Raw genomic sequence first — 114,911 nt, forward strand, 5'->3', positions numbered from 1 at the left:
CGCCCACCGTGGAGGAGGACGGGGAACGGGTCGTGATCAGCTACGCAGTGGGGCTGAGCCACGTGTGGTGTGACCGCGACCGCGAGGCCACGATCGCCGAGACGGTGACGCTGGATGAGCCGCTGGGGGACCGGGAGGTCGTGGACACCGACGGCGGGCCGCTCCAGGCCTGCGGCCCCGACGAGGTGCGGCAGACCTGCCCGCTGTGAGCCCCCTCAGAGCCGGCTGGGCCGCCGTCACCCCGATCGGCCCCGACAGGCAGGAGACCGGGGCGGAGGAATCCGCCGTCAGGGGTGCTTGATCGGCCGTCGGCCGAGAACCTGCGCCGGCCGGCGGGACACCGGCACCTCACCGGGCACTAGCGGCCCGTATCGGACTCCTCGAACACGGAGTCGCCGCTGAGGTAGCGCCTCGGCGAGGTGCCGACAGTGCGGCGGAACGCCGCCAGAAACGCGCTCGATGTCGCGTACCCCACGGAGCGTGCGACCCGGGACACGGATTGGCCCTCGGCGAGGAGGGGCAGGGCGGCCCGGAGCCGCATATGCGTGCGCCAGCGATCGAAGCTCATACCCGTGTCGTGCACGAACAGCCGTGTCAGGGTACGCCGACTCACTCCGACGGCCCGTGCGTGGGCTTCGAGGCTCCGCGGGTCCGCGGGATCGGCGAGCAGCGCGTCCGCCACGGCACACACGCGGCCGTCGACGGGACGGGGCACATCGATGGGCATGGTCGGCAAGGGGTGCAAGAGGTCCAACACGACCGCCTCCGCCCGCAGCCGCACGTCATCGGCGAGGTCGTGCCGGCTGAGGTGGTCGATCAGGTGGGCCAGCAGCCCGTTGACGCCCACCGGCGTGGGCTCCGTCCAGTCCAGACCGCACTGGTCCGGTTCGATGTAGAGACAGCGCAGCACCGCGTCGCGGTTCGCACCGGTCCGGTGGACGATCCCCGCAGGCAACCACAACGCCCGAGTGGGTGGCAGGACCCAGTAGGTGTCCTCGACGGCGACGCCGAGAACACCGTGTCGGGTCCAGGCCAGCTGGTGCTGTGTGTGGCTGTGCGGGGGTATCCACTGCCCCGACGACAAGGGAAAGCTCCCCACGACGATCGCCCCCACCCCGGGTGGGACAGCTCCGAAGTCGGCCTCGGTCATGCGTCCCAGCGTATGTCCCCAACACGACACGATGTGGCCTCATGGCGGATTGTGGCCAACTCTGCCCGTGCATAGCTTCGTCGCATGCCCATCAATCTCCCGCGCCGACGGCGCTCATCCAGGACGGGCCGGCCGGTCACGTCGAACGGACACGTGTCATGACCTCGGTATCGCCCCTCGCCGCGATCACCGGCCGCCGTCGACTGGCGCTGACCCTGCTGTGCTTCGTGCAGTTCATGCTCGTCCTGGACGACACGGTGGTGAGCGTCGCCCTCCCCAGCATCCGGGACGATCTCGGCTTCAGCGCCGCGGGCCTGGCCTGGGTCGTCAACGCGTACTTCCTCGCCTTCGGCGGGCTGCTACTGCTGTTCGGCCGTGTGGCCGACCTGCTGGGCCGCCGCCGCGTCTTCCTCTGCGGCGTGGCGCTGTTCGGTGCGGCGAGCCTCGCCTGCGGACTGGCCCAGGAGCCGTGGCAGCTCGTGGCCGGGCGGTTCGCCCAGGGGGCGGGCGCGGCCATGGCCGGCCCGGCCGCGTTGTCACTGATCACGCTCCTGTTTCCCGGTCCCGAGGAGCGTGCCAGGGCACTCGGTGTCTGGGGAGGCGTCGCGGGTCTGGGCGGCACGATGGGTCTGGTGGTCTCCGGTGTGCTGACCGACCTCACGTCCTGGCGCTGGATCTTCCTGATCAACCTGCCCGTGGCCGCGCTGGCCCTGGTCCTGCTCCCCCGCCTGGTCGGCGAGAGTCGGGCCGCCCGTCGGACACGCCTGGACGTACCGGGCGCGGTGCTGGCCACCGGCTCCGTCGTGTCCCTGGTCTACGGATTCCTCCAGGCTGGGGAGTCGGGCTGGGGTGACGTGGCCTTCATCGGACCGCTGCTTCTCGCCGTCGTCCTGGCAGTCTCGTTCCTCGTGGTGGAGTCCCGTACCGCCGAGCCGCTGGTGCCGTTGTCCTTCCTGGCCTTCCGGCCCCGCGCTGTCGCCAACGGCATGACCCTGCTGTTCTCCGCCGCTTTCTACGCGATGGCCTTCCTGCTGATGATCCACCTGCAGACCGTGCTCGGCTACGGCCCGCTCGAGGCAGGTGTCGCCTACCTGCCCTACGGTGCCGGAATCCTCGTGGGCGTGTGGCTCTCGTCCCACGCGGTGTTGAGGTTCGGGCTGCGCCGAACCCTGGTCATGTCGTTCCTGATCAGCTCGGCCGGGCTGCTTCTGCTGGCCGGCGTGGCGCCGGGCGACGGCTACGTGTCGGGCGTGTTGCCCGGCATGCTCGTCACGAGTCTCGGATGCGGTCTGACCCTGCCCGCCCTGACGGTCGCCGCGGTCACGGGCACCACCGAGGAGAACGCCGGTCTGGGTTCGGCCCTCTTCAGCTCCGTGCAACAGGTGGGCGGCGCGGTGGGCCTGGCGGTGCTGGTCACCCTGGCCGTACGCCGCAGCGACGCCCTGACCGACTCGATCGGCCCGTCGCTCGCCGCGACGGCGGGCTTCTCGTTCGCGCTCGTCGTCGCTGCGGGGCTCCTCGCGCTCGGCGCCGTCTGCATCGCCGTGCTGCTCGGGAGCCGCAGCCCGGGATCCGAGGCCGACACCAGCCAATCCCCGGCACAGCAGGGGTAGATGCCTCTGACGGTGAACCGCCGCCACGGGACCGCGTAGTCAGAGTCCGCATCATCGGAACCGACCTGGTCGGGCACGCGTCGGGCCTTGCCGGCCTCCGATGGCACCTCGCGAGCCACTGTCCAGCCACGGGCAGGCCCAGCTGCGGACCGGCAGTGGCGCCCCGCCCTGGGGCGCTCAACGCCTCGCTACTTCTGGTCAGCTCCGCGTTTCCGGAGGTCTTCGAGCAGCCGGAGATAGTGTTCCAGGTCTTGCTGGTGCACGGCAGGGCGTTTCTCCGCGAGAGCCGTCTTGATGTCGACTGCTTGCGAGACGGCTCCGAGCGCTTCTTCGACCCGCCCCAGGGCGCTCATGTACAGAGCTTGGTTGTTCAGGGCCATGGCGAGACCGGGCAGGTGGGCGTCGGGGCGTTGCTCGACGAGTGTGCGGTAGTGCCGGACGGCCTGACCCGGCCCGTACCCGGAGGGCGTCACGGACCAAGGCCTCGACCCGCTCGCGGACGCCGTTCCGCACCGTCGCCACCACGGGCCGAGGCGTAGAGCAGGGGGCCGCCACCGCTTTACCGGGGGGCGCTCCCGGCGGGGAGTCCGCACGCGCTGGGCGGATCCCAGCTCCCTCGATGCGGGGGTTGTGCCTCCCGGGGCGGCCAGCCTGCCTGGCCGGTGTCAGGTCCTGCGACTCTTCAGGGTTTCGAGCAGCCGACGGGAATGCTCCAGAGCACCCTGGTACATGTCAGGACGTTTCTCTGCGAGGGCCGTCCTGATACGGACGTCCTCGGTGACGGTGGCGAGTGCCTGCTCGGTCCGGCCCAGCTCGCTCAGCCGGAGCGCCTGGTTGTTCAGGGACATGGCGAGGCCGGGCAGGTGGGCGTCGGGAAGCTGTCGGGCCAGGGTGCGGCGGATGGTGACGGCTTCGGTGACCGCTTGGAGTGCCTGCTCGGTCCGGCCCAGTTTGGCCAGACGGGCGGCCTGGTTGTTGAGGGAGGCGGCGAGGTCGGGCAGGTGGGCGTCGGGGTGCTGCTCGGCCAGGGTGCGGCGGATGGTGACGGCTTCGGTGATCGCTTGGAGTGCCTGCTCGGTCCGGCGCAGTTTGGCCAGGCAGGTGGCGTGGTTGTTCAGGACCATGGCGAGGTCGGGCAGGTGGGCGTCGGGGCGTTGCCCGGCCAGGGCGCGGCGCAGCTGGAGCGCTTCGGAGATGATGCCGAGCGCCTGTTCAGCCCGCCCCAGATCGCTCAGCCGGAGGGCGTGGTTGTTGAGGGAGGCGGCGAGGTCCGACAGGTAGGCGTCGGGGCGTTGCTCGGCCAGGGTGCGGCGGATGGTGACGGCTTCGGTGATCGCCTGGAGCGCCGGCTCGGGGCGGCCCAGCGCGGTGAAGCGGGTGGACTGGTTGTTCAGGGCCATGGCGAGGTCGGGCAGGTGGGCGTCGGGGCTCTGTCTGGCCAGGGTGCGGTAGTGCTGGACGGCTTCGGTGCTGGTGTCGAGCGCCTGCTCGACCCGACCCGTGTCGGACAGATGGAGGGCGTGATTGTTGAGGGAGGCGGCGAGGTCGGGCAGGTGGGCGTCGGGGTGCTGCTCGGCCAGGGTGCGGCGGATGGTGACGGCTTCGGTGATCGCCTGGAGTGCCGGCTCGGGGCGGCCCAGTTTGGCCAGGCGGGTGGCCTGGTTGTTGAGGGAGCCGGCGAGGTCGGCCAGGTGGGCGTCGGGGCGCCGCTCGGCCAGGGTGCGGTAGTGCTGGACGGCTTCGGTGATCGCTTGGAGTGCCGGCTCGGGGCGGCCCAGTTTGGCCAGGCGGGTGGCCTGGTTGTTCAGGGCCATGGCGAGGTCGGGCAAGTGGGTGTCGGGGCTCTGTCTGGCCAGGGTGCGGTAGTGCTGGACGGCTTCGGTGATGGTGTCGAGCGCCTGCTCCGCCTGTCCCATGTCGGACAGGTGGAGGGCATGGTTGTTCAGGGCCATGGCGAGGTCGGGCTGGTGATTGTCGGGGCTCTGTCTGGCCAGGGTGCGGTAGTGCTGGACGGCTTCGGTGATGGTGTCGAGCGCCTGCTCCGCCCGACCAGTGCCCGACAGGTGCACGGCGTGGTTGTTCAGGGCCAGAGCGAGGCCGGGCAGGTGAGTGTCGGGGTGCTGCTCGGCCAGGGTGCGGTGGATGCCGACCGCTTCGGTGATCGCCTGGAGTGCCTGCTCGGGCTGCCCCAGTTCGCTCAGGCGGAGCGCCTGGTTGTTCAGGGAAATGGCCAGGGAGGGCAGGTGGGCGCCGGCGTCTCGTGCGGTTCGTTCCCGGTCCGCCTCGACGATGCGCGCGGTCAAACGCTCGGCCCACAGGGCCAGCCGTTGACTGGACCCGGGAAGGGCGTCGCTGAGCCGTCCGAGGACCTCGCGTGAGGTGTCAGGATCGGCTGTCGAGTCTTCCAGGGCCTCCATGAGCGGGCCGGGGTGTTCCACCTGGGTGGCCACGTCGATGACCGCCGGGCCCAGCGTGTGGATGTGGCGGGTGCACAGTGCGGTCAGGTGCCCTTTCACGGAGGCCAGGGCGGGGTGCGTGGCAGCGCGGGCGTACAGGGTCACCAGGCGTTCGGCGTCCGCGGTGCTGATGGTGTCCAGGTGGGGGTCGAACAGGTCGGGGTCGCGCTGCAGGCGCTGGCCCAGGAAGTACTCCAGCAGCCGGTCCGGTTGCAGGTGCCCCCACATCCGCTCCCCGTCCGGGGGGTACAGGCCGCTGATCCAGTGGCGGATCTGGTGTCTGCGGGCGGTGGTCTGACCCTGGAGCACCGTCGCGCTCCCCAGGAGTTCGTCCGCTTCCGCGACGCCGGCGGGGGCGAGGGCGAAGACCAGGGCCAGCACGTCGCGCAGCGGATGTGCCAGGTCGGCGTCGCCCAGGCCGTAGGCGGTGGCGGTCTGGTCCCAGTAGCGGATTTCGTGGGCCAGCACCCGGCCCTCCACCGCGGTGTCGGTGGTGACGGCCGTGGAGTGCTGGGTGGCGTCCAGCAGGTCGGCCAGGGCGCGCATGTGCACGCTCAGCACGGTCTCCCACTCGGAGCCGGACAGGTCCGGGTCGGCCAGGCCGGCCGCGACCCGGGCCCAGTCGGCCGGGCGGGGTGTACGTGCCGTGGGCAGGGCGTGTGCGAGGTGGCCCAGGGCGGTGCGGTACTCCTGGGCACGCTCACCCGTGTGGGGTGCCAGGGGCGGCAGGGCGAGTTGTTCGGTGATGTCGGCCAACAGGTAGCCGGTGGCGGTGTTGACCTGGTCCCACCACTCGCCCAGGGTGCGCACCAGCAACAGCAGTCGGACGGGGGCGTGCCCCGGGGGCCGGTCGCACAGTTGGAGCAGGCGGACGAGCTGCGCGGTGCGGGTCTCGGCGTAGTCCACCACCACCAGCAGCGGGGCGGTGGCGTTCTTGACCGGGCCCAGTTCGTCGGCGGTGGCGCTCTCCCTGAGCCACACGGTGGCCCACCGGCGCCCTTGGGGATCGGGGTCGGCCAGGCGTGTGGTGAGTTCGTGGGCCAGACGGGTCTTGCCCTGCCCGCCGGGCCCGTGCACCACCGCGGCCGTGAGTGGTTCGGCGCCCTGGCACCACTCCAGCAGGGTCCTCATGGTCTCGTCGCGGCCGTGGAAGTCCACCACCTGGCGGTGGGCCTCCAACAGCGCGGCGGGGGAGGGGCGGTGGTGTGCGCGCGGGGTGTGGGCCAGGTGGGCGAACTCGACCGGCTCCAACACCAGGGACACGCCGTGCTCGGTGAGCACCGCGCGGAAGGCCGGATCGTGGTGCAGCACGTAGGCGGGCACGACCTCCAGGGCTGCGTGGTCGCGGTGTTCGAGGTCGGCGGCCACCACGCCCACCACCAGCTCGCCGTTGCCGCAGCGCATCGCGGACCCGGACAGGCCCGCCCACAGCGAGCGCCGCTGCCCGGACTGCTCCTGTTCCCGGATCTCGTGGGGGAGCCAGCGGGGCGGGTGGGCGCTCAGGTCCATCACGTGCCGGTGGTTGACGAAGTGGTTGCCCGGGGTCACCGTGCCGGTCAGCTGCGCGGTCTCCGCGGCCCGGCCGGTGCGCTGCACCAGGTCGGGAAACCCCCACACCTCGCAGGGGGTGTCGGGGGTGGTGGTGACCAGCCGCCCCCACCGGGTGGTGACCGCGTGCTCGGCCCACTCGGGGTCGGTGACGTGGACCAGGGCGGCGTCGTCGTGTCCGGTCGGGGTGCCGCGCCAGACCACGCGTCCGGTGCGGGGCTCGTGGTCGGTGGCGGTGTGCACGTGCACCTGGCCGCCGAGGTTGGAGACCAGGTGGGCGCTGGTGAGCACCAGGCGCGGGGCGATGAGGTACCCCGACCCGGCGCTGGTGGGGGTGGTGATGCGGGTGATGCGCTGGGCGGTGTCCAACAGGTACTCCGGTCGCTTCTACGGGTCCCACACAGGGGGAGCGGGGGTGTCCTAGCGGGTGAAGACCGGGGGAGGGGTGCCCTGACCGGTGTCGTGACGGGTGCTGTTGATGGCCACGTCACCGTCGGGGTGGGCGGTGTTGTGCGGGGTGAGGGTGAAGGAGACCTTGTGGGTGCTGGTGCGCCCGGCCCCGGCCTCGACGTCGCCGGTGGCGATCCAGGCCGAGAACCCGGCCTTGGCCTTGGCGTCGGCGCGGAACTGGACCTCGAACTCCAGCTGGATCGGGCCGACCTTGAAGGTCAGGCCCTGGTCCTCGGCCTGTTCGGCGGCCTGGTTGAGTTCGTCGCGCAGGGTCTGGACGGCTTCGGCGAGGCGAATGTGCACACGGGCTCCTGGAGAGGTGGCGGTATCGGGTGGGCCTTCACGATCCCAGAGCCGGTACAGGGTCCCGGTCGGTTACACGTGGGGTTGGCCGTATGTGGCCACACCGCAGCCTCGGGCATTCGATCGGATTCCTGCCGGGGCCTGGCCGGCGCGGTCCGGTTGGCGGCCGAGGGCGCGCACGTGTTCATCACCGGTCGGCGCCGGAGCGAACTCGACGCGGCCGTCGAGGAGATCGGTTCGGCGGCCACCGCGGTGATCGGCGACATCTCGAACCCGGCCGACCTGGACCGCCTCTACGAGACGATCCGCGACTTGGGGCGCGGCCTCGACGTTCTGTTCGCGAACGCCTCCGTCGGCGAGTTCGTGCCGCTCGAACAGGTCACCGAGGAGCATTTCGACACCCTCTTCGGCATCAACGTCCGGGGCACGCTGTTCACCGTCAAGAAGGCGCTGCCGCTGCTCAACGACGGCGCCTCGGTGATCCTGAACGGCTCGACCGCTGCGGACGTCGGCGCTGAGGCGTTCGGCGTGTACGCGGCGACCAAGGCCGCCACCCGATCGTTCTCCCGGACCTGGGCCAACGAGCTCAAGGGGCGGGGCATCCGCGTCAACACCATCACTCCCGGTCCGACCGACACCCCTGGCGTGTCGGGGCTCGCCCCCGACCCGGACCAGGCCGTGGGCCTCAGACAGCACCTGGCCGCACAGGTGCCGCTGGGACGGCTCGGGCGCCCGGAGGAGACCGCCGCCGCCGTGGCCTTCCTCGCCTCCGGGCAGAGCAGCTTCATCACCGGTTCGAGCCTGTACGTCGACGGCGGCCTGAACCAGATCTGAGTTCCATGGCCGCGCGTCCCGCGAGGGCTGCGGCGCCTGGCCGGCCGGGCTCGTCCGTGTGGACGAGCCCGGCAGCCCCGATCGCCCTGCTCCGTCGGTCCCGCCCGAAGCCTGGGGCCGACGGAGGTCCTCGGCTTCGTCGGTGCGGGTGGGGTCGGGCGCTCGGTCGAGGTCACCGTCAGCCCCTCCGGGCGGGGGAGCGAACGCCGCCCACGGTCGGAGGGTGGGGCGTACCGTCCGGGGGATCGCCGAACCGCAACAGGGCGGCGCGGGTACTCGCGCCTCAGTGGCGCGGGGCGCTGGAACGGCCGCCGCCCCTCTCCGACTGTCCGGCCCGCCCACCTCTCACACCGTGGACCACTCCTCCCGGTGGGCACGGGCGAAGTCGGCGAAGCTCCGCGGCGGGCGGCCGGTCAGACGGCGGACCGTGTCCGTGACGCGGTCCACCCCGCCCCCGGCGATGTCGGCGTCCACCCCGACCAGCGCGGCGGCGAAGGGCTGCGGCATGCCCGCGTCCACGTTGCGCCGGACCAGCTCGGCCACCGGGGTCGGCGTGTGGCGCACCGGTCGGCCGGTGACGTCGGCGATGATCGCCGCAGCTTCCGCGTACCCGAGGGACTCGGGCCCGGTGAGCACGTGCTCGCCCGCTATGGGCCCGGGGGCCGACAGCACTTCCGCCGCGACGGCCGCGATGTCGGCGGCGTCGATCCATCCGAGCCGCCCCTCGCCGGTCGCCGAGCGGATCTCGCCGCGCTCGCGGATGCCGACCGCCACCGGGTGCGCCCCGGTGAAGTTCTGCATGAACCCCGAGGGTCGCAGTACCGCCCACTCCGGGAAGGCCCGCACAGCCTCACCCAGCTCCGCGACGCCCGGGGCGTCGCTCAGCGCTGCCAGCGATCCGAGCAGTACCACGCGTCGCAACCCGGCGGCCCTCGCGGCTCCCAGGAACGGTCCTACCAACGGCATCGGGTCCAGGGTCAGCGGCGGCGGCACCAGGTACAGGGCCTTCGCCCCGGTGAGCGCCCCGGCATGCGTTCGCGGGTCCGCCCAGTCGAAGGGCACCCCGTCACGCCCCGGCCTGCGGCCGGCCGCGCGCACCTCCGCCCCGCGGGCCCGCAGCGTCTCGGTGAGGGGACGGCCGGTGTTGCCGGTGCCGCCGGTGATCAGGATCGTCATGACGCCTCCAGTTGCTTGCACAGTGCTTCCAGGTCGCCGCCGGCGCGCGCCGTCTGCACGGGGCTCCAGTAGTCGCGGTACTCGGTGATCAACCCGGACCGCACCGTGACCACGGTGATGTAGTCCATCCGGTAGGGCGCGCCCGTGCGCACCGACCTGCCCTCGGAGCTGAACTCGGCGATGACGGTCTCCGGGTCCGCGGTGCGGTGCACCCGCACCGCCGTGACCCCGGTGACGTCGTACACGTCGGGATATCCGGCCAGGTGGGCGCGGACCGCCTCTCGTCCGCTGAGCCGGGTGGGCGCCCCGGCCTCGGCGAACGGGAACTCGGCCGTCCCGTCCGGCGCCCACAGCCCGGCGATGCCGTCCATGTCCTTGGCGGTCAGCAGCTCCAGCATCCGCCGGAACACCCCTTCGGGTGATCGGTCCATCTCCACCTCCGTTGTTCGGCCCATCGCCGCCCACACTGGCGGGGGTGCGCCGGGCGGGGGAACGGCCGCGTTGTCCCCGGACCAGCGGTCCGTGGCTCGCGGCCCGCGTGCATGGCAGGCTGGGGCCGTGGACAAGCGAGAACTCGGCGGGTTCCTGCGGGCCCGCCGCGAGACCCTGCGCCCGGCCGACGTCGGCCTTCCCGAACCCGCGGGCGGGCGCGCGCGGCGCACCCCGGGGCTGCGGCGCGAGGAGGTCGCCGATCTCGCCGGGGTTTCGGTGAACTACTACGAGCGGCTGGAGCAGGCCCGGGCGCCGCGCCCCTCACCGCAGGTGATCGACGCGATCGGGCGGGCCCTGGCGCTGTCGGAGGTGGAGCGGACACACCTGTCCCGGCTCGCCGGGCACGCGCTGCCCGCACGGTCCGGCCCGGGGGAACAGGTCCCGCCGGGGGTGCTCGCCCTGCTGGATCGGCTCGGCCCGGTCGCCGCGTACGTCTGCGACGCCCGCCACGACATTCTGGCCTGGAACGACCTTGCGGCAGCGCTGATCACGGACTTCGGTGCGCTGCCCCCGGCCGAGCGCAACGTCCTGCGGCTGGCCATGCGCCTGGGCGCAACGGTGTGCTCGGCGCCTCAGGAGGCGACGGGCGGGTTCGAGGCGCAGGTGGCGGCGCAGTCGCGCGAGGCGCTGACCCGCCGCCCGCACGACTCCGCGCTCCGCCTGTTGGTGGGCGACTTCGCCGAGCGGGCACCCGGGTTCGCGGCACAGTGGAGTCGGCACGACGTCCGATCGCGCGCGACGCTGCGCAAGCGCATCGACCACGGCGAGCTCGGCGTGCTCGTCCTCGACTGCCAGACCCTCGCCGTGCCCGGCGCCGACCTGCGCGTGGTCATGTTCAGCGCGGAACCGGGCACCCCCGACCACGACAAGCTCACCCGACTCCAGCTCCGCCCCGCGGTCCCCGAACCCTCGTCACGCCCGTAACGGCGGGCGCAGCCGGCGCAGGCCGGGGCGCGTGGTCGACGTTCGATTTCCCAGGGCCTCGTCCAGGGCGGTCGATCCACTCCGCCCGGGAGCCGGCAGGGGCGGCTCGTGGCTGGATTCCCGCCTGCGCACAGTGTTCGGCCGGGATACCCCGGCCGAGCGTCTGCCCGAGTTCCTCGTGGGAACCGGCCGACCGCACGTGGTGTGACGACCGCCGGAATCCGCTCCCCGGCCCGACGGGCTTCACACCCCCGCCGGGCGGCGCTTTCGCATCAGCCCCGCCGCGCCGGCCACGCGGGCCGTGGCCAGCACCGCGGTCCGGCGTCCGAGCAGCCGGGGCAGGGTCGTGGCGACGGCGTTGACCGCGCGCGACAGCGCGCTGGGCACCGACCGTCGGCGGTCCAGGACGCGCACCAGTGCAGCGGCGACCTCGTCGGGCGTCTGGAAGCGCCCCGAGTACCCCTCGGCGCCGATCCCGTCGAAGAACTCCGTGCGGGTCAGTCCCGGCGAGAACGCCAGGGTGCGGGGCCCGCTTTCGCGCGTCTCCCACCACAGCGCCTCGGTGAAGCTCAGCACGAAGGCCTTGCTCGCCGCGTACACCGCCATCCCCGGGATCGGCTGGTAGGCGGCCATGCTCGCGATGTTGACCAGGTAACCGTCCGTGCCCAGCCGTCCGACGAACGCCCGTGACACGTCCACCAGCGCGGTCACGTTGAGCGCGAGCAGGGTCTCCAGCTCGTCGGGGTCCTGGACGGCGAACGCGCCGTCCGCGCCGACGCCGGCGTTGTTGACGAGGCCGGTCACGCGGATACCGCGGCGGTCGACCTCGGCGGCCAGGTCCCGGCCCGCCCCGGGGCGCCCGAGGTCGGCGGAGACGGTCTCCACCCGGACGCCGTGGGCTCCGCGCAGTTCGGCGGCCAGTGACTCCAGGCGGTCCGTACGGCGGGCGACGAGTACCAGGTCCGTCCCGCGTGCGGCGAGCCGACCGGCCAGGGCCGCGCCGATGCCGGAGCTGGCGCCGGTGATGAGTGTGGTCTGGGAGGAGTGATCGATGGTCATGGCGACACATTACGACATGCGTGGCACTTGGTGTCAAGTTTGTCTCTGGGTGTCTTCGCTTGTAGGCTGGCGGTGTGACCACTGGAGAACCGACCCCCGGCCTGCGGGAGCGCACGCGCCGCGCGGTCCACCGCGAGATCGCCGCGGCCGGAATGGCCCTCTTCCTGGAGCAGGGCTTCGAGGAGACGGCCATCGAGCAGATCGCCGAGGCCGCCGGGATCTCCCGCCGCTCCTTCTTCCGGTACTTCCCGACCAAGGAGGACGTGGTCCTCGGCGACCTGATCGACCGCGGCCATCGCGTCGGCGCCGCGCTGGCCGCCCGGCCGCAGGAAGAGGAGCCCTGGGCCGCGGTCCGGGCGGCGCTGCTGGCGTTGCGCGACGAAGGGCCGGTCGACCCCGCCGCCGAACTGCGGATCGCCCGGATGATGCACCAGGCGCCGTCCCTGCGCGCGGCCCACCTGGAGAAGCACCTCGCCTGGCAGGAGATCCTCGTCCCCGAACTCGCCCGGCGCCTGCGCCACGCGCACGGTTTCGACGAGGTGATCGCCGAGCACCGCGCCGCCGCGATCGTCGCCACCGCGCTCACCTGCCTCGACGTGGCCACCGAGACCTGGATGCGCCTGGACGGCGAAGTCCCCCTCGAGGGGCTGTGGGACGAGGCGGTCGCGGCGGTCGGGGCCTGACGCCGCCCGGGGGCGGCGTCAGGCCCGGACCGGTGTCCTTGGAAGGAGCCACCCCAGGGGTTGCCCGGCGATCGCCGTCCCCTCCCGCCCGGGCCACCCCGCGCCGGTCACCCAACGCCCTCGGGCAGGTGCTGCCCCGGCGAGAACCATACGTCGGGCAACCCGGATCGACGCCCGATCGCAGCTTCCCGCACGGTGTGACCGCGAGGTATCCTCGTAGGTGCGTTCGAGGTGGGGAAGCCCCGAACGCAGAGGGGCTCCGCACCCGTCAGGGTGTGGAGCCCTTTGGCGTGCCCGGCCCAGGGCGCGGGAGGGTGGCCATCGTCCATGGCCATCGCCCCCGCCGAGAGGTCTTCGCCGAAATACGGGGGTTAGCAGCAGGAGGAAAACTCCATTTACGACTGTTGGCAATCAGTCCGCTACCTAGGGGAACGGCACGGTATGTCGTCTGAGCAGCGGTGATGAGACCAGGAATTCGCGCGGTGCCGTTTCGGTGACGCTGGGGTGGCGAAAGTACCAGTACCGCCTGCTCCCCCCTCGCACCCCGCACAGCCCCCTCGGCCCTGCGGCGAGCGGTCAGCGGAACCGCGCACCAGGCGGCATCCGACTCCTCGCGAACAGGATCCGCCCATGGGCATCGATGCACCCACCCTCAACCGAAAACTCGCCGACGCCGCCACCCACCGGGAGAACGCCCCGACCTCCTCTTCGGCCCGGCGCCCCGACGAGTCCCCGGACCAGCGCACCGCCCGCCGCACGGACCTGGCCGCCCTCCGCGTGGCCGCCAACCACGACGTCAACTACCTGACCCCCCTCATGCTCAACGCCGTCAACAGGGCCTCCCGCGGCTACCCCCTCAGGCGTCTGGAGCGCGACCTGCTCGGCCTGGCCCGCCACTGCGCCCCCGGCAAGGAGGACCTGCTGGGCTACGGCCGCGCCTTGCGCGAGCTGGGTACCGCGCGCCGGCGCGCCCTGTTCCCGGCCCCGGTGGCCGACCTGGGCACGAGTGTGGGCCTGGACTACGCCGACCTGGCCCGACTCCTGGCCACCGACGCCCCCCGGGGGCTGGACAACGTCGCGCGGATGCGGTTCGGCGACCGCACGGTCGAGGCGGCCGCGGACCAGGAGGTCCAGCGCCGCGGTTGGACCTTCCTGGTGACCGGGTCCGCAGACGTCGGCGGCTCCCCGGCCGCCGACACGGACGCGGCCGCCAGGAGCATAGCCGGCGCGACGTTCACCGTGACCAGGGCCAGGTGCCATGTCATGACCGGAGACTCGGTCCTCCACCCCCGTGCCGGGATCTACTTCACGGCGCTGGCCGCCACCGAGAAGTCGCCCCACGTCTCGGGGACGCGCACCCGGACGGTCGGGGGCTTCCGAACCGGTGACGTGAAGAACTTCGGCGACACCGTCCGGGTCGGGGACAGCACGGGCTTCGGCTGCGTCGGGGCCTCGGTTCAGGCATGGGAGGGGGACGTCGGCAGTGGAGACGGGAGTTTCCCCGCCGAGCTCCGCACGTACTCCCGGACGATCACCAGGGGCCTGGTCGAGGCCCTGACCGAACCGCACCGGCACAGGACCGACGCCGGACACATCGCCGGGATGGTGGCCTCGGCCGTCGACGTCATCTCGGTCCGGGTCTCCGACGACTACATCGGCCAGAACGTCTTCTGGCTCGAACCGGAGGGCTCGCACGAGGAGAGCGCCATCATCGTGCACCACGCCGGAAACGGGGACGAGCCGATCGCCCGGGGCAGGTACGAGGTCTGGGCCAGGGCCGAGGAGTACTAGCGGCAACGCGATCCCCTCGTTGCCGGAGCGGCGGGGGAGCGGGCGCGGTCGGCGAACGTTTTCCCCGCCCCCGGATTCGGTACCGGCACCCACCGGCCGCCGACCGGGCCCGCCACGTGGCCGGTGCCTCCCGGGGAGGCGCGGTTCCACGTGGCGGGAAACGAAACTCGTCACCTCACCAGGTCACCCGGCGCGAAAGGAGCGGTCCGCCCCTGACCTGTGGGGCGCCGGTCCCTCGCCACGCGCCGGCTCGTCAGTGCCAGGGCCCGGGGCCGGTGGACTCGCGCCACAGGATCGTGGTGAGCGGGGCGTCCGCCTCCTCCGGCTCCGTGCCCCGCACCGCGGCGACCAGGCGCCGCATGGCACGCCCGCCCAGCCGTTCGAGGTCCACGTCCACGGTCGTGAGCGAGGGGAACAGGTGGGCTCCCAACGGGCTGTTGTCCCAGCCCGTCACGCTGAGGTCGCCGGGCACGCTCCATCCGCGCTCCCGCGCCCCGCGCACCACCCCCGCGGCCACCGCGTCGTTGCCCGCGATGACGGCCGTGACCCCGCTGTCCTCGGGCAGGGCGCGCACGGCCTCGGCGCCGGAGCCGGCCGACCAGTCGCCGTCGACCACGCCGTGGGACTCCAGGCCCAGCCGTTCGATCGTGTCGAGGTAGGTGCGCTTCCGCCCCCGGGCCGAGGCGTACTGCGGGGGGCCGGCCACGTGCAGGAAGCGGCGGTGCCCGGCCTTGGCCAGCCCCTCGACCAGGTCGGCCACGACCGAGCCGTCCGCGATCTCGCCCAGGCCGCGCGCCTTGTCGTCGTAGTCGGCGGAGACGACCACGGAGGCGCCGGAACGGTCCCCGATGTCGCTGTCGGGCAGGACCGGCGCGAGCGAGAGGATGCCCTCCACCTGGCCCGACGCGGCGAGTTCGAGCATGCGCCCGGTGCGGGCCGCAGCCCCGCCGTCGGTGCCCACCACTTCGACGACGAAGCCCTCGGCGTGGGCGGCGGCGACGGCCGCGGTGAGCATCCGTGCCGGGCCGGGCGCGTCCGCGCCGGGCAGGATGATTGCCAGGCGGCCGGTCCGGCGCGTGCGCATCGACCGGGCCCCGAGGTTGGGGCGGTAGCCGAGTTCCCGGACCGCGGCGGCCACGCGCTCCCGGGTCGACTCCTTCAGCCCGCCCTCGAAGCGCAGGTAGCGCGAGACGGTCTGGTGCGAGACGCCCGCCAGGCGGGCGACCTCCATGATGGTCGGTGGGCGCTGCGGCGGCTCGGCGTCGGCCATCGGCTCCTCCTTCGTCTGCCGTACACGCCTTGACGGCGCGAGTGAACGATCACTATCGTAAGCGCGGCCGTAAAGAGTGAACGTTCACTCCGAATTCGGGACCTGAGGGAGTGCGAAGGTTGAGCCCTACTTCACGAACGCGCGTGGCCGTCATCGGCAGCGGAGCCATCACCGGGTACAGGCACCTGCCCGCGCTCGCCGCCCTGGGCGACCGGGTCGACGTGGTCGCGCTGGCGGACCTGGACGCCTCCCGTGTGGCGGCGACCGCCGACGAGTGGGGGATCCCCGGCCGCTACACCGACTCGGGCGCCCTGCTCGGCGCCGAGTCCCCCGACCTGGTGATCGTGTGCACGCCGCCCGCCGCGCACAAGGACGCGGTGATCGAGGCCCTGCGGGCCGGTGCCTGGGTGTGGTGCGAGAAGCCGCCCGCGCTCTCGCTCGCCGAGTACGACGAGGTCTGCTCCCATGAGGACGCGGCGGGCGGCCCCTTCGCCAGCTACGTCTTCCAGCACCGGTTCGGCTCCGGAGCCGAGCGCCTGCGCCGCCACCTGGCGGAGGGCACGCTCGGCCGCCCCCTCGTGGGCGTGTGCAACACCCTGTGGTTCCGCGACCCGTCCTACTTCGAGGTCCCCTGGCGCGGCCGGTGGGACACCGAGGGCGGCGGACCGAGCATGGGCCACGGCATCCACCAGATGGACCTCATGCTCTCCCTGCTCGGCGACTGGTCCGAGGTCACCGCCGTGATGTCCACGACCGCGCGCACCACCGAGACCGAGGACGTCTCGATGGCGATCGTGCGCCTGGAGTCGGGCGCGACCGTCTCGGTGGCCAACAGCCTGCTCTCCCCGCGCCAGACCAGCTACCTGCGCTTCGACCTCGAACACGCCACGGTCGAACTCGAGCACCTCTACGGCTACGACAACGGGCACTGGCGGTGGACCCCCGCCCCGCACCTGCGCGACGACGCCGCCGTCGCGGACTGGCCCCCCGTGGAGGACGAGCCCAGCTCGCACAAGGCCCAGCTCACCTCGCTGCTCGACGCGATGGAGCGCGGCGAGCGGCCGCGCGCCAGCGGAGCGGACGGGCGCAGGTCCCTGGAACTCATCACGGGCATGTACCGGTCGGCGCTGACCGGCACCACGGTGCGCCGACGCGACCTCACCCCCGACGACGCCTTCTACCACGCCATGAACGGGGGCGACGCGGCCACCGCCGCGGCCGTCCTCACCCGAACGGAGGAAACGCACGATGTCTGAGGCTCCCACCCTGGTCGAAGAGGACGATGCGCTCACGGTGACGGCGGGAGGGGTGGAGATCGCACGCTACGTGCTGCGGTCCGACGCCCCCGCCTTCGAATCCCCCAAGCCCTACCTGCACCCCCTGCGCACCCTCAGCGGGGCGCCCCTGACCGCGATCCGGCCGTGGGACCACCGATGGCACAAGGGGGTGCAGATGACCTGGTCCCACCTCTCGGGGGAGAACTTCTGGGGAGGGCGGACCTTCGTCCTCGGGCAGGGCTACCAGGCGCTCGACAACAACGGCAGCATCCGCCACGAGGGGTTCACCTCCCTCACCCGTGACGGGGAGGGTTCCTCGGTCACCGAGCGCCTGTCCTGGATCAGTTCGGCCGGCGAGCGGTGGATCGCCGAGGAGCGCACCCACCGCTTCCACTCGGTGGACCACGCGCGCGGCATCTGGGCGCTGGACTTCGCGACCTCCCTGACCAACGTGCGCGGCCGGACCCTGGAGCTGGGCAGCCCCACCACCCACGGGCGGCCCGACGCGGGCTACACCGGGTTCTTCTGGCGCGGCCCCCGTTCCTGGACCGGCGGCGAGGTGATCAGCGCGACAGGGCGCACCGGGGCCGACGTCATGGGCACGGAGGCGGCCTGGATCGCCTTCGTCGGGCAGCACGACGAGATCGACGGAGGCGCGACCGTCCTGGCCTACTCCGGGACCACGAGCGCCCCCGTCCCGATCCGGTGGTTCGTGCGCTCGGAACCCTTCCCCGTGCTCAGCCCTTCCCCCGCCTTCGACGAGGAGATCGTGCTGGAGCCGGACCGCACCCTGGACCTGAGCCACCGCCTGGTGTTCGTCGACCACCGGTGCGCGGCCGACGAGGCGGGCGCCCTCGCCGAGGAGTACGCGCCGTGAGCACGCCCGGCTTTCCCGGGGGCACCGCCGTCAGCAGCCTGCGGGTCTACGACTGGGAGGCCGCCGACGGCCTGCACGGCGGCACCCCCCACGTCCACACCGCGTCCTCGGAGGCCTACGTCGTGGTGGCGGGAGAGGGCGAGGTGCACACCGTCACCCCCGAGGGCGTGGCCGTCGACCCGCTCTCGGCGGGCTCGGTCCTGTGGTTCGCCCCCGGCACGGTGCACCGGCTGGTGAACTCCGGCGGGTTGGAGATCACCGTGGTGATGCAGAACGCGGGGCTGCCCGAGGCCGGTGACGCCGTGTTCACCTTCCCCCGGGAGGTGATGGCCGACCCCGCCGCCTACGCGGAGGCCGCGCGGCCTCCGCGCGAGGGACCCCAGGAGCAGCGCGCGGAGCGGGCACGGGACCGGCGAGACCTGGCCGTGCAGGGCTACCTGGAGCTGGTCGCCTCGATCCGCGAGGACGGTCCGGGGGCGCTGGAGGAGTTCCACCGGCGCGCGGTGGAGGTGGTGCGGCCGCACCTGCGGGCGTGGGAGGAGATCTGGCGCGAGCGCGTGGAGCGCGAGGCCGAGCGGACCCGGCTCCAGCTCGCCTCCCTGGCCGCGGGCGACCTGGGCATCATGCGCGAGGCGTCGGTGGTGCGCACCGAGGCGCGGCCCGGACCGCGTGCGTTCGGCATGTGCGGGCGGCTGCGGACGCGGCGCCCCGTGGAACCGCCCGGCGGCGGGGAGCGCTGACCGCGGCGGCGGGCGGGGAACCGTACCCGCCGCCGCGGTGCTCCGCGTGCCGACGCCGGCGCCGCCGCTCCACCAGGAGGACTTGACCTTGTGGTTACCGCAAGCCCGAGACTGGCGTCATGAGCCTGTTCATCAAGGAATTCAGCGAGATCAGCGAACTCTCGCCGCAGACGTTGCGCTTCTACCACTCCGAGGGCCTCCTGGTCCCTGCGACGGTCGACGAGGAGACCGGGTACCGGTACTACGAGGTCGAGCAGGTCGAGAAGGCCATGCTGGTCACGGCACTGCGCGGCGCCGGCATGAGCGTCAAGGACGTGCGCCTCGCCCTGGAGGCCCCTGACACCGCCATCGAACTGCTCCAGGAACACACCGAGGCGGTGCACCGCAGGCGTGCGGCCGAGGACGAGGCGATCGACACCGCTCGCGAGCTGCTCGTCTCCTGGCCCGAGGTCCAGCGCAAGCAGGCGCCGCGGACCACGGTCCTGTGGAGGGCCGTCCCCCCGGTCGCCGAGGAGAAGAAGCGGGGCCAGCCCCACCTGTACGACTGGGGCGGGGTCGCCGACAACGCCACCGCCGTGGTCGAGGAACTGGGCGCCCTGGCCGAGGAACACGGCGCCACCGTGGCGGGCACCCCCTGGTTCTCCATGGGCGGGGAGAACGGGGAGCAGAGGAAGCGTGCGCTCGCACTGGAGGGTTCGCACCCGCACTGGTTGGCCAACATCCCGGTCAGCGCCGACGCCGACGTGCTCGCGGCCCTGGCGGAGAAGGTCGACGTCCAGAGCTTCGGGGCTCGGGACGAGCTGTCGATCCACATGCCCGGCAGGAACTCGGCGGCCAAGTTCGTCATGGCCCAGGTCCGACTGAGCATCCACGAGCCTCCGGAGGGTTACTTCGCCGCCCCCGCGGAGACGCGCCACCTCCTGCACGGGGACGGTATCGAGACCACCATGCCCCTGCGCCTCATCAGTGAGGCGGAGGGCCTGGCCTGAGTGTTCGGCTTCTCGTCAGTTCCCGCCTGTGGGCGCGCGGCGTTCCAGGAACGTAAGGCGCCCGCCCGCCCGCGCGGGGGCGGGCGGACCGGGAACCGCCCCGGCCGCACCGCTCCCGCGGTCGAGGTCCCCCCGGAGTCCGGGGCCGGAACGGGTGAAGCCCCGTGCTCAGGCGATGCCCAGTAGGCTCGCGAGCCGGTCCTGGGTCGTGTGGGCCTGTGACGGGGGAAGCCGCCACTCCCGGGGGGCCTCCTTCATCGCGCGCGCCGCCGCGTCCGCCGCGTGCTCCAGGGCCGACGTGTCGGCGAACCCCCCGTCCCACCTCGTGTGGAGATCGGTCTTCGGCAGGTCGGACAGCACACGGTTCAGATTGCTGGAGAGCACCTGGGCGGGTTCGACGGGCCATGCGGTGACGGAGATGTGCAGGGACCAGTCGTCGCCGCTCAGAGCCTGGTGGGGCCGTCCGGCCGGCATGTAGCAGGTGTCTCCCGGGGTGAGGGTGAGGCGGTGCGCCGGCTGCACACCCTCCGGCACGGTCACCAGGCCCGGTTCGTCCTGCCCCTCGAAGTGGCCGAAGATCCGCCAGCGCTTGGTCCCGGACGTCTGGAGGACGATGACGTCCACCTTGTCCTGGTGGAGCGACAGCGCACCTTGGCCGGGAGGGCTGAGGAAGGCGACGGCCTCGGCCAGGCGTCCGGTCCGGCTCTGCAGGAGACGGCAGACGCGCCTGATCGCCGGGTGGAACTCCTGCACCGGGTAGAGCACCAGACTCGCGCCATCCGCGAGGAACCCCTCGACCCGGTCCGGCTGCTGGACGAGGTGAGCCGCTTCGAGGGTGCGCAGCAGTGCTCGGGTGCGGGACGCGGTGAGCCCGGCGAGCGCCACGACGGCGGTCAGTCCGATGTCCTGCCCCGGGAGCACGCCGAGCAGGCTCAACAAACGTGCCGCAGGCGCGGGCAGCGCGCGGTGGGAGGCATCCAGGACACCGCGCAGTGAGGTGTCCAGGTCGCCCGTCTCCAGGGCGTCCAGCCTGGTCTCCGCCTCCCGCAGTTCGGCCGCGAGTTCGGAGAGCGGCAGGTGCCCGTCGCCCGCGGCGCCGGCGGCGGCGATGGCCAGGGCCAGAGGGAACCGGCCGCATCCGGTGATGATGGACTCCGCCGCCTCGGGCTCGGCCGCCACGCGGCGCTCTCCGGCCCGGGCGGCGAGCAGCCGGTGCGCCTCGACCGGGGTGAGCGGACCCAGCGCGATGGAACGCGCGCCCTCGGTGGCGACCAGACCGCTGAGCCGGTTGCGGCTGGTGATCAGGACGACGCACGTGGGGGACCCGGGGATCAGGTCCCTGACCTGTTCGGCGTCGCGCGCGTTGTCCAGCAGGATCAGCATCCGCCTGCCGACCAGGAGGCTGCGGTACAGGCCGATCTGCGCCTCGGCGCTGGTCGGGATGGCCTTCTTGTCCATTCCCAGGGCGATGAGGAAGTCGTGGACCGCGGTCTGCGGCTTCGTCGCCGAGGTACTGGAGGAGAAGCCGTGCAGGTTGACGTAGAGCTGGCCGTCGGGGAACCGTCCGAGGTTGTCGTGTGCCCACCGCAGGGCGAGCGAGGTCTTGCCGACACCGCCCAGGCCGCAGACCACGGTGACGGGTGTGGAACCGGTGTCCCACACGGTGTCGAGCGCGGCGAGCTCTTGCCCCCGCCCGGCGAGCAGCGGCGGCGGTGAGGGGAGCTGGCTCGGCAGAGGTACGGGCAGAGGGTTCGCCGAGGACGGCCGGACGGTCGAGGGCACCGACTCGGAGACCGGAGGGGTCAGCGCCGGATCCGCGTGGAGGATCTTCAGGTGGAGGTCCCTGAGCTCGGCCCCGGGGTCGGTTCCCAGCTCCTCGGCGAGTGCCCTGCGGGTGCGGTCGTAGTGCTCCAGAGCCTGAGCGGTCCGCCCCTCCCGGTACAGCGTGAGCATGAGCTGGCCGAGCAGCCGCTCGTCGAGCGGATGCACCTGGGAGAGCGAGAGCAGGTCACCGAGGCGCTCAGCCTGCCTGCCCCGGTGGATCAGCAGATCGTTGCGGTCGAGTTCGGCTCGGAAGCGCTCCAGCCGCAGGCTCTCCCTGAACTCGTTGACCCACGGGCTGTCCAGGGCTCCGAACGCGTCGGCCCGCCACAGCGCGAGCGCCTCCTCCAGGAGGGGCAGGGAGTCGTCGGCAGCCGTGGGGTCCTGCGCCGGGAGGTGAGTTTTCGGAAACGGTGCAGGTCGACCGCGTCGAGCGTGTCGTCGCTCAGCGAAAGGACGTAGCCGCCCGGGCGCCGGTTGACCACCGCGTCGCCGCCGGCCGCGGACATGGCGCTCCTCAGCCGGGAGACGTAGCTGTAGAGCGACGACCGCGCCCCCTCCGGGGGCGTCGCCCCCAGACCCGGTCGATCAGCCGGTCGACCGGCACCAGACGGTTGACGTCCGCCAGCAGCGCGACGAACACCGACTGCCGCCGCACGTGTCCCAGATCGACGTCGTGCCCGTCGATGCGTGCCTTGATGTCGCCGAGTACGGAGATTTCGACCGACAACAGTACTCCCGGGTCCGGAACGAAAGACGCCACAACGTACGCAGGATGCGCGGGAGCACGGCTGCACCTCGAATCCTAGGAGTGTACTCCCGGGAGGGTGACGGATCGCTTGGAGGAGAACCTGAGGCTGGGAACACCGGAGGCGGGGTGGGCGCGGAGGGCGGCACGTCGGCGTGCGCTGACACACCGGCCGGCCGCACCAACCCCCATGGCCAGTGCAGCTAGCCCATCAGACGCTTGATGTGCCCGTCGGTGAGGGCATCGCGAGCCCCGGCCCCGAGTTCGCGGGACAGGGTCGGCCAGGCGCTTGCGGAACTCGGCCATGGCCTCGTCTGTCGGCCACCCCTGGTTCTTCGCGGCCGCAGTCATCTCCTGGAAGAGATCGTCACACCAGGTGTCACCTTTCGCGGCAAGGTCTTGGTCGTCCAACCGGGTCGGAGCCAGCTTCAGACGGAGATGGGTGTTGGTCATGTCGACGTCCCGCCCCGGGGCTGCGATGTCTCTGCGCTCCGCTGTGAAGGTGACCAGTGAATGGTAGAACTCATCGGCCGCCACCTGGGCCGCCACCAGGTTGGCGACCGTGGTCCGGGCGGCCACGGGGAGGTCGGTGTTCCCCGGGCCGACGTCCCCCGAGACGGCCGCCCGCGCGGTGGCGGGGCGACCGGGCCTGGAGGGGGTGACCCGACCGCTGTCGCCGGTGCTGGAAGGCTGCCTGGTCCGCGACCCCGCGCGTCGGCCCGGCGCGCACCGGGTGCTGGCAGTCCTGCTCGGATACACGGGGGAAGACGTGCGTCCCGAAGTGGGGGAGCTCCACGAGCGGTCCCTCCGGTTCGGGGCCAGGAAGAGGTGGATGCCCCTGGAGGTCGACCTCGGAGTCCTGGAGGGAGGGTTCAGGGCCCGTGCCCGGGAGGTACGAAGGCGTGTTGCGGCGTCCGAGCCGGAGAATCCCGGTGGACTGAACCCCATCTGGCAGCCGCCGGACATGGACGGTGGCGATGGGGACTGAACCGGCGGAGCAGCCACGCCCGGTCTTGGCCGGGACCGCTCACCGTACGGCCACCCCCACCGCGGTGCGGGTCGGTACTGGCATGTACCGGGTCCGGGTCCCGGGAACGTCTTCCGGCACACCGTGGCCCACAACAACACCGACGACGGCTGGGACCTCTGCGCCAAGTCCGACACCGGCCCCATCGGCGCCGTGACCGTCGAGGACTCCCTCGCCCACCGGAACGACACCCTCGGCGACGGCTCCCAGGCGCCCGCTCCCGCCCCGTCCCGCCGCCGCCCCCCGCTCCGACCGGGCCCGGGGCGACGGACGGCGGCCCGGTCACCGGTCAGACCACGAAGAACGTGAACGCCCCGTACATCGAGATGCTCAGGGTGTACTCGTCGACCTCCCCGGTCTCCTCGTCCAGCGCCTGGCACGTGAACGGCGCGTCCGTGTCGGGCTCGCCGCGCACGAGGTCGGCCTCCATGTCGCAGAGCACGTACTCGGTGTCCGCCTGCACGCGCAGGGTGTCCTCGACCGTCTCGCGGATCAGCGGCCCGTCCACGAGCTGCGGCTGGTAGGAGACGAGGATGCCGGAGGACTCCACCGTGATCGCGTACTCGAACTCCTCCCCGAGGAAGTTCACCGTGCACGTGGCGGTCTCCCCCTCGGTGCCCGCGATCTTCGGGCACTCGGAGGTGGCGTCCGGGTCCACGACCGACGCGAAGACGGAGACCTGTTCCAGGGCCTCCCAGGCGATGCGGTCGCCCAGTGGCGCGGAGCTGTCGGGCTCGGCGGGCAGGTCCTCCGCGGTCACCTCCGGCGCGGCGTCGGGGATCGGGCCCTGGTTGAAGTCGGCGGTGTCGACCTGTGGGGTCTCCTCCTCGGTCACCTCGGCGGCCTCCGGGGCCGCTTCAGGCTCGGGGGCGGCCCCGCCGCAAGCGGCGAGGACGAGGGCGGATCCGGCGGCGGCCACGCCCAGGGCGATACGGCGCGTGAGGGCAGGGTTCAGCATGTGTACCTCGGGGGTTCGGTGGAGGATGGGAGTCCCGCGTGACGCAGGAGGCTCATGTAAAGGGAGTGCTCGGACGCCGGATTTGTTGCACGCCGACGCCATGTTGTGACCCAAGACACCCCCGCGGCTCCCCGGGTGACGCCCGCTCCACAGCCGCTCCCGTGCCCCACCCGACCTGACCGAGCCTTCAGTGAGGCCGGTTGACCCGCCCGCCCCGCGCCCTCCTGGGCGCTCAGTTCTCCCGGCGTGCCCACCGCCCGGTCCGGGAACAAGGGGTCCCCGGGGCGGCGACCCGGGGACCCCTCGGAAGGCGGCCCTGGTCAGGCCACCGCGTTGATGCACCACACGATCCACGGCAGCGCCACGATGTCGATCAGCACCGCACCGGCCAGCGGGACGATCAGGAAGGCCTTCTCCGAACGGACCCCGAAACGCCGGTTGAAGGCGTCCATGTTCGCCATCGCGTTGGGGGTGCCGCCCAGGCCGTGGCCGACCATGCCGGCCGCCATCGTCGCGGCGTCGTAGCCCTTCCCCAGCAGGCGGAACACGACCAGCGCGACGAACAGCAGCAGGACGATCACCTGGACCGCGAGGAGCAGCACCAGCGGCAGGGCCAGCGCGTACAGGTCCCAGATACGCAGGCCCATCATGGCCATGGTGAGGAACAGGCCCAGCGACAGCGACGACACCAGAGACAGGGCGCCCTGGTGCATGCGCAGCCCGAACCGGTCACCGACGTTGCGCGCGACGGCCGCCACCACCATGGCGCCCACGTACGCGGGCAGCACGAACCCGGTCGTCTCGCTGAACCACGTGCCCAGCGCGACCCCGGCCACCATCACCACGCCGATCAGCACGGCGGTGTTCACCAGCGGGCCGTAGCCCACCGGCTCCTCCTTCTCCTCCGTCTCGACGGCGGCGGCCGCGGCGGTGCCGGCGGCCGCGGGCACCTCCACCTTGTGGCGGCGCATCAGCCAGGAGGCCGTCGGACCGCCCAGCAGACCACCCGCGACCAGGCCGAAGGTGGCCGCGGCGATCGCGATCGCGGTGGCGCCGTCGGTGCCCAGGGCCTCGGCAGTGGGGCCGAACGCCGCCGCGGCTCCGTGGCCGCCCTCCAGGGCGACGGCGCCGGCCATCACGCCCAGCACCGGGTCGATGCCCAGGGCCGTGGCCATGCCGATGCCCACCACGTTCTGGAGGATCGCCAGGGTCCAGCACGCCAGCAGGTAGACGATCAGCAGCTTGCCGCCCTTGCGGAGCAGGCTGACGCTGGCGCCGAGGCCGATGGTGGTGAAGAACGCGATCATCGCGGGCTCTTGCAGCGTGGTGTCCAGCTCCAGCTGGGCCACGCCGGTCTCCCGCAGCGCCAGGACGGCCAGCGCGAACGCGAAACCGCCGATCACCGGGCCGGGGATGCTGAACCGCTGGAGGAAGCCGACGTGGCGCCGGGCGAACTCGCCCAGGAGCAGCAGGGCGACGGCCAGGGTGGTGGTCTGGATCAGGTCCAGGGAGATGTTCACGAGTTCCGTCCTCTGGCCGCGAGTACGCGGTCCACCATGCGCGCGGCGACGCGCGCGGTCCGGCCGTCCGCGTCCAGGGACGGGTTGAGCTCGGCGACGTCGAACAGGGCCAGCCGCCCCGAGGCGGCGACCTCCTCGACCACGGCCTGCACCACCTCGGTCGGCACGCCGAGCGGGGAGGGGGCGCTCACCCCGGGCGCCACCCACGCGGGCAGGGCGTCCAGGTCGAGCGTGAGGTAGACGTCGTCCACCGTGTCCACGAAGGAGCGGACGAAGGCCAGCACCCGCCCCAGGTGGGCGGCGGTGCACCGGTCGTCGGTGAGGTACTCCACGCCGAGCCGGTCGGCGCGGTCGAACAGCACGGGGGTGTTCCCGGCCTCGTTGATCCCGACCACGGCGTACCGGAAGTCGCGTCCCCGGGCCCGCTCGGCCTCGCAGATCTGGAGGAACGGCGTTCCGGAGGTGGGCTCCGGCTCCTCGCGCAGGTCGAAGTGGGCGTCGATGTTGAGCACGCCCAGAGTGCGGGTCCGATCCGAGCCCAGGCCCTCGTCCAGGCCCAGGTAGCTGGCGTAGGCGACCTCGTGGCCACCGCCGAGCACGACGGGGAAGTGCCCGGCCCTCATGGCCCCGGCCACCACCGAGCCCAGCGCGCGCTGGCCGGTCTCCAGGTCGCCGTCGTCCACGCGGACGTCCCCGGCGTCGTACAGGGCCTCGTCCCGGTGCAGGGCGAGCGGGGCGAGCGCGCGGCGCAGGGCGGCGGGGCCCGCGTCGGCGCCGGCGCGTCCCCTGTTCCTCCGCACGCCCTCGTCGGAGGCGAAGCCGACGATCGCGGTTCCGGCCGGGCCGGCGTCGTCGAGCGGGCGCACGGTGGTGTGCCAGCGCCGGTGCTCGGGGCCGGGGCCGTCGTCGCGCCCGGTCCAGACGGGGGGATCCACCCTGTTCAAATCGTTCCTCCACTCAGGTCACGCGCCGCCTCTTTGACGAGGCGGACGTAGTAGGGGCGTCGGCGCTCGGTCACCGCCGCCGGGGCCATCACGGTGACGACCCCGTTCAGGGATCCCGAGCCGCCGAGGACGGGGGCGCTCGCGCCCCACACGCCTTCGTCGAGGGCGCTCTCGCTGACCGCCACGCCCTGCTCCCGCACCCGGGGGTGCTCGGACTCCAGGGCCCGCACCCGTGCGGCGGGCAGCCGGTAGGCGGCGTACACCTCCTGGCGCCGTGACTCGGGGAGGTGGGCCAGCAGCGCCTCGGCCGTGGCCCCGCGCAGCAGCGGCCGCACGGCTCCGCGGGTGTAGCAGCAGCGCAGCACCCGGGCCCCCTCGACCGCGTCCACGCACAGGGCCTCGGTGCCGACCGGCACCATGAAGGCCGCCAGTTCGCCGGACTCGTGCGAGAGCCGTTCCAGCCGTGGGCCGATGGCGGTGCGCTCCAGCGCGCCGTTGCGGTACTTCTCCGCGAACCGGACCGCCACGGGACCGGCCCCGTAGGAGGTACCGACGCGCTGCACGAACCCGGTCGCTGACAGCCGGTCCAGCATCCGGTAGACGGTGCTGACCGGGATGCCGGTGGCATCGGAGACCTCCGAGGCGGTGGCGTGTTCCGTTTCGGCGAAGACCATCAGCACGCTGAGCAGGCGGTCGGTGGTCCGACCCGCGTTGCCGGACGTCGCGTCCGCTGACATGGCGCCCCCTCTCCCGGACCGGGCCAGCTCCGAGCGGCGCTCGGGACCGGCTCACTCTATGGATCGGACAAAAGGTATGAAAAGGGCAAATTCTCATCCGATGAGAAGGCTACGTCCCGATCCGCGCCCGGGGCCCCGGCCGGTTCTGTGAGGCTGCACCCATCCGTCACCCCTGGTGGGGGCATGAAAAAAGGCCCTGGCGAGCAGGGCCTTCGTTGGACTCCCGAGGGGACCCCGACCGTCCCCCCGGGAGGACCAGGGTTCGTGGTCGAGCAGGTTCCGCCCGGAGCGGGCGCGGGGCGGGAGGGGTCGCAGCCTCGTAGGAAGGGGTGGTCGCGGCGTCCCCTGTCGCGACGGGCCACCGCACGACCCCCGCGGCCCGGTCCGCGGCTGCTGCCTGGACGCGCTCAGGCGGAGGCGCGGGCGATGGTGCCCGCGATGAGCGTGGCCGGCTTCTCCTGCAGGGCGGTCGTGAAGTCCAGCTGGAACGCGGTGAGCGAGGGGTCGGCCTCGTAGGCGGCGAGCATCGCAGGGGAGGGCCGTGCGTGTGTCCACACGGCGCCGACGGCCATGATCATGGCCGCGGTCGACTGCGGTGCGCTCTCACCCAGCTCGGGAAGGTGCTGCTCGGCCAACGCAGCGAGGCCCGCGACGTTGTCCACGGCCGCGTGCATGTGGCGGGCGGCCACCTGCGGGGAGACGTTGTGTTCCAGGACGCCCGCCTGCGCGCTCAGCAGGTCGCACAGGATCCGGCGCTTGGCGAGGAGAGGTCGTTCTCTGTCCTTTCTGGTCCGGCTGCGTCCAGGATCATCCCTGTTCAGGCGGGGTGATCTGGGGCTTCCCCGTGCTGTTGCGCGAGGCACGTCTCCCTGATGCCGTGGTCGGCCGAGGGCGCGGCCAACACGCTGGTTGAGGCGCCGGACCCCGCGGACCTGCTGCGCAGGATCGAGGAGGGGCGGCACGGGGCGTTCTTCGCGGCGCCGACCCTGTGGGTGGCGATGGCCAGCCACGCGGACTTCGGCGGACGGGACCTGTCCGGTCTGCGCAAGGCGTACTGCGGGGCCTCGGCGATGCCGAGGCCGGGACGTGGTGCCGGGGGCGGACGCGGACGCGCTGCCGGGGCTGTTGGTGGAGCACGTGCGTGAACGCCTGGCGCCGTTCAAGGTGCCCAAGGCGGTGCGGCTGGTGGAGGGGCCGCCGCGCAACGCCTCGGGCAAGGTCCTCAAGCGCGAGCTCCGCGACCGCCCCGTCCGAGCGGGCCGCCGGATCCGGGACGGGTTGGCCGGAGGCTCCGGCACGTACCGGGTCCCCTGAGGCCGTGTTCCCGGATTCCCAGGCCGCGGTGTCCGGCCGCCCCATCTCGGACTCCGCAGGCGTCAGCAAGCCGATCGCCGTGTGCGGGCGCCGCCGGGCCGGGAGGGGCCGGCGGCGCCCGCACCGTGTCACATCTGTTCCAGCAGCACGTCCTCCACCGCCTCGGCGTAGGCGCGCACCGTCTGGTGGTCGAACAGCAGGCGTGTGGGCACCGTGACGGCCAGCAGGCTCTCGACCTCGCGCACCACCTGGAGGCTGCGCACTGAGTCACCGCCGATGTCGAAGAAGTTGTCGTCGCGTCCGATGCGCTCCAGGCCCAGGGTGCGGGCCCACACCTGGGCCACGGCCTCCTCGGTGGGGGTCTGCGGCTCGACGTGGACGGGGGTGGCGGCGCGCGCCCAGGCGGGTTCGGGCAGGAGGGCCCGGTCCACCTTGCCGTTGCTGTTGAGCGGCAGGGACTCCAGCACGGTGACGGCCGCGGGCACCATGTAACCGGGCAGTTCGCGGGTCAGCCGCTCCCGCGCCGCCTCGGGGTCCACCCCGTGCCCGGTGACGTAGGCGACGAGCCTGCGCCCCCCGGTGGGGGCCTCGGCCGCCAGCACCACGGCCTGGGCGACGTCCGGCCCGCGCAGCAGGGCGGCCTCCACCTCCCCGGTCTCGACGCGGAACCCGTTGAGCTTGACCTGGCCGTCGGCGCGGCCGACGAACACCAGGCGCCCGTCGGCGGACCAGCGCACCAGGTCGCCCGTGCGGTAGAGCCTGCCCCCGTCGCCGAAGGGGTCGGCCACGAAGCGCTCGGCGGTCAGCCCGGGTCGGCCGTCGTAACCGCGCGCGGTCCCGGGCCCGGACAGGTACAGCTCTCCCACCGCCCCCGGCGGCACCGGCCGCAGGGCGCGGTCCAGCACGTGGGCGCCGGTGGCGTCCATGGGGCGGCCGATGGGGCAGTGCCCGGCACGGGCCTCCGCCTCGCCCACCACGGTGCACGTGGCGAACGTGGTGGTCTCGGTGGGCCCGTACACGTGGACCAGGGAGGTCTCGGGGCAGGCCCGGCGCACCCGGGCCAGGGAGGCGGGGTCGGCGGCCTCCCCGCCGGTCCATAGTTCGCACAGTCCCGAGAAGCACTCCGGGTCCTGCTGGGCGAAGAGGTTGAACAGCGCGGTGGTGAGGAAGACCGCGCTCACCCCGTGCCGGACGGTGTGCCCGCGCAGGGCCTCGGCGGAGAGCGGCCCGTCCGCCACCACGACGGTGCCGCCGTTGAGCAGCGGGACCCAGATCTCGTAGGTGGTGGCGTCGAAGGCGTGCGAGGAGTGGAAGAGCACCCTGTCGTGGCCGTGGTTCCAACGGGAGTCGGCGGCGAGGGCGACCACGGCGCGGTGGTCGACCACCACGCCCTTGGGGACGCCGGTGGAGCCCGAGGTGAACATGACGTAGGCGGCGGTGTGCTCGTGCGCCGGCCCCCGACCGGCCGGGTCCCCGGCCTCCCCGCCCGCCGGCCCCTCGGCACCGGTCAGGGCACCGTCGGCGGCGTAGCCGACCACGGACTCCAGGTCCGCGCAGCGCCCGGCCATGGCGGGATCGGCGACGGCCACGCGCGCTCCCAGGGCCCCGGCCAGGGACCGGACCCGCGCGGTCGGCACGGTCTCGTGCAGCGGGGAGTAGGCGGCCCCGGTGCGCAGGACGCCGAGCGCGGCCGCGACCACGCGCGGCGACCGGGGCATGAGCAGCAGCACCCGGGACCCCGCGCCCACGCCGAGGGAGCGCAGGCGGTCGGCGACCCGCTCGGCCTCGGCGTCCAAGTCGGCGTAGGTCCACGCGCCGTCGGCCCCGATCAGGGCGGTGGCCGCGGGGTGGCGGGCGGCGCGCTCGGCGAACAGGGCGGTGACGGTGGTGCGGGGCGGCTGTTTCCCGCCGCCCTCGGCCAGGGCCAGGGAACGGGTCGGGTCGGCGCCGGCCACGCGGCCCAGGGGGCGTCCGGGGTCCTCGGTGAGCGAGACCAGGATGCGTTCCAGGTCGGCCAGGAGGCGCTCGGCGGTCGCGGTGTCGAAGCAGGAGGGGTCGTGGCCCAGGACCAGGCGCAGTCCGTCGGAGGCGTAGGCGCTCAGGGCGAGCGGGTAGTTGGTGGCCTCCAACGCGGTGACGATCTCGGCGCGCGGGCCGTCCCCGGGTGGCGCCCCGACCGCCGGGTAGTTCTCGAACACCACGACGCTGTCGAAGAGCGGGGTGTCGCCGGGCAGGCCCGCCTCCGCCTGGATCCGGGCCAGGGGCAGGTGGTCCCGGGTGCGCGAGAGCGCCTGGTCCTCCTGGAGGCGGCGCAGCCACCGGACCACGGGCACGGCGGGGTCGACGGCGACGCGTACCGGCAGGGTGTTGATGAACAGCCCCACCGCGGCCTCCACGCCGGGCATGTCGTCGGGCCGGCCGGAGGTGGTGGCGCCGAAGACCACGTCGGTGTGGCCCGAGTACGCGGACAGCAACAGGGCCCAGGCCCCCTGCACCAGGGCGTTGACGGTCAGTCCGTGGGCGCGCGCGAAGGCGTGCACGGCCTCGGCCCGTGCGGGGGCCGGCGAGACCTGGACGCGGGCGGCGGAGCGCGCGGCGCGCAGCGCGGCCGGGGGCCGGTCGTAGGGCAGCGGGGTGGGCTCTGCCACCCCCTCCAGCGCCTTCCGCCAGAAGGCGTGCGCCTCCTCGGCGTCCCGCCCGGCCAGGCGGCGCAGGTGTTCGCGGAAGTCGGGGCGCGGGGCCGGGGCGTGGCCCCGGTAGGCGGTGAGGAGGTCCTCCAGGACCAGGGGCAGGCTCCACCCGTCGAGGACGATGTGGTGGAAGGTCCACACCATGCGCACGCAGGCGTCGCCGGTGCGCAGCAGGGCCACGCGCAGGAGCGGGTCGCGGGCGGGGTCCACGCCCCGGGAGGCGTCCTGGGCCAGGTGGTCGGCCAGGGCCCGTGCGCGTTCCTCCTCCCCCGCACCGCGCAGGTCGCGGTGGAGCACCTCGACGGGGACGTCGCGGTGCACCAGCAGGACCGGTTCGCCGAGCCCCTCCCAGGCCACCCGGGCGCGCAGGACGGGCGTGGCCCCGACCACCTCCCGCCAGGCGTGCTCCAGGGATCCGGGGTCCTCGACCCCGGCCAGGTCGACGACGACCTGCTCCAGGTAGGAGCCGGAGTCGGGCTCCAGGACGGAGTGGAAGAACATGCCCTGCTGCATGGGGGTGAGCGGCCACACGTCCTGGACGTCGCGGCCGTCGCCGACGAGGCGGTCGACCTGGGTCTGGTCCAGGCGCACCAGGGGGAAGTCGGAGGGGGTGGCCCCTCCCTGGGAGGGGTCGAGGCAGAAGCCGACCAGGCCGGCGAGTTCGGCGGCCAGGCGGTCGGCGAGGCGGCGCACGGTGGCCGTGTCGTGGACGGTGGTGGCGTGGTACCAGTCGAAGACCAGGCGCTCGCCCTCGAAACGGCCCACCACCTCGACCAGGTGGGCGCGTTCCTCGTCTGGGGAGTGCTCGCCGCCGGGGTTGAGCCGCAGGCCGGTGTGCAGGGCGTCCCGGCCCGGCGCCGTGTCGAAGCGGCCCAGGTAGTTGAAGCTCACGCCGGGCGCGGGCTCCCGTTCCAGGCGGGCGCGTTGCCGGGGTGTGCCCAGGTGGCGCAGGGCCCCGTAGCCCAGGCCGTTGCCGGGGACCGCGCGCAGCGCCTCCTTGGTGGCGCGGATCTGGTCGGCCGGGCGGGGGAGCGAGGTGAGCACGACGGGGAAGACGGTGGTGAACCAGCCCACGGTGCGGGAGGTGTCCACGTCCTCGAACAGGTCCTCGCGGCCGTGGCCCTCCAGGTCCACGGGGACGCTCCGGGCCCCGGTCCAGTCGCACAGCACGCGGCCCAGGGCGGCCAGCAGCAGGTCGTTGACCCGGGTGCGGAAGGCCGAGGGGGCCTCGCGCAGCAGGCGGCGGGTGTCCTCCTCGGACAGTCCGGCGGTGACCACCCGCTGGTCCCCGACCAGGCCGTTGCCCCGGCCCGGGTGGTCGCGGGGCAGGTCGGCGCGGGTGGCGGCGACGGCGGCCCAGGTGTCGAGCTCGGCGTCGAAGGCCCCCTCCGCGGTGTGCCGGGCCAGGCGGTCCGCCCACACGAGGAAGGGCGTGGTGCGTGGCCCCGGGTCCACCGGCTCCCCCCTGAGCGCCTGGTGGTAGGCGGTGGCCAGGTCCTCCAGCAGCACCCGCCAGGACACCCCGTCCACGACGAGGTGGTGGGCGGTCAGCAGCAGCCGGGAGCCGGTGGCGCCGGAGTCGAGGAGGACGGCGGCGACGACCGGCCCGCGGGCCAGGTCGAGGCCGGCGTGGGCGGCGCGGATGCGCTCCGAGGCCAGGTCGTGCGCCCTCTCGGGCGGGTGCCCGGTCAGGTCGACCACGTCCAGGGGCGGGGCCGCGGAGCCGGGTTCGGCCACGCGTGGGCCGTCGCCGTCGCGGCGCAGGCGGAGCATGTCGTGGTGGTCGGCCAGGGCCGCCAGGGCGGTGCGCAGGGCGCGCGGTCGCAGGGGCCGGGCCAGGTCCAGGAGCACGGACAGGGCGAAGTGGTCGGGCGCCACCGGGTGCGTGCGGTCGAACCAGCCCATGACGGGTGTGGTGGTGACCGGGCCGCTCACCGGCCCCGTCCCGGCCGGCCCGGTCGGCCGCACGCGCGCCACCTCGGCCAGGGCGGCGACGCTGGGGTGGGAGAAGACGTCGCGGCTGGTCAGCTCCACCCCGGCCGCGCGGGCGCGGGAGACCGCCTGGATGCTGAGGATGGAGTCGCCGCCCAGGGCGAAGAAGTCGTCGTGGACCCCCACCCGCTCCACGGCCAGGACGGAGGCGAACACCTCGGCCAGGAGGCGTTCGGCGTCGGTCCGGGGGGCGGCGTGCTCCCGGTCGTTCCCGGGTTCGGGCAGGGCGCGGTGGTCGAGCTTGCCGTTGGCGGTCAGGGGCAGCGCCTCCAGGACCACGACGGCGGCGGGGACCATGTAGCCGGGCAGGCGGGCCGCCAGGGCGCGGCGCCACCCCTCGGCCGCCTCCTGCCCCGCGCCCTGCTCGGAGGCGACGACGTAGGAGAGGAGCCGTCGCCCGCCGCCGGGGGCGGCCCGGACCAGGGCGACGGCCTGGGTAACCCCCTCCTGGGCGAGGAGGGCGGCCTCGACCTCCCCGGGTTCGATCCGAAAGCCCCGGATCTTGACCTGGGAGTCGGCGCGGCCGACGTACTCCAGCTCCCCGGGGTTGTTCCAGCGGACCAGGTCGCCGGTGCGGTAGAGCCGTCCGCCCTCGCCGAGGGGGTCGGCCACGAAGCGCTCGGCGGTCAGGGCCGGGCGCCCGTGGTAGCCGCGCGCGACCCCGGCGCCGCCGACGTGCAGCTCTCCCACCGCGCCCGGGGGGACGGGACGCAGGAGGCTGTCGAGCACCCGCAGTCGCATGCCGTCCAGGGGCGTGCCGATGGGGACGGCGCGCACCGGTTCGCGGGTGCGCGCGGCGGGGTGGTGGGTGGCGAAGGTGGTGGTCTCGGTGGGCCCGTACCCGTTGGCCACGACCGTGTCGGGGCAGGCCTGCAGGACACGGTGGACGCTCGTGGGGTTGGCGGCCTCGCCCCCGGTGATCACCTCGCGCAGTGTGGCGAAGCAGGAGGGGTCCTGGGCCGCGTAGAGGTTGAAGAGGGCGGCGGTGACGAAGGTGGAGGTGACCCCGTGCCGGCGGGCCAGCGCGCCGAACTCCTCCGCGTCCGTGCGCCCGGGGGGTGCGACGACCACGGCCCCGCCGCGCAGCAGCGGGACCCAGACCTCGTAGGTGGCGGCGTCGAAGGCGTGCGAGGAGTGGAAGAGGACCCGTCGGTCGCGGCCGTCCCCCCACCGGGAGTCCCGGGCCAGGGCCACCACGTCCGCATGGGTCACTGCCACCCCCTTGGGCACACCCGTCGACCCGGAGGTGTGCATGATGTAGGCGAGCGCGCGTGCGTCGACCACGGGCAGGGGGGCCTCGACACGGCCGGGCGGGTGCGGGTCGGTCCCGTCCGGGACCAGCACGTGGGCCTCGACCCCCTCGGGCAGGCGGGAGCGTGAGGCGGCGTCGGTGACGACGACGCGGGCCCCGGTGTGTTCGACCGTCCAGGCCACGCGTTCGGCGGGGTCGTCTGGGTGCACGGGGACGTAGGCGCCCCCGGCGCGCAGCACGGCGAGCATCGCGGTGACCACGTGCGGACCCCGCTCCAACAGCAGCGGGACCGCTTCCTCGGCGCCCACCCCCCGGGCGCGCAGGCGGCGGGCCAGGGCGGCGGAACGGGCGTCGAGCTCGGCGTAGGACACCTCGGGGAAGCCACCGATCAGGGCCGGGGCGTGGGGAGTGCGCGCCGCCTGCGCGGCGAACGCGGTGGTCACGGAGACGGGCTCGGCCAGGGGCCGACCCCGCTCCCAGGTCTCCAGGAGGGCCCGTTCGGACGCGGGGCGCAGGTCCAGGGCGGTCAGGTCCAGGCCGGGGTCGGCGACGACGGCGCCGGCCAGGCGGGACAGGGCGTCGGCCAGGGCCTCCACGCGCCCGGCGCCGTACAGGTCGGTGTTGTACTCGACGGCCAGGCGCAGGACGCCGTCGCGCTCGGCGTACTCGAAGACCAGGTCGGCCAGGGCGGCGGTGCGCGGCAGGTCGAGCTCCTCGACGCGCAGCCCCTCCAGCTCCAGTTCGCCGGTGTGGGCGTTCTGCAGGACCATCAGCGCCTGGAACAGGGGTCCGCGGGAGGGGTCGCGTTCGGTGACCAGGGCGTCGACGACGCGGTCGAAGGGCATCTCGTGGGCGAGGGCGGCGTCGGCCTCGGCGCGCACCTGCTCGACGAACGCGGCCGCGGTGGTGCCCGGGCGCAGGCGGGAGCGGAGCACGACCGGGTTGACGAAGAAGCCGACCACGTCCTCCAGCCGGGGGTGGTCGCGTCCGGCGGAGGCGGCCGCCAGGGCGACGTCGGCGGAGCCGGAGGCCGCGGAGAGCACCGCCTGGGTCAGGGCCGCCAGGGTCGCGAAGAGCGTGGCGCCGCGTTCCCCGCCCAGGGTTCGCAGCCCCCGGAGCAGGTCGGCGTCCAGGGTGGTGCGGTGCACGGCTCCGGCCGTGGTGCGCCGGGCGGGCCTGGGCCGGTCGGTGGGCACGGCCAGCGGGGGCACGTCCTCCAGGGTGCGCGCCCAGTACTCCAGGCGGCGCCGGGCCTCGGGGCCCTCCCAGCGGCCCTGCTCCCAGACGGCGAAGTCGGCGTAGTCGAGCTCCGCGCCGGTGTCGGCGTCCTCCCCGCGCACGACGGCCCGGTGGAAGGCGGCGAGGTCGCGGTGCAGGAGGTCGACCGACCAGCCGTCGCAGGCGATGTGGTGGGTGCTCAGGACCAGGACGTGGTCCCCGGCGTCCAGGCGTAGCAGCAGGGCACGGGTGGGCGGCCCCGCCACCAGGTCGAAGGGGGTGTCGACCTCGCGCCGCAGGTGTGCGTGCAGTTCCTCCCGGAGGGCGGTCCGGTCCCCGGCGGCCACCTCGCGCACCGTGAGCAGGTCGCGGCGGGGGGAGCCCACGTACTGGACGGGCTCGCCGTCGACGGTGTCGTAGGTGGTGCGCAGGGACTCGTGGCGTTCCTGGAGCAGTTCCAGGGCGCGTCCCAGCGCGGACACGTCGAGCGGGCCGCGCAGGCGGAAGGCGCTGCCGGTGTGGTACTCGGCGCTGTCGCCGTCGAGCTGGTGCAGGAACCACAGGCGGCGCTGGGCCGCCGACAGCGGCAGCGGGCGCCCGCGTTCCACCGGGGCGATGGGCTCCTCGCGGTGTCCTGTGCCGCCCGCGGCGGCGATGCCCTCCGGGGTGGGGTGGCGGAACAGGGCGCGGGGGTCGAGGGCGTTTCCCAGCCGTTCGCCCAGACGCCAGGCCACGCGGGCGGCGAGGATGGAGTCTCCGCCCAGGGCGAAGAAGTCGTCGCGCGCGCCCACGCGTTCCAGCCCCAGGGCCGCGGCGAACTCCTCGGCGGCGGCGTGTTCGGCGCCCTCGCGCGGTGGGACGTACTCGGCGGTGCGGGCGGGGGGCGCGGGCAGGGCGCGGTGGTCGAGCTTGCCGTTGGCGGTCAGGGGCAGCGCCTCCAGGACGACGACGGCGGCGGGGACCATGTAGCCGGGCAGGCGGTCGCAGAGCCGGTCGCGCAGGGCCGCGGCGTCGGTGACCGGGCCGACCACGTAGCCGACCAGGGTGCGCGCGCCCGGCGCGTCCTCGCGGACGGTGACCAGGGCCTGGGTAACCCCCTCCTGGGCGAGGAGGGCGGCCTCGACCTCCCCGGGTTCGATCCGAAAGCCCCGGATCTTGACCTGGGAGTCGGCGCGTCCCACATACTCCAACACCCCGTCGGCGTCCTCGCGCACGACGTCGCCGGTGCGGTAGAGCCGTCCGCCCTCGCCGAGGGGGTCGGCCACGAAGCGCTCGGCGGTCAGGGCCGGGCGCCCGTGGTAGCCGCGCGCGACCCCGGCGCCGCCGACGTAGAGCTCTCCCACCGCTCCCGGGGGGACGGGACGCAGCCGGGAGTCGAGCACCCGCAGGCGCACGCCGTCCAGGGGCGTGCCGACGGGGACCGACAGGTGCGGGGGCCGGGCCCGGTCCACGGCGAAGTGGGTGGCGAAGGTGGTGGTCTCGGTGGGCCCGTACCCGTTGGCCACCGTCGTGTCCGGGCAGGCCTCCAGCACGGCGCGGACCGCTGTGGGCGGGACGGCCTCGCCCCCGGCGATCACCTCGCGCAGCGGGGCGAAGCAGGAGGGGTCCTGGGCGGCGAACAGGTCGAAGAGGGCGGCGGTGACGAAGGTGGAGGTGACCCCGTGCCGACGGGCCAGCGCGCCGAAGGCGTGGACGGTGAGCCGTTCGGGGGGTGCGACGACCACGGCCCCGCCGCGCAGCAGCGGGACCCAGACCTCGTAGGTGGCGGCGTCGAAGGCGTGCGAGGAGTGGAAGAGGACCCGTCGGTCGCGGCCGTCCCCCCACCGGGAGTCCCGGGCCAGGGCCACCACGTCCGCATGGGTCACTGCCACCCCCTTGGGCACACCCGTCGACCCGGAGGTGTGCATGACGTATGCCACCGCGCGCGCGTCGACCGCGGGCAGCGCCGTGCCCGCGCCCCGCCCCGCCGCGACGGCGTCCGTTCCGTCCAGGTCGACGACCCCCGCTGTCCCCGTCAGGAGTGCGGGCAGGCGGTGGCCGAGCGAGCGGTCGGTGAGGACCAGGCGGGCACCGGTGCGCTCGGCGGCGGCCAGCACCCGTTCGGCGGGGTCGTCGGGGTGCACGGGGACGTAGGCGCCGCCGGCGCGCAGCACGGCGAGCATCGCGGTGACCACGTGCGGACCCCGCTCCAGGGCGAGCAGCACGGCGCCCTCACGGGGCAGCCCCCGGGCGCGCAGGAGGCGGGCCAGGGCGGCGGAACGGGCGTCGAGCTCGGCGTAGGACACCTCGGGGAAGTCACCGATCAGGGCCGGGGCGTGGGGAGTGCGCGCCGTCTGCGCGGCGAAGGCCTCCGGTACCGAGGCGTGCGGGGCCGCGTCCACGGGGACGGGCTCGGGGCGGTTCGACTCCTGGGGGGACAGCACGTGGTGGCTCCTGGTGCGCGTTCGAGAGGGAGGACGGCGGACGGGCGGACGGGTGCGGGGTGGCCGTGATCCGTCGCCGCGACGGTGTGGCCGCCCGGCGGCGGGGTCGGCGGACGCCGATCGGTCCGCCATTCCCCCCGTGGCCGCCGTACGACAACAGAGCGTGCCACATCGCCTTATCCAACCGGGCACTTTACCAAAATCATCTTCGTCCTGAAATTCCCTCCATGGACAGAAAATCACACTCGGAACAACTTGTGCCACATGGAATACTCAAGACCACAAACCAGACAAAATAGTTCAAAGCATATTATTTTTCATAAAGACCAAGAACAAAGACCTCGCGTGCGTGCGAAAGGCGCACGCGGATGCGAACTGCGAACACTTTTTGGAGTCGCGCGAACACGTAGCGTAATGAGAATTCAACGTTTGACATGATGTGGCCACGAGGATCACCTCTTGTCCCTCGCGCACCTTTTGCGAGGCGGGAGCCACCGTGCGCCCCGCCAGGGGTTGCCCCTCCCGCGCCGCGGGCCCCCGCCGCCGCCCCTACCTTCCGGGGGTGGCGCGATCCCGCCATAACCCTTGATCAGAGCCCATGGTTGGCCCATAGCACAGCGCTCGGTCCATTACATGCGTTTCGCCGCAAAGGTCCTTTTTTTGTGGTGTGGACGAACTTTCCGTTCCCGCGCAAGGAGCAGGGCATCCGTTCCGACGATCGTGGAGCAAGAGCGCGAGCCGGAACAGCTTTTCCCCTCCCGCACCCTTCCAGCAGCGCAATCGAGTGAGAAGGGACACAGGGGGTCGGGTAAACCAGCGGCGTTCCCGGCCGGCGTCCGGAACGGCGCGCGCTGCGCCCCTCCGGGCCCGGTTCCCCGGCCGCGAGGCGAACACCCTGCTAAAACCGGGGGTCTACGAAAAAACCTGATGACCACCGATGAGGGCGCAATGCCTTCACACCACGGAAATCTCCACGTACGCCCCGAACGCATTCGCCCTCACCTGGTTCCCGACATATTGGAATCCCTTGCCAAGATTCGAAGCGATATGTGAGTATCCGTGGCACGTGCGTCGAACCGCCCTGTCCCCACCGAAGCGACCGGCTGCTCCGTCCCGGGCGCCGGCCTTTCGGGTGCCCTCCGACCCCCACGAGGAGAACCATCGTGCGCGAGGCCCTGTCCGACCTGCTCCTGCGGTCCGCTCGCCGGACCGGCGTCCCCGGAGCCCAACTCGCGGTCTACCACCGCGGAGAGCTGCACACCTGTGTCACCGGCGTGGAGGACTCCGCGACGGGGCGCCCCGTCGCGGAATCCTCCTTCTTCCCCCTGGGCTCGGTGACCAAGACCGTCACCGCCGCCCTGGTCATGCAACTGGTGGAGGACGGCGACACCGACCTCGACGCCCCCGTGCTGGACCGCCTGGGGAGCGGCTCCCCCGACCACCCGCTGCGGGGGGTCACCGCCCGCCACCTGCTCAGCCACACCGCAGGCCTGGTCTCGGAGCGGCCCGCGGACGCCCCCGCGACCTCCTTGCGCCGTTACGTCGCCTCGCTCACACCCGAGGACCGCATCGCCCCGCCGGGGACGGTGTTCTCCTACTCCAACACCGGCTACGCCGTGGCGGGCCACCTCGTGGAGGCCGTCACCGGCCAGGACTGGTGGGAGACCGTGGAGTCGCACCTGTGCTGGTCCACCGGCATGGAACTGGCGCCGGTCCGGGCGCCGCGGCACCCCGCCCCCGGCCTGGTCACCGGTCACGCCGTCGACGGCGCGGGCCGGGCCCACCCGGTCGGCTTCCACATCGAGCCCGCCCTCGCCCCAGCCGGGGGCCTGGCCGCGAGCGCCGCGACCCTGGCGGCCTTCGGCAGGGCCTTCCTCGACCCCGGGCACGCGGCCCTGGACGGCGAGGTCGCCGCCCCGGAGGTGCTGGGCGAGATGGGTCGCCCGGTGAGCGTCGCCGACCCCTTCGGCCTGGCCGACGGCTGGGGAGCCGGCTGGTCCCTGCACCTGGCGGGCGACCGCCTGTGGCACGGCCACGACGGAACCCTGGACGGGGCCACCTGCAACCTGCGCGTGGACCCCGAGGGCGGGACGGTGGTCGCCCTGACCACCAACTCCACCACCGGTGTGACCGCCTGGGAGCACCTGGTCCGCGGCCTGCGCGAGCTGGGGGTGGACGTGGGCCACTACCGTCAGCCCGACGCCGCGGCCGAGGGCGCCGCCACCGCGACCGCTCCCGAACGGGTCACCGGGCACTACGGCAACGGGGGCCTGAGCGCCGAGGTCGTCCACGACCGCGGCGGCCACCGGCTGGTCATGTCCAACGGCTTCGAGGGCGAGCTGACCACCGGGCCGGGCGGAGCCTTCCGGGTGGTCTCCGAGCGCCACGGCGGGATCTCCCTCAGCGGGCGCTTCCTCACCGACCCCGACGCCCCCGGGCGGGCCACGGCCCTGCAGTACAACGGGCGCACCCTGCGCCTGAGCGGGCTCGCCGTGGGCCCCAACGCCTGATCCACCACCCCTGCGCACACGAGGACCGACACAGCGACCATGAGCGACGCCCCCGTTGACCACACTTCCGAGCTCGACCGGGCCAGGGCCCGCGAGGAGGTCCTGCGCCGCCTGCGCGAGCGCGGCGGGGGCGGCCAGGACATCCCCCGCGTCCCCCGCGACCGCCCGGTCGCGCTGTCCTTCGCCCAGCAACGGCTCTGGGTCCTGGACCAGATGCGGCCGGGGCGCACCGACTACAACTCCGCCCTGGTCCTGCGGCTGACCGGGGACCTGGACGCCGGGGCGCTGCGACGCTCCCTGACCGCGCTCGTGCACCGGCACGAGTCCCTGCGCACCACCTTCACCGAGGTGGACGGCGAGGGGACGCAGGTCGTCGGCGCCCCCTACGAGGTGGACCTCCCCCGGACCGCGGCCGGGGGACGCGAGGAGTCCGCCGAGAGGGCGGCCCAGGAGTACGCCCTGCCCTTCGACCTGGAGCGCGGCCCCCTGCTGCGGAGCCGGCTCCTGGTGGAGGGACCCGGAAGCCACGTCCTGGTGCTGTGCCTGCACCACATCGTCACCGACGGCTGGTCCCTGGACCTGCTGCGCGGCGAGCTGGACACCCTCTACCGCGCCGCCACCGCCGACCCCGGCCGCACCCCGGACGCCCTGGCCGCCGACCTGGACCCGCTGCCCGCCCAGTACGCCGACTACGCCGCCTGGCAGCGCTCGCGCCTGGACGGGGCCGCCATGGCCCGCTCGCTGGACCACTGGCGCCGCAGACTCGCCGACCCTCCCGTGCTGGAGCTGCCCACCGACCGGCCGCGGCCGGCCGTGCGCGACGGCGCGGGCGACACCCTGCCCTTCTCCCTGCCCGCTCCGCTGGTGGAACGACTGGAACGCCTGGCCTCCGGACGCGGCGCCCACCTGACCACGGTGCTGCTGACCGCGGCCCAGGTGACCGCGGCCCGCTGGAGCCGCAACCCCGACGTGGTGCTGGGCACCGTCACCTCCGGGCGCGAGGACCGGCGGCTGCACCGGATGACGGGCTTCTTCGTCAACACCCTGGCTGTGCGCCAACAGGTGGACGAGGAGCTGTCCTTCGCGCAACTGCTCGACCGCACGCGTGCCGGGTTCCTCACCGACCTCGACCACGGCGAGGTCCCCTTCGACACGGTCGTGGACGCCGTCCTGACCGAACGCGACCCCGCGGTGCCCCCGCTGGTGCAGGCCGCGGTGGTCTTCCAGAGCGCCCGGACCTCCGGCGAGGCGGGCCTGGGCGACCTGGAGGCGGAACCGGTGCAGGTGCGGCGCGGCCAGTCGGTCTTCGACCTGACCCTGGAGTTCCGCCCCGGCCCCGACGGCGTCGCGGGGTCGGCCGAGTTCGACACCGCCTTGTTCGACCGCGCCACCGTGGAGCGCCTGGTCGCGGACCTGGCGCGGGTGCTGGAGGACGCCGAGGACCCCCGCCCCCTGCGGGCCCTGCCCCTGACGGGCCCCGGGCGGACCCGGGAACCGGACCGCGCTCTGACCGAGGCGCCCGGTTCGCGTCCGCGGCCCCTGCCCGACCTGTTCGCGGAGCAGGCCCGACTGCGTCCCGCGGACCCCGCGCTGGTCGGCGCGGACCGCACCGTCTCCTTCGCCGAGGCCGACGACCGGGCCGCGCGCACGGCCCGCCGCCTGCGGGAGCTGGGCGTGCGGCGGGGCGACCGCGTCGGGGTGTGCGTGGAGCGGGGCACGGCCCTGGGCGAGGCGCTGCTGGGCGTGGTGTACGCGGGAGCGGTCTACGTTCCCCTGGACCCGGAGTACCCGGCCGAGCGGTTGGCCACCGTCCTGGAGGACGCCGCGCCACGCGCCGTCATCGTCGACGCCGCCTCCGCCTCCCGGCTGCCCGCGGGCCTCTCGTCGCTGGACGCGGCGGACCCCGACGTGGCCCGGGCGGAGCCGCTGCGCGAGGCGCTGCACCCCGAGGACCCCGCCTACCTCATCCACACCTCCGGCTCCACCGGGAGGCCCAAGGGCGTGCTGGTGGCGCACCGGGGCCTGGCCGCCCTGGCCGCCACCCAGGGCGAGCGCATGCACGTGGGCCCCGGTTGCCGGGTGCTCCAGTTCGCCTCCCCCAGCTTCGACGCCGCCATCGCCGAGATGACGGTGGCACTGCTCAACGGCGCCGCGGCAGTACTCCTGCCGCGCCCCTCCCTGATGGGGGAGGGGCTGACCCGCGCCCTGCGCGAGCACCGCGTCACCCACGTCACGCTGCCCCCGGCGCTCCTGCCCGGTCTGTCCCCCGAAGAACTGGGACCGGTGGAACACCTGCTCGTGGCGGGTGAGGCCTGCCCCGGCGAGCAGATCGCCCGCTTCTGCGACGACCGGGCCGTGTACAACGGCTACGGGCCCACCGAGTCCACCGTGTGCACCACCATCAGCGACCCGCTCTCGGGAGCGGGAGCCCCCGACCTGGGCGAACCGGTGGCGGGCACCCGTGTCCGCGTCCTGGACCGGTGGCTGCGCCCGGTGCCCGACGGCATCCCCGGCGAGCTCTACATCAGCGGCGACGGCCTGGCCCACGGTTACCTCGGGCTGCCCGGCACCACCGCGGAACGCTTCGTCGCCGACCCCGACCCCGACGCCGAGGGCGGGCGCATGTACCGTTCCGGCGACCTGGTCGTGCGCCGCGGCGGACGGCTGGAGTTCCTGGGCCGCACCGACGACCAGGTCAAGATCCGCGGCCACCGCGTCGAACCGGGCGAGGTCGAACACGTGCTCACCCGCCTCCCCGAGGTGGAACGGGCCGTGGTGGTGGTCGACGGCACCGGCTCCTCGCGCCGCCTGGTCGCCTACGCCGTCCCCGCCCCCGGGTGCGCCACGACCCCCGGGGACCTGGAGCGGGCCGCCCGGTCGCTGCCCGCCTACCTGGTCCCGGCGGCCTTCGTCGTCCTGGACGCCGTCCCGATGACCGCCAACGGCAAGACCGACCGGCGCGCGCTGCCCGCCGTGGACTGGACCGGGCGCTCCGAGAGCGGGTACACCGCCCCGCGCACCGCCGCGGAGCGGGAGCTGGCCGCGGTGTGGTGCTCCCTGCTCGGCCTGGAGCGCGTCGGCGTGCACGACGACTTCTTCCGCGTGGGCGGCGACTCCGTCAGCGGGGTGCGCATGCTCGCCCGCGCCGCCGAGCGGCTCGGCGCCCGCCCCCCGCTGCGCGCGCTGTTCGAGCGGCCGACCGTCGCCGCGCTGGCCGAGCTCTACGAGCGCCCCGGCGAGCGCCGCTCCGCGCCCGTGCGCGTGGAGCACGGGGGCCCGGCGCCCCTGTCCGCCGCGCAGCGCCGGATGTGGTTCCTGGACCAGTACTCGCCGGGAGGGGCCGGGTACAACTCCGGCGGTGCGCTGCGCCTGTTCGGCGCGTTGGATGTCCCGGCGCTGGAGCGCGCCCTGGACGCCCTGGCCGCGCGCCACGAGGCGCTGCGCACGGTCTTCCCCTCCCGGGACGGCGCGCCCCACCAGGTCGTGCTCGACGCCTCCGGCCTGCCCCTGGCCACGGTCGACCTGGGCGGCGCCCCCGGGGGCGAGCGCGAGGAACGGCTGGACGCGCTGCTGGAGGAGTTCGCCTCCCGGCCCTTCGACCTGGCCCGCGGCCCCCTGACCCGGGCGATGCTGGTGCGCGTGGACGAGGACGACGACGTCCTGGCGATCACCATGCACCACATCGTCACCGACGCCTGGTCCATGTCGGTGCTCGTCGGGGAGCTGGGAGAGCTCTACCGGGCCGCCCGGGCACGGCCCGACGCCCCGGCCGGGGAGCTGCCCGGGGGCGCGGGTCTGGAGCCGGTGCTCCTGCGCTCCACCGACGTGGCCGTGTGGCAGGAGGAACGGGCGCGCTCGGGGGCCTTCGAGGAGCACCTGCGGTACTGGCGCGACCACCTGGCCGGGGTCGAGCCCCTGGAGCTGCCCACCGACCGGCCCCGGCCCGCCCAACGGCGCGGCCGCGGCGCCGCGCGCTCCTTCGAGGTCTCCGCGCGGGTGCGCGAGCGCGTGCGCGAACTGGAGTCCGGACACGGCCTGACGCTGTTCATGGTGCTGGTCGCGGCCACCGCGCTGACGCTCGCGCGCCACAGCGGCCGGCACGACGTGGTGATGGGCACGGTGACCTCCGGACGCGACGGCGCCGACCTGGAGAACGTGGTGGGGTTCTTCGTCGACACCGTGGCCCTGCGCCTGCGGGTGGACCCCGACGCGTCCGCCTCCGCGTTGCTGGCCGACGTGCGCGAGACCGTCCTGGCCGCGTTCGAGCACGGCGAGGCGCCCTTCGACGCCGTCGTGGACGCGACCGGGCAGGAGCGCGACCCCTCCCGGCCCACCCTGGTCCAGGCCCTGGTCACGCTGCGGAACACACCGGGCGCCCCCTGGAAGGTGGACGGCCTCGACGCACGGCCCCACGCCGTCGCCCACCGGCACACCCAGTTCGACCTGACGGTGGAGTTCGCCGAGGAGGACGGGCGGCTGCTGGGCGCGGTGGAGTACGACACCGACCTGTTCGACGCCCGCACGGCCGACCGGATCGCCCACCACCTGGCCGCCACCCTGGACCTGATCTCCCGCGCCCCGCAGGCACCCGTGCGGGAGCTGGCCCCCGCACCCGCGCCGGACGAGGCCGAGGCCCTGCGCTCCTGGAGCACGGGCGCCCCCGGGCGCACGCCGGCGTCGGTGCCCGCGGTGTTCGGCGAGCTGGCGCGCGCCCGGCCCGACGCGCCCGCCCTGGCGGGACCCGGCGCGACGATGACCTACGCCGAACTCGACCGGGCCTCGGCGGCCCTGGCCGGATGGCTGCGCTCGCTGGGGGTGGGACCCGAGACCCCCGTGCCACTGCTCCTGGAGCGGGGTCCGCACGTGGTCACCGCGATGCTCGCCGTGCTGCGCGCCGGGGGCGCCTACGTCCCCGTGCACCCCGACGACCCCGCCGAACGCGTCCGCCTCCTGGTCTCCGGCACCGGGGCCCCGTGCGTGGTCACCGACGCGGCAAGCGCCTCCCGGGCGCCCTCCGCGGTCCCGGCGGTGTCGATCGACGCCCTCGACGCCGTGCCGGCCACCGGCGCCCCCGCCGAGGGGCTGGACCGGGCCCACCCCGACCAGCTCGCCTACGTCATGTACACCTCGGGCTCCACCGGGACGCCCAAGGGCGTGGCGGTGACCCACACCGACGTGGTGCGCCTGGCGGCGGACCGGCGCTGGTCGGGCGGGCACGCCCGGCGCACGCTCTTCCACTCCTCGCACGCCTTCGACGCCGCCACCTACGAGATCTGGGCGGCCCTGTTGACCGGCGGCACCGTCGTGGTGGCCCCGCCGGGCCGACTGGACGCGGACGGCTTCGCCGAGCTGGTCTCCGGGCACGGGGTCAGCGCCACCTTCGTCACCGCGGCGCTGTTCAACCTCTACGCCGCCCAGGACCCGTCCTGCTTCGCCGGGATGGAGCAGGTCGTCACCGGAGGCGAGGCGGCGAGCCCGCACGCGGTGGAACTGGTGCGGCGCGCCTGCCCGGACACGACGGTGGCCAACGGGTACGGGCCCACCGAGACCACCACCTTCGCCGCCCACCACGCGCTGCCCCGCGAGGGCGCCACCCCCGACCCGGTGCCGATCGGCCGCCCCCTGGACGGCACGCGGTTGCACGTGTTGGACGAGCGGCTGCGGCCGGTGCCGGTGGGCGCGATCGGCGAGCTGTACGTGGGCGGGCGGGTCACGCGCGGCTACCAAGGGCGCCCGGCCCTGACCGCCGAACGGTACGTGGCCGACCCCCTCGGCGAGGGCGGACGGCTCTACCGCACCGGCGACCTGGTCCGCTGGAACAACCCCGGGGAGCTGGAGTACGTCGGCCGCGCCGACTCCCAGGTCAAACTGCGCGGGTTCCGCATCGAGCCGGGCGAGGTGGAGGCCGCGCTGCTGCGCCTGCCCGACGTGCAGCAGGCCACCGTCCAGGTCCGGCGCGCCGCCTCGGGGGCGCGCGGCCTGGTCGCCTACGTGGTTCCCCGCGAGGAGGGGAGGTCGGACCTGCTGGACGTGCGTGAGCGATTGCGCGAGACCCTGCCCGACTACATGGTCCCGGGGGCCGTGGTGACCCTGCGGGCCATCCCCCTCAACGCCAACGGCAAGGTGGACCGGGCGGCGCTGCCCGAACCGGACGAGTCCGGCGAGCCGGCGCGGGAGGACACGGCGCCGCGCGGCGCCACCGAAGCGGCGCTGGCGCGGATCTGGTCGGAGCTGCTGCACGTGGCGGACGTGGGCCGCCTCGACAACTTCTTCGCCCTGGGCGGCGACTCGATCCTGAGCATCCAGATGGTCTCGCGCGTGCGCGAGGCGGGGTGGAACGTCACCACCCGCGACGCCTTCCTGCACCAGACGGTCGCGGACCTGGCCGCCGCGGCCGACCGGGGAGGAACCACCGGCGGAACCGTCGTGCGGGCCCCGGTCACCGGCCCCGTCCCGCCCACACCCGTGGACCGCTGGTTCTTCCGCACCCGCACCCGCCGCCCCGAGCACTTCGACATGTCGCTGCTGTTCGAGGTCGCCGAGGGCACGGACCCCGACCTGTGGGCGCGGGCCGCCGACAGCCTGCCCGCCCACCACGACATGCTGCGCCTGAGGGTCGTCGAGACCGGGGACGGCCCGCGCGGGCGCCTGGACGCCGACACGCCCCACCGGGCCCGGGTGGTGCGGGTGGACGGCGAGGAGCTGGAGCGGGCGGTGGAGCGCGAGGCGCTGCGCGCACGCCACGCCGAACGGTTCGCACGGGGACCGCTGTTCGAGGCCGTGGTGTTCGACGCCGGTCCCGGCCGGGCCCCGCGGATGCTGCTGTCGGCGCACCACCTGGTGGTCGACGCCGTGTCCTGGCGGGTGCTGCTGGAGGACCTGGCCACCGCCTACGGACAGCTGGACCGGGGCGAGAAGGTGGACCTGGGCGCGCCCACCACGCCGTTCCCGGAGTGGGCCCGCCGTCTCGGTGAGCACACCGCCCAGGGGGCCTTCGACGGGGACGCCGAGCACTGGTCCGACCTGGCGGCCCGGGCCGCGGACGCGCGCCTTCCCGTGGAGTCGGACTCCGGACCCAACGATGTGGCCTCGCAGCGGGTCCTCACGGCCTCCCTGTCGGCCGAGGAGACCGCGGTCCTGCTGCGCCGGGTGCCCGGCAGCCTGCGCAGCAGCATCGACGACGTCCTGCTCGGCACGCTGGCGAAGGTGCTGACCGGCTGGAGCGGCTCCCCCCGCCTGCTGGTGGCCAAGGAGGGGCACGGGCGCGAGGACCTGTTCGACGACGTGGACCTGTCCCGCACGGTGGGCTGGTTCACCGCGATCCACCCGGTGCTGTTGGAGGTCCCCGCGGACGCCGACACCGCCGGGGCGATCGCCGTCGCGCGCGGGCTGCGTCGGGCCGCCCCGGACGGGATCGGCTTCGGGGCGCTCCGGGAGCAGGCCGGGGGGCGGGTCCCCGCGGCACTGGCCGCGATGCCCGAGCCGCCGGTGACCTTCAACTACCTGGGGCGCTTCGGCGACCGGGGTGAGGGGCCGGTGGGTCGTTCGCTGCCCCTGCCGTTGTGCGACCACGCCCCGGACGAGGAGCGCACCAGCCTGTTCGACGTGACCGGCGCCGTGGTCGGGGAGCGACTGGAGCTCTCCTGGACCTACTCGGCCCACCGGCACCGGACCGAGACGGTCCGGGCCCTGGCCGACGAGTACGCCGAGCGGTTGCGCGCACTCGTGCGCGAGGCCGGACGCGGACGCGCACGGGACCGCCGCGCGCGCTGACGGTGTCGCGCGAACGGCGCGCGAGACCCACGACGACAAAGGAGAGAGACCGACGTGAGCAACCCCTTCGACGACGAGGACGGCCGTTTCCTGGTGCTGGTCAACGACGAGGGACAGCACTCCCTGTGGCCCGCCTTCGCTGAGGTGCCCCGGGGGTGGCGGGTGGCCCAGGGCGAGACCTCCCGGGCCGAGGCGCTGGAGTACGTGGAGCGCGAGTGGACCGACCTGCGTCCGGCGAGCCTGATCGCCGCGCAGGAGGGCTGATCGCGCGGGGACGCGCGGAGCCGGCGCCCGGGGCGGTGCCCCCGGGCCCGCGTTCCGCGTCGTCCCGCCGCGCGTGCCTCCGGCCTCCCGGGGCGGTGCTTCGAGGACTCGGCGGGGAATCTGCGCGAAAGCTGAGGAAAGCACCGGAGCGGTAGCGGAGGTCCTCTCGTCCGGCGCACGGGTGAAGCCTTCGGCAGACGGGTCAACGATCGAGAAGACGAGTACGCCGGAGGCCGAGGCTGCGTGCCGACCCTGCCCGAACCCGGTGCGCGATCGACTCGGTGAAGATGCGGGCCCTCAAAGGGGGGACCTGACGGGTCCCAATCCTGTCGACCGGGGCAAGAAGGGGTCGAAGATCCACCTGATCACCGACCGACAGGGTTTGCCCCCGTCCATGGCGATCTCGGGGGACAACACCCACGACAGCCGAGCGTTGCAGCCACTGGTGGAGGGGATCCCTCCGATCCGCTCCCGCCGCGGGCCCCGGCGGCACAAACCGGCCAAGCTGCACGGCGACAAAGGCTACGACTACGCCCACCTGCGCCTCTGGCTCCGCGGACGGGGGATCTGCACCGTCCGGCCCGCCGGGGGGGTGGAGTCCTCGCAGCGGCTGGGCAGGCACCGGTGGCAGGTCGAGCGCACCATGGCCTGGCCGGCCGGATGTCGCCGCCTACACCGCCGCTACCGGCCGACCACTTCCTGGCCTTCGCCGGCGTCGCCTGCACGCTGAGCTGCTACCGCGGACCCGCCACATGAGATGAGCTCTTAGGGCATGGCGGGGCCCCGGCAACCACGCGTTGCCGGGGCCCCGCCACTCCTGCCCGGTCGCTCGGGCCCGCCTTCGGTTCCCGGTGCACTCGGCCTGCCTGTCGCCTACCCGCGACTGCTGTCGGTGGTGGCCGGTTCGCTCCTGTAGGTGAGGTGGCGCAGTGCCACCTCGGCCGGTCCGCGCACACCCCGGCGGCGCATGAGGTCGGCGAGCAGGACCGTGGTCAGCCATACGGCCACCGCGACGCCCACGCCCACGAACGGCGAGGTCATGGGCAGGTTGAGCGTGTAGGAGGAGAACAGCGCCGCCCAGGCCACCGACTGGGCCAGGTAGAAGGTCATGGAGCGCTGGCCGAGCGCGGACAGGGCGTTGGTGACCGGTCCGGGGCGGACGCTGCAGCGGACCGCGATCAGGGCGATGAGCGCGGCGTAGCCCAGTCCGCCCGCGTAGCCGCTCACCTGGTGCAGGGCGCTGGTGATCATCATGTCGCCGGCGGTGGCGTCGGTCCACACCCCCGCCTTGTCCAGGGCCAGGGGGAGGCCGCCCAGTACGGCCACGGGGATGCCGACGGCCGCGGTCCGGCGCAGCAGCCGCAGGTGCTCCTGGGGCTGCTCCAGGATGCGGTAGCGGGCGGCCAGGACGCCGATGAGGAACGGCACGAGGGTGCTGACGAACATCAGCACGGACAGGACCGCGAACAGGGACACGCGGAAGAGGAATTCGTCGGCGACCCCGTCGGGCAGCAGCGGCATGTCCCGGCCGGTCGTGGCGGCGACCAGGGAGTGGGTGGCCATGGCGAGGGGCAGCCAGGCCGCGGCCAGGATCACCAGGGTCCGGTCGCTCAGGCGCAGTACCCCGACGAGGAGCAGTGTCACCAGGCCGTAGACGGCCAGGATGTCCGCGGGGAAGAGCAGCATCGTGTGCACCAGGCCGAAGGCGATCATCCACAGGCCGCGCCGACGCAGCAGGCCGCGGGTGCGGGGCCAGGGGTGGGCCTGCTCGCTGCGGCGGCGGTAAATCTGGGCGACGCCGTAGCCGAACAGGGCCGCGAACAGGGGATAGGAGCGCAGGTCCACGAACACGACCGTGAACGCGGTGGTGATCTGGTCGGCGGTGGTGGGGGTGTTGGCCGGGCCGGCGAGGAACTCGGTGAACAGGTGCGTGTGGGCCAGTGCGATGAGCAGGAGCATGACGCCGCGGGCCAGGTCCGGGGCCAGGGAACGGCGGCCGGTCGGCAGGGGGCCGGCCGGTGCGTGGGGGCTGGGCCCGCGGGTGGTGGTGTGGGACATGAGGTCTCCAGGAGGGCTGAGAACGCGACGAGACGGTGTATACGCCGGGGTGGACGCTTTGGGGTGGTGCACCTGGCGTACAATGTACACACAGATGGGGAGTTCCAGCAAACCCCTAAAATTCAAGGATATTGCCGTGTTATGCACTAGTGCACTAGGTGTCGAAGGGTGCGTGGCCCGCGTCAAGGGCCTCGACGAGGCGGTATACACCCGCAAGGCGCACTAGTACACTTCGGATCAATCGAGCAGGACCGAGAGGAGCGCCGTCAATGTCCGCGGATGCGAAACGGGAGCTGCCGCCCTACGCCCGGGTGGTCGCCGATATCCGGGCGCGTATCGACGCCGGTGAGCTGAACCCGGGGGAGCGGGTGCCCTCGACCAGGGAGATCATGCGCGAGTGGGGGGTGGCCATGGCCACCGCCACCAAGGCGCTCGCGGCCCTGCGCCAGGAGGGTCTGGTCGAGGCTGTGCGCGGGGTGGGCACCCTCGTGCGGGGCACGGCCGAACCGGCTGCGCAGCCGGTTCGGCCGCGGGAACGGCAGGAGCCCCCTCGGGTGGCGGCGGGTGCGGAGCACCGCCCCGCCGGCGAGCCGGCCCTCACCCGGGAGGCCGTCGTCGGGGTCGCGATCACCATCGCCGACAGTGAGGGAATCGACGGGCTGTCCATGCGCAGGGTCGCCACCCGGCTGAGGGTGAGCACCATGGCCCTGTACCGTCACGTCGCGAGCAAGAACGCGCTGGTGACGGCGATGATCGACCAGGTCTACACCGAGCACGCCCTGCCGGAGCCGCCGCCCGGGGACTGGCGTGAAGCCCTGGAGCTCGCGTTGCGGACGGAGTGGGGCATCTACCGCAGGCACCCCTGGGCCTTGCGGCTGACCATGTTGGCCGGGGCGGTGCAGTCCCCCCAGCTCATGGCGAACGCCGAGTGGATGATGAGGGTGATCACCGCCCAGGGGCGCTCACCCGACGAGGCCATGAGGATCCTCATCCTGGTGTCCGCCTACACCTCCGGCATGGCCCTGCAGGCCACCCAGGCGGTGGTGGAGGAGTACGAGTACGGGATGGACTCCGAACACTGGTGGAGGACCAAGGGCCCGGAGTTCCTCCGGATCGCCGAACAGGGCCTGTATCCGCTCACGTTCAGCATCTCGGGGCCACCCGACGTGCGCGGGGTCTTCGACCTCGGCATGCGGCACCTGCTCGACGGACTCACGCCCCTGATCCAGGGGCAGGCAGACCCGGGTTGAGCGACCGGGCACGAAGAAGCGGGCCCCACCACCGGCCGCAATCCCTGGGAAGGAACACCGATGAAGGTCACCACCACCACTCTCGACATGCTGAGCGCCCCGGAGGAAGCCCCACGCGCGTTCCCCGACGATGTACGCCTGGACCGCGCCCCCGCCGTCTCACCCGAGTACGCCCGGTTCCTCTACGGCCTGGTCGGCGGACCGTGGCACTGGACCGAACGCTTGGGCTGGTCGCGCGAGCGGTGGGTCGAGGAACTGGCGGTCCGGGGCACGGAGTTCTGGATCCTGTACGGCGGCGGCCTGCCCCTGGGGTACCTGCACCTCCAGCCCACCCGGCAGGAGGAGGGGACCCACGTGGAGATCCGCTACTTCGGCCTGGCCGAGCAGGCCATCGGCCGCGGGCTGGGAGGGCGGCTGCTGGAACACGGCATCCGGGCGGCGTGGTCGCTTCCCGAGAGGTTCGACCTCGCCGACGTGACCCGCGTGTGGGTGCACACGTGCACTCTCGACGGTCCTGCCGCCCTGGCCAACTACCAGGACCGCGGCCTGAGGATCTGCCGCGTCGAGGAGACCGACGAACCGGTGGCCGACCGGCCGCTGGGTTCGTGGGCCTCCACCGGAGGTCCGACCGGAGCACCATAGCCGGGGGCCACGGGTGCCGCCCCGGCCCGCGCGCCCCGGCGGCCCCGGGCCCTGACCGGGCTCATGTCCTGCGCGAAGGCGGGGAGCGCACCGTCGACCCGGCTGAGCCGGTCATGGGCCACGCACTGGTGGCGTGCCCAGCTGTCCGCCGCGGCGGACAGGCGTGGCGGTAGGCGTGGACGGCCGCCTGTATCCGGCTCTCCGCCCCAGCTCGGCCAGGATCCGGGCCGCGTGGACCTTGGCCGTGCCGTGGATGATGCCCAGGTCCCCGGTGATCCGGGCGTTGCTGCTGCCCCTGGCCACCAGCACCTCCCGCTCGCGGGGCGTCAGCTCCTCGGTCGGCCGCGGCGGGAGTCCACTGCCGGGTAGGGGCGATACGCCGTGGGAGCCGCGGCGAGAGGCGGCCCGGTGGACGCGAGCCCGGGAGGGGGCAGGAACAGCGACCTACGCCGTCCGCTCCGCCTCCTCGCCCGGCCGCGCGGCGACGGTGAGCGTGTGGAGACCCGGAAGGACCGCGAAGGCCGTGCGCAGGTGTCCCTTGAGGTCGGCGAGCGCGGGCGTTCCCGGTCGCGCGCCCCAGTCGTCCAGCGACCGGTTGAACGAGGCGACCAGCAGGTCGAGGGCCAACCGGGTCGCCAGATCGTCCGGGGCGGACAGCTTCAGCCGTCGGTGCAGGATGCCCAGGGCGGTCCGGCTCGCTCCGTCGCAGAAGTGGCGGACGTGGGCGACCATCGAGGGCGTCTGCTCCGTGAGTCGCTGGCTGATCAGGAGCTGCCGTGTCCACCCGTCGTCGCCCATGCGGTCCAGGGCGGCCAGCAGCGCCCCCTGGAGGAACTCCATCAGCGAGGCGTCGTCGGGGGAACGGGTCTCCAGTTCCTCGAGGCAGGCCGACCACAGGTCGCGGCTGGGGGTCAGAACCACGTCCTCCTTGCCCGCGAAGTTCCGGAAGAACGTGCGCTCGGAGACCTCCACCGCCTCGCACAGGTCGTGGAGCGTCGCCCCGTCGAAGCCGCGTTCGGTGAACAGGTCCAGGGCCGTGGCGACCAGCCTCTGGCGGGTGCGGAGCTTCTTGCGTTCGCGCAGGGACGTGCCCTGGCGGGGCCGGGTCGGGGAGGGCGGAGCGGTCGACATGGCGCTCATCCTAACATGCCTGCCATAGGTGAATGCTGGTTGACAGCTTATGCCTATGACCAGCATTATAACGGTCGCGATCCTGACCACCCCGCGAAAGGCGGAACTCCCATGCGCGCACTCCTGGTGGACCACTCGGCGCCCGGCGGGCTGCGCCTCGGTGCGGCCCCCGCCCCCCGGCCCGGACCGCACCAGGCGCTGGTCCGCGTGACGGCGACTTCCCTCAACTTCGGCGAGGTCTCGGGCCTCGCGGACGCCCCGGAGGGGGCGGTCCCCGGCTGGGACGCGGCCGGGACTGTGGAGCGGGCGGCGGCCGACGGCTCGGGTCCCCCCGAAGGCGCCTCCGTGGTGACCCTCGCGGCCGACGGCGCGTGGGCCGAACTGCGCGCCGTGGACACCGACCTCATCGGCGCCGTGCCGGAGGGGGCCGATCTCGGGGCCATCAGTACCATTCCCGTCGCGGGCGCCAGCGCCCTGCGAGCCCTGCACCGCATCGGGCCGATCCTGGCCAGGCGCGTTCTGGTCACCGGGGCCACCGGCGGCGTCGGCCGGTACGCCGTCCAGCTCGCCCGGCGGGGCGGCGCCCACGTGATCGCGTCCACGGGGGACCCCGTACGCCACGGCGACGAGCTCCGTGTCCTGGGCGCGCACGAGGTCGTCGCCGCGCCCGCGGAGGTCGCCGAGTTCGTGGACGGGGTCGTGGAACTGGTCGGCGGGAGCCACCTGGTGGAGGCTTACGACCGCCTGGCGCAGCACGGCACCCTGGTGGCCGTGGGGCACGCGTCGTCGCAGGGGGAGTCCTTTCCCCACGGTGCGCTGTTCGGCGACGGCGGTCGTCACGACCGCTCGCTCGTGACGTTCTTCCTCCCCGCATCCCCCGGGCTGGCCACCGACCTCACGTGGCTCGCCGCACGGGTGGCCGACGGCGAGCTCGCCCCGCGGATCTCCTGGCGCGGGGGGTGGGACCGGGCCGCTGAGGCGGTCGCGCTCCTGTCGGAGCGGCGGCTCCACGGCAAGGCCGTCCTCGACCTCGTCTGAGCGTCCGGGCGCCGTCCCGCACCGGGCCGGTGCGGGACGGCGCCCGCTCATGCCGAGCAGACCCTTCGGTACGCGGTCAGGGCCTCGTCCGGGCCCGGACGCGTTCGCCTCATGCGGAGGGGTCGGGCAACGCAGGCCCCGGGCACGTCTCGGTCGTCGTCCGCCCGGTGTCGAAGAAGGCGACCGCGGCCTCCGCGCAGTCCAGGTCCTTCAGGGTTCCGTGCCCGTCGTCCTCCACGCTCATGAGCTCGCCACCGACCACGTCCTGCATCTCACGGGCCCACCAGTGCGGGGTGATGACCTCATGGGTGTGGGCGACCAGCTGCAGCGGGCTGTCACCGGCGGTGAGAGCGGGCGATGCGCCCTCGAGCGGCCAACCGACGCACGTCGTTTCGCTGAGGCCCATGGTTCCCATGGCGGGGAAGCGCTCGGACCGCTCCACCTTGTTCTGCCACACCGTCTCGAAGTCGCGCGGGCTGTCGGAGTCGTTGCACTGCATCGCGACCAGCGCGAAATAGTTGGCTCCCATGGTCTCGGCGTCCCAACCGGTACCCACGGGGTTGTGCGCCTGTGCCTCCAGACCGGGCACGCCGCCGTCCATCAGGACGGTGAGCGCCTCGGCGTTGGCGGGCCATTCGCGCTCCGGCGTCGCCAGGAGCGCGGTCACACTGTCGTGGTCCACGATCCTGCCGTCAGGCCCGGTCCGGGGGTTGCGGGCCAGTTCCCGCTGCAGGTCCAGTACGGATTCGCGCAACTGCTCGGAGTCCTTCCCGAGTCCGTAGACGGCGTCGTGGACGCTCATCCAGTCGGTGAACCGGTGGAAGGTGGCGTTGGCCGCGGTGACCTGGCCCTCGTCCAGAAGCGAGACGTTGAAATCCGGGCTGGCGACCGACTCCAGGAGCATGGCCTCGACCCGGTCGTCGTACATGGACCGGTAGGTGGCGCCGAGCAGGCTCCCCCAGGACACCCCGAAGAAGCCGATCCTCTCCACGCCCAGCGCCTCGCGGACGACATCCATGTCCCGTGCCACGTTCTCGGTCGTCATCGACGCGGCGAGTTGCGGATCGCGGTCGTAGCAGTCGAGGGTGCTCTGTGTGTCCCGCTCGGTGATGTAGCGGTCGAGTTCCTCACCTCTCAGACCGGGGTCGGGCTCGGACCAGTCGTATTCGCAGTCGACCCCTTCGCTGTAGCCGACGCCACGGGCATCGAAGCCGACGAGGTCGTGGTGCCGCCCCAGGTCCGCGGCCCTGCTCTCGAGGATGTGTCGTGGCATGGTCACGCCCTGGTGGCCCGGCCCTCCGGGGTTCAGCAGGATCGGGAAGCGGCTCTCCTCGGTCGCGGGGACCCGGTTGACGGCGATGTCGATGGTGCGCCCGTCGGGTTCGTCATGATCGAGGGGGACGCTCACGGTCGTGCACTCGGTGACGTCGTCCTCCGGGTCCCAGCCCCGGGCGATATCGGCGCACAGGCTCCAGTCGAGTTCGTCGGACGGGGGGTGGGAATCGGCGAAGGCGGGCACGGCTCCTACCGCGGTCAGTAGCCCGGTCGCTACGAACAGCACGGTGGCGCGGGACAGGGGCACGAAAATCTCCATGGGTACAGGGTTCTGGTCAGGCGGGGTGCGGGTCGCGTGAGGCCTTTTCCGCGGCTCCGCGCCACTCGTCGGGGCCGCCCCGCGGGACGAGGCGCGCGGTGGTACGGGCTGCGGTGCAGGAGGCCCGGACCGGCCGGTGCGCGGCGAACCGGCGGGAAGCGGTCTCGGTGTCGGAAGCCGAGCGGGTACGCGTCGGGCCGTGCGGCGTTCGGTACCGGTGCAACTCCGGATCCCTCCTGAATGGCCGGGTAGCGGTCTCAACTTCTCTTACGCGCCCCACCGCTCCGGTGGTTCCGAGGGCCGCGGCCGGAGCGCTTCCCGCGTGACGGCGGTACCGGTCCCGGGCGGCCGCGTGCGGGAGTACCGCGTCGGTGCCGGCCAGGGACCGGCTCGTCGCCGGGCGGGTTCGGGTGCACACCTCCTGCGGGGTGGAACGGCCCCGGGACGAACGCGGAGAAGGCCCTGACCGGCGGTCAGGGCCTTCTTGTCGTTCGGCCGGCGGGGAGCGGCGTTCGCGGGACGGCGCCTCTAGGCCGCGTTCCGCGGATCATTCCGGGCTCGCGTCCCCCGGGCTGCCTCTCGCCGCACCGACTGTGCTTGGACAGCCAAACCCGGGCTGAACTGCGCTAATCGTCTTGCGAGAGATGGCCTGGAAGCCGCTCGCGTCACCAACCTCTCAGGTCAGTACACCTAGCCCAGGGTGCGGGGGACCGTCACCACCCAGAGGAAGTCGGTGCTGTCGGCGCCTGCCTCGAACGTGTGCTCCGGGGTGCTCGCGAGTCGGGCCGATTCCCCTGCGCCGACCCGCAGGTCCGATGAGCCCGAACGGACGCGGAGTTGACCCTGGAGCACGTGCGCCATCGAGTCGGGCGCGCCCGGCGAGGGAGAAGCGTGGTACCGATCGTCCCCGACCAGGCGCCACTTCCACAGCTCGACGGACATCTCGCTCGTCTCGACCGCCTTCAGCAGGTAGGCCCAGCTCCCGCCCGGGGTCGACCACACCTGGACCCCGTCCGGCGAGCGGTCTTCGAGCACACCGACAAGCGCTGAGAACGTCGTGCCCAGCGCGGAAGCGATCTTGTCGACCGTCGCGACGCTCGGGTTCGCCTGGCCCAGTTCGATCTGCGTGAGCATCCGCCGGCTGACGCCACTGAGCTCGGCGAGCTTCACCACGCTCAAACCCGAGGTCTGTCGGTCTGAACGGATGCGGTTGCCCAGGAGGACGACAACCTCTGGTCGAATCTGCTCGGTCATGCGCTCCTCGGTCAGGTGCCCCGACACGGGCTCCGGGTGGGCACTATAATGCCCATTGTCCCTCGTTCGGCCATCGGGCCGACGGCCCCGCCGCGAACGTACGTGAAGGTAAGAGGCTCTGATGACCCGGACGCAGGCGATCCCCCCGCTGCAGGAGACAGGTGCGCCGCGGCCCCGACTGAGCATCCTACGTTGGCAGGCCGGTTACGGCACTTTCGGAGTTCCCCAGGCTGCTGCGCCCATCCTCTTCGGCCTGGTGGCCCTTCCGCTCACGGGCTCGGTCGAGTCCGGCGCCGCGATGGTCTTCGCCATGACCATGGCACAGGTTCTCGGCGCCGTCCCCGTGTCGCGGCTGGGCAGACGGTTCAATGGCGTGCACTACCTGCGCGCGCTCATCGCCGTTCGAACGATCGCTCTCGCCGCGGCCACCGTGCTGGTGGCGGCGGGTGCTCCGTTCGCCTACCTCGTCGTCGCGGTCGTTGCCGCGGGCGCCGTCAACGGAGCCGCCTACGGCTACCAGAGGCTTCTCCTCAACTACCTGGTCGAGCCGGGGCGGCTGCCCCGAGCGCTCGGCGTTGCCGCGACGCTGAACGAGATCACCTTCGCGCTGTCCCCCGTCCTCGCGTCCTTGCTCGGTGCGGCCTCCCCGGTCTGGGCGATGGCCGTGATCACCGCGCTCGGGGTCGGGCCGATGCTTCTGATGCCCCGGATCCCGCAAGCCCGGGGGATACAGGCCCGCGAGGCTCCCCGCACGCGGCGGCGCGTCCCCGGCGAGGTGCTCATCTGGCTGTTCTGTGCCGCAGCGGGCGGTGGTGCGGTCGCGGCCGTCGAAGTCGGCGCCGTGTCGTTCGCACTCGCCTTCGGGCTCGAACCGGGCTGGGCGTTCCTGTTCGCGTCGGTCCTGTGCGTCGGCTCGATCATCGGCGGCGTCTGGGTCAGCCTCCGCAACCGCATGCCGGAACCCTGGAAGGTCGTTTCCTTTCTCGTGGCGAGCACGGCGGGATCCGGGATGGTCCTCGCTGGAGGACACATCGCCCTGACCCTCGCGGGCGCAGCGGTGATGGGCTTCTGCCTGCCGTTTCTGGGGACGTTCTACTCGCTGGTCCTCGATGAACTCGCTCCACCGGGCCGCCGGGCGGAGATGTTCGCCTTCCTGCGTACGGCGAGTTCGCTCGGTGTCATCGCGATCAGCGGCCTGCTCGCTCTCCTGGGACTGCAGGCCGCTCTCATCGGCAGCACGGCCCTGCTGCTGACCGCGACCTGTCTTTGCGCGCTGCACTCCGTCAGACCCGGAACCGGATAGATCCCATGCCCATCATCGGGGTGTGGCGGATTGTCGATGGGAAATGATCAAGCCGCCGCAGGACACGGTCAGGGCGCGCCTTCCCGTGGGCCGCCCCATCGGCAACGCGAAGCTCTACTGCCTCGCCCACGACGCCGAGGAGGACACCTGGTCCGCCGCAGGGCCCGGCCAGGTCGGCGAGCTCTTCGTCGGCGGAGTCCCGGTGGGACTGGGATACCTCGGCGACCGCGACGCGACCCTCACCGCGTTCTTCCGCGACGCGTTCGACCCGGACTCCCCGACGGGCCGCCTGTACCGCACCGGGGACCTGGGGCGGATCGACGGCGACGGAGTCCACTAGCTGGGCCGTGTGGGCCGCCAGGTGAAGGTCGCGGGTGCGCGTATGGAGCTCGACGAGATCGAGGCGGTGTTCAGCAGGCACGGCTCGGTGAAGCTCTGCGCGGTCACGCTCGGGCATGAGAAGGGACGGCCGCCGGTCCTGACCGCGCACTACGCGCCCGGTGCCGAGGTCGAGGCCGCGGAGCTGGAGTCGTTTCTGCGCTCCGCCCTACCCGCTGGCCTGGTCCCCCGGAGCTGGGACCGGCTGCAGAAGCTGCCGCTGACCCCCAACGCGCCGCTCGCCTCGCCCCGTACGGGGGAGGGGCTTCCCGTGCCGGTCCTCCGGGCTGACTGCTCGGAGCGCGTCGCAGTCCCCGCGACCATCGTTGCGGGGGCTCTCACGCGGGGCCTCGGAGTCGAGGCGGGCCCGGAACTGCCGTCCGGGCCCGGCACCCCTCGGCCGCGCCCGTGCGGGTTCCCCGGGCGATCGGCCCCGGGATCCGGGGTGCCACCCGCGGCCTCGGCCCACGCGATCCTCCCCGGGGAGAGCAGGGTGATCCGGGTCTTCGAGTTTTTTCGGAGGTGTCGGTCGAGCGCCCTCGACCTGCGACGAGAGCCGTCGTGTGCGACCGGGGGCGAGCTCGGAGTCACGTTCCGGGGTTGTGCGGTAGCTGTTCCGGACGTACTGTTTCCTCTAAGGAAACTAGGTGCTTGGAGGAGAATCATGGCGAACGTCGACCCGTCCGACGCGAGTAGGGACCTGCAGGAAGCGCACACCGTGGCGCACGAGGCAGCCGCGGCGGTGGTGCAGAAGCGCTCGCGTTGGGCCCTGGCAGGCGGTGCCGTCTTCGCCGCGTCGGTGCTGGTGTGGCTGATGGACCCCGAATTCTCGAACCTGTTCACGCTGGTCCTGCTCGTGGTGGCCGTGGTGGCCGCCATGCTCGCCAGGTCCCCCCGGTGGGGCGGACTCACCGGCCAGCGGGCGCGGCTGACCGGAGCGGCACGCCGACGGGCCCGCACGCTGTCGTTCACGACGATGCTCGGCGTGGTCGTGCTGTTCCTCGTGTTCAACACCGCGGTGCGACTCCTGTGGGAGGAGACCTACCCGATCGCGGGTGCGCTGGTGGGGCTGGTTCTCGCCCTGGTCGGCCCGCCCTTCGCGCGGTGGTGGATGCTCAGGCCCGGAAGCCGCGGGTAGGACCGTGGAATTCGATCCGTTGCTGGCCGACCCCACCCGGTTGAAGATCCTCGCGTTACTCGCCTCGTGCGACTGGGCCGAGTTCTCCTTCGTCCGCGACACCGCGGGACTGTCGAAGTCGGCTCTGTCGAAACAGGTCGCGAAACTGGAGACACACGAGTACGTGGAGGTACACAAGGGCTACGTGGGCAAGTTCCCGCGCACGAGCCTTCGGCTGACCGGCACGGGGCGGGCGGCCATCGAGAACCATCTCGCCGCACTGCAGCAGATCGTCGATCAGAGCCGTCGACACGAGGCTCCCGAGTAGGCGACGGGACGCGGCCCGGAGGGCCCGCCCGGCCTCACGGTGACCGGGAAGGCCGAGGGGATGGGTCCGCGACGCACCGACGTCTTGGCCCAGGTCAGGCCTCCGGCCCCTTGGCCGGCGCTGCGGAGCAGTGCACCCGGCGCAGCCGATCCACGATGACACCCCTGGATGCACGACGGCCCCCGGGCAACGACACGTTGCCCGGGGGCCGACCTGAGCGGGCGTGCCCGGAGTTCCCGGGAGCCCCGCGGTGTATCCCTAGTCCTGGTCGCCCTGGGTCAGTTCCATACGCCAGTCCTCGATGGTGATGATCTCGTCGGTGAGGATCACCGGTAGCCCCAGTTGCGTGGGAAGTTCACCCATGACACACCCCTTGACTCATGGCGTTCGCTCTGTCGCTTCGAGTATGGGTGGGGGCGGGTGCACGGCCAAGGAGCAACGCCGTCTGCGGACTCGCCGTTGCCGGGCGCGCTGCCCGCTGCCCTGTGTCGCCGGCGGGCTCGGGCCGACCTCGCCCCGGGAGGCACCGGCGCCGACCACGGCGGCTCCGGACGTGGGGCGCGCGTTCGGGATTCACCTCGGCCGTGGACGGGTCGCCCGTCGTCAGCGGCGGGGTTCCCAGCGGAAGACGCGGATGGCCAGGGTGACGGCGACGACGACCCAGGCCACGGTCGGGGCCAGGAGGAACAGGGAGTCGGCGACCGGAACGCCGCCGTTCCAGGCGTTGACGACCAGTTCCGCGGCCGCGCCTCCGGGGAGCAGCCGTTTGACCAGGGCGAGTTCCTCGGTACCGGTGAAACCCACCCAGCCGGACACGGCGAGCACACCGAGGAGGATCGGTAGCGTGGTGACCTGGGCGTGTTCGGGAGAGTTGGTCACCCCGGCCGTGGCCAGCGCCAGGCCGAGCATCATGGTCACCGTCGCGAGGGCGGCGGCGACCAGGAGGAACAGGTCGGACGGCGGGTCGGCGACCACGGACAGCACGGTCAGGACCACACCCACCTGCACGAGTGTGATGGCGGTGACCGGGAGCAGCAGCCCGGAGAGGATACGGGCGTCGTCCACCGCCGTGGAGCGCAGCCGCTTGAGGAAGAGGTTCTGGCGGCGGGACGCGAGCGTGGTCACGGCGGTGGTGTAGAGCCCCATCACCACGACGAGGAACATCAGCACCGCGGCGACGGCACCGAGGTCGAGGCCGGGGATGCGGTCGTGCAGGTACATGTAGAACGCGCTGGACGCCGCGGGCATGACCAGCATGGTGACGAGCACCAGCCGGTTCCGGAAGATCTGGATCAGCTCACTCCGAGCGATCGCGAGCATGGCGAAGCTTCTTTTCTGGAAGGCCCTGGGAGGGCGGTGATGGGGTCGAACGGACGCGGTGGCCGGAGTGGGGAGCGGACCGGAGGGCGCGTCGCCCTACTCGCTGCCGATGGAGCGGAAGACGTCGTCGAGCCGCGTCGGTCCGGCCTGCAGGCCCCGCAACTCCACGGCGTGGTCCTGCGCCCAGTTCAGGAGTGTGCGCAGGTCCTGTTGCAGGCCGGGGGTCTCGATGAGGAACGTCCCGTCGCCCTCCCGCGTGGCCGGCAGCGGCAGCGTCGGCGCGGAGGGCGGGAGGGAGAAGCGGACCGTGGCGGGCAGCGTCCCCGTGAGTTCGGCGACGGTTCCCTCCTGGTGGAAGGCGCCCTGGTGCATGAGCCCGATGCGGTCGGCGCGCTGCTGGGCCTCCTCCAGGTAGTGCGTGGTGAGGACGACGGTGGATCCGCCCTCGCGCAGCCTGTCCACGGCGTCCCACAGGTCGTCCCGGGACTGGATGTCCAGGCCGGTGGTGGGCTCGTCCAGGAAGATCAGCTCCGGCGTCCCGTACACGGCGGTGGCGAAGTCCAGCCGCCGTTTCTCACCGCCGGACAGCTGGGACACCCTGGTGTCGGCCTTGTGTGTGAGGCCGACGAGGTCGAGCAGGCGCTCGACCCTGTCCGTGCGCCGGGTGAGCCTCCCGATCAGCCGGATCGACTCCCTCACCGTCAGGTCGGGAGAGAAACCGCTCTCCTGCAGCATGATTCCTGTCCGGGGCCGCACGGCCCGACGGTCTCGCGGGTTCTGCCCGAAGACCCGAACCGTGCCGGAGGTGGCGGCGCGGTGGCCTTCGACGGTCTCCAGGGTCGAGGTCTTGCCCGCCCCGTTGGTGCCGAGCAGGGCGTAGAACTCCCCGCGCCGGACCTGGAAGGACAGGTCCTTCACGGCGTGGAAGTCGCCGTACTTGACGTTGAGGCCTTCGACGTCGATGACTGGTGTAGAGGACATGTCCTCCATTCCAGCTGGCGGCGCCCCTCCTCGGCAGTGTGGCCACGTCACGGCTTCGCCATGACGTTTCTCCGGCCGCGGGCGTGACGTGGTGTCACTGGTGGCACTACGGAGCAGGGTGAATACTGGGGCGGACTCTGCTGTTCGATCCCTGAAGGGCTCACATGAGGTCCGAACACACCGAGGCGACGCAGGGACACCTGCGCACGCTCAATCTCAACATCGTGTTCGCGTCGCTCTCCGCCATCGGGGCACTCCTGATCTCGAACCATGCCGAGACCCCGGTGCAGGCTGTCGTCCTGGGGGTGGGCGTGGTGGCCGCCGTGTTGGCTTCGCGGGGGTGGTCCGAGGACCGTGTCTCCCCCCTCGCGCTCGCCTGCCTGGTCGCCACCGCTGCCGTGTGGCTCGTCGGGGTGCTGGTGCTGGACAACACGTCCGCGTCCTTCGGCATCTCCGTCGTGGGAACCGTCGTCGTCTTCCAACTGCCGCGCCCGCGCAGGGGCGCGGCCGCCCTGGCACTGGGCGCGTTCGTCGTCGCGGTGGTCGCGGTGCGGCTGGTGATGTCACCCGGCGACGTTCTCGGTGTTCTCCTCGAGTACGCCGTCGGTTCCACCAGCGTCGCCGTGGTGGGGGTCATCCTCGTGTTCCTCAACTACGTGGTCTCCGGTCTCATCAAGGAGCTGGAGGAGGCGCGGGAGCGCGAGGCGGAACTGGCCGTCGCACGGGAGCGCGTGCGCTTCGCCAGCGACCTGCACGACATCCAGGGCCACACCCTGCACGTCGTGAAGCTGAAGACCGCGCTCGCCCGGAAGCTGGTGCGCAGCGACACCGGGCGGGCGGAGGAGGAGCTCCGGGAGATCCACGCCCTTGTCGGCGACACCATCACCCAGACCAAGGCACTCGCCTACGCTCAACGGCGGCTCAACCTGTCGGCGGAGCTGGAGAACGCCAAGAACCTCTTCGAGGCCGCGGGCATCCGCGTACGGGTCGACCCCGAGGCCGAGGTCGACCCGCGTGCGGGAGAGATGCTCGGCCAGGTCCTGCGGGAGACGACCACCAACATCCTGCGCCACGCGCAGGCCGATCAGGTGCGGGTCACCCTCGCGAAGGCGGGCATCACCATCGCCAACGACGGCGCCCGGGAAGGGCCCCTTCCCGAGCTCAGCGGGCTCTCCACCCTCAGGGAGCGGGTGGCGGACAGCGGCGGCGAACTGACGGTGGAACAGAGCGGCGGGTGGTTCCTGACGGCCGCGACCTTCCCGCACCTGCGTTCCGACACCGCCCGGTGAGAACCCGGGCGGAGGAGGGCTGAGGGTGGGGGAGCACGCTCCTCCCACCCCCAGCCCTCACGGGTGAGGATGCCCCTCGACCGCGTCAGGCGGTCTCGCGGAGCCGCTCCAGGGTCTCGTCCCGCAACCGCTCCGCCTCGCTGTCGAGGTGCGGCCCGGAGTGCGCGGACGCCGCGCAGGAGGTGTCCTGTTCCGGGAACTCGCCGTCGACGAGGAAGCCCGTGGTGACGTTCCACGCGCAGGGGTTGTCACCGTAGACGTAGACGCCGTGTCCGTTCCCGTCGACGCTCACCAGACGGGACCGCCGGCCGAACTTCTCGTTCAGCATCACACCTGCGGTGTGCGGCGTGGCCGCGTCGCGCAGGTTCTGCACGATCAGGACGTTGCTCGGGCCCTCCCCGGTGATCTCGACCGGCGCCTCGGCGGGCTCGTGGTTCCAGTAGGCGCACGGCATGACGTTGGCGGCGGCGGCGCCGTACATCGGATACCGCTCCCGGTCCTCGGCGACGCCCTGACGGTACGTGGTGAGGTCCTCGGACCACTCGGAGTCGTTGCAGGTCACCGCGAGGAACGACGACCAGGCGTTGTCGGCGGCCACGAGTTCGGCCGCCGTCCGGCCGCCATCGGCGGGCCCGTCGCCGTCCAGGTACCGCCGGACCGCGGTCTCGTCGTGGTCGTGCAGGGCCTGCCACAGTTGCGCCGTCGTGGCGTAGTTCGCCTCGCCGTACAGTCCCACGAAGGTGCCGAACCGGAAGAAGGCGCCGTCGACGCCGATCACCGGCTCCTCGTCGAGCCGCTCGGCGATCTCGAAGTAGGTCTCCTCCACCTGTTCCGGCGAGTCACCCAGGCCGTAGCTGCCGTCCCGCTCCGCCGCCCACGCGGCGAAGTCGGGGAAGGCCTCCTCGAACCCCAGGGCGAACCGGCGGATGCCGTCGTAGCCCATGTAGGTGTCGCCGACGTTGCTGTCGAGCACGATCCGGTCGGTGCGCTCCGGGAACAGCGAGGCGTAGGCGGCGCCCAGCGCGGACCCGTAGGACACCCCGAAGAAGCTGGCCTTCTCCTCGCCGAGCGCGGCCCTGATCCGGTCCATGTCGCGGGCCGTGTTCGCCGTCGATATGTGGGGCAGCAGCCCGTCGACGTCGTTCTGCGCGCACTGGTCGGCGACGGCCGCGGAGGCCTCCGCCTGGTCGGCGACCGCCGCCTCGTCGACCGCGTACGGGGGGATGTTGCCGTAGTACCCCTGGTCCGCGGTGAAACCGCAGCTCACCGGAGCCGAGTGGTGGACTCCGCGGGGGTCCATGCCGATCAGGTCATAGGTGTTCAGGACACTGGCGGGCACCCCCAGGGAAGCCAGGTCCGCCGGCATCGACAGACCGGAGCCGCCCGGTCCGCCCGGGTTGAGCATCAGCACTCCGCGCCGCTCACCCGGAACCGTGCTGGCCAGGCGGGACACCATGATGTCGATCTCGGCGCCCTCCGGATCGTCGTAGTCCACGGGCACCGGCACGGTCCCGCACTCCAACGCATGCGCCCCGGCGGGGACGTCCGCCGGGCACGGCCCCCACTCCACCCCCGTCACCGGCGCCTCGCCCCGGTCGTCGGCCGCGGCCGGCGTCCCCGCGACCAGCGAACCGGCGAGGAGGGTCACCGCCACCACCGGCGAACTCCGACCTGTGTTCCACCTTCGTCCCACGTGCAGCCTCCTGAGTGTCGGTGTCACCGCTACTCCCGGCGGCCCGCCACCCCGTGGTGGGGGTGGCCGTCGCCGCCGGGAAGAACACCCTCAGCCTGCTGTCACCCCGCCGTTTCCGACAGTGACACCGCGTCATGGGCTCGGCCTCGTAAACGTCATGGGCACCCCGTGACACCGGTCGGAGCGGCACAGGGGAATCGCGGGGACGGGATGCGGGGTCGTCCAGGGCGACGGTGACGGCCGCGGCGTAGGCGTCCATGCGGTCGGCGAAGACCGCGTGGACGAGCTCCTCCCGGGCGGGCCCTGGGCAAGATCGCCGTCGACTGCTCCTGACCTGCCCGTATCCGACCAACCGCCACGGAGGAGATCCGATCATGCCCACCATCGCCGTCGTCGGCGCGGGCCCCAGCATGGGCCTGGCCATCGCCCGCACCCAGGAGAAACTGCAGGCTCTGGCCGATCGCCTCGGCGCCGAGGGCGTCACCGCCGAGGGCGTCACCGCCAAGGCGTTCACCGCCGACGTCACGGACCGGCCTTCCCTGACCGCCGCCCTGGACGCGGCCAAGGAGCGCTTCGGCGGCATGGCCCGGCGCGACTTCCTGCGCGGCGTCGAACTCCCGGGCACCCGAGTGCTCCCGCGGATCCGCGCCGAACGGGGGACGCCGTAGGCGCGGGCCGCCGCGGTCCGGGCCCGGTGCTTCGCGGTCGGCCCAGCGCCGTGGAGGGCTAGGACGCGAGCGTGTCCGCGATCAGTCGCTCGGCCTTGTCCAACCCGCCGACTGCGGGATGCTGGGCGATCTCGGTCGCGAGCATCTCCATGCCCCGCAGGTACAGGCGCTTCTCTCCGGCGGAGATCTTCTTCTCTCGCTGGCGGTCGCTGATGCTGCGCACCGCTTCGGCGACCCGTGCGGGGTCACCGCTGGCCAGTTTGATCTCGTAGTTCTTGTAGCGGCGCGACCAGTTGGGCGGATCGTCGCCCGGCGGTACCGACAGCGCGTCGACGATCCGCTGGAGCCCCGCGTCGTCGATGACCTCGCGGAGCCCGATCAGCTCGACGTTGGCCACGGGGATCTGCAGCTCCAGATCCGAGGTCCGCACGGTCAGCGTCAGGAACTCCACGGATCCCGCGGGGGTGGTGCGCATCGCGCGGCTCGTGATGGTCACCAGCCCGTGGTGGGGGTGGATGAGCATGTGGCCGATGTCCAGGTTCACCTGTGTGTCGCCTTCCGGGTCGGGTTCGTGCGGCTCGCCCGCGTGACGGGGAGAGCGGCGGTCTGGTCGTCGGTGGCCTTCACGTGTCCGACGTGCCACGGGCTCAGGGGCACTGATGCGGCTTCGCCCGCCCGGGGCGCCACCGGTGGGACCTGGTCCGCGCTCCGTCCACCGTTCTCCTCCACGCGTCGCCGGGGTGCGGTCCGGGGGGCGAGGAGACCGTCGAAGCGGGTCCGGAAGGCGTGCCGGCCCACCGCCCCCGGTTCCGGGACTGTGCGCGGGGCGCTGTGGGCCCGGGGGCGGGAGCAGACCTCGGAGGCGGCTGGGAACACTGGTGAGGGCATGCTTGAGACATGGGGTTTTCCCGGTGGAACCCCATGGCCGCCGTTGGGTCGGTTGATCACCGCCGGAGACTATCGGAGCTCTCGCCCGGGTCAAGATGTGTCGGGAAAACGTCGCTCGGCCCGTGTCGGCCATGCTCCGCATCTGCGTCCGCGGCTGCTGACGGCGCGGGTGGGGCAGGATGCGCTCCGCGTAGAGGCGGTCCAAGGGGCCGACCAGCCGTGGCGGCTCTCCCCGCGGCCCCGGTGGGAGGGTGGTGATCGCCCCGTCCCACGGGTCCGATCACCACCGCGAGCGAAGCGGGTCTCCGGGCGCGTCGAGGCGACCGGAGGATCGAGCGCTTGTCCTCAACCAAACTTGAGGTCCTACGGTCTCCTCATGACTGTGCGGCGTGCAGGCTCCGCACCCGCAGTACCAGGAGGGGACATCCCATGAAGAACCAGCAGATCTCCGACGCCGCACTCGCCGGACAGCCCGCCGCCTACTGGACCGGTGTCGCCTACGAGGCGCTCATCGCGTACACCCGGGCCCAACAGGCCGAGAAGGGCTACACCCAGCCCCAGTTCTGGCTGCTGCGCAACCTGTCGGCCAACGACATCTCGCCCGACGGCGAGGGGATGACCCCGGTCGAGCTGCGGAAGGCCATGGGCACCTACATCCGCCCCGAGGACGACCTGGCGGCGGAGGCCGAACCGCTCGTTCGGCGCGGATGGCTGACCCGGGACGCGGAGGGTCGTCTGTGGCTCACCGAGGCGGGCGAACAGGCCCGCGTCGACCTCGCGCGCAACGCCCCCGCGATCCGGGCCGCGCTCCACGAGGGCATCGACGATGCGGACTACGTCACCACGGTGAAGGTACTCCGGCAACTGATCCGCAACGCGGGCGGCACGGCCGCCTGACAGGTTGAAAAGCAGGGCGGGATGCCCGGCCCCCTTGTGAGTCCGTGACAGACCAGCCGACGGGGTTGTCCGTCGGAGCCCTGCCACTGTCCAGCCCGTCCTGATACAGCCGACGCTCCCGGGGGGGCAGGCCCCGAGGGCGGAGGCGGCCGGATACCCCCGGTGAGAGCCAGACTCCGCATCACCGTGGAGACGCCGTCGGCGTCGGCCCGCCGCTGCGAGCCGACGCCGACGGCCGGTGGGTCCGGAACGGAACCGGTGCGCCCGCTCAGCCGCGGTCGACCAGGAGCTGGCCGTCGGCGGCGCGCTGGCCCGCCAGGCCGCTGCCGTAGTTGGCCTCGACCCGCGCGCGCTCGGAGGCGTTGGGCGTGCGGACGGTGCAGTTCACGCCGCCGGTGGAGCCCGACATCAGCGACGAGCACGGGCCGGGCTTGACGTCGGGCAGGCCCAGGCTGTGGCCGAGCTCGTGCGCGGCGATGCGCACCGCGTCATAGCCCTCGGCGGTGCCCTGGCGGCCCATCCAGACGGTGACCTGCCCGCCCGGGCGCACCGGGCCCAGGTGTGCCCGGGGCCAGCCGTTGTCGGTGATGATGCGGATCTCGGCGCGCCGTCCGGCGGGGGCCGGTTCCAGGCGAACGTTGCCGACGCTGGAGTTCCACACGCTCACGGCCGAGGAGACGGCGGAGGCGTACTCCGCGGCCTGGCCGGCGTCGTAGTACAGGACGGTCTGGAGCAGCGGTCGGGGCTGCTCCGCGGGTGCCGCGGAGGCCGGTGCGGCGCCCACGAGCGTCAGGGCCAGTGCGCTCAGCGCGATCAGGAGGGGCGTGAGGATACGTCTCAGCATGGGGGTCTCCCCGGGGGTGAGGGTGCTGATATCGGGTGGTGACCCGGTGGGGTCGGCCTGATGCTATGTGTAGTGACGTATCGCCACAAGGTAGGCACAACGCCTAATTTCGGCGCTGCGCATCCGTCGGGAGGTCCTGAGTCGGGAGGGTCGCTCCACGTCTTCCCGGTGACGGTGACCGACGAGGACGCGGCGGTCCGGGCGGACCGCCGCGTTCGGCCTGTTCGCAGCGCGACGAGACGTCTCGCGCGGAGCAGGGGCGGGTGGGGCTCGGTGGAGGGTGCTGAGGCGGCGGGTTTCGAGGACGGCGACGAGGACGTAGGCGCTGCCGCCGGCGAGGGCGCGGAGCCAGGACGGGTCGGGTGGGGTGGGCGGCTGCCGATGCGGCCGGGCGCCTGGTCGCGCGCGGTGTCGGGGCGGGTCTCCCCGGGCGCGGGGGGTGACCCGGGGATTCGCGGGGAGTGGTGCGCGCTTTCGGGTTCTGGCGGGGGTGTGCGTCACTCTCGGCCGGGGTGCGGCGTGGTGGTGCTCGTCGGCGCCGGTCGGATCGCCGGGTGTCGTCCGGGGAGGGGGCGGTTGACAGTCGAAGTTAATGCCATTAGCTTTATGGCTAATCAACTTAACCATCCCCGGAGGGCACGATGACCGAGCACCTGACCGTCGACGAAGGCACGATCGCCTACGAGGTCGAGGGCTCCGGTCCGCTGATCGTCCTCGCGCACGGCATGGGCGACAGCCGCGCCGCCTACCGCCCCCTCGTCCCGTACCTGCTGGAGGCCGGATACCGGGTCGCCTCGGTCGACCTGCGCGGCAGCGGTGAATCCAGCACCGAGTGGTCGGACTGGAGCCGCACCGCCATCGCCGGCGACCTGCTCGCCGTGATCCGCCACCTGGGCGGCCCCGCCGTCCTGGTCGGGCACTCCATCTCCGGTGGCGCCGCCACCATCGCCGCGGCCCGAGAGTCCGACCTGATCACCGCCGTCGTCGAGGTCGCGCCCTTCACCCGCGAGCAGTCGTTCGGACCGGCCCAGCTTCGCGACCGGCGCGTACGCAGGGGGATGCTGCGCCTGCTCGGCGCGGTCGCCCTGGGCAGCGTGCCGCTGTGGCGCTCCTATCTGGACGTCGCCTACCCCGGTCCCAAGCCCGGTCACTGGGCCCAGAGGATCGACCGCGTCGACGCCCTGCTGCGCGAGCCGGCCCGGATGAAGGCGCTCAAGGGCATGGGCATGACCACCCCGACCGACGCCGGCGCCCGCCTGGGCGATGTCCGCCGACCGGTCCTGGTCCTCATGGGCACCCTGGACCCCGACTGGGTCGACCCGCAGGCCGAGGGTCAGGCCGTCGTCGACGCCCTGCCCACGGGCCTGGGGCGCCTGGAGATGATCGAGGGAGCCGGGCACTACCCGCACGACCAGTACCCCGAGCGGGTCGCGCCGCTCATGCTCTCCTTCCTGGAGTCCGTCGCCCCCCGCGGTTGAGGGCGTCCGGCGGAGGCGGGGAGCCCCGGCGGCCGGGGCCCGCACCGCGTCCCGAGGGCAGGAGGGAGGGGGAGGTGCGCCCGCTCGGTCCACCCCGGACCGGTCGGGACGCGCGCGCGGACGGCCTCCGCGACTCGGTGCCGCCCCCTCGGGGGAGCCGCGGTCCGCCCTAGGGTTCCAGCCGTCCCTCCGACCACCGGTGCGCCCGCTCCCTCATCGCGCGCCGGTGCAGCGAGAGCAGCCGGCCCCCGCCCACTCCGAGCTCCTTCTCGCAGGCCCGGACGATGTCCGCCGGAGGAAGGCGGCGGCCCAGTTCGTAGTCGACGAGGTTGCTGTGCGCCCGGAGCCCCAGGAGCTGGACGAGTTTCCTCTGCGATATGCCCTGGGCCATACGGCTCCGTCTGATCTCGATGCCGAGGCGGTTCTGTGCCGGCAGCTGGGTCGGGTGTGCGCTTTCTTCGCTTGAACGAGGCAAGGCTCTCCTCAGGGTCGGGGGTTCCCGTGGTGGGTTCAGTTGCCCAGGTAGACGAGGACGGCCAGCACGCGCCGGTTGTCCTGCGGTGCGACCGGCAGGTCGAACTTGGTGAAGATCCCGCTGATGTTCTTCGCCACCGCGGCCTCCGTGATCGACAGCTCCGCGGAGATCGCGGCGTTCGAGCGGCCCTGGGCCATCAGTTCTATGACCTGTCGTTCCCTGGGGGTCAGGCGGTCGAGGACCGAGTGGTTGCGCTGCCGTTCGAGCAGGCGGCGCACGACCTCGGAGTCGATGACGGTGCCGCGCGCCGCCACCTGTTCCAGCGCCTTGATGAGTTCGTCGACCTCTCCGACGCGGTCCTTGAGCAGGTAGCCGATACCGGCGGTCGCACCGTTGAGCAGTTCGGTCGCGGTGCCGCGGATGACGTACTGCGACAGGACGAGGATGCCCACGTCCGGATGGGAGCGGGTGATGCTGAGCGCCGCGCGCAGGCCGTCGTCGCTGTTGTTCGGCGGCATGCGGATGTCGGTGACGGCGACGTCGGGTTCGTGCTCGGCCACCGCGCGCAGGAGGCCCGGGGCGTCCTCCACCGCCTCCGCGACGTGGTGGCCCGCCATCGTGACCATCTGCACCAGGCCCTCGCGCAGGAGGGCGGAGTCCTCGGCGATCACGACACGCATGGGATCTCCACTTCAACCGATGTCGGACCTCCGAGAGGACTGCTCAGGCGCACCGTCCCCGAGTAGGCCCCCACCCTGTCCGCGAGCCCGGAGAGCCCCGACCCCCGTCCCGGGGCGGCGCCGCCGACGCCGTCGTCGGTGACCCTCAGGAGCAGCTTCCCCCTGCGGCCGCCGACGGTTCTCACGGTCAGCCGGATCTCCTCGGCCCCGGCGTGGCGGACCGCGTTGCCGACCGCCTCCCGCGCGCAGAAGTACGCTGTGGACTCCACCGTCCCGGGCAGCCGTTCGGTCTCGCGGGCGTCGAGCACGACCGGTACAGGGCAGGAGTCGACCAGGTCCTCCAGAGCCGCGACCAGGCCTCTCTCGCTGAGCGCCGCGGGATGGATGTTGTGCACGATCTCCCTCAACTCGATGAGGGCGTGACGGGCGTCCTCGTACGCCTGGTCGACCAGCGTCCGGGCCCGGACCGGGTCGGTGTCGAACTGCGTCCGTGCCATGCCCAGCCGCATGGTCAGCGCGGTGAGTCGCTGCTGTGCGCCGTCATGGAGGTCCCGCTCGATCCTGCGCCGTTCCGCGGTGAAGGCGTCCACCAGGCGCATGCGCGAGCGCACCGCCTCTCCCAGGCGTTCGCCCAGCTCCTCCTCCTGGTCGACGGCGAGCATGAGACGTGCGAGCCGAGCCCGGCCCGCGGCGAGGGGCATCACGAGGTAGGCCATCACCACGAGCGCCACCAGCCCCAGAAGCATGTCCGCGGCCCAGGGGAGGGAGGGCAGCAGGTACGCGCCCGCGGTCATCGCCGACTCCTGGGAGTCCATCAGGCCGGTCGCACGCAACAGCGGGGAGAGCAGAAGCGTCAGGGGCAGGGAGACCAGGAGCGTGACCGCCACCGCCTCCACCAGCGCGAGCGGGACGAGCAGGAGGCCGTAGGCCAGCTCCCGCCACGTGGCGGTCTCCCGCAGGCGGACACGCATCCAGCGCCCGGAGAGGACGTGGGCCGACACCCTGGCGTGGGGGGAGGGGACGGGGCCCCTCTCCATCAACGCGAGTCGACGGCGTTCCACCGCGCCCAGAGGCACACCCGCCAGCAGGGTCAGCGGCCAGCACGTCCCCGCCCACACCACCGCCACCGGCAGGGACGTCGCGAGGTACAGCAGGGAGCGCAGGGGCCAGCTCGTCCACAGGATCCGGAACGGCCTGCCCGCTGCCGTGCTCAGGAAGTCCGGTGGGGGACCGGAGGCGTCCGGTGCGGAGCTGCCCGGGCCGGGGGCGTGGAGGCCCGTGGGGGATCGGTGGCCCGCGTCCCCGGCCGTCCCGTCCGGGGACGCGGGGAGTGGGGAACCAGTGTTCGGTTGCATCGGCCTTCCGTGCTCACGTCTGGGGAGGAAAAGGACCCTTCGGGGCGTCAGCATACTGACGTTCAGGAAAATCGATGCGGACAGTAGAGGTTTCTCTACTTGACTGCTCCAACCAGGGCCAGTGACAACTCCGGGGCGCTTTTGTTTGGCTTTCCATGACACACGGTGCAGGTCGTCGACGACTCGTCGACCTGTGGAAACGAGCGGAGCGCCGGTATGGGAAGACGTGGGGCGGGCCCCGACCCCGAGACGGGGAGAGATGTCCGAAACCGGCCATTCAAGGGTGATTTTCAGGATCCCGTGATGGTGAGGGTGCACGGTTTGGAGAAGACGTTCAAGCGCGGCGGCTTTCCCGTTCACGCCCTGCGCTCGGTGGACGCGGACTTCCCCCGGGGCGGTTTCACCGCCGTCATGGGCCCCTCGGGTTCCGGGAAGAGCACACTCCTGCACTGCGTGGCCGGGCTCGAACATCCTGACGCCGGAACCGTCCTCGTGAACGGGCAGGACACCACGCGGCTGACGGAACCCGCGCTCACGCGCATGCGCGCGCGTGCCTTCGGCTTCGTGTTCCAGGCGTTCAACCTCCTGCCCTCCCTGAACGCCGAGGAGAACATCACCATCGGGCAGAGGTTCGCCGGCGTGGCCGTGGACAGGGCATGGCAGGAGGAACTGGTGCGGTCCCTCGGCCTGGAAGGGCGCCTCCGCCACCGGCCCTCGGAGCTCTCCGGAGGGCAGCAGCAGAGGGTGGCCGTCGCACGCGCCCTGGTCCACCGCCCCAGCGTCCTCTTCGCCGACGAGCCCACCGGCAACCTGGACTCCCGGTCCGGGGACCAGGTCCTGAGTGCCCTGCGCCGCGCGGCCTCCGAGTACGGCCAGACCATCATCATGGTCACCCACGACCCGGTCGCGGCGGCGCGCGCCGACCGCGTCCTCTTCCTGAGGGACGGCGCCGTCGCCGGAGACCTCGCAGACCCCACCCCCGACTCGGTGCTCTCCTGGATTCGCCGCCTGGAGTCCCTGTGATCACGTTCGTCCTGCACGGGGTCCTCGGCCGGGCCCGATCGCTGGCGCTGTCCGTCCTCACCCTCGCCCTCGGCGCGGGCCTGACCGTGGCGGCCCTCTCCCTGCAGCACTCGGCGGACCTGGTGGCCGCCGACGGTTCCGACGCCTCCTGGCAGCTGTCCCAAGCGCCGGTCGTGGTGGTGGCCGTCCCCGACCGGGTCAGCCTCACCGTCACCCCGTCGGGGGAGCCGCCCCGGCTGGACCAGGAGTCCCTCACCGCCCTGCGGGACCTTCCCGGAGTGGAGCGGGTGGAGACGGAGGCGCCCTTCGCCGCCTACGTCGTCACCGGCGACCGGGCGCTGGGCGGTCAGACGGACCGCTCGTGGGGCCACTCCTGGGCCCTGGCCCGGGCCGAGGGCCTCACCACGGCCACGGGAAGGGAACCGCGGGACCCCGGTGAGATCGCGATCGACGCGAGGACCGCGCACGACGCCGGACTGGCGCCGGGGGACCGCGCCGAGGTCCTCACCGCGAACGGGACCCTCGACGCGCGGGTCACCGGCATCGTCGACCGGGGTGCCGGGGGCACCAGGGAACGCGCCCTGTTCTTCTCCCCCGCGGACGCGGGGGAGCGGGGCGGTGACCCCGTCCTGGCCGCCGTGTGGCCGGGGGCGGACGAGGACAGCGAACGCGTCGCCGACGAGATCGGGTCGCAGGTCCCCGGCGCCCGGGCCCTCACCGGGCCGGAGCGCGGGGAGGCGCTCTCCCTCGACCGCGCCGACCGGGAACTCGCCTCGGGGATGGGGCGGTTCCTGGGGACCGTCTCCGTCCTCGCCCTGGTCGTCGCCACGGTGATGGTCTCCGGCCTGCTCACCCTGGCCGTGCAGCAGCGCTCGCGGGAGTTCGCGCTCCTGCGGCTCGCGGGGGCTCCGCCCGGGCTGGTGCGGAGGTCGGTCATCGGGGAGGCCCTCGTCCTGGGGGCCGTCGCGGCCGTCCTGTCGCTGCCGGCAGGGGTCCTGTCCGCCGTGCTCCTGAGCCGGCTCTTCGCGACCATGGGTGTCCTGCCCGACGGGTTCCGCCTGGTCCTGGGGTGGACGGGGCCCCTGGCCGGGGTCGTGTTGGCCCTGGCGGTGCCGCTGGTGGCCTGTTGGCGACCGGTACGCACGGCAGGACGCATCGCCCCCGTGGAGGCGATGCGCGCCGCGCAGGTCGAACCTGCGTCCGGCTCCCGGTCGCGCCTGGTCCTGGGCGTCCTGCTCCTGTTCTGCGCGCTCGCCCTCTTCGCGACGGCGTGGGGCCTCGCCGGCAGCCAGATCGCCGTGGTGGCGGCGTACACCGCGGCGATGGTCCTCGTGCTCGGCACCGCGCTCCTCACCCCCCACCTGGTCCGGGCCCTCCTCCTCGTGCTGCGTCCGCTGACGCGGCGCAACCCGGCGTCCCTCGTGGTCGACCGCGAGGGAAGGGCCAACCCCCGACGGTTCGCGGGGGTGGTGACACCCCTGCTGGTGACCACGGCCGTCGCGTGCCTCCTGATGTTCCAGCCGGGCACGACCACCGAGGCGCGTCTGCACTCGTTGGGCGAACGGCTCGGCGCGGACCTCGTCGTCGCCGGCCCCGTGGGCGTCGGGCTCCCCGGGAACGTCGTCGACCAGGCGGCCCGGGTACCGGGCGTGGCCGTGGCCGGGGGGTTCCGCCAGACGGTCGCCGCCGGAGACGGACTGCACATGTTCGCCTACATGGTGGAGCCCGGCACCGTGCCCGACATGTACAGGCTGGACACCGGGCAGGGAGGGTGGGACGACTTCGACTCCTCCTCGGTCGCCGTCCGGGAGGACGTCGCGCGCGCCAGGGGATGGGACGCCGGGGACACGGTGACCCTCGCGGGCCCGGACGGAGGGGAGTTCCAGGCCCCGGTGGCGGTCGTCTACGAGGCGGGGATCGACTTCCCCGAACTGCTCCTGCCACGGGACCTGGTCGCGCACTCGATGCTCGACACGATGGACAGCGCCGTCTACGTGACACTCGATCCCGGGGCCGATCCCGGTGAGACGGCTCGGCTGCTGGAGACGGAGGTGGACGGGGCGCCCGGACTCCGGGTCACCGACCGGGCCGGGCACCTGGCCGAGCAGGCGGCGTCAGGGGAGGAGGACGACTGGATCACCTACCTGATGGTCGCCCTGGTGGCGGGGTTCGCGGCGATCAGCGCCGTCAACACCCTCGTCGTGTCCGGCTTCGGCCGGGCCCGCGGCTTCGCCCTGCTGCGCCTGGTGGGCGCCACCCGCGGGCAGATCGTGGGCATGGTCGCCGGTGAGTCGGTCGCGACCTCCTGTGCGGCCGTGGCCGCCGGAACGGCCGCGGCAGCCCTGGGCCTGGCGTTCACCGGCTACGCCCTCACCGGGGACACCGTGGTGCTGTCCATGCCCCTGGGGCGGTACCTCCTCGTCGCGACCGCCGTCGTGGCCATCGGACTCCTGGCGAACCTCGCCCCCCTGGCCGCGGTCCTGCGCGCGCGGCCGGTACAGGCCGCGTCCGTGTGAGCGCGCGCCCGGACACCGGCGGGAGGGCACCCGGGCACGCACCGGGCGCCCTCCCGCCGGGGCGGGTCGTCCCCCGTCAGCTGGCGGGATCGTCATGGAACGCGCGCACCTCCTGCGCGCACCGGCAGGCGACCGCGATCTTCGCAGCCCATTCCAGTGCGGCCTCGCGGGAGGGCAGCTCCAGAACCGAGTAGCCGCCTTCGAGCTGCTTCGTCTGCGGGTACGTGCCCTCGGTCACCGTGCGGTCCCCATCGACCAGGACGGGCGGAACGCTCTCGTCGATCGCACCCCCGAACACCCAGACGCCGGCCTCCTTGGCCTCCTCCACCACCGCGTGCGACGCGTCCGAAGCCGCCTGCAGATCCTCGTCGGAGAGGACCATGGCGCCACTCGGGAACGAGATCAGGTACTTCGTCATCGCGTCGACTCCTTACTGCCCGTCTCAGGGATCTCCATCATCCTCGCCGACGCGGTGCGCTGCGGACAGGACTCGCCCGCCCGCCCCGACCGGGGGACCGGCCGTCTCCACCGGGACCGCCCCGGTGGGGATGGCCGGTCCCGGCCAGGGCCGGAGGCCGATCAGGGTTGACCGACCGAGTGGGCCACGTAGGTTGACTCCATGGTGTGCGATGAAGGGTCCGCGAGCGACGCCGCACCGACGCCGGTCACCGTCGACGTGGGCGAGTACGCGCTGTACGTGCGCATCTCCGGCGCGGGGCCCACGGTGGTCCTGGAGGCGGGGGGTTCCGGCCAGGGCGTGGGCGCCTGGGGTGAGGAACTGGAACGGGCGTTGGCCGAGCGGGCCACTGTGGTGACCTACGACCGCGCCGGAGTCGGCCGGTCAGGCGGGACGCAAGCCGTCACCGTCACCGAGATGGCCGACGGCCTCCACCGGCTCGTGCACGCCCTGGACCTTGAGCTGCCCGCGGTGTTCCTGGGCTGGTCCTACGGCGGGCTCGTCACCCAGGTCCACGCGGCCCGCCACCCCGAAGACGTGTCGGGGCTGGTGTTCGTGGACCCGACCGCCGCCGGAACCCCTCCGGGGTCGGCCCTGGTGCGCCGCCTGTCGTTCGGTGTGGTGTCGCGGCTGCTGCGCCTGCGTGCTGTGTTCGGCGGCCCGAACGCGCAGGCGCTGCGCGAGCTGGCCACCACACTGGCGGGGATGCCGGGGGCGATGGAGGAGACCGCCCGGGTGCGGCGGGAGAGCGGGCTGCCGCCGGTGCCCGTGCGCGTCGTCACGGCGGGCAGGCGACCGCGCATGCCGCGAGCGCACCTGGAGCATCTGAACGCCGACCACCGTGCTCTGGTCGCGCAGTCCCCGCAGGGGCGGGAGGTGGTCGCCGAGCGGGCCGGCCACCAGATCCCCTACGAGGAGCCCGAGGCCATCGCCCGGGCGATCGACGAGGTACTGGGGGCAGCGCGGGCCTGATGCCGTGCCCGGTGGGCAGGTCAGGGTTCACCGCCACCTCCCGCAGAGACACTCCGCACCCCCGGACACCTCGTCCGACGGCAACATCACGACAGCCCTCGTGCGACGCTCCGCCGCACGAGGGCTGTCCTGCGCGCAGGATCGGCACCCCGAGCGGCAGTGGCCACGGAGAGCGCTGACCACCCGGTCAACGCCTCCTGGCGGTCCCGACCGCCTCCGTCGTCCGGAGTCCGCCTGTGAGAAAGGGCCGTCCGCAGTCGTCGGGCCCGACGGGTCAGGAGGCCTCGGAGCCCAGGACGGCGTCGACGGCCATGTACAGGGTGTCGTTCTCGGCCTCCAGGATCGAGCCCTCGGAGGGAAGGGCCCGCTCGAGCGCGAGGCCGTTCAGGACGGTGAGCAGGAACCGCGCGCGCCGAGAGGTGTCGCCGGCGGTGAGCGCTCCTTCGTCGGTGAGCACCGTCAGCCAGTACTCGACGCGACGCCGCCCCTCCCTTTCGAGGGCGGCGTAGGCCTGCTTCACCTGCTCGGTCGGTTCGGGGGCGATGAACTGCTCGTGGACGATGCGGGACGCCTCCCGCGCGCCGGCTCCCACCCCGGCGGGGGCGAGGACCTGGCGCAGGCAGTCGACGAGGCGGTCACGGGCCGGCACCGTCCGGTCGTGGATCCGGTCCTCGGAGATGACGACGTCGTACAGGCGGGTGAGCACCTCGTCCTGGAGCTCGCGCTGCGTCGGGAAGTGGTACCGGAGGGACCCCGTGCTCACCCCTGCGCGAGCGGCGACCGCTCGCACACTGAGCTTCGCCCCGGGGTTCTCCCCGATCATCTGCAACGCCGCCAGCAGAACCTTGTCCCTGCTGCTGAGCTGCTCGTTCTGATCCGTCGTCACATGAACCTCCGCTTCGCGACCCACTCTACTAGCACACTGTGATAGTTTGCCGCCAAGACGTGTAACACAGTGTGTTAGTCGGGTTGGGTGGGGAGCGGGGAACGTGTTCAAGTCGTGGCAGCGCAGCCGGGCGCTCCGGCGGGTCAAGCAGGGCGATGGGCGATCTCTCAGGCGTTTTCGCTGGTGGCAGGTGCCACTGGGGCGTGCGTTGTTCTACCTCGGCCCGTCACCCGACGGCCGACGGCCGTGGACCTACGCCGTCGACCTCCGCCCCTGGGGCAACCGGACGGGCGGCGAGCCCGCAGCACACCTGTACCTCGACGGCCGCCATCACTCCTACTCCACGATCCCCGCCGTGTTCCCGGTGGAGGGCGGCGTCATCGAGGTCGCGAAGAGCAGTTTCGGGATCAGGCGCTGCCACTACGTCACCGCCGAGGACGAGGAGCACCAGCTCGTCCCCGACCCGAAGTCCGGTGAGGGCAGGCGGGCCCGTCTCGAGCGCGACCACCCGGCGGTGAGCCGCATGGTCGGCGTCGCCTCGGTGCTGATGCTCGTGGTCGGCGTGGGACTGAACCTCCTGCAGATCATCGAGCCGCTGTCACAGATACCGCCCATCGCGGAGAACCTCGGCACCTTCACCTCCCCCGTCCGCCTGCCCCTCTGGCTCAACATCGCGCTCGGCGTCGGCGCCGCGCTGGCCAGCATGGAGCGAGCGCTCCGGCTGCGCTACCACTGGCTGCTCGACGCCGGGGGGAACTGAACAGTCCCCCCGGGAACCGCGACGCCCGCCCCGGACGCGGCCCACAGCCCGAGTCCCCGCACAGGCCTGTGCCGCTCAGGCCCGCCCCGACGGGGCCGACGACGACACCTCACCGGAGAAACGGACGTGAGAACCATGAACCCCCTGCGCAGACCGTTCCAGATCATCCGCGCCGACCTCCGCGCCTACCTGCTCATCAACGCGCTCATCTACGCAATGTTCTTTCTCGGCATGGCCCTCGCCCTGATCTTCCCCGACCTCCACGCCGCGCGGTCCTCCTCGTTCGTCGACGGTGACCAGGGGGCGCTCGTCGAAACCGTGATCGGGACCCCCTGGATCTTCGGCACGACCATCTTCGTCGTCAACGTGTTCGCGACGGCGCTGCCGCTCATCGTCCTGCCATCGCTCGTGATCCCCTTCGCGGGCCTCGCGGTCTTCGCCATCAAGACGATCGACATCGGGATCATGCTCGCGCCCGTCGACCAGACGACGGCACTGATCCTCATCCCGCACTCCCTGACCGTCCTGATCGAGTTCCAGGCCTACGCACTGGTGATGTTCGGCGCCTACCTGCTGGGCAGGTCCTGGCTCCGGCCGACGACCGTCGGCGCCACGACGCGACGCCAGGCCTATGCGCGCGGTCTGAGCCGACTCGGTTGGCTCTGGCTCCCGGCACTCGCACTCTTCGTCATCGGCGCCGTCTACGAGGCCTTCGAGATCTACTTCCTCGTCCCCCTGGTGCTCGGCGTCTGACGGGATCGGGCACGCCGACGGGGCGGTGCCGTGCGCGGCGCCGCCCCGGCCCGCTGCCGGTGGTGTGAGGCGGCGTCCGTGCTCACAGGAGGAGGAACACGAAGACGACGCAGGTGGCGATGGTGACCACCCAGCTGTGGGAGTTCAGCCAGTCCCGGACGCCGGGCATGGCCTCCCTCGCACGGTGTCCCACCGCCACGAGCGTGATCAGGGGGAGCGCCGCTATCAGCACGGTCGCGCCGATGAACCCGAGCGCGGCCGCGAAGCCCTCGCTGTTGTGGGCCAGGTGCGCGCCCACCGTCAGCATGACGACGATGTCCGAGGGCATCGCCAGGATCACCAGCAATCCGGTGACCAGCGCGTGTGCGGGCCCCGCCTCCATGAGCCCCGTGAGCCACCCGGGCGGCTCGGACGTCGCCCGGCGCAGGAAGGCCCTGATCGCGGCGAGGACGAGCAGCGCCACCAGGCCGTACTGGATCAGGCTGCCCACCGAACCGCTGTCGGAGGGGCTGCCCAGGGGCACCGCGTTGCCGAAGAGCCCGAAGAGCCCGCGGGTGAGGGCCACCCCGACGGTCGTGGCGACGGCCACCCCCGCCAGGAAGGCCAGGGACACGCGCACCGCCCGCCTGGTCGTGACCAGGACGAGGGCGGCGATGATCTGCGGCCCCGCCATCATGGTGATCGCCAGCGGAAGGATCTTGAGGTCCATACCCTCTCCCCACCGAGATTCCAGTGTGCTCCGGGCCGTCTCGGCGCGACCCGCGCTCCTCCCCGCCCGCAGGCTCCGCACCCGGGCGGAGCCCCTGCCCGGGCCCTCGCCGGGAGAGGAGCGCTGGGACGGACCAACCGCTGCTCGACCCGCCCCGACCACGGTGCGGTGCCCTCTGCCGGTCATGTGGTTCACGCTGATCTTCCGCGTCATCGTCGAGATCCTCCGCAACGACACGCTCAGACGCTCGACCAACGTCGGGAGCCCGCTTCCCGCAGCGTCCAAGCCGCTCCCTCCTGGGGACGGGGACGAATCCCGGGTGTCGCTGGTGGCGCCGGGGGAGGGGGCGCTGCACGGGCTGCCGGACGGACGGACTCCCTGGTCCGTCTCGTCTGCTCCTCGGGAGCGTCCACCCGGATGCCGTGGTCGTCGCGGGCGGTGATCCACGCGGTTGTGCAGGTACCTGCCCTCGTGGAGGCGTACGGGGGTCTCCTCCGCGCGGATCAGCGGGGCCGGCCGGGACAGCAGGGCAGACAGTTCATCGGGGAGCCTTCGTGTGTCCACGCGGCCGCGCACCGCACCCACACGTGGGCGTACATGTGGTGGAACTCCGAACCTCGCGGAGCTCCACGAGGACCGTGACGTGCGGCCACCTCTCGCCGACCGCTCCTGACACCAGGGCGCAAGGACCCTCTCGGCCCCCTGTCCGGAGGGGCCGACCGGTCCCCTAGGGTTTTCCGTATGCCAACGCCTCCTCACCGTCCTTTCGTCGGCAGGCGCGAAGAGATCAGCCGTCTACGCGACCTGTTCGCCGCCGCCGAACGCGGTGACGGAGGTGTGCTCGTCCTGCGCGGTGAGCCGGGCATCGGCAAGAGCGCGCTGCTGGAACATGCCGCACAGGTCGCCGCATCGACGTTCCGGACCATCCGCGGGTCCGGGGCGGAGTTCGAGCGAGAACTGCCGTTCGCGGGACTGCACCAGCTCTGCGTGCCGCTGCTGACCCACCTCGACGAACTGTCGCCCCTCCACCGGGGCGTCCTCCAGGTCGCGTTCGGACTGGAAGCCGGCAGGCCGGACCCGCCCCGTGTCGGCCTCGCGGTCCTCGAACTGTTCGCCGTCGCCGCGCGGGAACGACCGCTGCTGTGCGTCGTCGACGACGCACACTGGCTGGACGACGCGTCGACGAGGGCGTTGGTGTTCCTGGCCAGGCGCGTCGCGGCGGAGCCGATCGTCCTGGTGTTCACGGCCCGCGACCACGACCCCGCCCCTCGACTGGACGAGTTGCCCGGGCTCAAGGTCGCCGGCCTGAGCGACGCCGACGCGCGCAGCCTTCTGGCAGCGGAGAGGACCGTGACGCTCGACCAGCGCGTACGCGACCACGTTCTCGCCGAGGCGCGCGGGAACCCGCTCGCGCTGAGGGAACTCCCGAAAGCGGGCGGCTTCGCCCCGCCGACCCCGTCCCCGGTCATGAAGCGGATCCAGCGGAGCTTCCAGACCAGACTCGCGGAACTCCCCGCACCGGCCAGGTCGTTGCTGGTCCTGGCCAGCGCCGATCCGACCGGCGACCCCCGCCTGCTGTGGGCCGCAGCCCAGCGGCTGGGGATCGACGACCAGGGTGCGAGCCGCGCCGCGGAGGCCTCCGAACTCGTCGAGTTCGGCTCCCGCGTGCGGTTCTGCCACCCGCTGGCCCGCTCCGCCACGTACTGGGCGGCCACTCTGGACCAACGCCACGCGGTCCATCGGGCCCTGGCCGACGCCACCGACCCGGACACCGCACCGGACCGACGGGCATGGCACCGCGCGCAGGCGAGCAGCGGGACCGACGAGGACGTCGCGGCCGATCTGGAGTCGGCGGCGACGCGCGCACTGGCGCGAGGGGGCGTAGGAGCCGCTGCGGCCTTCCTCGAGCGCGCGGCGGTCCTGACCCGTGATCCCGGAAGGCGCACCGAGCGCACACTCGCGGCGGTGCGGGCGGCCCTCGACGCGGGTGCGACCGACGCCGCGACCGAACTGCTGAACAGCGTCGACACCGAGGCGCTGGACGACCGGCGCCACGCGACCGTCGACGTGCTGCGGGGCAAGATCGCGCTCGTCGAGGGCGGGGGAGAGGCCGAGAACGGGCCGATGTCCATCCTGCGGGCGGCGCAGCGGCTCGCTCCGCAGGACCCCGAGACGTCGCGCTCGTACTTCGTGGCGGCGCTGGAGACGGCGCTCGCCGTCGGCAGGGCCTCCGGGGTGATGGGCCGGGTGATCCAGGCGGCGCGCTCGGCACCGTCGGCGTCACGGCCTCCGGATCTCCTCGACGGCCTGGTGCTGCTGGACGCCGGGAGGTACAGCGAAGGCGTTCCCGCGCTCCACCGGATCCTCGCCGGTGACGAGGGCGACTGGACCCGCACACCAGGGCTCGCCACCGTGCTCGCGGCCGAACTGTGGGACCACGACGTCCACACGAACATCACCGAGTGGCTGGTGAGGACCGGACGCGACACCGGGTCGCCGATCACGACGCGGCTCGGCCTGTCCCAGGTGGCCATGGCCGCCGTGCTCACGGGCGACTTCGGCAGAGCGATGGAGGCCATCGCCGAGGAGGAGGCGATCGCCGACGCCCTCGGTGACGTGCCGCAGATGTACCCCAGGGTCCAGCTGGCTGCCATGCGCGGCCGCAGCGCAGAGGCCTCCGACCTGTTCACCGAGGCGGTGCGCCAGGGCACCGGTCAGCTGGTCGCCAACGTGCACCTGGCCACGGCCGTGCTCAACAACGGCCTCGGCGACTACACGGCCGCGATGGACGCGGCCGGACGGGCGACGGGGGCGGGCGACCTCTTCCTCGCCGGAGCCGCGCTCCCCGAGTTGGTGGAGGCCGCCATGCGATGCGGCGAGGAGACCGTCGCCGGGTCCGCGCTCGACTCCCTCCTCGAACGCACCGGACCCGTGGACACCACCTGGGCCCGGGGGATCGTGGCCGGTACCCGGGCGCTCGTCACCGGCGCGGAGGACGACCACCGCGAGGCCGTCCGGCTGCTGGAGCGGAGCCCGTGCGTGCCGGGCCTGGCCAGGTCCCATCTCCGATACGGGGAGTGGCTGCGCCGTGAGGGGCGCCGCCGCGACGCGCGTGAGCAACTGCGCACCGCGCACCGACTCCTGGCAGGGATCGGTATGGAGGCGTTCGCCCAGCGGGCGGCGAACGAGTTACGGGCGACCGGCGAGGTGGCCGTCAGCCGATCGGAGCGCCCCTCCGCCCATCTGACCATGCAGGAGATCCACGTCGCCCGACACGTGGCGGCGGGGGCCACATCGAAGGAGGTCGCCGCCCGGCTGTTCCTCAGCCCGCGGACGATCGACGCGCATCTGCGCAACATCTTCGGCAAGCTCGGCATCACCTCCCGCAGGCAGCTCAGGGACATGGCGGACTTCGCACGCTAGGGGCCCCGGGGGTGCCGGGCCGCCCCGGAGCTTCGCAGCCGGCCCGCGGCACCATCGTGCCGGGGGAGGGGCCGGCCGTGTGCGGGGGCCGCTGAGGGCACGGCGTGGAAGTGTCTCGCGCACGTGCCCGGGATTTCCCGCCCCGCCGCAGGGGCGACCGTCCGGCCTTCCGACTGCTCCGGGGTCACCTACGGCTGCGACGAATCGCCCGTCTAGGTGATTGTCACCGACGCGAACGGAAGCTCGAGGACGCCACCGTATCTGTGACAAGCCCTTGTTCCTGCGGGCCCCGGTTCGGTGCCGCGTGTCCGAACCCGCCGCGGACAGGGGCCCCTTCCTTCTGCCCCTCAGTGGAGATGACCGTGAAAGACATGACGAAGTCGACCCGCCGCCGATGGTGGTGGACACTCTGGACCCTGCTGGCCGTGTCGGCCGTCGGTATCGCCCTCTTCTCGGCGGAGCCCTACGTGGTCGCGGACGTGGAGCGCAACAGGATCCCGCTCGACCCCGAGGTCGCCTCCCACTACCTGTCCATCGCCGTGCACGCGATCCCCAGCTCCCTGGCGCTGCTCATCGGACCGTTCCAGTTCGTCACCCGGCTCCGCGTCCGGTACCCGAAGGTGCACCGCATCGCCGGCCAGGTCTACATGGTGTGCGTCGTGCTGGGGTCGATCGCGGCCCTGTTCGCCGCGACCTTCTCCGTCAGCGGGTTCTCGGTCCAGGTCGCCTTCTTCATCCTGACGGCCGCCTGGCTCTACACCCTCGCCCAGGCCTACCGGACCATCCGCCGCGGAGAGGTCCAACTGCACCGCGTCTGGATGATCCGCAACTACTCACTCACCTTCGCCTCCGTGACCCTGCGGATCTACCTCGGCCTGGGCGTGGCGCTCCAGGAGAGCTACCTCCCGGACCTGACCTTCGACGACGTCTACCACGCGAGCGCGTGGTCGTCCCTCGTGGTGAACGTGCTCGTGGCGGAGTACTTCATCGTGCACCGCCTCCTCAAGCCCCTGGCCCGCAGGAAGAGGATCACGGGGGTCACCCCCGCGCCGACGCCGACCGACCGCGGTGTCCTCGTGGGCGCGGGCGGATCGGCCGAGGACGGATCCGGGACGGAGGACGGGGTCACGGTGTCGTCAGGGCCACCCGGTGCCAGGGGACCCGAGTAACCGGTGGTCGCCGCCGACCGCTTCGTCGGTCCCGCCGCCGGGACCGACGGGGCCGAACAGGTGTCGGCGTGGGGGGAGCGCAGACGGGAGCCCGGCGGGCCGCGACCGTACGCCTGGTACGTTGTGCCGGCACACCGTGCTAGCATGCACGCCGAGGCTCTAGTACGCCGTACTAGAAGGCGAGGTCGACACACCGCGCACGTGCCGCCGAGTGAACCCGGCACCGGGAGGGCGGGATCCCACGAGTGGGAACACCGAGGCCTTCGACAGGCGCGGCGGCGGATCCGGCGCCCGCGACGGGCACGCCCCCGCACAGGTGCCCGGAGCCATCGTCCACGCTGTGTACAGCGGTGGCGGGTTCCACGCCCCGACCTCATGGCCACGTCCGCCCGACCCGCCTCGTGGTAACGACGACGACCGAACCTCCCCTCCCCCTCCCGCTGAGGGCCGAACCCAGGAAGGAGCCCCCGCATGCAGGAGAACCTCCTCATCGTCGAGGAGCTCATGCTGCTCCTACTCGACGACGACGGCGCTTCCATCGCCGGAGCAGGCACCCTTCACTACACGCTGAGCGGGGCCGTGCTCGTCGAACTCGCCCTTCTCGGACGCGTCGACATCGACGAGACGAGCGGCGGCGCCCTGAGCCGCTTGAACGGCCCGATCGTTCGGCCGGTGGGGGAGGAGCCGATCCCGGACCCCGTGCTCCGAGCCGCGTTCGACGTCGTCGCGGAGCGGGAGCAGCGAGTGCAACCGCTCCTGCTCGCCCTCAGCAAGAACCTCCTGCAAACCCTCCTCGACCGACTCGAGAACCGCGGTCTCATCCGCAAGGAGCGCAAGCGCGTTCTCGGCATCTTCCGCACGACGAGGTGGCCGGCCGAGGACGAGCGCCACGAGGAGGACCTTCGCGGGCGGATCCGTGCCGCGCTCGAGGACGGGGAGGAGCCGGACACGCGAACGGCCGCCGTGATCGGCCTGGTGTACGCGAGCGGAGCGATGCCGGCGCTGCGGCCGGCCCTGCCGTGGAACGGCACCACGGTGACCCGCGCCAAGCAGATCATGGAAGGCGACTGGGGTGCTGTGGCCGTCAACAGCGCGGTCACCCGCACCGCGGCCGCGATCGCCGCGTCCTCCGCCGCCGTGAGCGTCGGCGTCATCACCTCGACCAGCGGCTGAACCCCGTCCAGGGGCGGACCGGATGCCCCTGGGAGCGGGGAAGGGGCGGGTGACGCCTCGTGGTCGGCATCGGGCACGCGAAGGGGTTCCGTCCGGAAGATCCGGGCGGAACCCCTCCTGTGACCGCGGGGTGCGGTCGACGCCCTGGCGCCCGCGCCGGGCTACGGCGGTGACGGCGGCGCGGGACCGTCACCGCCGTGGTGGGGTTAGGCCTGCTCCGGCACGGGAGTGGGACAGTGCACGACTGCCGGAGTGAGGGGTTCGAGGAGGAGCCCGACGTTCCCGGCGGCAGCGGGGTCGACGCAGAAGGTGTCGCGGACGGACCCGAGGAGGCCGGGGCCCTCGGCGGCGGTGGCGGCAGTGGCGCCGCCCGCCACCGCGAGGGCGGCGAGTCCGGTGGCGGCAAGAAGGGTGCGCAGGTGCATGGCTCTCCCGAATGGTTGCTGTGAGTGGCAGCAAGATCACAGCACGCCAGGGGGTGGGGTGCAACGATCCCGGACTCGCGTCGCGCCGACGCGGGCCGCGACCGCCCCTCCGGGCACCTCGGTCAGCGTGCTCCGGACGCGCGGAACGCCGTGTCCGGCCGGGTCCGGGGCACCCCGGCACGGTGGAGAGAGGTCGTCCGACCCGCCCGATCCGCCAGGTCTGATGGGAACGCGCCGCGTAGGCGCGCGTCGTACGGTCTGCGCGGTGGCCTGGTCACCGACCGCTCACCGTGACCCGGTCCGTCCCGTCGGACCGTCCGAGAGTGCCCGTACCTGCGCGGCGACGGTCTCCCACACCGGCTCTGGGATCTCGTGGCCGACGCCCGGCAGGACGACCAGGCGCGCGCCGGGGATACGGGAGGCGATCGCGGTGGCGGCGCGCGTCCGGATCAGCGGATCGTCCTTGCCGTGCAGCACCAGGGTGGGCGCCGTGATCGTGCTGATCGCCGGGCCGTGCCACTGCGCGCCGATCTGACGGCTCTGCGCCTGGACGTCGCGGGTGCCGCCGTCGGCGAGGCGTTCGGCCCTCGCGCGCCCCTCCTGTTCGTCGAAGGGGTGGCTCGGAGAGGCGCAGAACCGGGCTATGGCGAGGCCGGCCTCGACGGCGCCCTCCGCGGTGTCGGGGTGGCGCATCAGGCTGAGCCGGGCCAGGGCGGGCACGTGGACGTACCTCAGGACGCCGAGTCCTCCCGCGTCTCCGGGGACCGCCGACACCGAGGTCAGGGTACGGACCCGGTCCGGATGGCGCACCGCGACGCGTTGCGCCACGGCGCCGCCCAGCGACACACCGAGCAGGTGTGCCGACTCCCATCCGAGCGCGTCCAGCACCGCGACGGCGTCGTCGGCCATGTCCTCGGCCGTGTAGGCCTCGCCCCGTCTGGCCAGCAGGGCGGTGGCGGGCGTGCGGGGCTTCGTCGGTGGCAGGTGGGTCGACTCGCCGGCGTCGCGCTGGTCGTAGCGGGCAACGGAGAAGCCGTGTCCGGTCAGGACCCGGGCCAGGCCGTCCGGCCACCACTGCCGATTGACCCCCAGGCCCATGATGAGCAGGAGCGGCTCCCCCTCGTCCGCGCCGGCCCACGTGTCGAAGGCCAGCCGGACGTCGCGGTTGTACGCCCAACGGGTCGCCGTCCACGTTCGTCGTTCCATGGTCCTGCTCCTTCCAATACTGCGATCACTGTTCTCAGTATTACTATAGGGGAAGCGATCCGACAGATGGGAGCGGGGCCGGTGGCCGAGGAACCGATGAGCGTGTGGAACCGCCCCGAGCGGGGGGCGCGCGGCCCCGCACCGGAGCGGAGCCGGGCGCAGATCACCGCCGCGGCGGTCGAGATGGCGGACGAGGGAGGCCTCGCGGCGGTGTCCATGCGGCAGGTGGCCAGGCGGCTGGGCACCGGGCCGGCCTCGCTGTACCGCTACGTCTCCGCCCGGGGCGACCTTCTCGACCTCATGGCCGACGCCGTCGCGGGGGAGATCGACCTCGGCGACCCGTTGAGCGGGGATCCGGTCGAGGACCTGGCCGCGCTCGCGGGCCGTGCGAAGCAGGTCCACCTGCGCCACCCGTGGCTGCTCGACCTGCCGACGGAACCCACCGTGGGCCCCCGGGGCATGGACTACCTGGAACGCGCGCTGCGCGCCCTGGAACCGACGTCGCTGTCCCACTCCGCCCGGTTGGAGACCGTCGGGTTGCTGAACGGACTGGTGACCCTGTTCGCCCGCACCGAACTCCAGCGCCGGAACGCGCCCGCCGACCCCGCACACGCGCGCATGTCCTACCTGGCCACCGCCGCGACCGAGGAGCGGCATCCGCTCGTCGCGGCCGCGCTGGCGGGAGGCCCCGGCGCCGGAGCGGCCCCGGACACGCACACCCTGTTCGAGCGGATGGTGCGCCGGGTGCTCACCGGCCTCATGGAGAACCCCGACCCATCTCCTGCGGCGGATCCGCGGTGACAGGGCGGGGCGCGGGCGGTGCCGACACAGGGGGAGGAGCCCGAGGAGCCCGCAGCACGCCCCTGGCCGGGTGGACGTCACCGCCCAGGGCTTCGCCGCCTCAGCCGTGGAGCGGTGTCCCGGATCCTCCGCCTTCTCAGGGCAGGTTCAGCGCCTGCGGTGTGAAGGAGAAACGCGGCCCGCTCGCGTCCGGGTACTGCGGCCGGCCCTGTCCGAAGTAGGCCGCGAACCGCAGGACCCCGTCGGGGGCCTCGTGTGCCCCCGCGGCGAAGTCGGCGACGTCCGTGTTGCCTGTGGAGAGGTTGGTGTCGACGTAGTAGACCATGTCCAGCCCCGTACGGAACAGCGTCTCCTCCGAGGGTCGCGGCTCCTCGTCGGGGAGGGGCGCGTACACCGTCAGCAGGGGCCAGGACTCCTCCGACAGGGCCTCCTCGTCGGCGAGGAACACGGCCTCGGCGTCCCCGTCGCGTACGGCCTCCAGGACCTCCTCCGGGGTGGCGCCCGCCCAGCCGGGGTCGTCCACGAAGAGGAACCGGGACGGTCGCGAGCCGTACCTGGCATACTCCGCCTCCAGGGCCAGCAGCAGGGCCCGCCAGGCGCGTTCGTCGCCGTGGTGTGTCCGCACGACGGCGAAGCGGTGTACGTCGCTGATACCGATGGCCGGTCGCATGGGGATGCCTCCTTCGTCGGGGAGCCCCCGCTGAGCCCGGCGGGGACTCCCTTGGTACCAAGTCCCTGTGACGCTTCCCGGGCGCGTGGCCGGGCCGCGGCCCCCGGCCGCCACGAGTCGGCGTACCCGTTCGCTGCCGGTGGCGCCTGCCGTCCCCGGTGAAGGAGCCCCGTGAGGCCGGGAGCTCACGCCGGAAGACACGGACGACGCGGAAACCGGCTCCCGCCGAGCCGTGGACCTGGTCCTGTGGTACACGTGCGGCAGCTGTGGAGGGTGGGATCCGAGGGGTGCCCCTGCCGGTCCGGCGGGGAGGACCGACCGACGCAGCCGCCGTCCCGGCGTTGAACACGGACCGGCGGGGGACACCGAAGGCGATGCCGTGAGCCCCGCGGACACGCGGACGCAGAGCACGCGTCTGCCTCACCCGACCCCAGCCCGTTCAGCCCCGGACCCCCGCACCAGGAAAGGCCCCCGCCACGATGCCCCACCAGCCCAGCATCCGCACCCGCGGCTTCCTCTTCGACATGGACGGCACCCTGGTGGACTCCACCGCCGTCGTCGAGGCGATCTGGACCGGGTTCGCCCGCGAGCACGGACTCGACGCACAGGAGATCCTCGGCTTCTCGCACGGCCGCCAGACCGCCGACACCCTGGCGAGGTTCCTGCCCCGTCTGGACCCCGCCGAACGGGCGCGGATCGAGCGCGACCTGGCCGAACAGGAGTTCGCCCGCACCGAGGGCATCGCCGAGATCCCCGGAGCGGCCGCGCTGCTCTCGGCGCTGCGGGAGGCCGGCGCGCCGGTCGCGATGGTCACCAGCGCGTCGCGCGACCTGGCACTGGCGCGGATGAGGCTGGCCTCGGTGCCCGTGCCCGACGTCGTCATCGCCGCCGAGGACGCCACACGTTCCAAACCGGCCCCCGACGGCTACCTCCGGGCCGCCGGACTGCTCGGAGTGCCCGCGGACGCCTGCACGGTGTTCGAGGACGCCGAGGCGGGTCTGCGGGCCGGGCTCGCTTCCCGGGCCGCGGTCGTGGTGGTCGGCGGCCATGTCTCGGCCACCACGGAGGGGCTCACCCGGATCCCCGACTACACGAGCCTGACCGTCTCCGCCGGGGAAGGCGCCTTCTCGCTGAACGCCTGACCGCGCACACGGCAGCGCCCGCGCGGCGGCCACGGGAACCCGAGGGGCGCGGGCGCTGTCCCAGGTCAGGGGAGGGGCCGCCCCAACGGGAGTCCCGGGTGCTGGCCGGACCCTGGCGGGGGCCTCCGAGGTCCGTGCGGGGCCTCGGAGGCCGGCCGACACGAACCGAACAGCGCAAGATCCGTCAAGCCGGCCGTGCGAGTCCGTCGCTACGGTTCTGACATGACCACATTTCACGCATTCCTCGGGTGCAGCCTCGACGGGTTCATCGCGGGCCCCAACGACGAACTGGACTGGTTGACCGTCTTCGACAACACCGGATACGAGGACTTCTTCGCCTCCGTCGACGCCCTGGCGATGGGGCGCGGAAGCTATGACGTCATGCGAGCGATGGCGCAGGACCACTACCGGGGCAGGCCGATCCACGTGCTCTCCACGACGTTGGCCGCCGGCCCCCACCCCGACATGGGGCGTTCGCCGGTGACGGTTCACCCGGACATCCCCGCGCTGCAGAAGGCACTCGCCGATGCGGGGGTGAGGCGCGTGTACGCCGATGGAGGCAGAACCGTTCAGGCGTTCCTGGCCGCCGGTCTGCTCTCGGACCTCACGGTGACCCGTGTTCCCGTGCTTCTCGGCAGGGGAATCCCCCTCTTCGGACCCGATCCCGGCCCCCTGCGGCCGCACCTGGTCTCCTCGCACGCGACGGACCAGGGTGCCGTCCAGTCCGTCTACGGCTTCTCGGCAGACGGTCACTGATCTGCGCGGACGAGGAGAAGGCGGCCGACCGCCACAGGTCCGTGGACCTCGCGGGGGAGCCCGACGATCGCCGGCCCGATGACGGCTGTCGATCAGCCGTCGGCGGGAAGTCGTGTTTGCGCGCCTTGTGACGGGTAGGGGTTCGGGTGCGCACCTGTGCGTCCCGTCCCGCGGGTCGCGGCCTTGCCGGCCGCGCGGATCCGGGGTGGGGCAGGAGCGGGTGCGGGGCCGAGCGCAGTCGGGGGAAGGCGCCGGCCGTGCCGGACCACCTGAGTCGGGGGACTCGGAGGTTCCGGCGAGACGAGGGAGCCCCCGCGCGACCGAGCGTCGCGCGGGGGCTCTCCCATGCCCGGGGTCCTCGGCCCGGAGCGGCCCGCGCGATGAGGCCGGGGGCCGGACCGTGCCTGGTCCGCCGCGTTGTTCGGTGTACGCGGGTTCCGAGCAGCGCCGACACACCACGTCCACCGGGGCGCCGCCGACCACTGAGGTGTGACGGTGGAGCGCACGAGGCCCCCGCGGGCGGTGCCGCGGGGGCCTCCGTCGAGCCCGGCCCGGGGGACGCGCGTCCCCCCGGGGGGCGGGGTTATGCGGCGACCAGTGCCTGGAAGGTGGCCGCGTCGACCACGCCGTCGGCATCGAGTCCGACCTCCTGCTGGAAGTCCGTGACGGCGTCGTGCGTGGCGGTGCCGAAGGCGCCCCGACCTGGGGTGTCGGTGGAGAACCCGTCCTCCGCGAGGTCGTATCCGTGCTTCTGCTGCAGCGCTGTCTGAACCGCGCTGACGGCGTAGCTCTCATCGCCCTGCTGCACCGGGCCGGCGTCCTCGACCAGGAACTCCCAACTGCGCGCGTCCAGCACACCGGTGACCTTCAGGTCGGTGTCCTGCTGGTAGTCCATGAGGGAGTCGAGTGCCCGGTCGTCGAGTACGTGGTCGACGACCTTGTAGGGCTCGAAGTAGCCCTGCTCCCACAGCAGGTACTTGGCGACCGCCACGTCCCACCCCATCTGGCCCTTCGAGTACTCCGGCCATGCGCTGCTCTGGACGGCGGTCGAGGCAGGGAGCGAGGTGCCTGCACCGTCGGCCGCGGCGGCCGGTGCTCCGGCCAGGCCCACCCCGGCCGCCAGGGTTCCGGAGGCGACGAGGGCGGTGACGGTTCGTGCGGTTCGCGCCATGTGGGGTCTCCCCTTTCCGTTGGATCCCGCGGGACCCCGGCGGTCCCGCTGTCAGAGGATCCGCTGCGACGGAAAGCGGCTCCCCGCCGCAGCCTTGTGCTCGCCTCTGCCCACAGCCGTCCGAGGAAAACGGGGCAGGAGGGCCGCAGGTGGCCTCGTGCAGGTGATGCGCTGGGACGACGGCGTTCGATCTTCGTCGTCGGGATCGGCCGTCGCCGCGCCTTCGACGTGATCACACGGGTGGTGCGCCCTGTCGCACGACTCGCGCATCGCGAAGGGCGACGACCGTGCCCGCGGTCGGCGGCGCTTCTCCCCGGTCGCGGGCGGCCAGCACTCCGGTGGTGTCCCGCAGTCGGGGGGCGATGAGCGCGTCTCGGAGGCGGCTGCGGATCGGCGGAGTCAAGCGGAGCGTGCATCCCGCTTGTTGCGTAGGGTGGCGGGCGAAAAGCGGAATGTCCTTTCCTTTTGGTCCGCGCTCTCCCGGAGGCGATATGACGGACAGCCCGCGACCCCGCAGGGCGGACGCCGCACGCAACCGCGCACGGGTCCTGGAGGCCGCGTTCGAGGTGTTCTCCGAACGGGGGCGCGGCGGTGTCGGCCCCGAGGAGATCAAGGCGCTGGTGGGGGCGTGCTACACGGTGCGCGCCCACGGCGAGGACCTGGTCGCGCCGGTGGTGGCGGTCGTTCTCGACGGCCTCCGCCCCCGCGGCGCCGAACAGACCCTCCGCGCCCCCGAAACGAAGGAGAACGAGCACTCATGAACGATGTCCTGGTCATCATCGGCGCCGGCGGGATGGGCGAGGCGATCGCGCGACGCTGCGCCTCCGGCAGACACGTGTTGCTCGCGGACGTCGACCGCGACCTGCTGGCACAGGTCGCCGAACGCCTGAGGGGCGACGGGTTCGATGTCTCGGCACACCCGGTCGACGTGTCCTCGGCCCCGTCGGTGACACGCCTCGCCGTCGCCGCGGCCGAGCTCGGACCGATCACCGCGGCGGTCCACACCGCCGGGCTCTCTCCCGCGCAGGCGTCGGCGGACGCGATCCTGCGCGTCGACCTGCTCGGAGTCGCCCACTTCCTCGACGCCTTCGCCGGTGTCATCTCACCCGGTGGTGCGGGCGTGGTGATCGCGAGCATGGCCGGCGCCCTGAGCGCGGGCCGACTTCCCGCGGAGATCGAGGCCGCACTGGCGACGACGCCGACCGACCGGCTCATGTCCCTGTCGTTGCTGCAGGACGAGGCCCTCTCCGATCCCGGTGCGGCGTACTCGCTGGCCAAGCGCGCCAACCAGCTTCGGGTGCAGGCGGCCGGCCTGGCGTGGGGAGCCCGCGGGGCCCGGGTGAACAGCATCAGCCCCGGGGTCATCTCCACCCCGATGGGGCAGCAGGAGTTGGCCGGTGAGTCCGGCACACAGATTCGCGCCCTTCTGGCCGGGTCCGCCGCCCGGCGTCCCGGTACCCCCAGCGACATCGCCGCGGCGGCGGCGTTCCTGATCGGGCCGGACGCCGCCTACGTCACCGGCACCGACCTTCTGGTCGACGGCGGCGCCGTGGCCGGTGTCCGCAACGGGGCGCTCCAGACCGGGCCCGCACGATGAGCGACGCCTGAGCCCTGGGCGGGGTGGGTGCTCCAGCCCGGGGCCGTGCTGCGTTCCGGCGGTCCGACGTGGTCGGTGACGCGTCCCCACGCGCCACGGCGTCGCACCGTCCCATGCGGACGGGCACCGGTCAGTCGTCGCCGGACACCGCGGACGCCTGGCTCGGCCAGGCGTCCCTGACGAACACGATCCCGTCGGTGCCGGCCACCTGGACCGGATCGAGCGGAGCGTAACCGAACCAGGGGGACACCCGGGCCGCGGGCTCCGCGTCGGCGACGGCAGCGGCCAGCCGACGGGAGTCGACGACGCAACGCTCCTCCGGGAGCGCGTACAGCAGCCCCTCGACGGTGTCCGGGGGAGGGGCGTCCACCCCCTGGTGGTGCAGCGTGCCGACCGCCGTGGCCAGGAAGGCGTACCCCTCGCCCAGGCGGGTGCTCACGATCGCGCCGGCGCTCCACCACTCCAGCGGCAGGTCGCCCAGCCGCATCGAACTCTTGTCCCGCTGCAGGTGGCTGTTGTGGGCGAACACCAGCGTCGGAGCACGTTCGGCGAGGGAGAGCAGGTTGGCGGCCATCATCGAACCCCGCAGGTCCAACAGTCGCCCCATCCGGGCCGGTGACGTGTCGGCCATCCAGAAGTGGTAGCGCAGCAGCCCGGTGGCGGTGCGACCGTACAGGTGTGCCCGGTGCCAGTCCTCCGACGCGGACGCCGCCACCGGCTGCGGGATCCGCGCCTCGAACAGGGCCACCAGGTCATCGGCCAGCAGCCGCAGCTGTGTGGCGTCGGGCCTCTGCCCCACGGACCGGGACGGGTCCATCATCGCGGCGGGTTCGGTCCACCGGTCGTCGGGGCCGAGCAGGCGATCGAGCGTTTCCGGGGTGCAGGGAAGCAGGTCTGCGTCGACCCGTGCGGCGAGGTACGCGTGGAGTGCGGTGAGCGCCTGCCTGGGGCTCGCGCCGCCGGTCATCTCCAGCGGGCCGTCGAAACCGGCGAAGCGGACCCGCTCGGACGCGGGTCGGCCCTCGTTGTGCTCCCGCATCCAGCGCACGAGCTCGCGGTTGGCGGCGGACGCGCCGAACCCGTGGCTGAATCCGTGCTCCATGACCTCGTCGAGGGTGCCGGCGCCCGAGGTGACGTGGTCGTCCACGACGAGCCCTCTCAGGCAGTCGCTCTCGATCGCGATCCACCGGTAGCCCTCCTGCTCGACGAGCTGCCGGAAGAGCTCGTTGCGCACGTCGAGCAGGGTGTCCGCGCCGTGGGTGGGCTCGCCCAGGGCGAGCAGCCGCGGCCGGGGCGGGAGCAGCCCCATCACCGCGGAGGCCTCGACGGCATGGGTGATGTCCTTGATGTCAGTGACCATGCCGTCAACGGTATCTCTGAACCCTCAGTTGAGACTTTTCCACGATATTCTTGGGCTCATGCGTCACAACCTTCAAAACGGTGGCAAACTGAGGCCGATCGATCTGGCGCGCGGGCACGGTCTCTCCACGCAGGCGGTCAGGAACTACGAGGAGGCCGGCATCCTTCCGGCCGCCGACCGCACACTCCACGGGTACCGCACCTACACCCCGCTGCACGCGAAGGCACTGGGCGCGTTCCTCGCCCTGCTGCCCGGCCACGGCCACCCGACGGCCACGGCGATCATGCAGGCCGTCAACCGGGACGCCGCCGACGAGGCATTCCGGCTCATCGACGAGAGCCACGCCCAGCTGCTCGACGACCGCCGCACCCTCCAGGCTGTCGAGGCCGCGCTCCGCGACCTCGAGCCCGCACCCGACGAGGGCGGCGACACGCTCGTCGGCCCCCTGGCGAGAAGGCTCGGACTGCGCCCGGCCACCCTGCGCGCCTGGGAACGCGCCGGCCTGGTCCGGCCGCGCCGCGACCCGCAGACCGGCTACCGGGTCTACGGCGCGGCCGACGTGCGCGACGCCCTCCTCGCCCACCAGCTGAGACGGGGCGGCTACCTTCTCCAACAGATCGCCCCGCTGATCGCCCAGGTCCGTTCCGCGGGAGGCATCGCTCCGCTCGCATCGACGCTGTACGGCTGGCAGGCCCGCCTCTCGGCTCGGGGCCGCGCCATGCTCACCGGCGCCGCCGCGCTGGACGCCTACCTCGCATGCCGGACGGCACCGACCGAAGACGGGCCGGGCACCCGCACCACGGCTTCGTCCGCCGGGTCCGACGCGGACACCCCGTAGCTCCGTCTGATCGCCGCCGTGGTGGTGGAGCGCAGACCGGTCGGAAAGCCGTCAGCACGTGCGCTTCGACGACCTCGACCGCGTCGGGGCGGGGACTCACAGATGAGCTCACCCAACGGGTGCAGGGGGCGGAATTGCGGAAACCCTCCGCGTGGTCGGTGACGGACCGCCACCGCGCCACCAGCCAGTCAGTGCGACGGATCCTCGTGCGACTTCTCCAGGACCAGGTCCCGGGCGCCCATGGCCTGCTGGAACAGCGGTGAGACCGTGGCGACCGCCTCCTCGAACGCCACTTGTCCCAGGGAAGCACATGCAGGTCGGCGACCTCGACCACCGCTTCGGTGGCTCGCACGAAGCTGTGCTCTCCCGTGGACTCAACGTAGATTCGGCCGTTTTCGCCGGATTCCAGCAGGGTGCGCATGGCGTCCGGTGCGCCGGACATCAGAGCGGGATTGTGCGGGGTGATCCCCTGGTCGCGGGGGCCCCTGCGCCGACCGATGGTCGGCGAGGTGTCACTGGGGGCGCGCCGCCGGGTGCGCGCGGTGACGCTGCACGGGGGTTTCCTGTCATTCCTGCATTGGGGAGTATGAGGCTGGCGTTTCTTCTGTGGCGTGAGTGGTCGGAGTCTGGGAGTCGCGAAGGTATATCCCATTCAAGTTTCGTTTCTTTCCGTAGTAGGAACATTACAGATCAAATATCGAATCAATCGTTATCAATGGATCGAAGCCGGGGGGTGTGTTGTCCGAAAGCGGACAGGGACCCCTCGGTCAAGGTGAGTCCTGGTGGGCTCTTGCTCGTCTTTTCCTGGGTTGCTGGGAGTTGTCGCTCGAGGTGTCGGATCCGGGGTTTTCGGCGATATGAGTCGTCTGTGCTGGTAGAAACTTCGTCCTACGCGTGCGCGCGCAAGCGCTTCTAGCTGTTGGGTGAACGCAAGTCAAACTCGATAAATGGGCATTCCGGAACCCGTTTGCCTCCGCCTCGTTCTCGGGGCAGGATCGATTCCAATATCGGTATCTTCGATTTTCGTCGGCGTGGAGGTTGGTCTTGCGCAGACTTCTCATGGTTGGTTGCGGATGGATGGGGCGCCCTTATCTGAGAAGGGCACATGACAGGGGGTTGGAGGTCGCGGTCCTTGACCGTCCGGAGGCCTTCACGTGGCCCGAGACAAAGGAGGCACTCGGTCCCGCGGACCGGACGTACCCGGTCTCCGGACGTGACTATGAGGCGTGGCTCTCCGGTGCCTCCCGGGCCCTGGCGGACGGTTCGGTGGAGGGTGTGATCGCCTTCTCCGAGCCCCACGTACTGGCAGCCGCGATGGTCGCCGAGGAGCTTGGGCTCCCAGGGCCGGGGGTGCGCGCTGCCCTTGTGTCGAGGAACAAGGTCGCCCAACGCGAACTGTTCTATCGTTCCGGGCTTCCGCAACCCGGTTTTCACGTGGCCAGGGATGTGGAATCGGCACTCGCCTGGACGGGCGGCTCCTGGCCCGTGGTGGTCAAGCCCGTCTCCGGCTCGGGCAGTCTCGGTGTGCGAATCGTCCACGGCGAACACGAGATGCGCACCTGGTTCACCGAGCGCGACTCGGAGGAGCCGGCGCTCGTGGAGGAGTACCTGGACCACCCCGAGTACAGCGTCGAGGCGGTGACCGACCATGGGTCGGTGGTCTTCTCCAGCGTGACTGCGAAGACCACCGGCCCACGGCCGTTCTTCGTGGAGACCGAACACCGGATCCCCGCCGACCAGGATGCGGACGACCTGTTGAGGGGCGTCGTCCGCGCCTTGGGCATGGGCAGCGGCATTCTCCACCTGGAGTACCGGGACGCACCCGGGGGACCACGCATCATGGAGGTCGCGGTACGCACCCCTGGGGACTACATCCTCGATGCCGTGGAGGCCGCCCTCGAAGTCGACCTCTACGACGCGGTCGTCGCCGTCGCCTGTGGCGAGCAGCCGTCCCGGATCCAGCCCTCGCAGGGCACAGCCGCCGTCTGGTTCCCCACCCCGGAACCGGGCGAGGTGGTGGACATCGTGGGAGTCGACGCCGTCACCTCCCACGAGGGCGTGGTGAAGGTGGAGATCGACGTCGAACCCGGCAGCACCGTTCACCCCATGCGCTCGTCCATGGACCGGGTCGGGGTTGTGATCGTCCGGGCCGATACCCCGGACGTGCTTGAGGCACGGCTCAAGACGGTTCGCGAAGAGCTCGGGTTCCGGACGGTCCCGCCGGGGGAGGGGCGATGACTGTGCTTCCTGCCGCGCCCGCAGCCGTCGCCCTCGGCGACGTGGTGCTCGTCAACCCCCTCATGACGGGCTACGGCTTCAAACGCGCCTGCCGTGAGCGGGGCTTGCGTGTGGTGTCCTTGTACACCCTGGAGCTCGGTCTGCTGTCCGCGTTGCAGGCCGACTACACGAGGGGGGACGACCTCTCCCTGTACGCCCACGACGCCGAGACGGCGGAGGAACTGGTGGGGTCGACCGTACGCGCGGTCGTGCCGACCACCGAACCCTCGATCGTCGTCGCCGACCGACTCGGTGGCGTGCTCGGGGTTCCGGGCAACCCCGCAGCCACGGCCCTCGCCCGCCGGAACAAGGCGGCGATGCGCCTGCACGCCGTGGCCAGGGGCATCCCGGTGCCCGCTTTCGAGGCTGTCGCCACGGAGGACGTCCCGACGTCCGTGGCCCGTGTCGGTTACCCCGCGATCGTCAAACCCGCGACCGGCGCGGGCGCTCAGGGAATCGCCCTGGTTGCCGAGGCGGAGGCGACCGCTTCCCTCGACCTTTCTGCCGTCGACACCTTCGGCTCCCCGATCTGCACCTGGCTCGTAGAGCGCTATGTCCGGGGCCGGGAACTGGCGGTGAACACGTTCTCCCAGGGCGGGCGACACCGGGTGCTGGACGTGTGGGAGTACTGCCAACCCTCCGACGGCGACTACGACCAGCCCTACTGGGACGTGGTGCAGTTGTCCGCCGAGGATCCCGACCTCGCCGCTGCGGCAGACCTCGCCCTTCGGACGCTGGACGCCTACGAGGTGGAGCTGGGCCCTGCGCATGTCGAGGTCAAGGTCGGCGAGGACGGTGCTTTCCTGATCGAGATCGCGACCCGCCTGCCCGGCGCTCACATGGTCGACCACTGGGAGCGCAACAGCGCTATCCGTCCCTTCGCGGACACCCTGGCCGCCTACCTGGGTGAGGACACAGGGCTGTTGGAGCGCGACCTCGGCTTCGACCGGATCCTCGGGGTCTGCTGCCTACGCAACGACGACCGTCCCGGCACGGTCGCCTCACTGACCGGGGCCGAGGAGCTCGCAGGTCTGCCCGGGGTCGACGACGTCTTCCTCCAGGTCTCGCCCGGGGACACCATCCCGCTCACCCGAGACCTGGGCAGTCTCCTTGGTTTCGTCCTCGTCAGCGCCCCGGGGCTCGACGCCCTGCGCGAGCGCATGTCCTTCGTCCGTTCGCACACGAAACTGGAGTTCGCATGATCAATCTGGTCCCGGGCAAGTCCCTGATGAAATTCGACCAGCAGCTGCCCGTCTACAACTGGCTCTATCCGATGAAGGGCCAGGAGCTCGACACCGTCACCCACCACGATTTCTACAGTGGTGTCGGTACGGAGGGGGTCCGTAGCCGGGCCTTGTATTTCCACATCCCTTTCTGCGACACCATCTGTACCTTCTGCACACTCAACCGGGGCCTGGGAAGCACCGGCGACGAACAGATCGAGACCTACGTGCGGGCCCTGGTCAAAGAGATCGAGTTGAAGGGCCGGTACGCGTCGCTGACCTCCCTACCGATTCGGGCGATCTTCTTCGGCGGCGGAACCCCCTCGACGCTGTCCGCTGAGCAGATCCGTCGGATCGGCCACGCAATCCACGAGAACTTCGACCTCTCCGAGCTGCGGGAATTCACCTTCGAGACCGAGGTGAAGAGCGTGGACGAGGCCAAGTGTGCGGCGATGCGCGATATCGGGGTGAACAAGGTCCGCTTCGGCCTCCAGACCCTGGACCCGGTCTACCGGGAGCTGTTCAATGTGACCGCGACGCTGGACCAGGAGTACGAGGCGGTCGAACTGTTCCGCCGCTACTTCGACTACACCAGCTTCGACATGATCTACGGCATGCACGGCCAGTCCTTCGAGGCCTTCTCGCGGGACATCGAGAAGGCTGTCGGCATGGGAACCGAGACCATCGAGCTGTACCCCATCACCAACATCGTGACGCAGGCCCCCCTGCACAAGGGCTACGCGGAGAAGGGGCTGGAGCCCCTGTCCTTCACCCACAAGATGGCCATGACCATCTACCTCAACCAGTACATGCGCGCGGCCGGCTTCCAACAGCACAACGGACACGGCTTCCTCCGGCTTCCCGAGGGTCAGGAGCCCGGTCCGCACTTCGTCTCGCGTGACTACACGAACCTGTACAACACGCACACCTGGTCGCACCATGACGACGAGCTGATCGGCTTCGGTAACAGTGGCATCTCCCAGCTCGGCAAGTACACCGTCATGAACGACGAGAACCGAGCCACCTACGTGCGGCGCATGCTGGAGGACGGCGACGTCAAAATCAACCTGAGCATCGCTGACGACGTCCCCTACGAGCGCGGGGTGGTCTTCCACCTGCCGTACTTCGGCTACCTGAAGAAGGAGCGCATCCTCTGGAACCGGGTTCCCGCGGAGATTCCGCACAAGCTCGACAGGCTCGTCGCCGAGCGCATGCTCGTCGAGGACGAAGACGAGTACCGCGTCACCGAGTTGGGTTGGATCTGGTACGTCAACATGATGTACTACCTGTCCCCCGAGTCCGACCAGCGCATCCTCGACGACTTCGTCGCCCTCAAGCGGCGGACACGCGGCTTGACCGACGGTGACAACCGCATGCTCCCGCTACTGGACCAGGTGGGCGTATGAGCCGGTCCGCCTGGAGCTTCACCCCGGACGAGCGTAGTCTCATCGCCGGAGCCCTCCTGAACTCGATGGCGTTCTTCGCCGTCCTGCCGTTCGCCTCGCTCTACCTTGCCGACCGCACTGAGCTCAGCACCCCGCTGATCGGCGCGGTCGTCGGTGGCATCGCCCTCGTCGCTGCGGTGGGCGGCCTGTTCGGCGGCATGCTGGTGGACCGTTCGCGCGCGGTGCGGTTGATGAGCCTCGGCCTGGCCGCCAACGTCGTCGTTTACTGCATGCTCGCCCTGGTGCAGACCCCCGCGCTCGTCGTCGCCCTCCTGCTGATGCTCGGTGCGGCACGTACCCTCGTCGAACCCGGTATGAAGAAGCTTCTCTCCCTTGCTGACACCGGAGACGGGAGGATCTTCCGGGTCCGGTACATCACGCTGTGCCTGGGGGCGATTATCGGCCCCGCAGTGGGCGCCGTGCTCTACAACGTGAGCCTCACGGCCTTCTTCCTCGTGCCGGCAGCCCTCTTCGTCCTGTACCTGGTGCTTGTACTGGCGCGGGCCCGGTCGCTGAACGCCCTGGAGGGGGACGGGACCCCGACCTCGCGTACCGCCGGTTCCATGGCCGATTCCATGGGGACGGCTCTCCGGGATCGGTCCCTGCTGCTCGCGGTCGGCGCGGGAGCCGTGATCTTCCTGGTCTTCTCCCAGATCGAGTCGATCATTCCCCTGTACATGCGGGAACAGTACGCCGAGCGCACCGAGTACCTGTTCGCTCTGCTTCTCGTCTGCAACGCGGTTCTCGCGCTGGCCATGCAGCCGATGATCATATGGCTGTCGGAGAAGCTTCCCCGGCGAGCGCTGATCACACTGGGCTGTGCGTCCTTCGCCCTGGCCTTCGCGTTCTTCTGGCTGAGCCCCCTCCATCTCGCGATGCTGTACATCGGAGTCGTCTTCTGGACACTCGGTGAGGCAGTACTGCTTCCCCTTCCCGATATAGCCGTGCACGAGCTGGCGGTGGACGAGCGAAAGGGCACGTACTTCGGACTGGCCGAGCTGCGCCACCTGGGGTTCTTCGTCGGGCCCGTGGTGGGCGGATGGCTCCTGGACGTCAATGTCTCCTCCTACTTCCTGTTCATGGGGTTGTTCATCTTCCTGTGTCTCCCCCTGCTCACACGGATTCGCCCGGTGGGCGCGGAGACCGGGAACAACAGTTTCGACACGCCGACTCCGGCCCAGACTCACACGTCGGGCGAGGCGGTGAGCCATGAATAGCGGTCACGAACCCGGAACCGTCGTCATCGTCCACCGGGTGCCGGTCAGCGTCACTCCGCTGCACGAGTGGCTACCGGAGGTCCGGGACCGGGTTGTCCTCGTCACCTCTACAGAGTCCGCCGACGGGTACCGGAAGGTGTTCGAGCAAGTCGTCGCCGTGGACGACTACTCGCACAGCCAGGCCGTGGTGGAGCAGTTGGACGAGCTGTGCCGCACCCGCCGGGTCGAGCGGATCGTGTGCGGAACCGAGGACGACGCCCTGCGGGTCTCCGCCGCACGCGAACGCTGGGGAATCCCTGGGACGACCGTGCACGACGCCCTGCTCCACCGGGACAAGCTCCTGATGAAGGACGCGGTCTCGAAGGTGGTTCGCACCCCCCGCTACTCGGCGCCCCGAACCCCGGACGAAGCCGTGGAGTTCGCTGAGCGGACCGGCTGGCCCGTTGTCGTCAAACCGCGTCTGGGGTATGGGTCCCGGGGAGTGCGAGTGGTGGGCGACGCAGACTCTCTCCGCAGGGAGTTGGCGGGTCGACCGGGCGATGACCTCCTCCTGGAGGAGTTCGTTCCCGGCACGGTCCACCATGTCGACGGTTTCACCCACCGCGGCGAGGTCCTCTGGTCGGTGTCCTCGCGTTATCTGAACAACTGCCTGTCCTGGCAGGAGGGGAGGTCCCTGGGCAGCGCGCAGATGGACCCCGAGGACGCCCTCGCCCGTCGGCTCGGTGTTTTCGCGCGGGCGGTGGCGGGCGCGCTCCCGCTCCCGGAACCGACGCCGTTCCACCTGGAGGTGTTCCGGCACTCCGTGACCGACGAGCTGTACTTCTGTGAGACGGCAGCCCGCACCGGTGGCGGCTACATCCTCGACGTGCTCGAACGCGCGACCGGGATGAACTGCGTCCGTGAGTGGTACCGGGAGCAGAGCGGGCTCTCGCACCGTGCCGACCGACCTGAGCCCACCGCCGAACGCTACGGGTTCCTCCTGGTGCCGCCCCGCCAAGGGAGGCTGCGGTCGATCGCCGGCGATCAGCCGGGATACGCGGAGGTCAGGGTGAACGCGTCGCCTCCCCAGGTCTTCGACGCGGCAGCCGCCAGTACCGACACGGTCATGGGAGCGATCGTGTCGGGGACCTCCAACGAAACGGTTGAGGAACGGCTGGTCTCGTGCATGGAGTGGGCGACGCGGGCCATGGAATGGGAGACGGTGTAATGGATTTCGACTTCACCGGTGTGCACGTGTTGTGTGACATCAGCGAGGTGGCGCCGGAACTGATAGAGAACGACGCCCTCGTCCTGGAAGCGGTGCTGCGGGGAATCAAGGCTTCGGGCGCGACCCTGTGCGGGACCCAGTCCGAGAAGTTCGAGCCATTGGGGGTGACAGCGGTCTTCGTGCTCTCCGAATCGCATGTCTCCGTCCATACCTATCCCGAGCGGCGTTCGCTGTTCGTTGACGCCTTCACCTGCGGGACCCGCTGCGACCCGGAGCTGATCGTGGAGGAGGTCCTGCGGACACTCGGCCCCTGTGAGACCAGGACCAGCGTCATCCATCGGGGCACCCCCGTCCGGAGCCTGGTGAGAGCCGCGGAGGCGACGTGAGCACCTCGACCGGCATAGTGCGGGCCGCGGGCACCTTCGGTCCGGAGGAGTCCGGTATCGGTGGAACGAGTTTGCGGGTGCTGCCGACCACGGACTGTCGCAGGGCGTTGGTGACCGCGCGCCGCGCGGTGCGTCTGTGGTCACAGGGGCGGGTCGCGGGGCAGCTGTGCGCCTTTCCGTTCGCGGAGGTCCTCACACACCTGAGGTCGGTGGGGCGATTACAGGTGGACCCGGACCTGCGTGCTGAGCTCTTGGCTGCGCGAGTCCATGCGTGGCCCGGAGCGGGGTTGCTCCGGGAGTGGCTGCCCATGGCCCTCGATCAGGAGGATGGCGACTACGACTCCTACGTGGGCAACACAGTGCTGACCGCCGCATCGACCTCCGACGGCGTCCTGGGCTCGGAGCAGATGGTGGATGCGACCCTGGTCGCCGCCGCCGCGGACCTGGTCCTGCTGGAGGCCGAGACGTTGACGGCACACCCCACCAGGGCCCAAGCCGTCCGAGTGCGCGCCACGGCCCGTGTTCTCACGCTCTCGAACGAACTCGCCCCGGGCTTCGCGCTGCCGCGTCGGGAGCTCGACGCGCTCTCGGAGCTGTTGGACCGATGGGACGAGACGAGCGACGCGGGACGGGCCCACACAGCCCATCGATGCGCGATGGCTGTGGTCGGGCAGGTGCCCTCGGTGGTCCGGGACGCTGTGAACATCACCCTCCTCCCCACCACCAGGATGCACGACGAGCAGATGTTCGTGCGGTGCATCCAGATCTTCGAGAGTCTGTACCGGCAGGTTGCCGACCGGATCGCGCAGAGCATCATCGCGCTGGATTCGGGGGACACGGCCAGGCCGCTCGCCCTGTTGGGGGAGGCCGCCAACAGGGTGCGGGCCACCCAAGGGCTCTACCGGGTGCTGACCACCATGCCTCCCGACGCGTTCGCGGTCATCCGCGCGCACACGAACGGGCGGAGCGCGGTGCAGTCCCGCCCCTACCGCCAGGTGGAGGATTTGAGCGCGCCGCGTCCTTCCGACGGCCAAGGGCCGGGGGAAGCACACGGGATGACCCTCCAGGGAACTCTGCTCCTCCGAGAGGCGGACCTGGGCTCGCAGCCCGCGGCCGACATACGAAAGGTGATGCGCGAACTCGACTCCGCATGGCGGGCGATGAAGCGCAGCCACTGGGGCGTGACCCTGAAGACCATCGGGAGAGTATCCGGCACAGGTGGCACGGCGGGTGCCGACTACCTTCGGGCGACTGCCCAACGCGCCCTCTTCCCACTTCTGACAACGAACACGCCGACTTGACAGGGGGAGCATCCGTGAACACGAAGAACGCCGGGCACCACAACACAGCCATGCGGCGAACCATCATGGGGTTCATCGTCTCCCAGACCGTCTGCGCCGTCTCCCGGGTGGGGATCCCCGATCTGCTGGCGCACGGCCCGCGGGATGTCGCAGGTCTCGCAGAGGCCAGCGGTACCGATCCGGGGGCGCTGGCGAGATTCCTGCGCGTGCTGGCAGCCGAGGAGATCCTCGTCGAGGTGGAGCCCGGCGTCTACGCACTTTCCCCCACCGGTGAACTCCTGCGCGGAGACATTCCCGGGTCCCTGCGCCACTTCACCGAGCTGATGTCGGCGGAGGCATACACAGTGTGGGGCGCGGCGGAGGAGTCGCTGCGCGGAGGCGGTCCAGCCTTCCCGTCGGTGTTCGGCCTCCCCTACTTCGAGTGGCTGGCGGTACGGCCGGAGGCAGCCGAACGGTTCGATCGTTCCCAAGCAGGGCTGGTGGAACTACGACTCCTGCCCCTGTTGGAATGGGACTGGCCGGGGGCCTGTTCGGTGGTGGACGTCGGCGGAGGCGACGGGGCCCTGCTCCGGAGGCTGCTCGACGACCACCCCCACCTCTCCGCGACCCTCCTCGACCTCCCCCATGTGGTGGGGAACGCCGAGGAGGACGGGATCGCGCGTGTCGGCGGGAACTTCCTCGAAGAGGTGCCCGCAGGCGCCGACGTGTACGTGCTCTCACAGATCCTGCACGACTGGGACGATACCGACGCCCTGAGTGTCCTGCGTGCCTGCCGCGAGGCGATGCCAGCCCACGGCCGACTGCTGGTGGTCGAACAGGTCCTGCGGGGGGGCGGCGGCCCCGACCCCGCGCTCCTCCTGGACCTGCACATGTTGGTGCTCCTCGGGGGGAGGGAGCGGGACAGACGGGAGTGGGAAAGCCTCTTCGAGAGGGGCGGGTTCATCCTGACGTCGGTTCGTACCGGCCCCAGGTCCACATTGCTGGAGGCCCTACCGGAGGGGTGAGACCGTCGCGGTCCCGAGTGTCAGGGCTGTCCGGCCGAGGCCGCCTCCCAGGCGAGGTGGGCGCGGTCTCGGTCCCAACGGAAGGTGCGTTGGAGTTCGCGCGGAGTCGCCTCCACCATCGTGTCCAGGAAACGGGCCGCAGCGGAGGCATCCCGTTCTCCCCGTTCGCCTTGGCTGGGCACCTCGAAGGCCCGTGCGGTCAGTTCGATCACCGAGGCGGGCCACCCCGAGCCGGTGTTGTCGGTGCCGTAGCCCGTCACCAGGAGAGACCTGCCGAGTTCCGCGAGAACCCTGTCGAAGTCCCTGCCCTTGAGCCCGAGGGAGGCCCTCGCATCACGTGTGTTCGTCGGTCCGTTCACGAGAAGGGTCTCCGCCAGGGCCCGGGCACTCGGGGTCAGATGATCGCACTGGGTGAAATCGTCCGGCTCTCCCGGGTACTCGTACAGGTCGGCCAGGAGTTCCGGGCTCAGCAGGGTCTGGCGGCTGCCCAGGAACCGTCCGAGCCAGGCCTTGCTCAGGGCAGGGAGGGTGTCCTTCCAGTCCCACATGGCCTCGAAGTCCTCCCCCAGACCAGAGGGGAGCATTCTGGCGTCGTCGTCCCGGGAGATCTCCCGCAGACAGGGGTAGACGGGGCGGTCGCCGCCGAACAGCACCGCGAACCCGACATCCTGGACGAACGCCTGGGCCTCGTCGACGGTGCGTATGGTCGGCCGGTCGCACCACCAGCGGCTCAACCGTGCTTCGAGAAGATCACTCATACCAACTCCTCCAAGGGATCGTGTACCGGGGCGCCTCCGACGAGGGTCAGGTCGGCGCGGGCGTCGTTCCAGCTCTGTGCGTCGTGTGCGAGAACGTCCAGGCTCAGGACGGTCAGGTCGGCCGGCGCCCCTGTGCGGAGCCTTCCGGATGCGCGCGTGACATGGGCGGCTCCGGAGGTGTAGGCGCGGAGGATGTCGCGCGCGGACAACCGTTCGGACGGGTTGAGTACGCGTCCGGCGTCCTCCGGCCCGAGCCAGGGGGCGCTGGGAAGGGAGGGGCTCCGCGTCACAGCGACGTACATCCCCCACAGCGGGTGAGGGCTGCTCACAGGCCAGGCGCTGCTCGCCGCCAGGCGCGCACCGTGTCGTAGCAGGCTCGCGAAGGGGTACTGGCGCTCGATGCGGTCGGTGCCGATCAGCGGGCCGAACACCTCACGGGTGGCGGGAACCTCTGCTGCCCAGAGCGGCTGTATCACGGCGGTGACGCCGAGGTCGGCGAAACGTCCGAGATCGGACGGGTCGACGAGTTGCGCGTGGGCGATCTGGTGACCAGGGGCGGGCGGGACGGAGCGGGCCCGGGCTGCGGAGACCGCGTCCAGACACTCGCGCACGGCCCGGTCGCCCACCGCGTGGAAATGCGCGGACAGGCCAACATCCTGGAGGGCCGCGACCGCTGATGCGAGCTGCCAGGGGTCCAGTCGGCCGCCTTCGCTGTCACGGCCGTTCGCGTACGGGGAGATCAGGGCGGCCCACCCGTTCTCGCAGATGCCGTCCTGCATGATCTTGACCGCGTCCGCGCGCAGACCCGCTCGCCGGGCCAGCTGTGCTCGGTGGAGAAGGCCGTCGACCTGGTCGTCGCCTTTCGCCGGGTCCCACCACATGGCGAGCGAGATCCGTCCAGTCAGAGCCCCCGCCTCGGCCAGTTCGAGGTAGGCAGGCAATGGGTCCGCCAGTCCCAGGTACGGCCCGACCAGCGCGTCCTGCCACGCGGTGAAACCGAACCCGTGGAGTGTGCGCTGGGCCGCCAGGAGGGCCGAGCGGATGCGGTCCTGTCCCGGATCCGGTAGCAGTCGGGAGATGAGGTCGGCTGCTGTCTCCTGGAGGAGGCCCGACGGTCGGCGGAGAGAATCGCGCACGATCCTGCCGTGCACCGGATCGGAGGTCGCGGAGGTGATTCCGGCTCGGGCCAGTGCGGTGCTGTTCACCCAGGCGTCGTGCAGGTCTGCTCCCAGGAGGTACACCGGGCGGTCGGGCACGACTGCGTCGAGGATCCCTGCGGTGGGGCGTCCACCGGGGAAGAGGCTCGACGCCCAGCCACCGCCGACGATCCACGGCTCTTCCGGGTTGTCCTCCGAGTACGCACGGACCATCTCCAACGCCTGCCCCTGTTCGGCTGCGGGGCGGAGATCGCACCACGTTTCGAGGATTCCGGCGGGGAGGGGATGGACGTGCGCGTCCTGCAAGCCGGGGCTGAGAAGCCGCCCCCGCAGGTCGACGATCCGGGTACCTCTGGCGGCACGCGCTCTCAGATTCGTCGAAGCGCCGATCCCGGTGATCCGGCCGCCCGACACTGCGAGGGCGTCAGCACCCGGCACACGATCGAGGCCGTCGAACACTGTCCCGCCGACGAACAGCAAGTCGTTGCCTTCCAAGAGAACCCTTCTCAACTCCGTGCTGTCAGGTGGCGCCGCGCGGAGTGGCGCGCCGCTCCTGCGGATTTGTTCTCCCAGTTCATCGCGGTACGGCTCTCACTGTGGCGGGGCCGATGCCGTCGGCATCTGCCGCCCGACGGCTTCGTCCGGTTCGCGGGGCGACGTTCGGTCGGCGTTGGTCCGGCACCGCTCCAGGCGTGCCCTCCCGGCGACGAGGGAAGAGGAACTGGACACCACGATCCCAGAACCAGTGAGGTGGGGTAGCACGTGTTGTTGGCCGTATCCGGCCAGGGCTTCCACAACGTGCCGCCACACTTTGTCGCTGTGCACCCTGCAAACCGGCGACTGCTTCATCGAGCCCGCCACCACGGAGTTCTACGAGGTCGAGCTCACCTCCTGCGACGAGCCGCACAACGCCGAGGTGATCGGCTCCTACTCTCCCTCGGGGAGCGACTGGCCCGGAGAGGCCGCGTTCTACGTCGACATCGACGCCACGTGCAGCCCCATGAGCGACAGCGTGCTGGACCCCGCGCGCACACCGGCCACGTACTACGTCGGGGCCATCATGCCGAACCAGGATGCGTGGGAGTACGGGATCCAGGAGGCCTTCTGCTACGTGTCCGCCGACGGGGAGTCCTGGACCACGTCCCTCACCTCGTGACCCCGAGTCCGACGGACCCGCGGTGACAGGACCACGCGGTGACGGGCAGGACACCGACATCGAACAGGCCCGCTCCCGGCACCGGGGGCGGGCCCGCGCCGATCCGGTCAGTCCATCCGGATGCCGGCGAGTTGGTGCGACTGGGCGACGATGGTGCCGCGGCCGTCCCTGACGGTGCAGGTCTCGTCGACCCGGCCGTCCTGGACGAGGTTGGCCTCGAACACGACGTGCACCGGCCCCGGGGCCGGGAGCGACCGGACGTAGGTCGACAGTTCCACGGTCGGCACCCACCCGGTGAACGCGATGTCGAAGGTGGCCGGTGGGAGCGCGTCGGCGGCGAACAGGAGCGAGGCGGGGTCGAAGGCCTCGCCGCCCGGGAGGTCGAGCCAGCCGCGCAGCTCGCCGATTCCGCGGGGCGCGCCGTGGACGGACGACAGCGACTCCGGTTCGAGGTGCAGGTGGACCTGGTGGAGCAGTTCGACCGCGAACCCCTCCCGCGGAGGCAGGAAGCGCGGGCAGTCCTCGAACGGGGCGCCGGCGGCGGGCAGCCCGTCCGAGGCCCACCGCGCCTGCCCGGCCTCCGACAGCGATCCGAGGCTGAACACCGACTCGGCCCTGGGGGTCGCGTCCTGGCTCAGCCGGACCCGCACCTGGGTGATGCTCCTGCCCTGGCGCAGAGTCTCCACGTCGAGGCTCACCCGCCCGGGACGGGGCACGCTCAGGAAGTGGGTGCTCGCCGCGACAACGTGGGGGTGGGAGGACGCGGCTACGGCCGCGCGGGCCATGATCGCCTGCAGATAGCCGCCGTTCGGGTTGCCGACCACGGTCCACAGTGGATCGACATCGGCGACGTACGCCCCCGGGCCGGACGCGGTGATCGCGGTGGCCTCCTCGAAGGTCCGGCTCTGGGCGGTCCTGGTCATCGCGACGTTCCCTTCCTGTCCTCGGCGCGCGGTCGGGCGCCGGACCGGGTGCGCGGTGCGGTCTCCGCGCCGGTGCTCGGGGGTCCGTGGGAACCACCCGGCCGTGGGCCACCGCGCCCAGCCGCTCCTGCGCCACCACTTCACTTCCCGTCTGACTTTAGCTCTCTGAAGCCAGCGGGCTGCGTGCGCCCCCATGCCGGTGACGGGAAGCCGAGGTGAGGAGCCCAAGGAACCCGGTGTCGGTGCCGCCCGGCACTACCAGCGTCGGCGCACGGTGCCCTTGGGACCGGCCACCAGGCTCGCTGCCGGCACGTCGTCCGCCACCACGGTCCCGGCTGCGACGACGGAGTCGCGGCCGATGCTGACGCCGGGCAGGATCGTCGCGCCGGCGCCGATCCACACGTTCTCCGCCACATCGATGGGCGCACCGCTGAGGAAACGGCGCCGCTCCCCGGGGTCCACCGGGTGACCCACCGTGATGAACGTGGCTTTCGGGCCGACCATCACACCCTCGCCCAACCGGATGCCGGCGTAGTCGAGGAACGTACACCCCTGATTGACGAAGACACGCTCCGCCAGGTCCAGGCGAAGGCCGTGATCCGTGTAGAAGGGCGGGTAGATCGTCACCTTCGGAGGGAGGGGGCCGCCCAGGATCTGCTCGAACAGTGCCGCCTTGCCCGCCTCGTCGCCGAACGGGAGGACGTTGAGACGCGAGGTCAGCTCCGTGACCCGCAAGACCCTCTCGCTCATCGCTCTGAACTCGGCACCCAGAACGCGCTCGCCCCTGGCTCGGAACTCCGGATCGTGGATCAGCATGAAGCGGTCGTCGGTCATGCGCCGATTGTCGCGCAGCCCCGCGCGGTCGCAGACCGGTCGTCCTCGATCCCCGTTCTCGTAGGTCGGCTACTGGATCAAGCGCCCGGACCCCGAAGACCTGGTGGACGGCCGGGCGATGGATTCCACCGACAGACTGTGATGACCAGCAAAGACGAAGGGGCGACAGGAGCCGAGGAAACACCGATTCAGGGCATCAGGCCGTCGTGGGGAGGCTGCAGGGGATGCCATTCGGACAGGACGATGGTGGCGTCGTCGGTGAGCCGGTCCTGCTGGTAGCTCAGGATGGCGTGGATGAGGCGGCGCAGGGCTTCGGGGGCCGACTCCCCGGCGGCCAGGGCACGGATGACGAAGCCGGCGAAGCGCTCCTCTCCGAACAGCTCCCCGGTACGGGGGGAGCGGGCCTCGGTGACACCGTCGGTGTAGAGCAGGACGCGGTCGCCGGGCTCCAGGTGGTACTCGTGGACCCGGCGTTCACCACTGGGCACGTCGCGGCCCAGGCCCAGAGGAGGCTCGGGACTGCGGTCCAGCGCTCCGGGCACCGGTTCGTAGTCACGCAGCAGCAGCGGCACGGGATGACCGCAGTTGATCCAGCTCAGATGACCGCTGACCAGGTCGAGTTTGCAGAAGACACCGGTGACGTAGCGGTCGGGAAAGACCTCGTGGACACTGGCGTCGATGGTGGCGACGATCTCCTCCAGGTTCGCCCCGGCACGGCGGGCGTTGCGGTAGGCGGCCAAGGCGACCGCGGCGAGCAGGCCGGAGACCAGGTCGTGGCCCATCGCGTCCAGAATGACGGTGTACAGGGTGCTGCTGCTCAGAGTGTGGTCGAAGGCATCGCCGTGCAGGTCGTAGGCGGGCTCCAGGACTGCGCTGGAGGTGGCCGTGTGGCTGCCGACGGTACGCGGGGCCAGGGAGGCCCACACCATCTCGGCGGGCAGCTGCATCGGGGCGGTGCGTTTCACGCGGACGTAGGCGTCGCTGTAGAGGTCCTTGGCGATCACGAGCAGGGCGACCAGGGACGCCAGCGCCTCGTAGAGCTCCAGAGCGTCGGTGTCCAGGACGGGGGCCTGCACGCTCAGCACGCCGACCCGCTCGATGCCGTCCAGCAGAGGCAGCCACAACGTCAGGTCGCCGTTGCTGGAGGTCGTGATGCGGGGAGACATGGTGCGGTAGCACCAACCCGCCAGGCTGGGCTCGACCGCCACGGTCCGGGGCTGTTCGGTCCGCTCGTCGGGCAGTGCGATCAGGGTCTGCTGCTGGACGTCGGCCAGATACACCGTCAGCCTGGTGACGCCCAGGGCCTCGTAGTGCCGTCGCAGCAGGCCCGGCAGGTCGTCCGGGGCCATCCGGTGGCACTCCTGCAGGATCTTGCCGAGCACCATGTCCCCCCGGCTGCCCGTCCCCTCACGCATCCGTCCACCCATCGGTTGTCCGTACGTGCACGGCCCCCGCCTCCCGTTCGGACGCGGTCGGTCCAGGGCCCGTTCGTCCGTTCACCCGCTCTTCGAGCCCATTGCGGGCAACCTCCGCCGAGGCCGACCCGGTCGCCGCACGTCGCTCCAAGGTCCCATCCACCGAACGCCCCGTTCCCCCGCCACACCCGGCCTTTGCGAAAGTGTGGGCCGGGCAGCACGGCCGCGTCGAAACCGAGCGGTACGGAACCTCGCCGACTCAGCCGTCCGCCGGCATGGCCCGCACCCGGCCAGGCCTGGTACGCCCTGCGCCCGGAGGCCGATCATGAGGTGCCCGAAGGAAGCAGGCACCCCACAGCGGTCGGGCGACGGCGTGGCTAGGCTCCTGAGCGGATGGACCGATTCGGGCTCTTTTCAGCGGGTCCGGCATTCTCCGCACGACCCCCGCAAGGAGAACCGTTGAGCTACGACGTGGTGGCACTGGTCGCAGGCGAGCCCGACGAACACGACATCGTCCGGGCCCTCGAGAGCGTCGACCAGGAACTGCGCCTGCACTGGCACAAGGACACCAGTGTCCTGCAGATCCGTGATGGGGACGGGCGCCTTGTGGCCACCCTCGAACCCGGGCAACGGGTGGAGTCTCCGGGCGAGGTCGTACGCCTGTTGGGCGCGGAGGCTGTGGCAGGACTGCCGGACAGGTTCTGGTGGGTGGAGACCCGTGCCCGCCCCGACGCGCAGGGCCGTGAGGTGGCGCACCGGTTCGCCGACGGGCTCGTGCTCAGACTCGGGGGCGCGGTGTGGACCTCGGGTGGGGCCGAGTTCGGGCTGTGGGAGGAGTCGGACCACCCGGCGGTCGAGCGCGCCGCACCGAAGGCTCTCCTGGTCGCCCAGGACCGAGAGGTCGTGCCGTTCTCATCCTGGCTCAGCGACGCGGTGGCCACCCACGCCGGCCAGAGAACGCTCCAGGTGCTCACCCCGCCCACCGCACGGCTCACCTACGGAGTGCGCACCTTCCTGGCCGGACCGCTGGGGCGCTGGGTGGTGCGGGACGAGGACGGGGGACACTACGACGGCTTCACCGGGCTGCCGGTCCACTGGGACGACGAGTACGGATTCCTCGCGGACAAGGAACCCTCCGGGCTCAACTGGACCGAGAGGGAACCCGACGCCGCGCCCGTGCCCGGGTTCCTCGTCGACTTCGCCGAAACCGCGGGGACGCAGGTGGTGGTGGACGTGTCCGTACTCCACCGGGACCCCCTCACCCCGCACCTGGGCCGTGCCGCGGAGATCATCGCCGAGCACCTGGCCGGGCACGCG

General features: G+C 72.2%; 92 protein-coding genes and 2 pseudogenes (2 of these 94 running past the window's edge). 52 read left to right on the plus strand and 42 right to left on the minus strand.

The window, feature by feature from the left end; all coding sequences use genetic code 11:
• Positions 1-209, plus strand: partial view of a DUF6199 family natural product biosynthesis protein gene (locus Q8791_RS10190; RefSeq protein ID WP_330091388.1) — the 3' portion only. 403 nt of this gene lie to the left of the window's left edge; the window shows 209 of its 612 coding nt (coding positions 404-612); its start codon lies off the left edge, out of view; the stop codon is at positions 207-209.
• Positions 210-358: 149 nt separating this feature from the next.
• Here Q8791_RS10190 and Q8791_RS10195 read toward each other — a convergent pair whose 3' ends face one another.
• The gene (locus tag Q8791_RS10195) at positions 359-1,150 is read right to left on the minus strand and encodes an AraC family transcriptional regulator (RefSeq protein WP_330091389.1); all 792 of its coding nucleotides are present in this window, start codon (positions 1,148-1,150) and stop codon (positions 359-361) included.
• Between the two features lie 158 nt (positions 1,151-1,308).
• Here Q8791_RS10195 and Q8791_RS10200 point away from each other — a divergent pair, with 158 nt between their 5' ends.
• Complete coding sequence (locus tag Q8791_RS10200; RefSeq protein WP_330091390.1) at positions 1,309-2,763, plus strand: MFS transporter; 1,455 nt, start codon at positions 1,309-1,311, stop codon at positions 2,761-2,763.
• A 188-nt stretch (positions 2,764-2,951) separates the two neighbouring features.
• Here the strand turns inward: Q8791_RS10200 and Q8791_RS10205 are convergent, their stop codons facing one another.
• From Q8791_RS10205 to Q8791_RS10215, 3 genes are all read right to left on the minus strand, one after another.
• Positions 2,952-3,143, minus strand: a complete 192-nt coding sequence (locus tag Q8791_RS10205) for a hypothetical protein (RefSeq protein ID WP_330091391.1) — start codon at positions 3,141-3,143, stop codon at positions 2,952-2,954.
• 285 nt (positions 3,144-3,428) lie between these two features.
• Complete coding sequence (locus tag Q8791_RS10210) at positions 3,429-7,136, minus strand: trypsin-like serine protease (RefSeq protein WP_330091392.1); 3,708 nt, start codon at positions 7,134-7,136, stop codon at positions 3,429-3,431.
• A gap of 51 nt (positions 7,137-7,187) precedes the next feature.
• On the minus strand, positions 7,188-7,520 hold the full coding sequence (locus Q8791_RS10215) for a trypco2 family protein (RefSeq protein WP_330091393.1): 333 nt from the start codon (positions 7,518-7,520) through the stop codon (positions 7,188-7,190).
• A gap of 84 nt (positions 7,521-7,604) precedes the next feature.
• Here Q8791_RS10215 and Q8791_RS10220 point away from each other — a divergent pair, with 84 nt between their 5' ends.
• Entirely contained in the window at positions 7,605-8,354 is a 750-nt protein-coding gene (locus Q8791_RS10220) for an SDR family NAD(P)-dependent oxidoreductase (RefSeq protein WP_330091534.1), read from the plus strand.
• A 345-nt stretch (positions 8,355-8,699) separates the two neighbouring features.
• On the opposite strand, the gene Q8791_RS10225 is transcribed toward Q8791_RS10220, so the two are convergent.
• The gene (locus Q8791_RS10225) at positions 8,700-9,530 is read right to left on the minus strand and encodes a Rossmann-fold NAD(P)-binding domain-containing protein (protein WP_330091394.1); all 831 of its coding nucleotides are present in this window, start codon (positions 9,528-9,530) and stop codon (positions 8,700-8,702) included.
• Positions 9,527-9,961: a nuclear transport factor 2 family protein gene (locus tag Q8791_RS10230; RefSeq protein WP_330091395.1), complete on the minus strand. Its 435-nt coding sequence runs from the start codon at positions 9,959-9,961 to the stop codon at positions 9,527-9,529. Before Q8791_RS10230 ends, Q8791_RS10225 begins: the two co-directional genes overlap by 4 nt.
• A 127-nt stretch (positions 9,962-10,088) precedes the next feature.
• Here Q8791_RS10230 and Q8791_RS10235 point away from each other — a divergent pair, with 127 nt between their 5' ends.
• Positions 10,089-10,946 (plus strand): helix-turn-helix transcriptional regulator, encoded by an 858-nt coding sequence (locus tag Q8791_RS10235; RefSeq protein WP_330091396.1) that lies wholly within the window; start codon positions 10,089-10,091, stop codon positions 10,944-10,946.
• A 243-nt stretch (positions 10,947-11,189) separates the two neighbouring features.
• Here the strand turns inward: Q8791_RS10235 and Q8791_RS10240 are convergent, their stop codons facing one another.
• Positions 11,190-12,005 carry an SDR family NAD(P)-dependent oxidoreductase gene (locus Q8791_RS10240; RefSeq protein WP_330091397.1) on the minus strand — a complete coding sequence of 272 codons (816 nt, stop codon included), beginning with the start codon at positions 12,003-12,005 and terminating at the stop codon, positions 11,190-11,192.
• Between the two features lie 74 nt (positions 12,006-12,079).
• Between Q8791_RS10240 and Q8791_RS10245 the strand changes: the two genes are divergently transcribed.
• Together Q8791_RS10245 and Q8791_RS10250 are read left to right on the plus strand one after the other, a co-directional pair.
• A complete protein-coding gene (locus Q8791_RS10245; protein WP_330091398.1) occupies positions 12,080-12,688 on the plus strand; it encodes a TetR family transcriptional regulator in 609 nt (202 codons plus the stop codon).
• 630 nt (positions 12,689-13,318) lie between these two features.
• Entirely contained in the window at positions 13,319-14,479 is a 1,161-nt protein-coding gene (locus tag Q8791_RS10250; RefSeq protein WP_330091399.1) for a hypothetical protein, read from the plus strand.
• A 253-nt stretch (positions 14,480-14,732) separates the two neighbouring features.
• Here the strand turns inward: Q8791_RS10250 and Q8791_RS10255 are convergent, their stop codons facing one another.
• A complete protein-coding gene (locus Q8791_RS10255) occupies positions 14,733-15,749 on the minus strand; it encodes a LacI family DNA-binding transcriptional regulator (RefSeq protein WP_330091400.1) in 1,017 nt (338 codons plus the stop codon).
• A gap of 119 nt (positions 15,750-15,868) precedes the next feature.
• Between Q8791_RS10255 and Q8791_RS10260 the strand changes: the two genes are divergently transcribed.
• The 4 genes from Q8791_RS10260 to Q8791_RS10275 all read left to right on the plus strand — a co-directional run bounded on the left by Q8791_RS10260 (position 15,869) and on the right by Q8791_RS10275 (position 19,632).
• Positions 15,869-17,005: a Gfo/Idh/MocA family protein gene (locus Q8791_RS10260; RefSeq protein ID WP_330091401.1), complete on the plus strand. Its 1,137-nt coding sequence runs from the start codon at positions 15,869-15,871 to the stop codon at positions 17,003-17,005.
• Positions 16,998-17,903, plus strand: coding sequence for a DUF6807 domain-containing protein (locus Q8791_RS10265; RefSeq protein WP_330091402.1), 906 nt, complete (start codon positions 16,998-17,000; stop codon positions 17,901-17,903). Before Q8791_RS10260 ends, Q8791_RS10265 begins: the two co-directional genes overlap by 8 nt.
• Complete coding sequence (locus Q8791_RS10270) at positions 17,900-18,643, plus strand: cupin domain-containing protein (protein ID WP_330091403.1); 744 nt, start codon at positions 17,900-17,902, stop codon at positions 18,641-18,643. The genes Q8791_RS10265 and Q8791_RS10270 overlap by 4 nt, the downstream gene beginning before the upstream one ends.
• A 119-nt stretch (positions 18,644-18,762) precedes the next feature.
• On the plus strand, positions 18,763-19,632 hold the full coding sequence (locus Q8791_RS10275) for a MerR family transcriptional regulator (protein WP_330091404.1): 870 nt from the start codon (positions 18,763-18,765) through the stop codon (positions 19,630-19,632).
• A gap of 168 nt (positions 19,633-19,800) precedes the next feature.
• Here the strand turns inward: Q8791_RS10275 and Q8791_RS10280 are convergent, their stop codons facing one another.
• Both Q8791_RS10280 and Q8791_RS10285 read right to left on the minus strand, forming a co-directional pair.
• On the minus strand, positions 19,801-21,813 hold the full coding sequence (locus Q8791_RS10280; protein WP_330091535.1) for a BTAD domain-containing putative transcriptional regulator: 2,013 nt from the start codon (positions 21,811-21,813) through the stop codon (positions 19,801-19,803).
• A gap of 157 nt (positions 21,814-21,970) precedes the next feature.
• Positions 21,971-22,183, minus strand: a complete 213-nt coding sequence (locus tag Q8791_RS10285) for an AfsR/SARP family transcriptional regulator (protein WP_330091405.1) — start codon at positions 22,181-22,183, stop codon at positions 21,971-21,973.
• 1,129 nt (positions 22,184-23,312) lie between these two features.
• Between Q8791_RS10285 and Q8791_RS10290 the strand changes: the two genes are divergently transcribed.
• The gene (locus tag Q8791_RS10290; RefSeq protein WP_330091406.1) at positions 23,313-23,537 is read left to right on the plus strand and encodes a hypothetical protein; all 225 of its coding nucleotides are present in this window, start codon (positions 23,313-23,315) and stop codon (positions 23,535-23,537) included.
• On the opposite strand, the gene Q8791_RS10295 is transcribed toward Q8791_RS10290, so the two are convergent.
• The 5 genes from Q8791_RS10295 to Q8791_RS10315 all read right to left on the minus strand — a co-directional run bounded on the left by Q8791_RS10295 (position 23,518) and on the right by Q8791_RS10315 (position 28,349).
• Positions 23,518-24,186, minus strand: coding sequence for a hypothetical protein (locus tag Q8791_RS10295; RefSeq protein WP_330091407.1), 669 nt, complete (start codon positions 24,184-24,186; stop codon positions 23,518-23,520). The genes Q8791_RS10290 and Q8791_RS10295 overlap by 20 nt on opposite strands.
• 320 nt (positions 24,187-24,506) lie before the next feature.
• The gene (gene gltS / locus Q8791_RS10300; protein WP_330091408.1) at positions 24,507-25,706 is read right to left on the minus strand and encodes a sodium/glutamate symporter; all 1,200 of its coding nucleotides are present in this window, start codon (positions 25,704-25,706) and stop codon (positions 24,507-24,509) included.
• The gene (gene hutG, locus Q8791_RS10305; protein ID WP_456238149.1) at positions 25,703-26,641 is read right to left on the minus strand and encodes a formimidoylglutamase; all 939 of its coding nucleotides are present in this window, start codon (positions 26,639-26,641) and stop codon (positions 25,703-25,705) included. The genes gltS and hutG overlap by 4 nt, the downstream gene beginning before the upstream one ends.
• A 5-nt stretch (positions 26,642-26,646) precedes the next feature.
• Entirely contained in the window at positions 26,647-27,387 is a 741-nt protein-coding gene (locus tag Q8791_RS10310) for an IclR family transcriptional regulator (RefSeq protein ID WP_330091410.1), read from the minus strand.
• Positions 27,388-27,794: 407 nt separating this feature from the next.
• Positions 27,795-28,349, minus strand: a complete 555-nt coding sequence (locus Q8791_RS10315; protein WP_330091411.1) for a hypothetical protein — start codon at positions 28,347-28,349, stop codon at positions 27,795-27,797.
• Here Q8791_RS10315 and Q8791_RS10320 point away from each other — a divergent pair.
• Together Q8791_RS10320 and Q8791_RS31825 are read left to right on the plus strand one after the other, a co-directional pair.
• Positions 28,248-28,469: pseudogene (locus Q8791_RS10320) on the plus strand (acyl-CoA synthetase); the annotation flags it as partial. The gene Q8791_RS10315 and the pseudogene Q8791_RS10320 sit on opposite strands and share 102 nt — an antisense overlap.
• A 55-nt stretch (positions 28,470-28,524) precedes the next feature.
• The gene (locus tag Q8791_RS31825; RefSeq protein WP_407941982.1) at positions 28,525-28,701 is read left to right on the plus strand and encodes a hypothetical protein; all 177 of its coding nucleotides are present in this window, start codon (positions 28,525-28,527) and stop codon (positions 28,699-28,701) included.
• A 128-nt stretch (positions 28,702-28,829) separates the two neighbouring features.
• On the opposite strand, the gene Q8791_RS10325 is transcribed toward Q8791_RS31825, so the two are convergent.
• Complete coding sequence (locus Q8791_RS10325; protein ID WP_330091412.1) at positions 28,830-38,276, minus strand: amino acid adenylation domain-containing protein; 9,447 nt, start codon at positions 38,274-38,276, stop codon at positions 28,830-28,832.
• 1,163 nt (positions 38,277-39,439) lie between these two features.
• On the opposite strand from Q8791_RS10325, the gene Q8791_RS10330 reads away from it, so the two are divergent.
• From Q8791_RS10330 to Q8791_RS10345, 4 genes and pseudogenes are all read left to right on the plus strand, one after another.
• Positions 39,440-40,786 (plus strand): serine hydrolase domain-containing protein, encoded by a 1,347-nt coding sequence (locus Q8791_RS10330; protein WP_330091413.1) that lies wholly within the window; start codon positions 39,440-39,442, stop codon positions 40,784-40,786.
• Between the two features lie 39 nt (positions 40,787-40,825).
• Complete coding sequence (locus Q8791_RS10335; protein ID WP_330091414.1) at positions 40,826-48,559, plus strand: amino acid adenylation domain-containing protein; 7,734 nt, start codon at positions 40,826-40,828, stop codon at positions 48,557-48,559.
• A 54-nt stretch (positions 48,560-48,613) separates the two neighbouring features.
• Complete coding sequence (locus Q8791_RS10340; RefSeq protein WP_267949778.1) at positions 48,614-48,823, plus strand: MbtH family protein; 210 nt, start codon at positions 48,614-48,616, stop codon at positions 48,821-48,823.
• A gap of 260 nt (positions 48,824-49,083) precedes the next feature.
• Positions 49,084-49,579, plus strand: a pseudogene (locus Q8791_RS10345) (IS5 family transposase); the annotation flags it as partial.
• A 117-nt stretch (positions 49,580-49,696) separates the two neighbouring features.
• Here the strand turns inward: Q8791_RS10345 and Q8791_RS10350 are convergent.
• A complete protein-coding gene (locus Q8791_RS10350) occupies positions 49,697-50,881 on the minus strand; it encodes a DUF418 domain-containing protein (RefSeq protein ID WP_330091415.1) in 1,185 nt (394 codons plus the stop codon).
• A gap of 269 nt (positions 50,882-51,150) precedes the next feature.
• Between Q8791_RS10350 and Q8791_RS10355 the strand changes: the two genes are divergently transcribed.
• On the plus strand, positions 51,151-52,131 hold the full coding sequence (locus Q8791_RS10355; protein ID WP_330091416.1) for a GntR family transcriptional regulator: 981 nt from the start codon (positions 51,151-51,153) through the stop codon (positions 52,129-52,131).
• 60 nt (positions 52,132-52,191) lie between these two features.
• On the plus strand, positions 52,192-52,773 hold the full coding sequence (locus tag Q8791_RS10360) for a GNAT family N-acetyltransferase (protein ID WP_330091417.1): 582 nt from the start codon (positions 52,192-52,194) through the stop codon (positions 52,771-52,773).
• Between the two features lie 111 nt (positions 52,774-52,884).
• Here Q8791_RS10360 and Q8791_RS10365 read toward each other — a convergent pair whose 3' ends face one another.
• The gene (locus Q8791_RS10365) at positions 52,885-53,082 is read right to left on the minus strand and encodes a hypothetical protein (RefSeq protein WP_330091418.1); all 198 of its coding nucleotides are present in this window, start codon (positions 53,080-53,082) and stop codon (positions 52,885-52,887) included.
• A 135-nt stretch (positions 53,083-53,217) separates the two neighbouring features.
• Positions 53,218-53,904: a TetR/AcrR family transcriptional regulator gene (locus tag Q8791_RS10370; protein ID WP_330091419.1), complete on the minus strand. Its 687-nt coding sequence runs from the start codon at positions 53,902-53,904 to the stop codon at positions 53,218-53,220.
• A 111-nt stretch (positions 53,905-54,015) separates the two neighbouring features.
• On the opposite strand from Q8791_RS10370, the gene Q8791_RS10375 reads away from it, so the two are divergent.
• A complete protein-coding gene (locus tag Q8791_RS10375; RefSeq protein ID WP_330091420.1) occupies positions 54,016-54,942 on the plus strand; it encodes a zinc-binding dehydrogenase in 927 nt (308 codons plus the stop codon).
• Between the two features lie 109 nt (positions 54,943-55,051).
• On the opposite strand, the gene Q8791_RS10380 is transcribed toward Q8791_RS10375, so the two are convergent.
• Together Q8791_RS10380 and Q8791_RS10385 are read right to left on the minus strand one after the other, a co-directional pair.
• Positions 55,052-56,536 (minus strand): alpha/beta fold hydrolase, encoded by a 1,485-nt coding sequence (locus Q8791_RS10380; protein WP_330091421.1) that lies wholly within the window; start codon positions 56,534-56,536, stop codon positions 55,052-55,054.
• A gap of 690 nt (positions 56,537-57,226) precedes the next feature.
• Positions 57,227-57,790 carry an XRE family transcriptional regulator gene (locus tag Q8791_RS10385; protein WP_330091422.1) on the minus strand — a complete coding sequence of 188 codons (564 nt, stop codon included), beginning with the start codon at positions 57,788-57,790 and terminating at the stop codon, positions 57,227-57,229.
• Between the two features lie 256 nt (positions 57,791-58,046).
• On the opposite strand from Q8791_RS10385, the gene Q8791_RS10390 reads away from it, so the two are divergent.
• The 4 genes from Q8791_RS10390 to Q8791_RS10405 all read left to right on the plus strand — a co-directional run bounded on the left by Q8791_RS10390 (position 58,047) and on the right by Q8791_RS10405 (position 60,916).
• Positions 58,047-59,093, plus strand: coding sequence for an MFS transporter (locus Q8791_RS10390; protein WP_330091423.1), 1,047 nt, complete (start codon positions 58,047-58,049; stop codon positions 59,091-59,093).
• A gap of 43 nt (positions 59,094-59,136) precedes the next feature.
• Entirely contained in the window at positions 59,137-59,433 is a 297-nt protein-coding gene (locus tag Q8791_RS10395) for an acyl-CoA synthetase family protein (protein ID WP_330091424.1), read from the plus strand.
• Between the two features lie 702 nt (positions 59,434-60,135).
• Positions 60,136-60,609: a hypothetical protein gene (locus Q8791_RS10400; RefSeq protein ID WP_330091425.1), complete on the plus strand. Its 474-nt coding sequence runs from the start codon at positions 60,136-60,138 to the stop codon at positions 60,607-60,609.
• Between the two features lie 4 nt (positions 60,610-60,613).
• Positions 60,614-60,916, plus strand: coding sequence for a winged helix-turn-helix domain-containing protein (locus Q8791_RS10405; RefSeq protein WP_330091426.1), 303 nt, complete (start codon positions 60,614-60,616; stop codon positions 60,914-60,916).
• A gap of 603 nt (positions 60,917-61,519) precedes the next feature.
• On the opposite strand, the gene Q8791_RS10410 is transcribed toward Q8791_RS10405, so the two are convergent.
• Both Q8791_RS10410 and Q8791_RS10415 read right to left on the minus strand, forming a co-directional pair.
• A complete protein-coding gene (locus tag Q8791_RS10410; RefSeq protein WP_330091427.1) occupies positions 61,520-62,236 on the minus strand; it encodes an ABC transporter permease in 717 nt (238 codons plus the stop codon).
• A 96-nt stretch (positions 62,237-62,332) separates the two neighbouring features.
• Positions 62,333-63,217, minus strand: coding sequence for an ABC transporter ATP-binding protein (locus tag Q8791_RS10415; protein ID WP_330091428.1), 885 nt, complete (start codon positions 63,215-63,217; stop codon positions 62,333-62,335).
• A 164-nt stretch (positions 63,218-63,381) separates the two neighbouring features.
• Here Q8791_RS10415 and Q8791_RS10420 point away from each other — a divergent pair, with 164 nt between their 5' ends.
• Positions 63,382-64,506: a sensor histidine kinase gene (locus Q8791_RS10420; protein WP_330091429.1), complete on the plus strand. Its 1,125-nt coding sequence runs from the start codon at positions 63,382-63,384 to the stop codon at positions 64,504-64,506.
• 85 nt (positions 64,507-64,591) lie between these two features.
• Here the strand turns inward: Q8791_RS10420 and Q8791_RS10425 are convergent, their stop codons facing one another.
• The gene (locus tag Q8791_RS10425) at positions 64,592-66,163 is read right to left on the minus strand and encodes an alpha/beta hydrolase (RefSeq protein ID WP_330091430.1); all 1,572 of its coding nucleotides are present in this window, start codon (positions 66,161-66,163) and stop codon (positions 64,592-64,594) included.
• A gap of 410 nt (positions 66,164-66,573) precedes the next feature.
• Between Q8791_RS10425 and Q8791_RS10430 the strand changes: the two genes are divergently transcribed.
• Entirely contained in the window at positions 66,574-66,867 is a 294-nt protein-coding gene (locus tag Q8791_RS10430; protein WP_330091431.1) for a hypothetical protein, read from the plus strand.
• 58 nt (positions 66,868-66,925) lie between these two features.
• On the opposite strand, the gene Q8791_RS10435 is transcribed toward Q8791_RS10430, so the two are convergent.
• Positions 66,926-67,411: a CarD family transcriptional regulator gene (locus Q8791_RS10435; protein ID WP_330091432.1), complete on the minus strand. Its 486-nt coding sequence runs from the start codon at positions 67,409-67,411 to the stop codon at positions 66,926-66,928.
• Positions 67,412-68,184: 773 nt separating this feature from the next.
• Here Q8791_RS10435 and Q8791_RS10440 point away from each other — a divergent pair.
• The gene (locus Q8791_RS10440) at positions 68,185-68,652 is read left to right on the plus strand and encodes a MarR family winged helix-turn-helix transcriptional regulator (protein WP_330091433.1); all 468 of its coding nucleotides are present in this window, start codon (positions 68,185-68,187) and stop codon (positions 68,650-68,652) included.
• Positions 68,653-68,920: 268 nt separating this feature from the next.
• Here Q8791_RS10440 and Q8791_RS10445 read toward each other — a convergent pair whose 3' ends face one another.
• Positions 68,921-69,496 (minus strand): snapalysin family zinc-dependent metalloprotease, encoded by a 576-nt coding sequence (locus tag Q8791_RS10445; protein WP_330091434.1) that lies wholly within the window; start codon positions 69,494-69,496, stop codon positions 68,921-68,923.
• Between the two features lie 641 nt (positions 69,497-70,137).
• Between Q8791_RS10445 and Q8791_RS10450 the strand changes: the two genes are divergently transcribed.
• The gene (locus Q8791_RS10450; RefSeq protein ID WP_330091435.1) at positions 70,138-70,974 is read left to right on the plus strand and encodes an alpha/beta fold hydrolase; all 837 of its coding nucleotides are present in this window, start codon (positions 70,138-70,140) and stop codon (positions 70,972-70,974) included.
• Positions 70,975-71,143: 169 nt separating this feature from the next.
• Here the strand turns inward: Q8791_RS10450 and Q8791_RS10455 are convergent, their stop codons facing one another.
• The 3 genes from Q8791_RS10455 to Q8791_RS10465 all read right to left on the minus strand — a co-directional run bounded on the left by Q8791_RS10455 (position 71,144) and on the right by Q8791_RS10465 (position 73,484).
• The gene (locus Q8791_RS10455; RefSeq protein ID WP_330091436.1) at positions 71,144-71,365 is read right to left on the minus strand and encodes a hypothetical protein; all 222 of its coding nucleotides are present in this window, start codon (positions 71,363-71,365) and stop codon (positions 71,144-71,146) included.
• A gap of 119 nt (positions 71,366-71,484) precedes the next feature.
• Complete coding sequence (locus Q8791_RS10460; RefSeq protein ID WP_330091437.1) at positions 71,485-72,129, minus strand: response regulator transcription factor; 645 nt, start codon at positions 72,127-72,129, stop codon at positions 71,485-71,487.
• Positions 72,117-73,484 (minus strand): sensor histidine kinase, encoded by a 1,368-nt coding sequence (locus Q8791_RS10465; protein ID WP_330091438.1) that lies wholly within the window; start codon positions 73,482-73,484, stop codon positions 72,117-72,119. Before Q8791_RS10465 ends, Q8791_RS10460 begins: the two co-directional genes overlap by 13 nt.
• A gap of 303 nt (positions 73,485-73,787) precedes the next feature.
• Here Q8791_RS10465 and Q8791_RS10470 point away from each other — a divergent pair, with 303 nt between their 5' ends.
• Positions 73,788-74,507, plus strand: coding sequence for an ABC transporter ATP-binding protein (locus Q8791_RS10470; RefSeq protein WP_330091439.1), 720 nt, complete (start codon positions 73,788-73,790; stop codon positions 74,505-74,507).
• Positions 74,504-77,023 carry an ABC transporter permease gene (locus Q8791_RS10475; protein ID WP_330091440.1) on the plus strand — a complete coding sequence of 840 codons (2,520 nt, stop codon included), beginning with the start codon at positions 74,504-74,506 and terminating at the stop codon, positions 77,021-77,023. The genes Q8791_RS10470 and Q8791_RS10475 overlap by 4 nt, the downstream gene beginning before the upstream one ends.
• Before the next feature lie 76 nt (positions 77,024-77,099).
• On the opposite strand, the gene Q8791_RS10480 is transcribed toward Q8791_RS10475, so the two are convergent.
• On the minus strand, positions 77,100-77,441 hold the full coding sequence (locus Q8791_RS10480) for a YciI family protein (RefSeq protein ID WP_330091441.1): 342 nt from the start codon (positions 77,439-77,441) through the stop codon (positions 77,100-77,102).
• Positions 77,442-77,642: 201 nt separating this feature from the next.
• Here Q8791_RS10480 and Q8791_RS10485 point away from each other — a divergent pair, with 201 nt between their 5' ends.
• The gene (locus Q8791_RS10485; RefSeq protein WP_330091442.1) at positions 77,643-78,452 is read left to right on the plus strand and encodes an alpha/beta fold hydrolase; all 810 of its coding nucleotides are present in this window, start codon (positions 77,643-77,645) and stop codon (positions 78,450-78,452) included.
• Positions 78,453-78,726: 274 nt separating this feature from the next.
• Here Q8791_RS10485 and Q8791_RS10490 read toward each other — a convergent pair whose 3' ends face one another.
• Positions 78,727-79,338, minus strand: a complete 612-nt coding sequence (locus Q8791_RS10490; RefSeq protein ID WP_330091443.1) for a TetR/AcrR family transcriptional regulator — start codon at positions 79,336-79,338, stop codon at positions 78,727-78,729.
• Between the two features lie 103 nt (positions 79,339-79,441).
• Here Q8791_RS10490 and Q8791_RS10495 point away from each other — a divergent pair, with 103 nt between their 5' ends.
• Both Q8791_RS10495 and Q8791_RS10500 read left to right on the plus strand, forming a co-directional pair.
• Positions 79,442-80,098 carry a hypothetical protein gene (locus Q8791_RS10495; RefSeq protein ID WP_330091444.1) on the plus strand — a complete coding sequence of 219 codons (657 nt, stop codon included), beginning with the start codon at positions 79,442-79,444 and terminating at the stop codon, positions 80,096-80,098.
• Positions 80,099-80,233: 135 nt separating this feature from the next.
• Positions 80,234-80,851: a stage II sporulation protein M gene (locus Q8791_RS10500; protein ID WP_330091536.1), complete on the plus strand. Its 618-nt coding sequence runs from the start codon at positions 80,234-80,236 to the stop codon at positions 80,849-80,851.
• Between the two features lie 82 nt (positions 80,852-80,933).
• Here Q8791_RS10500 and Q8791_RS10505 read toward each other — a convergent pair whose 3' ends face one another.
• The gene (locus Q8791_RS10505; RefSeq protein WP_330091445.1) at positions 80,934-81,560 is read right to left on the minus strand and encodes a GAP family protein; all 627 of its coding nucleotides are present in this window, start codon (positions 81,558-81,560) and stop codon (positions 80,934-80,936) included.
• Between the two features lie 741 nt (positions 81,561-82,301).
• On the opposite strand from Q8791_RS10505, the gene Q8791_RS10510 reads away from it, so the two are divergent.
• The 3 genes from Q8791_RS10510 to Q8791_RS10520 all read left to right on the plus strand — a co-directional run bounded on the left by Q8791_RS10510 (position 82,302) and on the right by Q8791_RS10520 (position 87,325).
• A complete protein-coding gene (locus tag Q8791_RS10510; RefSeq protein WP_330091446.1) occupies positions 82,302-84,983 on the plus strand; it encodes an ATP-binding protein in 2,682 nt (893 codons plus the stop codon).
• A 371-nt stretch (positions 84,984-85,354) separates the two neighbouring features.
• On the plus strand, positions 85,355-86,152 hold the full coding sequence (locus tag Q8791_RS10515) for a DUF2306 domain-containing protein (RefSeq protein WP_330091447.1): 798 nt from the start codon (positions 85,355-85,357) through the stop codon (positions 86,150-86,152).
• A 471-nt stretch (positions 86,153-86,623) separates the two neighbouring features.
• Positions 86,624-87,325: a GOLPH3/VPS74 family protein gene (locus Q8791_RS10520; protein ID WP_330091448.1), complete on the plus strand. Its 702-nt coding sequence runs from the start codon at positions 86,624-86,626 to the stop codon at positions 87,323-87,325.
• Positions 87,326-87,531: 206 nt separating this feature from the next.
• On the opposite strand, the gene Q8791_RS10525 is transcribed toward Q8791_RS10520, so the two are convergent.
• Both Q8791_RS10525 and Q8791_RS10530 read right to left on the minus strand, forming a co-directional pair.
• On the minus strand, positions 87,532-87,750 hold the full coding sequence (locus tag Q8791_RS10525; protein WP_330091449.1) for a hypothetical protein: 219 nt from the start codon (positions 87,748-87,750) through the stop codon (positions 87,532-87,534).
• Between the two features lie 285 nt (positions 87,751-88,035).
• A complete protein-coding gene (locus tag Q8791_RS10530) occupies positions 88,036-88,956 on the minus strand; it encodes an alpha/beta fold hydrolase (protein ID WP_330091450.1) in 921 nt (306 codons plus the stop codon).
• 96 nt (positions 88,957-89,052) lie between these two features.
• Here Q8791_RS10530 and Q8791_RS10535 point away from each other — a divergent pair, with 96 nt between their 5' ends.
• The gene (locus Q8791_RS10535) at positions 89,053-89,757 is read left to right on the plus strand and encodes a TetR/AcrR family transcriptional regulator (protein WP_330091451.1); all 705 of its coding nucleotides are present in this window, start codon (positions 89,053-89,055) and stop codon (positions 89,755-89,757) included.
• A gap of 136 nt (positions 89,758-89,893) precedes the next feature.
• Here the strand turns inward: Q8791_RS10535 and Q8791_RS10540 are convergent, their stop codons facing one another.
• On the minus strand, positions 89,894-90,427 hold the full coding sequence (locus Q8791_RS10540) for a DUF6924 domain-containing protein (protein WP_330091452.1): 534 nt from the start codon (positions 90,425-90,427) through the stop codon (positions 89,894-89,896).
• Positions 90,428-90,906: 479 nt separating this feature from the next.
• Between Q8791_RS10540 and Q8791_RS10545 the strand changes: the two genes are divergently transcribed.
• Together Q8791_RS10545 and Q8791_RS10550 are read left to right on the plus strand one after the other, a co-directional pair.
• Positions 90,907-91,569, plus strand: a complete 663-nt coding sequence (locus Q8791_RS10545) for an HAD-IA family hydrolase (RefSeq protein WP_330091453.1) — start codon at positions 90,907-90,909, stop codon at positions 91,567-91,569.
• Positions 91,570-91,791: 222 nt separating this feature from the next.
• The gene (locus tag Q8791_RS10550) at positions 91,792-92,325 is read left to right on the plus strand and encodes a dihydrofolate reductase family protein (RefSeq protein WP_330091454.1); all 534 of its coding nucleotides are present in this window, start codon (positions 91,792-91,794) and stop codon (positions 92,323-92,325) included.
• Between the two features lie 583 nt (positions 92,326-92,908).
• On the opposite strand, the gene Q8791_RS10555 is transcribed toward Q8791_RS10550, so the two are convergent.
• Positions 92,909-93,496 carry a peptidoglycan-binding domain-containing protein gene (locus tag Q8791_RS10555; protein ID WP_330091455.1) on the minus strand — a complete coding sequence of 196 codons (588 nt, stop codon included), beginning with the start codon at positions 93,494-93,496 and terminating at the stop codon, positions 92,909-92,911.
• A gap of 491 nt (positions 93,497-93,987) precedes the next feature.
• On the opposite strand from Q8791_RS10555, the gene Q8791_RS10560 reads away from it, so the two are divergent.
• Together Q8791_RS10560 and Q8791_RS10565 are read left to right on the plus strand one after the other, a co-directional pair.
• Entirely contained in the window at positions 93,988-94,257 is a 270-nt protein-coding gene (locus tag Q8791_RS10560; RefSeq protein WP_330091456.1) for a hypothetical protein, read from the plus strand.
• Positions 94,254-95,093, plus strand: coding sequence for an SDR family oxidoreductase (locus Q8791_RS10565; protein WP_330091457.1), 840 nt, complete (start codon positions 94,254-94,256; stop codon positions 95,091-95,093). The genes Q8791_RS10560 and Q8791_RS10565 overlap by 4 nt, the downstream gene beginning before the upstream one ends.
• A 130-nt stretch (positions 95,094-95,223) precedes the next feature.
• Here Q8791_RS10565 and Q8791_RS10570 read toward each other — a convergent pair whose 3' ends face one another.
• Positions 95,224-96,453 (minus strand): erythromycin esterase family protein, encoded by a 1,230-nt coding sequence (locus Q8791_RS10570; protein WP_330091458.1) that lies wholly within the window; start codon positions 96,451-96,453, stop codon positions 95,224-95,226.
• Positions 96,454-96,511: 58 nt separating this feature from the next.
• On the opposite strand from Q8791_RS10570, the gene Q8791_RS10575 reads away from it, so the two are divergent.
• The 9 genes from Q8791_RS10575 (at position 96,512) to Q8791_RS10615 (ending at position 107,351) form a co-directional block, all read left to right on the plus strand.
• A complete protein-coding gene (locus Q8791_RS10575; protein ID WP_330091459.1) occupies positions 96,512-97,291 on the plus strand; it encodes a TioE family transcriptional regulator in 780 nt (259 codons plus the stop codon).
• A 1,077-nt stretch (positions 97,292-98,368) separates the two neighbouring features.
• On the plus strand, positions 98,369-99,529 hold the full coding sequence (locus Q8791_RS10580) for an ATP-grasp domain-containing protein (protein WP_330091537.1): 1,161 nt from the start codon (positions 98,369-98,371) through the stop codon (positions 99,527-99,529).
• Positions 99,526-100,770 carry an ATP-grasp domain-containing protein gene (locus Q8791_RS10585; protein WP_330091460.1) on the plus strand — a complete coding sequence of 415 codons (1,245 nt, stop codon included), beginning with the start codon at positions 99,526-99,528 and terminating at the stop codon, positions 100,768-100,770. The genes Q8791_RS10580 and Q8791_RS10585 overlap by 4 nt, the downstream gene beginning before the upstream one ends.
• A complete protein-coding gene (locus Q8791_RS10590; protein WP_330091461.1) occupies positions 100,767-102,197 on the plus strand; it encodes a coproporphyrinogen-III oxidase family protein in 1,431 nt (476 codons plus the stop codon). The genes Q8791_RS10585 and Q8791_RS10590 overlap by 4 nt, the downstream gene beginning before the upstream one ends.
• Positions 102,194-103,453 carry an MFS transporter gene (locus Q8791_RS10595; protein ID WP_330091462.1) on the plus strand — a complete coding sequence of 420 codons (1,260 nt, stop codon included), beginning with the start codon at positions 102,194-102,196 and terminating at the stop codon, positions 103,451-103,453. The genes Q8791_RS10590 and Q8791_RS10595 overlap by 4 nt, the downstream gene beginning before the upstream one ends.
• Entirely contained in the window at positions 103,446-104,660 is a 1,215-nt protein-coding gene (locus Q8791_RS10600) for an ATP-grasp domain-containing protein (RefSeq protein WP_330091463.1), read from the plus strand. Before Q8791_RS10595 ends, Q8791_RS10600 begins: the two co-directional genes overlap by 8 nt.
• Positions 104,660-105,046 carry an adenosylmethionine decarboxylase gene (gene speD / locus Q8791_RS10605; RefSeq protein WP_330091464.1) on the plus strand — a complete coding sequence of 129 codons (387 nt, stop codon included), beginning with the start codon at positions 104,660-104,662 and terminating at the stop codon, positions 105,044-105,046. The genes Q8791_RS10600 and speD overlap by 1 nt, the downstream gene beginning before the upstream one ends.
• Before the next feature lie 308 nt (positions 105,047-105,354).
• Positions 105,355-106,347, plus strand: coding sequence for a tryptophan 2,3-dioxygenase (locus tag Q8791_RS10610; RefSeq protein WP_330091465.1), 993 nt, complete (start codon positions 105,355-105,357; stop codon positions 106,345-106,347).
• Positions 106,348-106,361: 14 nt separating this feature from the next.
• Entirely contained in the window at positions 106,362-107,351 is a 990-nt protein-coding gene (locus Q8791_RS10615; RefSeq protein ID WP_330091466.1) for a methyltransferase, read from the plus strand.
• A 20-nt stretch (positions 107,352-107,371) separates the two neighbouring features.
• Here Q8791_RS10615 and Q8791_RS10620 read toward each other — a convergent pair whose 3' ends face one another.
• Complete coding sequence (locus Q8791_RS10620) at positions 107,372-108,109, minus strand: AlkZ-related protein (protein WP_330091467.1); 738 nt, start codon at positions 108,107-108,109, stop codon at positions 107,372-107,374.
• Positions 108,106-109,761 carry an amidohydrolase gene (locus tag Q8791_RS10625; RefSeq protein WP_330091468.1) on the minus strand — a complete coding sequence of 552 codons (1,656 nt, stop codon included), beginning with the start codon at positions 109,759-109,761 and terminating at the stop codon, positions 108,106-108,108. Before Q8791_RS10625 ends, Q8791_RS10620 begins: the two co-directional genes overlap by 4 nt.
• Positions 109,762-110,077: 316 nt before the next feature.
• Here Q8791_RS10625 and Q8791_RS10630 point away from each other — a divergent pair, with 316 nt between their 5' ends.
• Complete coding sequence (locus tag Q8791_RS10630) at positions 110,078-110,422, plus strand: septum formation family protein (protein WP_330091469.1); 345 nt, start codon at positions 110,078-110,080, stop codon at positions 110,420-110,422.
• A 107-nt stretch (positions 110,423-110,529) separates the two neighbouring features.
• On the opposite strand, the gene Q8791_RS10635 is transcribed toward Q8791_RS10630, so the two are convergent.
• From Q8791_RS10635 to Q8791_RS10645, 3 genes are all read right to left on the minus strand, one after another.
• Positions 110,530-111,345, minus strand: coding sequence for a thioesterase family protein (locus Q8791_RS10635; RefSeq protein WP_330091470.1), 816 nt, complete (start codon positions 111,343-111,345; stop codon positions 110,530-110,532).
• Between the two features lie 255 nt (positions 111,346-111,600).
• A complete protein-coding gene (locus Q8791_RS10640; RefSeq protein WP_330091471.1) occupies positions 111,601-112,179 on the minus strand; it encodes a sugar O-acetyltransferase in 579 nt (192 codons plus the stop codon).
• Positions 112,180-112,367: 188 nt separating this feature from the next.
• Positions 112,368-113,606: a PP2C family protein-serine/threonine phosphatase gene (locus Q8791_RS10645; RefSeq protein ID WP_330091472.1), complete on the minus strand. Its 1,239-nt coding sequence runs from the start codon at positions 113,604-113,606 to the stop codon at positions 112,368-112,370.
• A gap of 447 nt (positions 113,607-114,053) precedes the next feature.
• Here Q8791_RS10645 and Q8791_RS10650 point away from each other — a divergent pair, with 447 nt between their 5' ends.
• Positions 114,054-114,911, plus strand: partial view of a DUF6177 family protein gene (locus Q8791_RS10650; RefSeq protein WP_330091473.1) — the 5' portion only. The gene runs 558 nt beyond the window's last position; 858 of the gene's 1,416 nt are visible here — the first part of the coding sequence; its start codon is at positions 114,054-114,056; the stop codon falls past the right edge of the window.

Source organism: Nocardiopsis codii, from assembly GCF_036327455.1.
Taxonomy (GTDB): domain Bacteria; phylum Actinomycetota; class Actinomycetes; order Streptosporangiales; family Streptosporangiaceae; genus Nocardiopsis; species Nocardiopsis codii.

What these genes read in the sequence shown, in the direction of transcription:
- Q8791_RS10195 (WP_330091389.1), bottom strand. Translation starts at nt 1,150, where the DNA reads ATGACCGAGGCCGACTTCGGAGCTGTCCCACCCGGGGTGGGGGCGATC.
- Q8791_RS10200 (WP_330091390.1), top strand. Translation starts at nt 1,309, where the DNA reads ATGACCTCGGTATCGCCCCTCGCCGCGATCACCGGCCGCCGTCGACTG.
- Q8791_RS10205 (WP_330091391.1), bottom strand. Translation starts at nt 3,143, where the DNA reads ATGGCCCTGAACAACCAAGCTCTGTACATGAGCGCCCTGGGGCGGGTC.
- Q8791_RS10225 (WP_330091394.1), bottom strand. Translation starts at nt 9,530, where the DNA reads ATGACGATCCTGATCACCGGCGGCACCGGCAACACCGGCCGTCCCCTC.
- Q8791_RS10230 (WP_330091395.1), bottom strand. Translation starts at nt 9,961, where the DNA reads ATGGACCGATCACCCGAAGGGGTGTTCCGGCGGATGCTGGAGCTGCTG.
- Q8791_RS10240 (WP_330091397.1), bottom strand. Translation starts at nt 12,005, where the DNA reads ATGACCATCGATCACTCCTCCCAGACCACACTCATCACCGGCGCCAGC.
- Q8791_RS10250 (WP_330091399.1), top strand. Translation starts at nt 13,319, where the DNA reads ATGGGCATCGATGCACCCACCCTCAACCGAAAACTCGCCGACGCCGCC.
- Q8791_RS10255 (WP_330091400.1), bottom strand. Translation starts at nt 15,749, where the DNA reads ATGGCCGACGCCGAGCCGCCGCAGCGCCCACCGACCATCATGGAGGTC.
- Q8791_RS10265 (WP_330091402.1), top strand. Translation starts at nt 16,998, where the DNA reads ATGTCTGAGGCTCCCACCCTGGTCGAAGAGGACGATGCGCTCACGGTG.
- Q8791_RS10275 (WP_330091404.1), top strand. Translation starts at nt 18,763, where the DNA reads ATGAGCCTGTTCATCAAGGAATTCAGCGAGATCAGCGAACTCTCGCCG.
- Q8791_RS10295 (WP_330091407.1), bottom strand. Translation starts at nt 24,186, where the DNA reads ATGCTGAACCCTGCCCTCACGCGCCGTATCGCCCTGGGCGTGGCCGCC.
- Q8791_RS10310 (WP_330091410.1), bottom strand. Translation starts at nt 27,387, where the DNA reads ATGTCAGCGGACGCGACGTCCGGCAACGCGGGTCGGACCACCGACCGC.
- Q8791_RS10335 (WP_330091414.1), top strand. Translation starts at nt 40,826, where the DNA reads ATGAGCGACGCCCCCGTTGACCACACTTCCGAGCTCGACCGGGCCAGG.
- Q8791_RS10350 (WP_330091415.1), bottom strand. Translation starts at nt 50,881, where the DNA reads ATGTCCCACACCACCACCCGCGGGCCCAGCCCCCACGCACCGGCCGGC.
- Q8791_RS10355 (WP_330091416.1), top strand. Translation starts at nt 51,151, where the DNA reads ATGTCCGCGGATGCGAAACGGGAGCTGCCGCCCTACGCCCGGGTGGTC.
- Q8791_RS10360 (WP_330091417.1), top strand. Translation starts at nt 52,192, where the DNA reads ATGAAGGTCACCACCACCACTCTCGACATGCTGAGCGCCCCGGAGGAA.
- Q8791_RS10370 (WP_330091419.1), bottom strand. Translation starts at nt 53,904, where the DNA reads ATGTCGACCGCTCCGCCCTCCCCGACCCGGCCCCGCCAGGGCACGTCC.
- Q8791_RS10375 (WP_330091420.1), top strand. Translation starts at nt 54,016, where the DNA reads ATGCGCGCACTCCTGGTGGACCACTCGGCGCCCGGCGGGCTGCGCCTC.
- Q8791_RS10380 (WP_330091421.1), bottom strand. Translation starts at nt 56,536, where the DNA reads ATGGAGATTTTCGTGCCCCTGTCCCGCGCCACCGTGCTGTTCGTAGCG.
- Q8791_RS10385 (WP_330091422.1), bottom strand. Translation starts at nt 57,790, where the DNA reads ATGACCGAGCAGATTCGACCAGAGGTTGTCGTCCTCCTGGGCAACCGC.
- Q8791_RS10395 (WP_330091424.1), top strand. Translation starts at nt 59,137, where the DNA reads ATGATCAAGCCGCCGCAGGACACGGTCAGGGCGCGCCTTCCCGTGGGC.
- Q8791_RS10400 (WP_330091425.1), top strand. Translation starts at nt 60,136, where the DNA reads ATGGCGAACGTCGACCCGTCCGACGCGAGTAGGGACCTGCAGGAAGCG.
- Q8791_RS10410 (WP_330091427.1), bottom strand. Translation starts at nt 62,236, where the DNA reads ATGCTCGCGATCGCTCGGAGTGAGCTGATCCAGATCTTCCGGAACCGG.
- Q8791_RS10415 (WP_330091428.1), bottom strand. Translation starts at nt 63,217, where the DNA reads ATGTCCTCTACACCAGTCATCGACGTCGAAGGCCTCAACGTCAAGTAC.
- Q8791_RS10420 (WP_330091429.1), top strand. Translation starts at nt 63,382, where the DNA reads ATGAGGTCCGAACACACCGAGGCGACGCAGGGACACCTGCGCACGCTC.
- Q8791_RS10430 (WP_330091431.1), top strand. Translation starts at nt 66,574, where the DNA reads ATGCCCACCATCGCCGTCGTCGGCGCGGGCCCCAGCATGGGCCTGGCC.
- Q8791_RS10440 (WP_330091433.1), top strand. Translation starts at nt 68,185, where the DNA reads ATGAAGAACCAGCAGATCTCCGACGCCGCACTCGCCGGACAGCCCGCC.
- Q8791_RS10445 (WP_330091434.1), bottom strand. Translation starts at nt 69,496, where the DNA reads ATGCTGAGACGTATCCTCACGCCCCTCCTGATCGCGCTGAGCGCACTG.
- Q8791_RS10450 (WP_330091435.1), top strand. Translation starts at nt 70,138, where the DNA reads ATGACCGAGCACCTGACCGTCGACGAAGGCACGATCGCCTACGAGGTC.
- Q8791_RS10455 (WP_330091436.1), bottom strand. Translation starts at nt 71,365, where the DNA reads ATGGCCCAGGGCATATCGCAGAGGAAACTCGTCCAGCTCCTGGGGCTC.
- Q8791_RS10460 (WP_330091437.1), bottom strand. Translation starts at nt 72,129, where the DNA reads ATGCGTGTCGTGATCGCCGAGGACTCCGCCCTCCTGCGCGAGGGCCTG.
- Q8791_RS10465 (WP_330091438.1), bottom strand. Translation starts at nt 73,484, where the DNA reads ATGCAACCGAACACTGGTTCCCCACTCCCCGCGTCCCCGGACGGGACG.
- Q8791_RS10470 (WP_330091439.1), top strand. Translation starts at nt 73,788, where the DNA reads ATGGTGAGGGTGCACGGTTTGGAGAAGACGTTCAAGCGCGGCGGCTTT.
- Q8791_RS10480 (WP_330091441.1), bottom strand. Translation starts at nt 77,441, where the DNA reads ATGACGAAGTACCTGATCTCGTTCCCGAGTGGCGCCATGGTCCTCTCC.
- Q8791_RS10485 (WP_330091442.1), top strand. Translation starts at nt 77,643, where the DNA reads ATGGTGTGCGATGAAGGGTCCGCGAGCGACGCCGCACCGACGCCGGTC.
- Q8791_RS10500 (WP_330091536.1), top strand. Translation starts at nt 80,234, where the DNA reads ATGAACCCCCTGCGCAGACCGTTCCAGATCATCCGCGCCGACCTCCGC.
- Q8791_RS10505 (WP_330091445.1), bottom strand. Translation starts at nt 81,560, where the DNA reads ATGGACCTCAAGATCCTTCCGCTGGCGATCACCATGATGGCGGGGCCG.
- Q8791_RS10510 (WP_330091446.1), top strand. Translation starts at nt 82,302, where the DNA reads ATGCCAACGCCTCCTCACCGTCCTTTCGTCGGCAGGCGCGAAGAGATC.
- Q8791_RS10515 (WP_330091447.1), top strand. Translation starts at nt 85,355, where the DNA reads ATGACGAAGTCGACCCGCCGCCGATGGTGGTGGACACTCTGGACCCTG.
- Q8791_RS10520 (WP_330091448.1), top strand. Translation starts at nt 86,624, where the DNA reads ATGCAGGAGAACCTCCTCATCGTCGAGGAGCTCATGCTGCTCCTACTC.
- Q8791_RS10525 (WP_330091449.1), bottom strand. Translation starts at nt 87,750, where the DNA reads ATGCACCTGCGCACCCTTCTTGCCGCCACCGGACTCGCCGCCCTCGCG.
- Q8791_RS10530 (WP_330091450.1), bottom strand. Translation starts at nt 88,956, where the DNA reads ATGGAACGACGAACGTGGACGGCGACCCGTTGGGCGTACAACCGCGAC.
- Q8791_RS10535 (WP_330091451.1), top strand. Translation starts at nt 89,053, where the DNA reads ATGAGCGTGTGGAACCGCCCCGAGCGGGGGGCGCGCGGCCCCGCACCG.
- Q8791_RS10540 (WP_330091452.1), bottom strand. Translation starts at nt 90,427, where the DNA reads ATGCGACCGGCCATCGGTATCAGCGACGTACACCGCTTCGCCGTCGTG.
- Q8791_RS10545 (WP_330091453.1), top strand. Translation starts at nt 90,907, where the DNA reads ATGCCCCACCAGCCCAGCATCCGCACCCGCGGCTTCCTCTTCGACATG.
- Q8791_RS10550 (WP_330091454.1), top strand. Translation starts at nt 91,792, where the DNA reads ATGACCACATTTCACGCATTCCTCGGGTGCAGCCTCGACGGGTTCATC.
- Q8791_RS10555 (WP_330091455.1), bottom strand. Translation starts at nt 93,496, where the DNA reads ATGGCGCGAACCGCACGAACCGTCACCGCCCTCGTCGCCTCCGGAACC.
- Q8791_RS10560 (WP_330091456.1), top strand. Translation starts at nt 93,988, where the DNA reads ATGACGGACAGCCCGCGACCCCGCAGGGCGGACGCCGCACGCAACCGC.
- Q8791_RS10565 (WP_330091457.1), top strand. Translation starts at nt 94,254, where the DNA reads ATGAACGATGTCCTGGTCATCATCGGCGCCGGCGGGATGGGCGAGGCG.
- Q8791_RS10570 (WP_330091458.1), bottom strand. Translation starts at nt 96,453, where the DNA reads ATGGTCACTGACATCAAGGACATCACCCATGCCGTCGAGGCCTCCGCG.
- Q8791_RS10575 (WP_330091459.1), top strand. Translation starts at nt 96,512, where the DNA reads ATGCGTCACAACCTTCAAAACGGTGGCAAACTGAGGCCGATCGATCTG.
- Q8791_RS10580 (WP_330091537.1), top strand. Translation starts at nt 98,369, where the DNA reads ATGGGGCGCCCTTATCTGAGAAGGGCACATGACAGGGGGTTGGAGGTC.
- Q8791_RS10585 (WP_330091460.1), top strand. Translation starts at nt 99,526, where the DNA reads ATGACTGTGCTTCCTGCCGCGCCCGCAGCCGTCGCCCTCGGCGACGTG.
- Q8791_RS10590 (WP_330091461.1), top strand. Translation starts at nt 100,767, where the DNA reads ATGATCAATCTGGTCCCGGGCAAGTCCCTGATGAAATTCGACCAGCAG.
- Q8791_RS10595 (WP_330091462.1), top strand. Translation starts at nt 102,194, where the DNA reads ATGAGCCGGTCCGCCTGGAGCTTCACCCCGGACGAGCGTAGTCTCATC.
- Q8791_RS10600 (WP_330091463.1), top strand. Translation starts at nt 103,446, where the DNA reads ATGAATAGCGGTCACGAACCCGGAACCGTCGTCATCGTCCACCGGGTG.
- speD (WP_330091464.1), top strand. Translation starts at nt 104,660, where the DNA reads ATGGATTTCGACTTCACCGGTGTGCACGTGTTGTGTGACATCAGCGAG.
- Q8791_RS10610 (WP_330091465.1), top strand. Translation starts at nt 105,355, where the DNA reads ATGGCCCTCGATCAGGAGGATGGCGACTACGACTCCTACGTGGGCAAC.
- Q8791_RS10620 (WP_330091467.1), bottom strand. Translation starts at nt 108,109, where the DNA reads ATGAGTGATCTTCTCGAAGCACGGTTGAGCCGCTGGTGGTGCGACCGG.
- Q8791_RS10635 (WP_330091470.1), bottom strand. Translation starts at nt 111,345, where the DNA reads ATGACCAGGACCGCCCAGAGCCGGACCTTCGAGGAGGCCACCGCGATC.
- Q8791_RS10640 (WP_330091471.1), bottom strand. Translation starts at nt 112,179, where the DNA reads ATGACCGACGACCGCTTCATGCTGATCCACGATCCGGAGTTCCGAGCC.
- Q8791_RS10645 (WP_330091472.1), bottom strand. Translation starts at nt 113,606, where the DNA reads ATGGGTGGACGGATGCGTGAGGGGACGGGCAGCCGGGGGGACATGGTG.